Source organism: Pseudoalteromonas atlantica (genome assembly GCF_043641955.1).
Taxonomy (GTDB): Bacteria; Pseudomonadota; Gammaproteobacteria; order Enterobacterales; family Alteromonadaceae; genus Pseudoalteromonas; species Pseudoalteromonas atlantica_A.
This window is the reverse complement of sequence record NZ_JBHZRV010000002.1, coordinates 631100-746442: the sequence shown is the minus strand read 5'-3', so window position 1 is coordinate 746442 and position 115343 is coordinate 631100. Positions and strand designations below refer to the sequence as shown.

Below are 115343 nucleotides of genomic sequence, written 5' to 3'. Positions count from 1 at the left end.
TGAGCATAAAGTTAACTGTGTTTTAAAATATTTACTTGTTAGCTTTTAGGTACTAAATCATTGTTGTGTATGCTGGTTATAGGTTAACCAGCATACTAGTTTATGACTTAATCATTAAACTTGATACGAATGCCTGCATTGACAGTAAAACCATCGTTTCGAGACCAAATATCAGTTGTCCAACGCCCGCTAGGTGCTTGTTGTGGCAACACTAACGAATCATCTTTCGTTTGTCTTACATTGAGTAAGTTCTCTGCATTAACAAAATAGCTAATCCGCCCAACTGTAATTTGCCCAAGTAAACCTAAGTGCCAGTAAGCATCACTTTTATCTCTGTACGGGTTATTTTCAAGGTGTTGTGTGCCAGTGTAGTAGGCTTCAAAACCAACTAGGTGACTACCATGTTCTTCCCACATGATGACTGCACCTGCTGAGTGTTCTGGGGTGAGAGTAAGCGGTACGCGACCTATTCCTGAGCTGCTTTGTTTACTTGCATCTGTATATAAATAACTACCTCTTAACTTGATATCATTCCAGCGATAGCGTAATAGAAATTCTGCACCGCGGATTTCACTTTGGCCTGGGGCGTTGACGATGCGAACGTTTTTATCTGATGGCGTGAGCTGTTGATTAATGACCTCCAGCTCTGTCACATTTTCAACATCGGATGAGAAAAGGGTGACACTTGTTTCAACGCTATCAAATGTATAGCTGATATCGACAGAGGCGGTGTTTGCATGTTCTTCTTCAATATTTTCAAGCGGTTCTAAATGGGATAAACCGGCATCTTCAATGTCTTCGATAAATGGGGTGGGGGCGAAAAATCCTTTACCGTAAGAGCCTCTTACGGTCCAGTTTTCTGGTTTATACAGCATGGAAATTCGCGGACTAAATTGCGTGCCGTATTCATTGTGCCAGTCGGCGCGTGCACTCAACGAAAACGATATATTTTCGCTTGCTTCATAATCAAGCTGTGAAAAAACGCCGGGCACTTCGTAGTGATAATCAAATGCAGCAAAGTCTTCTGATTGGTATTTTTCAGATTGATACGCGGCACCGACTAGCCATGCTATGTTGTCGGTATAACCAGAGATACTTGACTCAAATAAATAACTTTCATGATTGTCACCTTCGTTTATGGTGCCATATACGTGATCATGATCTTGCTGCATGGCAGAACCACGTACATTTAAGGCCAATACTTCATTTATTGGTTTATCAAATATAAACCCCGTATCGAGCCTTAAGCTGTCTTGTGTTTGTGCAAATGGGTTGCCACCTGGCATTGTTGCGTTTTCAGCGGTGCCGCCATCTCTTTGCTCGGTCATCGCGCCTACCGTGACGTATAAATTGGCGCCATTATCGCCTCCCCAATAGATACGAGGGCGTACACTTGCTCTGTTATAGCTTGCCATATCAAGCCAGCCATCATCATCTAAGTCTTGCTCCTGTTGATGATGAAGCCCTGCGGTAACAGAGGCGCTGATTGAGTCAGTTAGTGGTGCAGCAAAGTAAGAGGTAACATCTTGGCCATTTTTTGAGGTGGCATTGAGAAGAACTTCGCCCTCAAACTCATCGCTCAGTGTACGTGAAATCAAATTGATCACCCCACCTAACGCAGAGCCTCCATATAATGAAGAGGCAGAGCCTTTAATGATCTCAACATTGGCAAGATCAGTAGGGGGAATTTGTAATAACCCAATTGATTGACCGCCATATAGTGGCAGTCCGTCGCTAAGCAACTGGGTATAGCGGCCATACAGGCTTTGCAAACGGATATTTGCACTACCTAAAGCGGGTGAAGTGTTTTGCACGCGTACTCCACCAGTTTCTGCCACTAGCATTGAAATGTTGCCAGGGCGCATTAAGGCTTTCTCGTGTATTTCTTCACTATTGATTATTTCAGTGCGAGTTGCTGACTCGGTAACAATTCGACCAAGGCGAGAGGCGGTTACTTGTATTTTCTCTATCGATTTTTTTTCATGCATCGTCATGATGCTGTTCGTGGGCGAACGAATAAGCAGGGAATAACGCAGCAGCAACAGCTAGCTTAGATGTTTTTATAAACATATTTGTCTCATAATTGTATTAAAGTAGAGCGAATTAGCCCTCAACGTGGCTAAAAAATATGGGAACTGTATTTATGAGATAGAGATAGGAGGACGGAATAAATGTGTCGGCATCAAAACTTTTCGTTCGACGTGTTGATTTATAACATTAGACTTTTGTACAACAAGCGCAGTTGTATTTACTTGACTAGGTAAATACAAGGCCGACACGCATGTATTTTCAGGGCAAAAGCAGGTGACTTCACAGCACTCGGTATCGCAACATTCATCTTCACTTTGGGCTTGCTCATCGGTGAGAGTATAATCTGTTGCTGATGATTGTTGAGAATGCGATGCAGTATTTGTAGGCAGATTAGCACTGTAAGCCATCGTTTGGCCAAAAAGCTTAGCAAAATAAATAACATTGCCAACAAATTTGAAAATAGCTTAGGTATATTAATCTCATGTACAAATAATATGTGTAGTATATTGAGTTTTAGGCGCTTTATGAATATCCATTACGAGAAGATAGAGCCTATCGGTTTTTCTTTAAAAAGTATAAAGCCGTTACTCGTACAATAAAATAAAGCGTGGTGCGCTTTTAACTCATAAATAAGTGGATGCTGTTTTTGAATGAGCTATTTAAAAAATCTAATAACAAAATTTATTATAATGATGCAGCAACGGCCCGGTTTGTTAGCTGTATTTGCGTTTTGCAGTGGTGTGGCAAGCTACCTTTTAGTTGAGCGAAAGGAGTCGTTTTCACAAATTATTGCCATACTTTTACTGATCAGCTGGGTGTGGTTGATTGTGGATAATTGGCTGCGCGATAAAGTTGAGCAACGTTTTGGCGTTGCTGTTTCACCAAACTTTATGCGCTTTGCATTACAGATGGTGCAGCAAGAAAGCTTATTTTTTGCATTGCCGTTTTTTCTCGCGGTGACTTCGTGGAATCATCCACAGGCTGTTTTTACATCATTAATTATACTTTGCGCATTTATATCGGTTGTCGATCCGCTGTATTATAAAAAATTAGCTAAGCACAGTATATTATTTACGGTGTTTCACAACTTCGCACTGTTCGTTGTTATTCTGGTTACTCTACCTATTTTACTTAATCTCACCACCAGTCAAAGCTTAACAATAGCATTGATCACCTCAGTTATTTGTACACTGCCAAGCTTAGGTAATTTAATGCCCAATGCGCGCTGGTGGCGTTTTCCTTTACTCGTTTTATTGTTGAGTGCGCTTAGCGCAGGTTTATGGCAGCTACGTAGCTGGGTACCGCCAGCGGCGCTGCGCTTAACTGATATTACGGTATCCCATGAAGTCGATATTGCACAACGCAAGCCCATCGGTAACGTTAAGCAGTTAGATGTAAATACATTACGACAGGAAGGTTTGTATAGTTGGACAGCGGTGAAAGCGCCAAGAGGATTAAACGAAAAGATTTTTCATGTTTGGATCCTTAATAACCAAGTCGTGGAGCGAATTGCATTAGATATTACAGGTGGGCGTGAGCAAGGTTATAGAGCGTGGACCCACAAAATGAATTTTCCCACAGATCCCGTTGGAAAATGGCAAGTGCAGGTTGTTACCGAATCAGGGCAACTCATAGGGTTAACTAAGTTTGTAGTGGGTGCATAAGTACTTCAACCTTTAAAGTGCAGAGGTTAGTTATTCTCAATGATATAGTGTTAGTATCTTAAGTTTCATTTTATTTTATGGTTTTACAAGGAATTAATAAAAATAATGCTTCATAAACATTTAAACACTTTACTTATTGGGCTCCTTTTATTTGTCAGCCAAAGTGTTTTCTCGCAAACGGATAAAGATAGTTTTTATGATTATGTTGAACTCTCAATGGAGTTATTTACTAATCAGGTATCAGAAAAAAACTTCATAGAAAGTGCTAATAAAACGGGTATGTTAAAAAGCCCAACACTGCAAAGTAAAATATTCAACTATCAAGTTTTTAATAAACGAAAAGAATTGGCCAACAGGGCAGGGGTTAAAGTTGCAAATAAAATTACTGAGCAGGATTGGCAAGGCTTATTAGCGGTAGATCCCATGCTTTATGCAGCGCAGAAATCTAGTTATTTAACTGTCTATAGTGATACCCCGCTCAAATCTATTCGGCAGTTAAAAGCACAGTTAGTTACTAGAGGTGAAAAGAAAGCGGTTGCTCAAGTTTCTGCTGCTTTAGGGCAGACTTTATCATTCCGTGATAGTGAAACTATTGCCGCATTAATAGAATATTTATATGCACTACCTGAGCTTCCAACTTTTGAAAATTCTAAAGATGACTTTTTTTATTCAAAAGAATTTGTACTCAGAAGAGTGATATCTAGTTTTTATTTAATGGGTGCCTATGAGAGAGCTTATAAGTATATGCAACAACTCTTTTCAATTAATACACAATACCTTGATAACATTGATTATCCTGAACCACATTTTCAATTTTCATTTGTATTAGCGCAAGTTGGTGAATACGAAAAAGCATTAGAAATATCAAATAACTTTATACAAAAAGTAGAAACCAAAAGCTTATCGAATTCAGCTATGTTATATGCGCTTATAGCTAAAGCGGGGATTCTTATCTATCGACAAGAGGGTGAGGATTTAAAAACAGCATCAGATATTTTATCAAGTGCTTCACTTAATCTAGATTCTGATGTTCTGACCGAAACTGTAAGAAGTATCGTAATACAAACTCTTTTATATTCAATTAGGGGGGAGCGTGATCTTTTACTTAGTTCGATTAAACGTCTAGAAAAATATGTACAGGCGCATCAAAATAAATTTAGAGATGCTGACTTTAGAGATATTGCAGAGTTAGAACGTTTATCCTATGAATTAATAGGTGAATCTGAACTTGCTATGCAGGCATCATCCATTAGTTTATTGGCAGAAAAAAATCTGATTATTAACTCTTTAAATTCGTCTTTAGATAAACTCGGTAATTATTTACAAAGGGATGTTGAGCTACTTATACTTGAGCGAATAAAAGCTGAACATGAAAAGCAAACCCTACTATTAAAAGCACAAAATCTTCGATTAATTATTTTAAGCTTATTTGTATCTATATTAGTTTTATTACTCATTTGGCTTTGGCAGCGTCATCGTTTGACTAAAAAATTAGCAGAAACAGATACATTAACCGGTGCATTGAATCGTAGAGCAATGTATACGTGGATCAATAAATTAATGCCAGCCAATACATCAATGTGTATTTGCCTCATAGATTTAGATCACTTTAAAAAAATTAATGATACCTATGGTCATGGGACGGGAGATGAGGTGTTGGAAACTTTTAGTATGATAATTCAAAGTCGTATACGTAAAACAGATAGGCTTTGCCGGTTTGGTGGAGAAGAGTTCTTATTGACGCTAAATAATTTAAATAAGAAAGAGGCGCAGGCGCTAATTGACGAAATAAGGCTTGCTTTTGAAGCGCATAATCATTGGAAAAGTACTTCATCGCTTTTCTCTGTAAGTTTTTCCGCGGGAGTTATTCAGTTAACTGAGAAGGCCGAGTTAGACACTGTTATTTCTCAATGTGACAATTTGCTCTATCGTGCAAAAGAAAGTGGTAGAGCTAAAACCGAATCTTCGCTCTATTTTGCAGCATAAGAATGATTTCAGCCCAAATAAGGGCTTTTTCCTTGCGCCACTAACACACAAAATATTCGCAAATCTAATTCGAGCTGATGATATTCTGGTTCCATGTGACAACACAGGGCGTAAAAGCTTTTGTTGTGATCTTTTTCTTTAAAGTGGGCAAGTTCGTGCACTACAAGTGCTTTTAATAATGGCTCTGGTGCGCGTAGTAAATCGCTGTTTATTGCTAAATCGTGTTTGCGGGTTTTACCTTGCATTCGGTAAGTATGCGTACCCAGTGCGTTAGTGACCATATCACCTTGCTTTTTAAATGCGGCGCGGCCAAACGGCGGGGCATTTTTTAAGTAGCGCTTTTTAAGCTCAGTTGCGTAAGCATATAATGACTTGTCACTCGTTATCGTATGAGCATGCGGGTATTTTTTTGTTAAATACGCACCGTGTTTGTTGTTATTAATGAGCTGCATCACTTGTGTGACAATTTGCTCAGGGTAGCCGGTAAAATAGCGAGAGTAGTCTTTCATAAATTTAAAATAAGCTCGATTGAGTGGCTTCTTTTTCACCTATAAAAGGTGATAAAACGCGGTGGTTATAATTTAAGTCTTGGCAAAATTGACGTGCTAACAATGGGGCTTGGCGGTTATCTGCGGTATGAAAAAACACATAAGGTGTTTTACCTTCATAAAGCCATTGTTGTACTTTTTTCAGCCACGGTTGGTAATAACTTTTATAGTCATGCTCTAAACTGGCAATAACAAACCTTGCCATTGGCTGCTCGCCAGTGGCGATAGCATGCACAGGTAAATGAGGCTTTTTTTGTTGTGCATCTATCAAGGCTTCGGTATTAGGTTTTACCGCAAACAGGGCGCGCGTATCCATGGCAATCCGATTAATGTTGTTGGCCATTAATAACTGGTTTAACGAAACTTCTGCATCGCCTTTTTTAAAAAACTCGCCGTGGCGTACTTCAACTCCGTAATTTATATTGTGTGGCAACTTACTTATAAACTGAGCGAGAAGGGGCAATTGCGCAGGGCTAAAACTACTTGGTAGTTGCAACATGATTTGCCCAATATAGGGTAATAGCGGTTCGAATAAATTAAACCAAGCTGTAAGCTCGTCATCAATGTTGGTTAATTGTAATTCGTGGCTAAAGCGACGATGGAATTTAAAAGTAAATTTAAAATCGTTATTAACGGCATTACGCCAGCGCTTTAGGGATTCAATACTGGGGTCAGCGTAAAAGCTTGTATTGCCCTCTACAGAATTAAACACCTGCGCGTATTCATGCAGCATGTCAGCATTTTTACAATGGCTGGATAACAAATTGCCTTTCCACGCAGTGCTTGACCACTGCGGACACCCTAAATACAACATAAAACGGTTAACTGATTGTGTGTTTTGGCCAGTATACCAAATCTATAAATTGAAAGCACAGAGCCCGCTGCCGCGCTCGCATTTTTAAGTAACTTGGGTATAATGCACCCCCTAAAATGATTAATAAATAGTGGCTTTAACTCCCCAAAAACAGCAAATTCTTAGGGAAAGCGGCTATGAGTCTTTAACTGACAGGAATACTATGCGCTCTATATACTGCGGACAGCTTAATAAAACTCACGTAGATCAAGAAGTTGAACTATGTGGTTGGATAAATAAACGACGTGACCTGGGTGGTCTTATTTTTGTTGATTTACGCGACAGAGAAGGCTTAGTACAAGTTGTATTCGATCCTGAAGTTGAAGGCTTAATGGATACAGCGAATAAACTTCGCCAAGAATTTTGTGTGCAGCTTAAAGGTGTTGTTCGTGCGCGCCCAGAGAGCCAAGTAAACAAAGATATGGCAACAGGTGAAGTTGAAATTCTAGGCACTAGCTTAACTATTATCAATCGCTCTGAGCCGTTACCGCTTGATTTTAACCAAGTGAACTCAGAAGAGCGCCGCTTAAAGTACCGTTATTTAGATTTACGTCGTTTAGAGATGAGCGACCGTATTAAGTTACGTGCTAAAGCAAGCAGCTTTGTTCGTCGCTTTTTAGATGAAAATGCATTTTTAGATATTGAAACACCCGTATTAACGAAAGCGACGCCAGAAGGTGCGCGTGATTATTTAGTACCGAGCCGTGTTCACAAAGGCAGTTTTTACGCATTACCGCAATCACCACAGTTGTTTAAGCAATTATTGATGATGTCTGGTTTTGATCGTTACTACCAAATCGTTAAATGTTTCCGTGATGAAGATTTACGTGCTGACCGTCAACCTGAATTTACTCAAATAGATTTAGAAACGTCGTTCATGAGCTCTGATCAAGTACGCGGTATGACTGAAAAGATGATCCGTGAAATGTGGCAGTCATTGCTTAACGTTGATTTAGGCGAGTTCCCAATCATGCCTTATTCAGAGGCGATGAGCTTGTACGGCTCTGATAAACCAGACCTACGTAACCCAATGAAGTTAATTGACGTTGCTGATTTGGTAAAAGACGTTGAGTTTAAAGTATTCTCAGGCCCTGCAAATGATGAAAAAGGCCGTGTTGCAGTATTAACAGTACCAGGTGGCGCGAAGCTTTCTCGTAAGCAGTTAGATGACTACACCAAGTTTATTGGTATTTACGGTGCGAAAGGTCTAGCTTGGATGAAAGTTAACGACCGTGATGCAGGCGCTGAAGGTGTTCAATCGCCAATCGCTAAGTTTTTAAACGAAGGAGTGATTAACGAACTTCTTACACGTACTAATGCACAAACGGGCGACATCATTTTATTTGGTGCAGATAAACGCAACACAGTAAATGAAGCCATGGGCGCATTACGCTTGAAGATTGGTGTTGATTTAGAAATCACCAACCTTGATAGCTGGGCACCACTTTGGGTTGTTGACTTCCCAATGTTTGAAGAAGATGATGAAGGCACACTTCATGCTGTTCACCACCCATTTACAGCACCAAAAGACATCGATGCAGCGGCTCTTGAAGCAAACCCAGCTGCGGCTATCTCAGATGCCTATGATATGGTATTAAACGGCTACGAAGTAGGTGGCGGGTCTGTGCGTATTCACAATGCAGATATGCAAGAAGCGGCTTTTAGAATTCTAGGTATTGATGCACAAGAGCAACAAGACAAGTTTGGCTTCCTACTTGATGCGCTTAAATACGGCACGCCACCGCATGCTGGTCTAGCGTTTGGTTTAGACCGTTTAGTAATGCTACTGTGCGGTACAGACAATATTCGTGATGTTATTGCTTTCCCTAAAACAACTCAGGCATCATGTTTATTGACTGACGCACCAAGTAAAGCCAATGCCGATTCATTGACTGAGCTTGCTATTAACGTTGTTGAAAAAGCTGAAAAACCAGCTGAATAAGTGACGAAAAACTAGTTTAATGTTAAAAACCCTAAGCTTACTCTTAGGGTTTTTTTATTGCTGTTTAAGAGGGAGTTATGGCAGAAAGTATGTTATTTACACAAAACGATTACTATGAGCACGAATTTTTAAATGCTAAAGCGACGGCACAGCGTTTTAGTGAGATTGAATTTGAGCAATGTCAGTTTATTGAGTGTGACTTTAGCCACAGTCAATTTAGTAACTGTCGTTTTATCGATTGTGAGTTTATTAATTGCAATTTGAGTGACTTAAGCTGGAATTATAGCTCATTAGAAGAGGTGAACTTTAAAGGCTGCAAACTCAATAGTATCGTTTGGGGGCAAGTAAACTGGCCGCAACTGGCATTGACTGCACCTGTTAGTTTTAAAAATTGCGAGCTTAGCCATAGCTCATTTTTTGAGTTGTCATTAAAAGCGTTAACAATGACAGATTGCTTTGCAAAGGATGTCGATTTTAGACATGCCAACTTAGCGAAAAGTCAGTTTATAGGCACAGATTTTAGAGACAGTGTGTTTCATCAAACCAATTTAAGTAACGCTAACTTTGTCGGTGCAACACAGTTCAATATTGATATAAAAAATAACGACGTTAGTGGTGCTAAGTTTGAACGACTTGAGGCGTTAAATTTATTAGCGGGACTGGATATTGAGCTAGTGGATTAGCCGTTATTACACGGCTAAGTTTATAATAAAACGTTGCTCTAACAGCTTGGACCATTTTTATTGCGAGCGCTGGCAAGCGCGCGAGCAATTTCAAGCAGCGCAGGGTTAATATCATCAGCGCCATCTTTAACTAGCTTTGTTACATCGCCCGATGAGTATAAGCTATCACGAGGTGATTTAATGCCAAGTTCACGCACAAAATCTTTCGTTTTACCGGTGCTACCGGTTTCAATAAACTTAAAAATAATACGTTCGTTATTATTTTTTGGCTCGGCTTGTAGTACCGCTATTTCTTCTTGGTAAGCTTCGATGCGACTTTGTAAAATGTCGATACGTTGTTCGATGCTGCTGTATGATTTCATGGGACACTTTCTAAATGAATATAAATATTAACGCTATTATCGCATATATTTGCAATAAATAATCGTTTAGCGGCGAGTAACTTGTCAGAGCGTATACATAACACAGTAAAAACCTTAAACTTATTGTAATTAAAATAAAAATTATAAGATTCACAACATGATTAACGCTTTAAAGCCTCTCATTATATTAGGCTGTTTTACATTTACTACTGTCAGTTTTGCCATAAGTGAAGTGATTGTTGATAAAGACCGCGATCGTGCGATTCCCGTTACTATCTCAGAGCCGAGTAATTCATCCACCTGCAGTGAACATAATAAATGCTCTGTGGCTTTTATTAATGCTGGGTATGGTATCGCGCACACAGATTACCAATTTGCGGCTAATATTTTCACGGCCAAAGGATATTTAACAATTGCCGTTGCTCACGAATTAAAGGGCGACCCTGCACTTAACAGGAACCCCCCTTATATGGCAACTCGGCTAGAGAATTGGCATCGAGGCGTGGTGACCTTAAAGTTTTTAGTCAATGAGTTAAGCAGCCGTTATCCATCTTATGACTTCAGCCAGCTGACTTTACTTGGCCATTCCAATGGCGGAGATATCTCGGCGCTTTACGCGGCACTTTATCCTAATCAAGTCGAGCGGATTATCACACTTGATCACCGGCGCATGTTATTGCCTCGTAATAAAAATATTCGAGTGCTCACATTGCGTGGTAGTGACTTTTTGGCTGATCACCAAGTTTTACTGAATGCCGATGAACTAACCCAATATCCAGTAAAGCAAGTTGCTATAGAAAACTCTCGCCATAATGATATGTATGACGGTGGGCCTAAATGGCTGGTGGATAGAATGAGCAAAGAGCTAAATAAATTTATGAGAGAAGATTAAGGTAATCGGTTTATTTTTACTTTTGATCTGTATCAACAATTGGATTGTTACCCTAGCAGTGCGGACATAAGTCCTTATGTTTTTAGGGTTAGTTTATTATCCTCGCGGAGCGCAACAATGGAGCAACTGCTATGATTAGCAAAGGCTTTTGACAACTTAATTCATTGGATACGAACATGCAACTACCTACCGTCGATTATAAAGCGAGCGATGCAGCCGCTCAATTTGTTGAATCTCTTAGAAACACTGGTTTTGGTGTATTAAAAAACCACCCAATTCCGCAATCTTTAGTTGAATCAATCTATGAGAATTGGCAGGCGTTTTTTAATTCTGAGCAAAAGCATGATTTCTTATTCTCTAAAGAAACTCAAGACGGCTATTTCCCACCGTCAGTATCTGAGGTTGCTAAAGGTTTTACAGTAAAAGATATTAAAGAATATTTTCATGTTTATCCAAAAGGCCGTGTGCCAGAACAGCTTGAGGCTGACGTGCGTGAATACTACCGTCTAGCAAATGAGTTTGCGGCAACCTTGTTAAGCTGGGTGCAAGCTGAAGCACCGGCTGAAGTTCGTGCTAAATTTTCAATTGACTTAAAAGATATGATTGCTGATTCTGAGCAAACTTTATTGCGTATATTGCATTACCCACCAATGACCGGTGATGAAGAACCCGGTGCCATTCGCGCCGCAGCACACGGTGACATCAACCTATTAACGGTTTTACCTGCATCGAATGAGCCTGGTTTACAAGTGCAAAAAACTGACGGTGGTTGGTTAGATGTGCCGTGTGATTTTGGCAGCTTGATCATTAATATTGGTGACATGCTCCAAGAAGCGTCAGGTGGATATTTTCCATCAACAATTCACCGTGTAATTAATCCAACGGGTAAGGCGTCGACTAAGTCTCGCATTTCACTTCCGTTATTCTTGCACCCACGTCCAGATGTTGTTTTGTCTGAACGTTATACAGCTGATAGCTATTTACAAGAGCGTTTACGTGAATTAGGCGTGAAGTAATTGTAGTAATACTTACAACTTAGTTTGTTGGGGGCGTTTTAAAAGCGGCTTTTTTAGCCGCTTTTTTGTGGAAGCTACTTTATTGTCAAAGATCAAAATCCGCGAGGGGATACAAACTGACCACTTTGAATTTTGTCGTAAGTCTGTTGTGCAAGCGATTCTAAACTGTCTAAGCTACGACCAGATGCAGTAATTTGATGTTCAATAGGTAGAATTTCTATATTTGTTACGCCAGATAACTGCGCGACACGCGCAAATGTGTAAGCATGTTTGTATTTTTCGTGTTTATTAAACAAGCTTACCAGAGTCATATAAATCTCTGGGTTAGGTTCTTCACCCGCTTTATTTAACTCGAGTGTTTTATAAAGTAAATCTATCGTTTTTTCTTCATCTGATTTTATATAGTACGTTGCTAAAAAGAACTGCATTTGTGCATCATTCGTTACACTTGGGTCATTTTCTAACGCTAATAGTTTGGTTAACGCAGACTGGTCATTATTGCGTGACCAATGATAGTAAAGCAGACCTGGGTGATTAGTGCCTTTAGTATCTTGATATAAACGCGTCATCTCCTTAAGGCTCACTAAATGACCTTCTACCCGTGATGTGGTTTTTTCTTTTAGCTTGATATGCTCTATCTTTGCTGCAAGAGAGACGCATTGGTTATAGCTTTCAAAGCCTTGTAGCAAAGTATATTTGTTTTCTTCAGTGGGTTGCTTATATTCATGATACCGAGCAACGATAACTTCTGCGCGCTCTTTTTTACAATGACTGTCTTTATTCAAATCATTACATAGCCCAGGTGTTTCTTTACAAATTTTTGCCTGTGTCAGTGGCTCTTCACACCCAGTAAGTACCAAAATACTCAATAATACAGTTGTTCTGAGTAACATCCCTAAACCCTACTTTTATAATATATGTTTTATTCTAGCCCAATGAATTGATCTGTAACAGTGGAGAATCGCGCGAGTTTAAATTAGAATACCCCTGACCATAGTGACGAGTTGCTCTCACATGCTAAATTTGCGCTATGGATATCCGTTCAAAAATTGTTTAATTAGGTAAAAAACATGACCTCATCTCACGAGTTAGAATACACTAATAGCTGGCAAGAACGCCAAGATTATGCTGAAAGCATGCAACCGATAATCGGTAAATTATACCGTAGTCGTGGTATTGAAATTGCTGTTTATGGTCGTCCACTTGTTAACGCAAGCCCTATTGATATCATCAAATCTCACAAAACTGTGGCACAATTTGAAGGTACAAAATTACGTTTACGCGAAAGCTTTCCATTTCTAGAAGCAATCAGCAAAATGGATTTAAACTCAGCGCGTATTGATATTGGTAAGCTTGCATATGGTTACCTGTTTAATGATGCAGCTAAAGGTCGTTCAGTTGAAGAATACTTAAATGATGAACTAGCTGAAATCATTAACTCAAAGGCTAAAGAGCCTCGTGATGTTGTTTTATATGGATTTGGACGTATAGGTCGTTTACTTGCGCGCTTATTAATTGAAAAGTCAGGTCCATATGCTGACTTACGTTTACGTGCAATCGTTGTGCGTGGTGGTAAAGATGGTGATCTTGAAAAGCGTGCAAGTCTATTACGCCGCGACTCTATCCACGGTCCATTCAATGGTTCTATTACCATCGATAAAGAGCGTAACGCAATAAAAGCAAACGGTAGCTACATTCAAGTTATCTACGCTAATTCGCCAAGTGAAATTGATTACACAGCATACGGCATTGAAGATGCACTTATTGTTGATAATACAGGTATCTGGAAAGACGAAGCTGGCCTAGGCCAACACCTTGAATCAAAAGGCGCTGCAAAAGTATTATTAACAGCACCTGCTAAAGGTAATATTAAAAACATCGTATACGGTGTAAATAACCAAGATATCTTACCTGAAGATAAAATTGTGTGTGCTGCAAGCTGTACTACAAATGCTATTACGCCAACGCTTAAAGCATTAAATGATAAGTTTGGTATTAATAATGGTCACGTAGAAACGGTTCATTCATATACAAATGACCAAAACCTAATTGATAACTACCACAAAGCTGAGCGCCGTGGTCGTGCTGCAGCACTAAATATGGTTATCACAGAAACGGGTGCTGCTAAAGCTGTATCTAAAGCTTTACCTGAACTTGAAGGTAAACTAACAGGTAACGCAATCCGTGTACCAACACCAAATGTTTCATTAGCAATCTTAAACCTAAACCTTGCGACAGATACGTCAGTAGAAGAGCTTAACTCTTTCTTACGTAACGCCGCTTTGCATTCAGATTTACGCGACCAAATCGATTACACCGCGTCAACTGAAATTGTATCTACCGATTTAGTAGGTAGTCGCTACGCCGGCGTTGTAGATTCACAAGCAACGATTGTTGATGGTAACCGTGTTGTGCTTTATGTTTGGTACGATAATGAATTTGGTTACAGCTGTCAGGTAGTTCGCTGTATGCGCGACATGGCTGAAGTTGCATTTCCAAGCTTGCCCCGTTAAGCAATAATTTTTAGTTAAATACGAAAGCCAGCAACAGCTGGCTTTTTTAGTCGTGAATTTTTTCAAAATTCAAGGTGTGTGGTAGGCTGTTTCTAGTTTACTCCATTTTACTAACAAAACGCTCCATCAAAAGAGTGTTACATAATTTCTGACTAATAATGATTGGTTAGACTTTATTATTCACCTATAGGTTTATTTTACATGAAGATCACCAGTAATTTTGACAGTGGTAATATCAATGTTATTGCAGCCACGGACCCATTAGATATTCAATTAGAGATCAATAAAGATCATCAATCGGATTTTTTTCAATGGTTTCATTTTCGCTTAGAGACAATGCCGTTTCAAAACCATAAATTACACATCAACAATCTTGAAAACTCCGCTTATCCTGACGGTTGGATAGGGTATCACGCTGTTGCATCGTATGATCGTCAAACATGGTTCCGTGTCCCGTCAAGTTATGCTGATGGTACGCTAAGTTTTGAAATTGAACCTGAGTGCGGCACAATTTACTTTGCTTATTTTGCCCCGTATAGCTACGAGCGTCACTTAGACTTAATCACATGGGCGCAAAGCCAAGAAGCATGTCAGCTAGAAACGCTCGGTGAAACACTCGATGGCAGAGATATGAGCGTATTACGTGTTGGCGGTGAAAGTGATGAAGATAAAAAAATAATCTGGATCACAGCACGTCAACACCCCGGTGAAACAATGGCCGAATGGTATGTGGAAGGTGTATTACATAAGTTACTGGATGATGAAGACCCGCACGCAGCTGCACTTTTATCAAAAGCAGTATTCTATATTGTGCCAAACATGAACCCAGATGGCAGTGCCCGTGGTCACTTACGCACTAACGCTAAAGGCGTAAACTTAAACCGTGAGTGGCAAACACCTAGTATGGAAAATAGCCCTGAAGTGTATTTAGTACTTAATAAAATGCGTGAAACAGGCCTTGATATGCACTTAGATATTCATGGTGATGAAGCCATTCCATATAACTTTGTTGCAGGCAGTGAGGGCATTCCAAGCTACGATGCTCGCATGAAAGAGCTAGAAGATAGCTTTAAAGCAGCTTTGCTTGTTGTGACTCCTGAGTTCCAAGATGAGCACGGCTATCCGAAAGATGCACCAGGCGAGGCAAACTTAACTGTAGGTTCATCAGCGGTAGCTGAAGAGTTTAAAGCACTTGCTTACACTGTAGAAATGCCATTTAAAGATAACGATGACTTACCTGATCCAGACTACGGCTGGTCAGACCGTCGTTCTTATCAGTTTGGACAAGATACATTAGCGGCCATCGTTAATGTTGTTGATAAGCTAAGATAACTTCATATCATATGGGCGCCTTTGAGCGCCCATTATCCCCACAAAAAATTCCCAGTTGTTATTTCAAATTGATTTTTGGAAATTAAGTGTTAACAAACTTGATAGGTTTAAGTTAACATGAGTGCGTTACCCTTATTAAAGTGTTATTTATTGATTTAATTGGCAAGGGTTGTCACATATTCTGAGTTACTAAAGCAAAGTATCGTAACTAAAAATAAAAAATATAATTGTAGAGGATATCTATGGAAGCTTTTGTAAGCGCTGTTAATGATGTTGTGTGGAGTAGTGCACTCATTTACTTATGTTTAGGCGCAGGTCTATTTTATTCTATTCTAACTCGTTTTGCACAAGTTAGACATTTCAAAGAAATGTGTAAACTTTTACTCACTTCTAACCGTTCAACTACGGGTATTTCGTCTTTTCAAGCACTTGCGGTTTCATTATCAGGACGTGTAGGTGTTGGTAACATTGCTGGTGTTGCTGCTGCAATCGGTTTTGGTGGCCCTGGAGCCATTTTTTGGATGTGGATTGTTGCCTTTTTAGGTGCAAGCACTGCCTATGCAGAGTCGACACTAGGTCAAATTTATAAAACAGAAGAAGACGGCCAATATCGTGGTGGTCCAGCGTATTATTTTGACCGTTGCTTAGAGCAAAAATGGTTAGGTATTTTATTTGCTGTTTCTGCAATCATTGCTTGTGGTGTATTTTTACCTGGCGTTCAAGCTAATGCCGTTGGTAACGCGTTTACTCAAGTGTTTGGTAATGGTGAAATGGTATCAACGAGTTTTGGTGAAGTTGGTACATTTAAACTAGTGGCACTGGCGATTATTTTAATTGTGTTAGCATTTATCATTTTTGGCGGCATTAAGCGCATTGCAAACTTTACCCAAATAGTCGTGCCGTTTATGGCGCTAGGTTACATTGTACTGGCACTCATTGTAGTATTTTTAAATGTAGATAAAGTACCGGGTATCTTTTCATTAATTATTTCGGATGCATTCACCGCGCAAGCTGGTTTTGGTGCCGCGATAGGTTGGGGTGTAAAACGCGGTATTTATTCTAACGAAGCGGGTCAAGGTACAGGCCCCCATGCAGCCGCTGCTGCTGAGGTGGATCACCCAGCACAACAAGGTTTAGTACAAGCTTTTTCAGTGTATGTTGATACAATTTTTGTTTGTACAGCAACGGCATTGATGATTCTAATAACACAGCAATATAACGTTGTTGGTGAGCTGCCAGCAGGTCAATTTATTGTACAAAATGTTGATGCTGCAACTGAGGTAGGTTCTGCTGCGTTCACTCAAATGGCACTATTTAGTGTATTTGGTGGTTTTGGTGAGGCGTTTGTAGGTGTCGCTTTATTCTTCTTCGCGTTTACAACGATACTAGCGTACTACTACATAGCAGAAACCAATGTTGCTTACCTTAATCGCTATTTTAAAGGCAGTATCCCACTATTAATCGTTAAATTAGTGATTATGTTTATGGTGGCGTACGGCATGGTTAATAACTCTGGCTATATTTGGAGTATTGGTGATATTGGTGTGGGCTTAATGGCATGGATTAATATTGTTGGAATATTAGCCATTTTCTTTGTTGCAAAGCCTGCGTTAAATTGTTTGCGTGACTACGAAGAGCAAAAGAAAGCGGGCGGCGAAATTACGTTTGATCCGATTAAGTTAGGTATAAAAAATGCCACTTTTTGGGAAAAACGTTTAGCTGATAAAGCCAAAGAAAAAGGCAAACAGCCAGAATAATGAATGATTGCGATGGTGGTTGTGATTTATTCATCACCTTTGGCAATGTCTTAGCAATTGAGTGAAATTCAAAACAGACATTGCGACATAAAACAAGTACAATGAAAGGCGCCTACAGGCGCCTTTTTTTATGTGGAGTATGGAGAGTTATATGGCGATTGTCAGTTGTCCTAGTTGTAATAAATCGATATCAGATAAACATAAACAATGCCCTCATTGTGAGAATAACGTGGCAGAGCTTAATGATGAGCAACGCCAGCAACTATTGCGTGAAAAGCGCATCAATAAACAGCAAATGTTTATGAACCACTCCTTTTTTGCACTATTCATTTTCTTAGGTGGCTTTTTTTGTTTGTATTTTTTACAGCCAGAACCTGAAACAGCAAAATGGTATTTATGCTCTGCTGCCATTGGCATCGGGTGTATTTGGTATTTAGTTAATCGCGTAATTTTAGTAGTACTTAAAAAGAAAAATTGATATGAACATCGACAACCTTGTAAATAATATTACCCCAGAATTATTTGAACGTTTACAGTATGGTGCTGCAACAGGCAAGTGGCCTGATGGCACGGCACTCAGTGACGAGCAAAAAGAGCAAACAGTGCAAATTGTTATGCTTTATCAAGCTAAAGTAGCCCAATCAAACGAACAATTTACCATTGGATCGAATGGTGAAATGGTACAAAAGACCAAAGCGCAGTTACAAAAAGAATTTAACTCAGATAATGAAATAGCAAGGTTCAGTGAACATGATCTTTAAACATCTTTTTACCCCGAAGTGGAAACACCCAAAACAGCACGTTCGTTTAGAAGCGATTGAAAGTTTAGATGTAGAACGAGATGCAACTATTCTGAGTACGCTTGCACTTGATGACAATTCAGCAGAAATTAGAAAAAAGGCGCTCAATAAAGTAAACGATTTAGTGCTGTGGTGGAAAGCCTACAAACAAGATCAAAATCTAAAAGACTTAGCTGAGCAGCATATTTCAAATGCGGTATTAAATAACGAGCAAGCGCTTAACAACGATATTAAAAATGAATACATCGAACGTTTTGCACCGATTAAAACGCTTGAAAAGCTGGCTTTCGCTGAAAAAGAACTGCAAGTGCGAGTTAAGCTACTAAAACGTTTATCGAATCCTAAATTAACAGAAAAGGCCTTTAAAGAAGGCTCTGCAGAATTACAACAACAGTTAACTGAGCTTGTAATCAATCAACAATTAGCAAAAGCTTTAGTCAAACATGCGCAAGGTGAAGCCAAAAGTAGTTTGCAAACGCATTTAGATAACGAGCAACGCGCAATTGAAATGCCTATTCAAGTGCAAAATGAAACGCGTATTATTTTAGCTAAACTCAATGCATTGCGTGAAAAGCACGACTATGAGCTTGTTAATGAGCAAAGCCAAGCACTTATTGCACAATGGCAAACACAAGAGCTTAACTGGTTGAGCACAGAACAAGTCGCAAACCTAGAAGAAAAATATAACTCAATCACAACTAAACTGAACACGCATGTATCTCAGTTAAAAGCACAATTTGACCAACAACAAGCAGAGCTTGCGCAAAAGCAACGTGAAGTATTGGCAATTGCTAATCTTGAAGCACTGAGTGAAGAGATTGAAAATGCATTGCAATTGGGCTTAGAAACACCAGAGCAAATTCAACAAGATTGGTTAGATGCCAAAGTAACACAAGCACAAGAGGCAATGAACACAAGCGAGTTGGCAGACAGTGCGCAAAAAACCAAAGTCTTTACTAAGTTATCTCAACTTGCAAAGCAGGTTGCTCAGTTACCGCAATTAAGCGCAGCCATTACGCAGTTTAAGCAAGCACTTAATACCCTTACTGAAGTGACAACGGATGTTGATAAAAGTACATTTGATGAAGTAAGTAGCGAGTTTAATGCAGCATATAAAGCAGCAAATGCACCATTAAAACAACTGCCAATAGCCCTACAGGCTCCTTTTAAATCACAATTAAAAGCGCAAAAGCAATTATGGTCTAATGCTGTTGAGCCATTAACTAAGCAACTAACAAAAAACCAACAGCAAGCAAGTCGTAAGGGCCGCGATGTAAAGCGCTTAATTGAACAAGGTCGTTTTAATGTGGCATTTGGTGTGTTTAAAGGCTTTGTTGAACTTTATGATTCATTAACACCTGCTTTTGCACAGCAACTTGATAAACTTAAAGTTGAATTAGAAGCGCAGCTTGAAAACGCACGCGATTGGCAAAAGTATGCGTCAGCACCTAAGCGTGAAGAGCTCTTAGCTGAAGTTACAACGCTATTAGAGCAGCCTTGTACAGATGCAAAAGCACGCGTTGCACAAGTGAAAACGTTACGTCGTCGTTGGAATGAGTTAGGCCGCCTAGACACCGAACAAGAGCAACAACAAGGTAAAGAGTTCGATGAAAAAATTGAGCTCCTATTTGCACCTTGCCGCGATTACTTTGCACAGTTAGAGCAACAACGTGAGCAAATCAAGCAATCTAGAGAAGCGGTTATCGCTCAAATGCAGGCTCTGGCACAAACAGATACAACTATTGAAGCATTTGATTGGAAAGAGTATGAAAGCCAATACAATCGGATTAATAAAGCATGGCGTAATGCAGGTAATGTTGAGCCTAAAATATACCGCGAACTTCAAACGCTTTATAAACCACAGCAACAAAGTGTATTGCAAACGTTAACTGCATTCCATAAAGCTAATAGTGCTGCTAAAAATAGTTTAGTTGAGCTTGCTGAACAATTAGCGCAATCAGATGATTTAGCTGATGCATGTCAGCAATTAAAAGAGCTGCAACAGCAATGGCAACAAATTGGCTTTGCTGGCGCAAAAGCAGAAAATGCGTTATGGCAAAAGTTTCGTCAGTTTAATGACTTAACATTTGCAAAGCGCAGTGAAGAGTTTGCTCAGCACAAAGAACAGCAGGCAACGGATAATGCTATTATCGAACAGCAATTATCAGAATTAGAAGAGGCGCTTCCGGCGGTTAATCAAAAAGCGCAATTACTTGATTTACGTACAAAGGTATCAGCTTTAACGCAAGTTAAGTCACTTTCAAAGCGGATTAATGCCCTACACGCTGCGATTGATACAAAGCTAGCAGAGTTGACACAACAGGCAGCTAAAGCTGACTTTAATGCACTCTTTAGCGCACTAGAAAATCAAGATGCTATTCCTGCACAATGGAAAGTTAATACAGCGAGCCACCTTTCAGCCGCTCAATTATTAATACGTATGGAAATTCTGGCGAACGTAGATAGTCCTGCAGGTAGTGAACGTATGGCTGAGCAAGTGGCTATGCTTGATGATAAGCATCGTGGTGAGCAAGCTGATTTGCAGTTTTATCTTAAACAGTTGCTTGCGCTCAGTGAGGGTTCAGTTGATGGTGACACACTAGCACGATTAAAAGCGGTTTTTAACGCATAATACGCTTTGCGTTATATGAAATTAAATAAAGCCGCAATCTTGCGGCTTTATTTTTGAATAGGGAAAACACATGAAATTCATTATATTAATTGGTTGTTTATTTTTATCAGCGTGTAATACCACTCAAGGAGTATCGGTTTACTCATTTACTGACACAGAAATCGAAACGGTATTAAAGCAGCAATTACCCAAACTAAGTGATCAAATAAAGCTCGTTGGTTTACCAGTGCAATTTGATGTCAATGATATTAGCGTTAACGTTGGCCCAAACAACCGTGATGTAATCGTTCTTGGTGCAGATTCAAGCGCTGTTATTAACGCATTTGCACTAAAATATCCTGTGCGGCTGAAGTTACAAATTGAAGGAGCGCCTTATTATGACAGTGAGAAAAAAGCGGTATTTCTGCAACGTGTAAAACTTTTAAACTCAACAATTGATGCAGGTGGTTTTAAAGGCAATTTAGGCGTGTTAGATGATGAAGCAATGAAAATCATTAATGGATTCTTAGCGGTCAATCCTGTTTATACTCTTAACATGAATGACCCAAAGTTGGCGCTATTAAGTAAATTGCCGTTAGATATGCAAGTAGCGCAAGGCGCAATCAAACTCGTGCCAAGTATGTAATATTTGCAACTTAGCTAACAACGCATATTTACAAAAAAGCCCTGAAGTATCAGGGCTTTTTGATCTAGGGATTCAGCAAAAGGCTAAACTAATTCATATCTGCATAAAAACAACCAAAACCGGGCAGGGTTAATGTGTTGTTAGGATCCAGAGTGCCACTTTGATGAGGGAGCTCATCATGTGTTTTTAAAACAGCTCCTTCTAATGTGAGGCTTGCACTATTAGCTGCTAAGTTAAATACGCAAAGCATCAATTTACCTTCGAAACGTCGGTAAAATGCAAGTAAAGGTTCTGCGGTTTCAATAAACTCGATGTCACCTTCAATTAATACGGGTTGTGTTTTACGCCATTGCATAAACTCGCGAAACGCATTTAAAATTGAATCATCTGCTGCATCTTGTACTTTAACAGATTGGTACTTGTGAGCAGAATCCACTGGTAACCATGGTTTTTCTGGTGAGAAGCCAGCATGCTCGCCACTCTCAGCATCCCATGGCATTGGCGTGCGACAGCCGTCGCGACCTTTAAAGTTTGGCCAGAAGGTTATGCCGTAAGGGTCTTGTAAATCTTCAAATGCAACACTTGCTTCACCTAGGCCAAGCTCTTCACCTTGGTACATACACACGCTACCGCGTAATGATGCGAGCAGGGCACTGAGCATTTTACACTGTGCAGGGTTGATGCTGTTATCACTGCTCCAACGACTTGCTACACGCTCTACATCATGGTTGCTAAATGCCCAGCATGGCCAGCCTTCAGTCATGCGTTCTTCAAGTGTTTGAACTGTGGTGCGAATGTACTCGCTGCTGTAGTCGTTAGTCAGTAGTTCAAAACTGTAACCCATGTGCAGCTTATCGCCGCCGGCTGTATATTGAGCCATAGTAGCGAGTGAATCTTCCGATGATATTTCACCGAGGGATACGGTACCCGGGTATTGGTTCAGTAAGGCACGAATATCTTGCATAAAGCTAATATTCTCAGGCTGGGTATTATTGTAGTCATGATACTGAAATGCATACGGGTTATCTTCACTAAAGCCACGGCCTTGGCGCTTCTCAGGAGGCTTTGCTGGGTTATCACGAAGCTGTGCATCGTGATAGCAAAAGTTAATAGCATCTAAACGGAAACCATCTACACCTTTTTTAAGCCAAAACTCTACGTTATCCAGTACAGCTTTACGCACATCAGGATTGTGGAAGTTTAAATCAGGTTGCTCTGTTAAAAAGTTATGTAAATAGTATTGCCCGCGACGCGGTTCCCACTGCCAAGCGGGTCCACCAAAAATGCTTAACCAATTGTTTGGTTGAGTACCGTCTGGCTTTGAATCGGCCCATACGTACCAGTCAGATTTGTCATTGGTTTTATCTTCACGGCTGTCTAAAAACCATTGATGTTGATCTGACGTGTGGCTTAATACTTGGTCAATAATGATTTTGATATCACGCTGGTGGGCTTGAGCAATTAACTCATCAAAGTCATTTAAATCACCAAAAAGAGGGTCAATGTCACGATAATCACTAATATCATAGCCAAAATCTTTCATTGGGGACTTAAAAAATGGTGAGATCCAAATAGCATCAACACCTAAACTTTTAATGTAGTCAATGCGAGAGATGATCCCTTTTAAATCACCAATTCCATCGCCATTGGTATCTTGAAAACTGCGCGGGTAGACTTGATAAATAACCGCACCTTTATACCATTGCTGCTGAGCCATGCTTTTCTCCATCGTGACAATGCTGCTTCACCACATTTGTCGTAGTGATTACGTCAATCTTATATGTGGCTACTACTTCACCACGTTATTTTTAAAAAGCATACGTGAAGGTCACAAGACTGTAAAAAGCCTGCATACGTATGCATGGTAAATAGATTCAAAGTGCGCAAGCAAGCGCTCTAAAATTTCATCATTAAGAGAGACATATTAATGTTTTGTGAAAACTTACCAATTTGTTAAATGAAACTGTTAACAATATAAGATTTCCAATTTGGTGCGATTTTAAAGGGGTTTGCTAGTTGTTGGTGCATGAATTAATGGTCTTACCAATTAGCTTTGGCCAAAATGTTCGACTTATGTACTTTATCTAATAAGCGACTTTGTTAAAAATGAATACCTTAAGTGTTTTTCTAGTAGGCACAAAGGGTTTAGAACGTGGAAATTAGTTTTTATTTAGGCTGCACCATTATATTTATTTTTTATTCTTATAAAAACAATGTGTTGGCTCAACTTTTGTGAAGTTTTTGTTAAAAGCAGTGGTTTTGCACTAATCTGAATACGTATGCATAAAGTTGTTAATAAAATAAGGCGGGCGTTAATATTCATCCTGACAACAAAATCAGCCAATGAGTTGCTCGCTTCTATCACAAGCAGTGAATTATGTTGGCAATACAAAATATGGGTAACGGGAAAACATCATGTCTATGTTCAAACCAAGTATATTAACAATTGCACTTGCAACAGCAGGTATTAGCAGTTTCACTTCATACGCACAAGAAGAACAGCCAACAGCTAAGAGCGACGTTGAAGTCATCGAAGTTAAAGGTTTTCGTGGCAGTGTAGTAGAGTCAATCAATACAAAGCGTTTTTCATCAGAAGTGGTTGAATCTATCTCTGCGGAAGATATTGGCAAATTACCAGATTCTTCAATTGCTGAATCAATTGCACGCTTACCAGGTTTAACAGCACAGCGCCTCGATGGTCGTGCTAGCCGAGTTAGTGTTCGTGGTTTTAGCGAAAACGAGAGTGCAACAACCTTTAATGGTCGTGAGCAAGTATCAATTGGTGATAACCGTGGTGTTGAGTTCGACCTTTACCCATCAGAAATAATGAACGGTGTAACCGTATATAAAACACCAAGCGCGAGCTTAGACGCTGAAGGCATTGCTGGTGTAATCGACATGCAAACCGTAAAACCTTTAAGTAAAGGTGAGCGCGTTATCATGTTTAATGGTCAGCTAGAGCAAACAGGGTTTGATAAACTTAACCCTGATGGCGATGATCAAGGTTTCCGCGGTACAGTTTCGTATATTGACCAATTTGCAGACGACACCATCGGTGTGGCATTTGCTTACAACACCATGAGCTCACCTAACCAAGAAAAACGTTGGAACTCATGGGGCTACCCAGAAGAAGATAAGGGCGGTCAAAACTATTCAATTTTAGGTGGTGCAAAACCGTTCGTGCGTTCATCAACCCTTGAACGCGATTCAGCCATGTTAGTACTTGAAGCAGCACCAACAGATCGCTTAAACATGACATTTGATGCCTTATATGTGGATTTTTCAGATGAAAAAATTCTTCGTGGTATTGAAGTACCTTTTGCTTGGGGTCAAGGAGCATTAGATCCAAGCTCTGTGGTAGTTGATCCTGAAAGTGGTTTTATCACCAGTGCTGTAACGCAAGGTCAACGTGTTGTAGTGCGTAATGACTATGAAGAGCGAGATGCAGATTTAACGCAATTTGGTTTTAATACTAAATATGACATTAATGATGACTGGTCTGTAGAGTTTGATGTAAGTCGCTCTGAAGTAGAGCGCAGAATCTGGAGTATCGAAAGCTACTCTGGTACTGGTCGTGGCGATAATCGAGGCGTAGCTGATAATATTGGCTATACCTTTGACGATGGTAATACTGGCGCGCAATTTTCACATGAGCTAGATTACAGTGACTTTGGCTTGATTCAATTAGGTGGTCCATTATCTTGGGGAGCCAGCAAACCTCTTAATCTAAAATATGGTTTAGTTGATGCAGATGGTGAAGATATTTCTGGTTATAAAAATCAGGCACAAGATGGCTTTATTAATGCGCCAGAGATCAATGATGAATTAAGCACATTAAAGCTAGCAGCTAGTAAAGTACTTGATAACGCTTATATTAGCCGTGTTTCATTTGGTATGTCATACCGAGATCGTGAAAAGTCAAAAATGTCTGAAGGCTACTTTATGACACTAAAAGATTTTTCATTGTCAAACCCAGGCATGTTGACAGTACCTGAGCAGTATCGTTTGGGCTCAGCAAGCCTTGATTTTATCGGTATGGGCGACATGATTGCTTATGATACTAACGCGCTTGTAAATGATGGTTATTACAGCTTATTTCAAGAAAGCTTAAATGATTCAAAGCATCTGACTCGCTCTTGGACAGTACAAGAAGAAGTAACAGCGTTATTTGCTCAAGCTGATATCAATACCGAGTTTGGCTCAACGCTTGTAACGGGTAATATCGGTGTACGTTACGTTGAGACTAAGCAATCATCTAAAGGTAATGCAGCAAACACCATAGATGGTAAAGTAGTAGTGTCTCCTACAGATATTAGCCATGACTATAATCACTTTTTACCAAGTATCAACTTATCATTCGCTATTGATGAAGAACAAACAGTGCGTTTTGGCGCAGCTAAAACTATCTCTCGTGCGCGCTTAGATGAGATGAATGCATCTGTCACTGCTGAATATAATCAGCGCGAAGATGAAAATGGCAATAACTGGGCAATATCTGGCGGTAACCCAAACCTAGAGCCAAAAGAAGCGACAGGCCTAGACTTAAGCTATGAAAATTATTTTCATGAAGAAGGCTACTTCGCGGCTGCATTATTTTATAAAGATATTTCAAAATGGATTTTTGACGGTACTTATGAAACTGATTTAACAGGGGTTCCTGATCCATCTACGGGTGAAATTCCTGAAAACCCAATTGCGACAAGTTCAGGTAAAGTGAATGGTGGTGGTGGTGAGCTGTGGGGTTACGAGCTTTCATTAACCTTACCGTTTACCATGTTTAGCGACTCACTTGATGGCTTTGGTTTAATTGCTAGTCACACAGGTGTAGAGCAAGACTTAAAAGATCAGAAAGGTAACGAATTTGAGCTACCAGGTTTATCAGACCAAATTGATAGCTTAACGGTTTACTTTGAGCGTAATGGATTCCAAGCGCGTACCAGCATGCGTAAACGCAGTGACTTTAAAGGTGATATCTACGGCCCGGGCTTTGAAACAGCACAGGTTGATATTAAAGGTGAAACTATTTGGGATGCGCAAATCGGTTATGACTTTAGTGAAGGCGCTGTAGAAAGCCTTGATGGTTTAAGTGTGACGTTCCAAGTGCAAAATATTACTGAAGAACCATTTGTTTCTTTACAAGGTGACAGTGCACTGCAAGTACGTGATTACCAAGACTACGGTCGTACGTTCTTGTTAGGCTTTAGTTACAAGCTATAACAATCTTTAGCGTTGAAAAGCCCTTGTAAATTGTTTTACAAGGGCTTTTTTATATCGACTACACTTAAGCAAAAGCAAGTGGAGCAGGGGCTATGCAAAATAAACAAATTAAAGAAGTGGTAATAGCGGGTGGCGGTACTGCTGGGTGGATAACCGCGGCATTACTTAATAAAGTACTGGGCAAGGTCGTTAATATTACGCTTATTGAATCAGACCAAATTGGCACCGTGGGTGTTGGTGAAGCCAGCATACCACCCATTCTTCATTTAAATGCCGCATTAGGTATTCGAGAAAACGAGTTTATAAAAGCAACTCAAGCAACCATTAAATTGGGGATCGAGTTTGAAAACTGGCGAGCACAAGACCACACATACATGCACGCCTTTGGTGATATTGGTAAAGACTTTCCGTTTTGTGAATTTTATCATTTTTGGTTAAGAGCCAAGCAACAAGGAACTACTGCTGATTTTTGGGATTTTTCGCTTAACTACCAAGCTGCAAAACAGCATAAGTTTACCCACCTTCAACACATACCTAACACACAGCTCACCGGGTTAAATTACGCCTATCACTTTGATGCTACGCTGTATGGCGAGTATTTAAAATCGCTTGCAATATCACGGGGCGTTAAGCGAATTGAAGGTAAAATAGCCAACGTAAAACAATGTGAAGAGACTGGGATTATTACAGCGCTAGCACTTGAAGATGGCCAAACAATATCAGGTGATTTATTTATTGATTGTACTGGGCTGCGTGCTTTGTTGATTGAACAAACCCTCAATACAGGCTTTGAAGATTGGTCGCATTGGTTACCTTGCGATAGTGCTATTGCTGTGCAGACTAAAAGCGAAGCTGAGCCCGTGCCTTATACTCGCTCTATTGCGCATGATGCAGGTTGGCAGTGGCAAATACCACTTCAGCACCGAGTTGGTAATGGCTTAGTGTTCTCGAGCCGTCACATTTCAGATGAGCAGGCTAAACAACAGTTATTAGCTAATCTACCTGGCGAGCCTATCACTGAGCCAAGAGTTATTCGTTTTAAAACAGGACGCCGTCGTAAACAGTGGCATAAAAATGTAGTGTCTGTGGGCTTATCAAGCGGGTTTTTAGAGCCGTTAGAATCAACCAGTATTCATTTAATCCAAACTGCGGCTATTCGTTTAATTAAGCATTTCCCGCATAACGGAATTGATGACAGCCTAGTCGAGACGTTTAATCAACAAAGCCAAACTGAAATTGAACGTATCCGTGATTTTATCATTTTGCATTACAAAATAACCGAGCGCACCGACAGTGCATTTTGGCGTCAATGCAAGCAAATGAATATTCCTGACTCATTACAAAAGAAAATCGATTTATTTAAAGCCACAGGCAAAATTATACGCCAAGACGATGAACTGTTTGCCGAAATTGCTTGGCAACAAGTCATGATTGGGCAAGGGCTAAAAGCAGAAGATTTTCATCCTTTAGCCAATGCGCTCAACGACGAGCAATTAGCAGATCTATTCATAAACTTAAAAACGTTAATTGACGGTACAGTGAATCAATTACCCACTCACAGTGAGTTTTTAGCACGCATAAAAAATAATTAAACTGAAAAAATGTGTTCGTATTTTTAAACAAAAATACGTAAGCCAAAGAGTGGTCACTAAATTAATGAGCGAGGTACTTTCAGGGATTAAAAAGCGCAGACTCTTTTTACAAGCAAGCAGTCACGTTAAATAAACCCATTTTATTACCCGCAATGAACGCCTTGGTATTGGTTATTGAATAATGTGAATACGTATGCAAATGCTGTCAGTCAGCCGCTGTTCACATTAGTATCATAGGTAAAATAAAATGACGGCTTAATGAGCACTTGTTAAGCCTTCTGACTAAATAAGAAGATTATGACAACACACACAACAAGCACAATTAAGTATGGTTCTTGGTTACTTGCCAGTAGTTTGTTTTTAACAGGTTGCTCTGAACAGCCCGACACAAAACAAAATCAAGAAAAACCACAGCCACAGGTAAGTGAGCACTCAAAGCCAGTTGTTTACCAAGTATTTACTCGCTTATTTGGTAACACCCAAACAGCCAATGTGCCATGGGGTACAAAAGAGCAAAACGGCGTTGGTACATTCAGTGACTTTAATGATGCCGCCTTAACAGGCATTAAAGAGCTTGGTACTACTCACATTTGGTATACAGGTGTGCTGCATCATGCACTTGTTGGTGATTACAGTCAGTATGGTATTAGTCAGGATGACCCAGATGTAGTGAAAGGTCGTGCTGGTTCGCCGTATGCAATTAAAGATTATTACGATGTAAATCCAGATTTAGCAATTAATCCAGAGCGTCGTTTAGAAGAGTTTTCAGCGTTGATTGAACGCACCCATCAACATGGCATGAAAGTGATTATTGATATAGTGCCAAACCATGTTGCGCGAGATTATCACTCAACAGCAAAGCCTGTTGGCGTAAAAGACTTTGGTGAACACGATAATACAAGTGTTGAATATGCCCGTGATAACAACTTTTATTATGTGACAGGTCAGTCGTTTCAAGTCCCTACGAGTGAAGGGTATCAAGTGCTAGGAGGCAAACCACACCCTCTTGCTGATAACTTATTTGATGAGACTCCTGCAAAATGGACAGGCAACGGCGCACGCGCTGCCAAGCCAGATATTAATGATTGGTACGAAACGGTAAAAGTTAACTATGGTGTTAAGCCTGACGGCAGCTACGACTTTCCAACGCTTCCTGCAGATTACAAAAACAAAGATTTACGTGCTCACTTTGAATTTTGGCAAGATAAAGACTTACCAAATAGCTGGTATAAATTCCGCGATATTACGTTGTATTGGCTTGATAAAGGCGTAGATGGTTTTCGCTATGATATGGCTGAAATGGTTCCAGTAGAGTTTTGGAGCTTTTTAAACTCATCAATAAAAATGCATAAACCTGACGCGTTTTTATTAGCTGAAGTATATAACCCAACTCTGTATCGCCCTTATATTCAACAAGGGAAAATGGATTACCTATACGATAAAGTGGGTTTTTACGACACCTTAAAAGGCGTTATGCAAGGTAAACAGCCAGCAAACAGCATTTTTGCACCACAGCAAGAAGTGGCTGATATTGAAAAACACATGCTGCATTTTTTAGAAAATCATGACGAACAACGTATTGCCAGCCCTGACTTTGCAGGCAGTGCAGCCAAAGGAAAACCGGCACTTGTGGTATCGCATTTGATCAGTCGTGCACCTACATTGTTATATTTTGGTCAAGATGTGGGTGAAGACGGCTCTGAAGATGCAGGCTTTGGTAAACCAACACGTACGAGTATTTTTGATTACATTGGCGTACCTGCCCACCAAGCGTGGATGAATAACGGAAAATTTGATGGTGGCTCGTTATCTGACGAACAGCAAAAGCTGCGTGATTACTACAAATCAGTGATGGCACTAAGTAAACACCCCGCAGTTGTTGCTGGTGATATGCAACCGTTAATCGTTGAGGGCAGCGACCAAGTTGCAGCATTTAGCCGTAGCATTGGTCAGCAGACAATTTGGGTTGTCAGCAACTTTGCTGATACACAAACAGCTATCACGATTGAACTGCCATCAAATACACTTCTTAATGATAAACAAGGCTCGTTGAAGCTACTCGATTTACTTGAAGCCAATCAAACCGCAATGATCACGATTACCCCTGAAAAAGCACACATTAGTCTAACGTTAAATGCGCTTAGCAGTGCAGTACTCACCACTGGAGCACATAATGAGAGATAACAAACCCGATTTAAGCTTTTGGCAAATATGGAATATGTGCTTTGGCTTTCTAGGCATTCAATTTGGTTTTGCACTGCAAAACGGTAATGTGAGTCGCATATTTCAAACTTTAGGTGCCAATGTTGATGATATTCCTATCTTATGGGTAGCAGCACCACTAACAGGTTTGATTGTGCAGCCAATTATTGGCTACTGGAGTGATAAAACCTGGGGCAAACTAGGCCGCCGTCGTCCGTTCTTTTTATATGGTGCAATACTGACCACGCTTTCTCTATTTATCATGCCAAACTCACCTACATTGTGGATTGCTGCGGGAATGCTGTGGATCATGGATGCTTCTATCAACGTTACTATGGAACCATTTCGTGCTCTAGTGGGTGATAATCTACCGAAAAAACAACGTGCGACTGGCTATGCCATGCAAAGCTTTTTTATTGGAGTAGGTGCTGTAGTGGCATCAGCACTTCCATGGATGATGACTAACTGGTTTGATATTGCCAATACTGCACCTGCAGGACAAATACCTGACTCTGTAAAGTATTCATTTTATTTTGGTGGTGTAATTTTACTTATTGCTGTTGGTTGGACCATTCTAACAACAAAAGAGTATTCACCTGAGCAATTAGCGAAGTTTAATGAGCAAGACAACAGTAATGACTCGGCAGCGGTTACTCACAATACGGTTAATTTTAACAAAGGCGGGATTATTTTTACCATTCTTGGTTTAGCTGTACTGGGGCTAGTGACGGGGCTTAATTTAGAAAAAGAGCTTTATCTTCTCGCTGGTGGATTAGTGAGCTTTGGTGTTATTCAGTTTATTGCAGGCCTGCTTAGAGCGAAGCAAGCCACATCTGGCGGTTTTTACCAAGTGGTAAATGATGTATTCACAATGCCAGATGCAATGAAACAGCTGGCATGGGTGCAATTTTTTAGTTGGTTTGCGCTGTTTGCTATGTGGATTTATACCACCTCAGCCGTAACAAGCTTTCATTATGGCAGTACAGATACAAGCTCGGCGGCGTTTAACAATGGCGCGGATTGGGTAGGTATTTTGTTTGCAGCATACAATGGTTTTGCCGCAATTGCTGCTTTATGTATCCCGATCATCGTAAAGCGTGTGGGTTTAAAGTTAGCGCATGCAATTAACTTGATATTAGGTGCGTTAGGGTTAGTAAGCTTTATTGTCATTAAAGATCCAACATTACTCATTTGGCCAATGATAGGTATTGGTTTTGCGTGGGCGTCTATCTTATCACTGCCGTACGCTATGTTAAGTACGTCAGTACCAAGCCATAAAATGGGCGTATATATGGGGATTTTTAACTTCTTTATAGTGATCCCACAATTACTTGCAGCCAGCGTACTAGGTCTCATTTTACGCCACTTCTTTGAGAATCAACCTATTTATGCATTAGTGCTAGGCGCTGTGTCATTTGTATTGGCGGCTGTTGCTGTGCTGCGTGTTAAGCACACACAGTAATGTTTGCATGCTCAATCATTAAGAGAAAGAATTAAGGGTTAAAAATGAAAAAATATAACATCATCACCACAAGTTTACTTATGTTGGGTTTAACTGCCTGTAGCACGGAGCAAGCAAACACATCAGCTGTAACACAGCAAGTTTCAGCCCCTGGCGCTCCAGGTGCTGAACCATTTTGGGCATACTCAGGCAAAACTGGTATTGGTACGTCATTTGAGCAATACCAAAATGGTGTTTACAGCGACACTGCGGCAACTGGCACAGTTTCAAAAGTATGGTTCTCAATTGCAAAAGGCATGATCACCGAAACCATGTTTGGACTTATTCACCAAGCGCAAATTAAAGACATGCAATTTGTAGTGGTGGGTAAAGACTTTACCGTTACAGAAGCAGACGACCTTGATGTAACCATTGATTATTTATACAAAGACTCACAAGGCCGCCCATTGTCACTGGCTTACAAAGTAACAAGCAGTGATAGGCAAGGTCGCTTTAGCCTAGAAAAACACATCTTTACCGACCCAGACGGCCAAACCTTATTTGTTCGCAGTATTTTTAATACCGAGCTTGATGGCGTAAAAGCGTTTGTAAATGTTAACCCATATATTGATAACAACGGCCTTGATGACTTTGCCAAAACCACTGAGCAAGGTTTGGTTGCTTGGCAAGGCGATAATTATTTATCACTGCAAGGTGCAAAGCCGTTTAAACAAACCAGTGTTGGTTTTACAGGCAAGAGCGATGGCCTAAATGAGCTTAAAACCGCACAGCAACTAAATAATGTATATACCAACACCGGTGAGCAATCAGGTAACGTAAGCTTACTTGCCGAGCTGGGTGAGATTGGCAAAAATAGCCAATTTGATTTAACTCTAAGCTTTGGTAGAAACGAGCAAGCAAGCTTAAAAGAAGGTAAAGCGAGCTTAAATCGTGGCTATCAACAAGTACTTGATAACTACAATGGTAAAGGCGAAGCATTGGGCTGGCAAGATTACCTACAAAGCCTTGCACCGCTTAATATCATGACTGCACAAACAGCCGATAACGGAAAGTTACTTTACACCAGTGCACTGGTATTAAAAGCGCAAGAAGATAAAACCCATGCAGGCGCGCTTATTGCCTCGTTATCAAACCCATGGGGAGAAACGGTTTCAGCTAAAACAGGATCAACAGGTTACAAAGCAGTATGGGTACGTGACTTCTACCAAGTAGCCATGGCCTTTATGGCAATGGGCGACAGTGCCACGGCTAAAACTGCATTCGAATACCTTGAAAAAGTACAAGTAAACGCTAAAACACCGGGTAACAATGGCGACACTGGCTGGTTTTTACAAAAAACCCATGTCGACGGTGAGCTTGAATGGGTAGGCGTACAGCTTGATCAAACAGCTATGCCTATTATGCTTGCGTGGAAATTGCACCAAGCAGATGTATTAACAGATGCAGAGTTAACTGATTGGTACGGCCGTATGTTAAAACCTGCTGCTGACTTTTTAGTTGATGGTGGCCGCGCTAAAATTTTGTGGAACGACATGCAAATTACACCGCCAGCCACACAGCAAGAGCGCTGGGAAGAGCAAGAAGGTTACTCACCTTCGACCACCGCAGCCGTTGTTGCAGGGCTTATTACCGCAGCTGATATTGCAACACTTGCAGGTGATAACGAAAACGCTAAACGTTATCTTGAAACCGCTAAAAGTTACAATAGCGATATTGAAAACATCATGTTCACCACCGCCGGTAACTTAGAATCAAGCAATTCAGACGGTGAGTATTTTATTCGTATCGGTCAAGATAAAGACGCCAACTCAAACACTAAAATTAATGCCAATAATGGCCGCGAAGGCTTTAATAAAAAGCAAATCTTAGACGGTGGTTTTTTAGAGCTAGTACGCTACGGTGTACGTGATGCACTTGCGCCAAGCATTGTAAAAACATTGCCAGAGTATGATGACGAAACCTTAGCGGATAATTTACAAGTTAAGTACAGCTATCAATTTAGCGATGGCAGTGGCTCATTCCCAGGTTTTCGCCGTTATGGTAACGACGGCTACGGTGAAGACGAAGTAACCGGCACAAACTACGCCGAAGGCGGGCAAAATACCCCAGGGCAACGTGGTCGTGTCTGGCCGTTCTTTACTGGCGAGCGTGGTCATTACGAAATCGCTGCTGCCAATGCCACGCAATCGTTAAACGCAGACAAACAACAAGACATTAAAAACACCTATGTGAAAGGTTTGGAGCAGTTTGCTAACGAAGGCATGATGTTACCTGAACAAGTATGGGACGGCGTGGGTAATAACAAAGCGGGTTATACCCTCGGCGAGGGCACAAACTCTGCCACACCACTTGCTTGGACACATGCAGAGTACGTTAAGCTAGTACGCTCATTAAGCGACAAACACGTATGGGATCACTACCCAGTGGTTACCAAAGCACTAAATTAATCGTAAACTAATAAAATAGCCGTAGTGAAATACGGCTATGTTATTTTTAAAAATAACAACGAGGCTATAATGAAAACCTTTACATTGAGCGCGTTGGCACTGGCAATGATGCTAACTGGCTGCCAGAGCGCTCCATCATCTAATCCAAATAAAACCGCCACATCGCCACTTAATATTGAGCAACAAACAAGCCCGTGGTGGGAAACTGCCATTTTTTATCAAATTTGGCCACGAAGCTTTTACGACAGCGATGCTGACGGCCATGGCGATTTTAACGGGATGACCGAAAAATTACCGTACTTACAAAATCTCGGCATTAACGCACTGTGGTTAACCCCCATGTTTGAAGCACCGTCCTATCATGGCTATGACTTTACTGAATTTTATAACGTAGAAAACGATTACGGCAGCATGGCAGAATTTGAAGCCTTTATAAAAGCTGCTGATGATAAAGGCATGAAAGTGATACTTGATTTAGTTATAAATCATATATCAAGCAACCATGAATGGTTTCAGCGTTCAGCAAAACAAGAAGCCCCTTATGCAGATTACTTTATTTGGCGCGACGATATGCCAAAAGCAGGAAGCGGCTGGGGACATGCTTGGAGTAATAACGACCAACCCGACGCAGTATGGTATTGGAATGAAACTCGCCAACAGTATTACTATGGTGCCTTTGGAGCAAGCCAACCTGACTTAAATTTACGCCACCCAGATGTTATTGCCGAAATGGAAAAAATGGCTAAGTTTTGGCTTGATAAAGGTGTAGACGGTTTTAGATTAGATGCCGTGCGTTTTGCAATGGAAGGAGGTGCCAATGCACAAGCCGATACTGACGAAACCATTGCATACTGGCAACGCTTTAACCAATACGTAAAAAGTGTTAATCCACAAGCGTATTTAGTGGGTGAAGCATGGGCTGATATTCCTGTTGCGGCTAAGTATTACGGAGATGGAAAGGGGCTCGACCAAGGCTTTGACTTTGAGGTGGGCTATAAAATACTGGGATTACTAAAGCCAGATGCGAGTGGCGAAGCACAATTTGGCACTATGCAATCGAATAAACAACTCAACGCAGTTGATGCCAAGGTGCTTAAACAAAATTTACAGCAGCGTATTGATTCAACAGCGCCGCTGGACTTTTTTGCGCCGTTTTTAACTAATCACGACCAAGAACGTGTAGCGTATCAGTTAGCAGCGCACGACGATAAAGCAAAGCTAGCTGCTGCCATGTTATTTAGCTCCCCAGGGACACCCTATATTTATTACGGTGAGGAAATAGGACTAACCCAAGGACAAACCGGTCATGATGTGTATAAACGCGCGCCAATGCACTGGGATAACAGCAATCAAGCTGGCTTTACCCAAGCCCAAACTAGCTGGGTTGAACAGGCTGAACTTTTTCACGATAACTATACGCAGTGGTGGCCTGAGTTTTTAGCCAAACAAATTAACGCAGGTGATCGTAATGTTAAAGTGCAGCAAACGCAGCCTAATTCATTGTGGCGTTTATATCAGCACTTAATAGCACAGAAAAAACAGCGGCCAGAACTTAGTATCAAAGGCAGTTATGAATTAACACAACACAACAACGGTGTTGTTGAAATAACCCGCGAGTTGAACGGCAGTAAAAGTATGTTTGTGCTTAACTTAACCGCTAACCCGCAAAGCATCAGCAGTATCAAACGCGAGGGGTTAACCACAAGCTGGCAACACGACCTCAATGGCGAACAACTCGCTGGCTATGGTTTGTTGTTATTGAATAACACACCGTAATTAAATTACATAATAGGGGTTAACATACGTTAGCCCCTTTTATGTAAAAATGCTTTTATTGTATCGCCCCTAAGTTATAGCGCATTTTTAAAGTTTATTAAATTAGGTAAAAGCCTTTAAATTCATACTTTATAATATTTTACTTAGTGGGCTAATGACCCCGTTCGCACCTTGTTGCAAAACATGCGTATATATTTGCGTTGTTCTCACGTCACTATGGCCAAGTTGAGCTTGAACGGTGCAAATATCAGCACCACCTTGTAATAAATGTGTAGCAAATGAGTGTCGTAAAGTATGGGGTGTAACGTGTTTATTAATGTTGGCATCAAAAGCTGCTTTTTTAACCGCTCGCTGTATTTGCTTTTCATCTATATAATGCCTTCTCATTTGCTTACTTTCAGGATCAATACTGAGCTTATAAGATGGGAATAAATATTGCCATCCTAGCTGCTTGTTATGATTTGGGTATTTTTTACGTAATAAGTGAGGCATGTAAACGCCACTGTATAGATAATTTTTAAGATCAATCTGTAAATAACTCTCTACTAATTGAATTTGTGTCCGTATTTGCGGTATGAGCTCAGTTGCAAGCGTTACAACACGATTTTTGCCTCCTTTGCCATCCCAAATACGGATGCAACTATAGTCAAAATCAATATCCTGTACACGCAAACGCAGTACTTCCATTAACCGCATACCACTACCATAAAGTAGTGCACAGGCTAAATAATGCTTTGTAATACAGCATTAAATAGTGCTGAAACTTCTGTTTGTGTAAGCACAACGGGTAATTTTCTCGGACGCTCACTTTTTACAAAATCTAACGATAAAGAGAGAGGGGTCTTAATCACCTCTTTATATAAAAAACTAAGCGCATTTAACGCCTGAGCTTGTGTGCCTTGAGCAACATTTTGGGTGTTTACTAAATGGTTTAAATATAACTCGACTTGAGTATCCCCCATACAACTTGGATGTTGCATATTATTAAAGCGAATATATGCAGCTATCCAAAAAAGATAAGCCTCAATGGTGCTCTTAGCATAACGCTTGCTGTACATATGCTCTTGAACCATGTTTAGAAAAAGAGATTTCATAAATAATATTCAACTTTACAAATTGATACTGTATATATAGACAGTGTTTCGTGTTTTGTCCAATAACATTATTAAAAGTCGTTTTGGTGTATTTTAGCAGCGGTAATTTTATAACATACGTAATTGTCTGTTTACATTGGATTAGTTTAGTGGAATTATGGAGCAATGTAATATAAGCCGTTTTGGGGTGTTATAAACCACCAAAATGGTGTTCAATAAGCTGTTAGGTATACAAGGAAGTAAAGATAAAAGCATCAACCATTGGTGGTTATACGTTAATTATTGTTGGGTTTGTTTTAGCCGCAATATCCGTTTTAAGTTTATTAACTTCCATTCCTATATTTTTAGAATTGAATACCGCAGAAGCATATAATTGGGGCTTTATCATTGGCCGTGTGTTTATGGTTATTTTGCTTTTCCTGCTTGCTAAAGCTGCAATAAAGAAAGGTAAAAAGTTGAAAAACAATTTAAGTTCGGTGTAAATGTATACCTAACAAGCGCATTAAGAAACGGACGCAAAACACTTGGCTTGCGCTCATTCTTCGCTAATTTTAGCCAAGTATTTATGCGCCGCTTATGCGGGCGTTATGTGCTTGGAGGGAAATTGGCATGGAAGTTATTATTGGCAAGTCAGATCAGATTATCGAAAAGGCTCAAGCTATTCGTTATCAAGTTTTCACAGTTGAGCAAAAAATCCCTAATAAATTGGATTTTGATGGTCTAGATAACTCTTCTGAACATGTTCTTGTCATGAATGAAAATCAACCTGTGGCAACAGCGCGTTTAACTATTGATACTGATGGTTCGTCTGTCATGGCTAGAGTCGCAGTGCTCGAAGCGTATCGAGGTCAAGGCATCGCTTCAATGGTTGTTAAAGCGTTAATGGGTCATGCTGCAAGTCAAAGTGTATCTTCAATAGAAATTCATGCTCACGGTTATTTGCGAAGTTATTATGAGAAATTTAACTTTGAATTTATCAAAGAAGTAGAAGTTGTTGGTGAGCATCAACTAATAGAAATGCGTCATCAAGTAGTACGCACATAACAAAACGTTTAAGAGTGATTCGCAACGCTCGGCGGTTTCAGTTCAAAGTTTAGCTTAAGTGTTTATGGCACAATGACTTAAGTTTAGTGGTAGCGTCGCTCACACCTTAACGTGGCGTTATGCCTCATTTCTAATCAGGCGCTTATCTCAAAGGAGTGATCATGTTAGATGAAAAGTTAGAAGAATTATTAAAAGATAAACTTCCACTCAAAGATTCAATAAATGAACATTTGAAAGTAGCAAAAGTTGAATCGGATAAAGTTGATATCTCAAGGCACAAACTAATTTCAATTTTAGAAAGTATATCTTCTGATGGAGCTTACTTAAGACAATCAGATGTTAACAGAGTACTAGAAGGTTTTGGTATTGATGAGGGGTTATCAGATACTGAAAATGAACTCTTTAGAGAAATTTTTAATAAAGGGCACGGAATAAAAGAAAGTAAAAGAAAAAAATTACATTCCGTAATTGAAACCAAAAAAGATATAGCTGTAGAGAAGTTAGAAGCAGATATTAAAGATTTGACGGATAAACTTAATAATATGGGGGTTAACGATAATCCTGAATTAATTAAGCTTAAAGAATCTGTAGAGCAAATTGCGATTCAGAGTAAGAAAGTCGCTGCAGCAGTAAAAATACCATCACCAAAAAATATGGAAGTCCAATTGGTTTCAGCTGATTCACTACAGCGCCTTTCTGAATATAATTCAGATATCAATATTCTTTTAACATTATCAGCGGTATTTCTGGGGGCGTTTTTAGGAATGCTTGGAAATTTAGTATTCAGTGCTAACGTATCAGGTCAAGCATACGGAGTTATAGCTATTTTAGGTGTTGTATCAACTTTGTTCTTTGGGCTTTTCTACCGCTCAGATACTAGAAAGAAAAGCTTGAGTAACGACATTCTAAATGATGATGATGGGATATATTTGGATGACTATAAGGCATAACAAGCTAATTAATAAGGACAAAAAACAGTTGGCTGTTTTCGTTCCTCAACATTTTAGCCAACAATTTTTTGCCCATTATTAGGGCGTTAGTTTTATCTCAACAAGGAAGTGTATGAAATATCTGCTAGTGATAATCGCTACCGTCTCATTCAATGTAGCTGCTAACGAAAATCAGGTGATTTCAGGAAAAGCTAGACATGTAGAAAGTGGCCCCGAACTAAAGCAAAACTTTGTTGATGAATTAACTCTAAAAAGTTGTGATGTTAAAATAACCACCTTTGCAGACAATTCTATCAACAAAGTGAAGTTGTCTTTTTCAGATCGTATATTTGTTGCTGAAAAGATTTCATTTACTGCCAGAGCCGATGGTACATGTAATGTGTCGTTATCAAACGGTTATGGCATAAAATAAAACTAACAAGCAATTCAAGTGGGACTGCTAACAGTTTGCCCGGTTTCGCTTCGCTACACATTTTGGCAAACTATTATCAGCCCCTTAATTGGGCGTTATATGCCATGAGAAGCTACAAAGTCATAATCACAATTATACTATTTCTTAGCTTACCTAGTGTAAGTGCAAAAGAGTCAATATTTACATTTTTTGAAGGTAGTATTTCAATCCCAGAGGGGACTGAAATTATCACTGTTAGTGGACCCGAATTTATTTTCTCAATGGATAATGGAGTCGTGAGTTATGGTGACTTCAATCGTAGGTTCTTTGATTTAAATTACACGGACACTTTTGAGGTAGATAAGGTTGAAATTGAAAAGTGCGGGTTAAAAATTGTCAAACGAAAATACTATATGGAGTCAGAAGAGCAACCAACAATTTTTAAGGCATATATACATCGAGTTCCTAGAACTAGTTTTATGGTAATGGTAGTTGATACTAATTATGGTGAGTTTTTTGAAACTTTCCTAAAACAATACTGCAATAACGCTGGGTATAATGGCATATAACAAGTGCCTAAACCAAAGGACGCAAAACAGCAGGCTTGCGCTCCTTCTTCGCTAATTTTAGCCTGCTATTTCGCGCCGGTTAGGCAAGCGTTATATGCCTTAAGGAGTCCTGTGAAACCTGAACATTTAGTCGATGAAATCTTGGCTCGCACAGTAAATGAAAATGTTACTTTTTATAAAAGCATGCTGGAAAACGTTCCTAGAAATGAGGTCACGGATCCGTACTGGAAAGAACTGTTAGCTTTCTATGACAAAAGCAACCAAGGTGAACGAGAGTTAATTATTACGTTGATGAAGCAAGTGTCTCAAGATTCAATTGCATCTTTACTTTCAATTATTGATGGTAGTGGCTATTCAGAGTTAAAAACAGAACTTAAGCTTACCGATGACTCGGGCAAACCTTTGCAAGGTGAGCTATCCGATATTTTCATCGAGAAGTGTGAAGAAAGCGGCATATAACAAGCTGTTTAATCTGGACAAAATACATTTGGCTGTGTTTCGTTCCTCAACATTTTAGCCAACAATATTTTGCCCATTAACGAGGGCGTTAGTTTTATATCAACAAGGAAGTGTATGAAATATCTGCTAGTGATAATCGCTACCGTCTCATTCAATGTAGCTGCTAACGAAAATCAGGTGATTTCAGGAAAAGCTAGACATGTAGAAAGTGGCCCCGAACTAAAGCAAAACTTTGTTGATGAATTAACTCTAAAAAGTTGTGATGTTAAAATAACCACCTTTGCAGACAATTCTATCAACAAAGTGAAGTTGTCTTTTTCAGATCGTATATTTGTTGCTGAAAAAATTTCATTTACTGCCAGAGCCGATGGTACATGTAATATGTCGTTATCAAACGGTTATGGCGTAAAATAAAACTAACAAGCAATTCAAGTGGGACTGCTAATAGTTTGCCCGGTTTCGCTTCGCTACACATTTTGGCAAACTATTATCAGCCCCTTAATTGGGCGTTAAGCAGCTATGAATAGCTCGGAGTTAATTTTTGGCTAAACCACCTTTATCTCATTATTCGCCAAAATTTGCTAATAAAGCTTGGGCGTATGATGATGGATATACTTCTTATGTCAGCTCCCCATATAGCTCAGATATAAAAAAAGAGCCTAAAGGTTGGAAACAATGGGGTAGGAAAAGAGGGTTATATACTCGGGCTGTTGAAAACTCATTAGATAATGATTTAGAAACTTATGCTAGCGTCGTATATCAAAAAATTTGCAGTTTTAATGAATTAAATAAAGATGAAAGAATAATTTGGTCTCAATTTCTCCTATCTCAACTTGTTCGGACACCGACGTATATGGCGTACGAAAATAAAGCTTGTGAATTATTTGGTATCACTGATAAGCCAAAACATGATCGGGTTGGGTGTAAAGAATGTGGCGATTTAAATTTTGTCGCTAATAGAGATTGGTGTTTACTTTTAGCTCATGAAGACGATTATTTTGTACGGAGTGATAATCCAGTATTTCAAACTGGCTTTATCGAATTACCGGATACATGTTTATTTTATCCACTCACTCCTAAGTTATGCTTTGTCGCCTGTTCGATGACCGAGGGTTGGAATGCATATACAAACAAGCCCAATGAAACTATTGGTTATGAATTAGATAAAGGTAGCGCTCACTTTTATAATTTTCATTTGGCTAAAGCGGCAGGGAGATCATTAATTATATCTCCACAGCACGACGGTGAGATGGCTGAACGGATGTACAATGATGTTCTCGGTATTTATCCTCAGCCACCTTTTTCACTTCATGTTCTGGATAATAATGCTCAAAGTGCATTTGAAAGTATTCGTAAAATAATGAGTGAAACTGATAATAAGGATTATCCAGATTGGCAACCAATGGAGCTCGAACCCTTTTACCAAATAAAGCAGTCGTAAAGCTGCTTAACAAGTTGCTTAAACGGACAAAAAACAGTTGGCTTTTGCTCGTTCCTCGCTATTTTAGCCAACAATTTTTAGCCGCTTAGCAAAGCGTTAGCCGTTTCTTTATCTTGTCAGAGTATTGTATAAAAAATGATTAAAAAACCTTGGGAAAGACGCTTAAAAGATCTCGCTTACTTATTGAAAAGTTGTGCGTCAACATACTTTGAACCTGAGTTATTTCGCTTAAATTTAAATCAGTTTTTGCAAACAGCAAGAACTGTTACTTTTATTATCCAAAAGAATAAACGGGATATTACTGAATACGATACTTGGTATCCTTTAAATGTAATAGATAAATGGAAAAATGATCCTCTAATGACGTGGGCAAAAAATTCACGGAATACTATTGAAAAGCAGGGGGATCTGGAAATGTATAGTGATGCCAAAGCTACCCTGTTATTTTCTTATATCGAAGAGCAAGACGTCGAAATAATAACAAAAGATCAATTATTAGGTGTAAGCATTAAAAGGTTGGTTAGGCTTGCTCAGAAAAAACTACCTTCAGGTACTTTAGATGCCGCTGTTATTAAATCTGAAAGACGATGGGTTGCAAATACTCTAAAAGAATTCGAATTACTAAGTGCTTTAACTATCATCTATTCTCGTATGTATGATTGCTGTAAGTCGTTAGGTTTGCATCTTGGCGCTAGTATTGATGAGAGCATTACTACACCAAATGACTTTGATTCTATTAGGGATGAAATTCGGCATGTTAGTTATCTAAAGTTAAATGGCTTAAATACTGGTAAATTATCACACGAATCAGTAGCGTATGATGCTAGTAGCATTCCTGAACCGATAAAAGAAAGAGCTAGATCTATTGGTAGTAAAGATGGAATTTCTAGTACTGAGAGTTTAGTTGATTATTTATCTAAAATGGCGGAGATCACTTTCACAGGAGATGGCTTCCATATTCCAATGTTGATGTTCTTTGATCGTGAATATAAAGTTATTGACTTCGTAAGCACCAACTTTGAGGATCAAGCGGATAAATATATTTTTTGGCGTTCTGCCGCTGACCGTGCATTGACAAATAATGCTCATGGTTTTGTTTGGATATCAGAGTTATGGATCCGAAACTCTAAAATAAATTCAAAAATAGCTATTCGAGAAATGCCGATTGTTGATGAACGACTGCAAGTGGTAGGTATTGACTCTAACAACCACCAAAAGGTCATCTCTTGGAAAATCTTACGTGAAAATGAAAGTGCAAAACCAACACTATCTGTGGCTGAGTCTGAAGATGCTAAAGAAGGGCAAGCATTTTTTATGCGCCCAGTTCTAAAAGCAATTGGTGGTGATATCAGTAGCTTAAACGGCTAACAAGTCGTTTTAAAGGACAAAAACAGTTGGCTTCTGCTCCTTCGTCGCTAATTTTAGCCAACAATTTTTTGCCTCTTAACTAGGCGTTAGGACTCAGTGTTTAACTAAAAGGTGTAAGCTTTGACTAAATTATATTTATTGTTAACTGTTCTTGGTATTGCTATTCCTTTTGGTGCATTTATACCTTGGTTGGTAAATAACGGTTTAGACTTTATTGCTTTATTTAATGCTGCAATTGTAAATCCAATTAGTATTTTTGCTTGGCTTGATGTTTTAGTTGCTGCTTTAGTATTATTAACATTTATTGTTGTAGACGGTAAAAGAAATAAGGTTAAATACCACTGGTTAGCAGTTCTTGGAACGTTAAGTGTTGGAGTATCGTTCGGCTTTCCTCTTTATTTGTATTTAAAAGAAAAGCAGTCTCATAATTCAATAAAGCCCTAACAAGGCATTAAAGTCGGACTTGTAACAGTTTGCTCGGTTCCGCTTCGCTTCACATTTTAGCAAACAATTACAAGCCGCTTAATGTGGCGTTAGCTTTACTATGAAACTTTCTCTGATATTTTTTACATTACTTTTTAGTACTGCGGTTAATGCACAACAAGAACTTTCAGGAAACTGGGAGGGCTTTTATTCTGGTTCCACAAATGCTATCGGTGCAATTGATATAAAAATCAATTCTTCAGGTTGTTTTGTTGAAATGGAAGATATCTCAAATGTCATCAAGTTTCCTTTTCCATGCGAGTCTTTAAACTTGGTAAATGGTGTTTTCACTTTTACCACTAAGAGAAGTTTTACAGAAGGCAAAGATTGGGTGGAAACTCGCTATCAACTTGCGCTATCACCTCATATTGCAGATAGCAAAGTTCCGAGAACACTTATTGGCACGTGGTTGCAGGGAATGGTTAAAAAGGGTCAAACTAACTTCGTTGCACTTAATTCAGGCACGTTAAAGGTAAAAGAGAGACTTGCAGATTAGTAAAGCTAACAAAACGCTAAAGCCCTTCACTGTCGTTCACTGGGACAATTACATGGCGCGCCTTCGGCATTGTGCGCGCCATGTAATTGCCCCTTAGCTTAAGGTTAGGTATTCTATGACTTTCGCAGCAATTACTATACTAATTTTATTTCTTGTAGCATGGACTGCGTATACTGGTGGCGTTCCGAAAAAGTACCTTATGCGGAAGTGCACAGGGAAAAACTGGAAAGAAAAATTTCCTGACTCATCAAAAGATGAGATTCGAAAGTTTCTGCGCATATTCACTGATGCTTTTGCCTTTTCCGGAAAGAAAAAATTAAAATTTGAACCTGAAGATAGAGTTTTAGATATCTACAAGGCTCTATACCCACGAGAGTGGATGGCTGATGCCCTAGAAGTTGAAACATTAGCTGAGACTATCGAAGCCGAATACGGCATAAATTTTGAGGGCTTATGGAGTGAGGATTTAACTTTGGGTGCATTGTTTATGGCGGCAAAAAATGCTTAACAATCAACTCCGTTCCGGCGGCTTAGCCGAGCGTTGAGGCTGTAGAATTAATCTTTTTAGAAACATACCCTACCATTTAAAGTTGATTTTTTAACCTTGAATCCACTGGATTACTGTGATCTTATAGATATTATTCACCTACGGTAAATTGTTATGGCCAACTATAAGCCTGATTTATCCTGCCAAAATAAATTTATTCCCACCAATTTCGCTGAGCAAATTTTACTAGGTACATTTGAGCAAAACATAAATAAGACATCCATCTTACATTTTAGACTTTTTGAATCAATGCGTAGCTTTAATTAAATTAGAGTGGGTTTTTTAATATTCTTAATCAATAAAAATAAATTTAAAACGAGTTAATCTACAGGCTTGTTATGTTGCTAGGAGAGTTATTAGTACAAGTGAGAAGTGGAAGCTAATATTAGAAGGTTACTAGCCGCGTATAAACTTTTGCCCTCAGATATTAAAAAGTCTGATTTTGGTTACAGCAAAGAAGGTTTTTTACAGTACTTATCAGTAAGCGAGCTTCGTTTGCTATGGAAGAATTAGATGGTGTAATGGAAAACAACATCAGCCCTGGCGTTTTGTTTTGGGAGGATATGATTAATGCCGCAAATTTAATGAGCCGACCTGAACATGCTACAAAATATGAGCGGTTTAAAGTAGCAAATCGACCAAGGTGAACCGGTTGTGCACCTCTATGCTCTTAAATATAGGCGACTTCATTGAATTCTGTATGTGTATCAAGACCGATAAAAAATATGCTATGTTTATTTATGTTAGCCTCTGCTGTTTAGTTAATTGACAAACTAATTATGGCTCTGGCTTTGAATTAAGCTAACCCACGAAAAGCGGAGGCTAACACCGTATGGGAGTCATTATGTCTATATTTTCAACTCGGATTAATTTTCAGCAATGACAGGTATTACAAACATTATTATCCTTACTTCTATTGATGACGGGGCATGGATGAAGAGCGATCATGGTAATGTAGATGTATTGCATGAGTATCTTCGTAAAAACTATCAAGGTAGCTTGCTTGCGAAAGTGGATAAACACGGAGGCGGAAGAAAACGAATGTCTTGTGATATATTTATGGTAGCCATAGATTATCTAAATAAAGAAGAGTTATTAGAGCAATTTTATGGCATAGAGTGGCAGCGGCCAGAACAGGTACAGCTTTTACTAAAAGGCTCTAAAGATAATGTATTTCAGATATATTGCCCAAAATATAACAAGTAAACAATGTCGCCTTCGGCTAGACGACCCTAATTGTGGCTTCGCCACAAGGTTGCCCATTGTTTAAATGTTTAGGGTGTAGGTTTACTCTTTTAGGAACTGATTCTACACATTTGGCTTGATTTTTTTAACCTTGAATCCACTGGGTTACTGTGATTTTATAGATATTATTCACCTACGGTAAATTGTTATGGCCAACTATAAGCCTGATTTATCCTGCCAAAATAAATTTATTACCATCAATTTCACTGAGCAAATTTTACTAGGTACATTTGAGCAATAAATAAGACATCCATCTTAAATTTTAGACTTTTTGAATCAATGCGTAGCTTTAATTAAATTAGAGTAGGTGTTTTTTTAATACTCTTTGCTAATAGATTGTTTCGTTTAACAGTTTTGCGAAATTTGCACTTGTCATGCTCATCAATAGCGTGAATACTAAACACTAAATTGGCTAAATCGATGCCAACAGTTTTAATTACAGACATATGGACTCCTCATATTTGAAGCTTATAGTCAACTCCACTATGGCACATTGGTAAAAATGTGCTGAGTGGGGAGTCCATATCATTCGTTATGTGCTTCAATAAGTCTGAGTATTACTCAAGCAAGGAGAGGGTATTTTGACATTAGATGAATACAGAAAAGAATTTGAACAATCTTCAAACAGATCTATTTCAATGCCTGTTGCTGGAACTATAATTTGGGGTTTAGTTGGGTTTTTAAGTACACAATTTAGCACAAATGTTTCTATATATATTTTACTTTTTGCAACAGGCGGGATTTTTCCTATAGCTTTATTTATTGCTAAATTTAGAAAAGAAAACTTAGTTTCATCATCCAACCCTTTAGCAAAACTGATGGGCCTATGCATAGTGATGGTTAATCTTCTTTGGGCTGTCCATATACCATTACTTTTAAATGCACCTGAATTTGTTCCTTTGAGTTTAGGCGTTGGCTTAGGACTTCATTGGGTAGTATATTCTTGGATCGTTAAACATCCTGTTGGCTTAATTCATGCTGTGTTAAGAAGTATTTTAATTGTAGCCGCTTGGTATTTATTCCCTAACAATAGTATTTTAGCTATATCTTGCGTTATTGTTTTAACTTATTTACTAAGTATTTATCAAATGTTAACTAGAGATATAACAAGCATATAACACATATGAGCCTTAACTCTGTCAATAGGCACTAATGTTCTCTTTGACCGTTTTTATACATTGACGGTCAATTCTAAATCAATAAACAAATTCGATTACTTCGTCTGTCGATGCTTATATTAAGCAAGTAATTTACGGCAAACACATATGGGGTGCGTTACGCAGTCATCTCTTAATGTGGTCTTATCGCAGCCTACTTTTTCCATATCCCTGTGGGGCAAGGGGCTAGAAATCCTAGACTTTCCAACATTTCCTTTTTAAATTTTACGTGTAATTAATGTAACAAATTGAACCTGCGTTGGAACTCAGCTATGGTCTAACTAATAAAAATAAATTAAAACTAATTACTCTATTGGTTCGCTATATTATGAACCATAAGGCGGGATATATGGATAAAGCACTGCAAACTATGATTGAAAATATACCTGAAAAAACAGGTAAAAAATTAGAACAGTGGTTTGAAATATTAAAACAGGAAAACTTTGAAAAACATTCAGTTGCTGTGAAGTTTTTAAAAACTGAGTATGCAGTAACTCATGGGTTTGCAAATACTATAGTTACCTTATCAAAAGAAAAAGAACAATCCGGTGAAGATTTAGTTTCAAGCCAATATAGTGGCAAAGAGTCACTTATACCAATTTATGAACTGCTGTTATCAACCATAGAAAAGTTCGGTGAAGATATTCTAGTTACCCCTAAAAAAGGAAGCGTTAGTCTAATTAGAAAAAACCAATTTGCTTTAATCAAACCAGCAACAAAGAAAAGAATCGATTTAGGTTTGAAACTTAAAGGGATAGACAAGCAAGGCTGCCTTGAGGGTTCAGGGCCATTTGGTACTATGTGTTCGCATAGAATACAGTTACACAATGTATCAGATATTGACAGTGAAGTTATTGGATGGTTGTTAAAAGCGTACGAGAAGTCGGTATAAACAAGTGTAAGAGACTATAAACATTTATGAGACTGTTTATAGTTTGTTCGGTTTATTTTATTTAAAATTATTTGAATGTTAGTTTTCAAAAGGATTTTGTTAGTGTTTGAAAGTATAGCTGTTTATTCGGGGCTAATAGCTACAATTTGGATCTTCATTGGTGTTTATGTAGCAAGTAGATTTTATGCTGGTTACAGCCACTCTAAACAATTTTGTAGTGAATTAGGGGCAACGGGTAGCCCAACTGAAAAATTATCTCCTTTAATTAACAACTATCCTCTTGGATTTTTGTTTTGCTTTTTCGGATGGTATGTAACACAACTCTCGGCTGTTTCGAGCTTAGTGAATGTTGTCGGTTGGCTGATAATTACCCATGGTGTTGGGACTTGGGTCGCTGGTTATTTTCCTATGGATGCGGATCCATTTACTAAGAGTCCAACTGTAAATTGTAAGGTACATTCTTGGGCTGGTTTTGTTATGTTGCTTTCGTTAGTTATAGCGCCAGTACTAATTGCTATTAGTCCAACAACTGAAATTACCCCATTGTATTTTCGTATTTTTTCACTGTTTACCGTTGTTGCAACTGTCTATTTTCTTTTAGCTATGGTTAAAGCGGTAAAGTCTCAAATTAATCCTGGTATTCATCAACGTATTTCATACGGCTTTCAGCTAATTTGGCTAAGTGTCTTTTCATTAGTATTGGCGTATTAGACTTGTTCAAATTTTGGTTCACCACTTTTCACTACGGCTATTTCAGAAAACCACAGGCAAGAAAATGGTTTTGGTCATTTAAGAATTAAAACGCACTTTGTTGTGCATGCTTAATAAACTCAGAGTAGATCGTATCTTTTATTAAACGCTCAGGGCTAAATGCATAATAATGTTGAAATGCATTTTCTATTGCGCCTATGTAATGAACATCGAAATGGCGTTCAATTTCGTCTTTAACGAGCATTGGTGCGGGAAATATACCAAACCCTTGCTCTCCTAGCGCTTTCATTAATGCGCTGTCGTCAACGTGACCGACGACGGTGGTTTCTAAACCCAATTCTTGTAGCCAAAAATAGATTGCTCGACTGACTGGGCTTCCTTTTGCTGGTAATACGACGGGCTGGTTATGCAATGAATGGGGGAAATCAGCTGATAACTTTTTATGCCAGTGTGTATTGCCAAAGAACGCCAATTGACTTTTTCCTATCTCATGGCAAAAGGCTTTGATTGGTAATGCGTTGTCTAAAGGCTGATCGGCTAGAACAAGATCTAGTTTATGTGTCGCCATTTGTGAAAGCAGATCATTTTGTTGACCATCTATACATTGCAAATTAGTAATACGTTCATTATCAATCAGGGGTGCTAACCATTTAGATACCAATGATTTGGGTAAAACATCAGAGATGCCCACTTTTAATGTTTTTGATAAATGAGTAAGCTCGCCCTGTGTTGTTTCTAGCCACTCTTGGGCTATGGCAAACATGTCGTTAGCATACTGCTGCGTAACTTGGCCAAATTCAGTCAAACTTAGCCCGCGACCTTCTCGAACAAACAATGCCTTACCTAAGCGGTGTTCTAAGTCACTAATTTGAGAGCTGACTGTTTGAGGAGTTAAATGCAATATTTTACTCGCTGCTGAGATGCTTCCACAGCGGCTAACCTGCCAAAAATAATATAAATGATTGTAGTTAATACTGGTTATCATTCGAAAATACCTGTCAATTAGTCAGAAATAATCAGCTTTTATCTTATCAGATACATTAGTAGATTAGACCTAAGCCTGCAACTAAGGTGCGACTAATAGGACGTAATAGTATGAAGCTTAAACTGACAATTAAAAATAAACTGGTTCAATCGGGTATGAAGGCCTCACTTTCAAAATTGGTTAAAAGTAATTTAGGTAAATACGCTTTACACATTCGTAAAGTTGATATTCGAGTCGATGATGTTTCAACGCACCAACATGGCACTTTAAAAGAGTGCAGCATTAATATGTTATTACCCGGTCTGCCTAGTGTTGTGGTAAAGCGCAAAGGCAAAAATATTTTACATTCTATTCAGCGAGCGCTTACTAGTTTACAGGATGTATTAATACATAAATATAAAGTACGAAGTTAACAGTTTTAAAACGGTAATAACAATGGAGGTGAGCACCTAATAATTTTGCAACACACTTTAAACGTAATACATTCGATAAAACGTAATTGGCTGTAAATTGATCTCATCGCACTTGCATTGATAGCCAGCCGATTATACGCCCATCAAAATAGCCTATTCACAGTGGGCTATTTTTTCATTTCATTGTGAATAGTCAGTTTTATTTAACTAATAGTATTTAAACTGCATTAACTATGTTTGCGCCTAAAACTTAACATATTGATTGAGCTTAATATACTTGAGGAATTTTAAGCATTTTATGCTAACGTAATACAAATAGTAAACTCAGTTATAAAATTATGTACAAATTAATGTTAGTTTTTGCAGCGGCTTTTTTTTCTTTTATTCTTTGGATTATCTATTTGGCAAACACTGGTGGACACAGTGTTTTTTTTGATTTAATCAGAGGTATTCCATACGGAGATAAAGTAGGGCATTTTTGTTTATTTGGCTTGCTAACATTTATAGCAACAGTGGGTTTGAAATTTAAAACTTTTAGCTTGGTAAATTTTAGGGTTTACTACGGCGCTGCATTAGTTTTACTTTTTGTTATTTTTGAAGAGCTAAGCCAAGCATTTATTCCAGCCCGTACGCTAGACTCTATGGATTTACTGGCTGATTTTTTTGGTATTGGCTTTGCGAGTTTGTTTGCTTACTTTATTAATGCTTACAGGTTAAAGAAAACCAATGAACAAGCGGCTAATAGTTGAGTGCATTTAAAGTTATTTGTACTGTATATAAAAAATACCTAGTGACTTGAATGCTGTGAACTGGTTGCTGGCCGAGTGTGTGTTATACACTCGAGCCCCGAATGATTAATTTTGGTGGCAGCAGGGTGTTTTCAACTTTTTCACCCCGTATTAATTTTAGCAGATTAAAAACCAACATTTGCCCAGCTAAAGTTGTATCTTGTTGTACAGTCGTTAATGGCGGATTAGTAAAGCTCGCTACTGCGATATTATCAAAACCCACTACATGCACATCTTCAGGGACTTTAATTCCCGCTTCTTTTAATGCCCTTATTGCGCCAATTGCGATTAAATCGCTGGCTGCGAATAGTGAATTAAAAACAATGTTATTGGCAATTAACGAGCGAGTCGCATGATAGCCTGACTCTTCTGTAGAAATAGCATTGGCCATTTTACGTTCGCTTAAGGTAACGCCATGGCGAGTAAATTCGTCTTTAAATCCTTGGTAACGCGCAAAAAATTCAGGGCTATGCTCTGATGCATCACCAATAAATGCACAATCTTTACGGTTAACAGTGAGTAGATGCTCTGCGGCCAATTTACCACCGCCGTAATTATCGCAACTAACGGTGAGGTCGGGTCTGTTATCAACACTGGCTCCCCAGCATACAAACTTTGTATTTTGTTCCAACAGGCTTCTAAATTTAGCTTGGTAATCTACATAATCCCCATAGCCAAGCAGGATTATCCCATCGGCGCGGTGGCTATCTTCGTAATCGGCTTGCCAATCGGCACTGGTTGATTGAAACGAGATAAGTAAATCGTAACCTTCGCTGGCGCATGCACGGGTGATACTGCCAAGCATAGCAAGAAAAAAGGGGTTGATCTGAGACTCGTCGGCTGTAGGGTCTTCAAAAAGTAAAAGCGCCAATGTGCTACTTTGCTGTGCACGCAGATTGCTGGCATTTTTATCAACTTTGTAATTTAATTGTTTTGCGACTTCATATACACGACGTCGAGTTTCTTCGTTGACAAGTGGACTGTTTCGTAATGCGCGCGATACAGTAGATTGTGAAACGCCCGCATAATGGGCAATATCAAATGATGTAGCTTTACCTTTCATATACACAACCTAGTTAAAGACAAATGAAGCATGGCATTAAAAACTCATGTTATTTTCGTTTATTTGCTATTTTTTTCAAGCTATTTATCAAGATTTGAATATTTATATTGATCCCAAGCTGACACCGGTGTCATAATGTCATCGTTTTATCATTTTGTTGTCAAAACGTTTTAACTGCTCAATTTTATTGAGCAGTCTTTTTTATTCACAAGATAATGACTTTGAGGTGATAGCTTAAAGTTTATCTTACCGCGATGGCAAAGCCGTTGAAACTATAATAATAAGCTTGGTTTTAGCTACTAGGCAAACCGCTTAGACAAAAGAGAAAACATTATGAGTTGCAACCCTAATACACAATTTGATCCGATCTTAGTCGCTGATATTGGCGGAACGAATGCGCGCTTTGCTTTAATCACTGACTTTTTGCCAGAACAAAAACAATTTGTTATTGAGCATAATATCACATTTCCTAGTGCAGATTTTGGTTCATTAGAAGCTGCTTTAGCAAACTACCTTTCCCAGATTAAGCCAATTGAGCCTAAGCGTGCATGCCTTGCTGTTGCTGGCCCAATAAAAGCAGGACAAGTACATTTAACAAATTTGGGCTGGCATTTTAGTGTCGAACAGCTCAAAGCTGAGTTTGCGTTATCTAAACTTGAAGTAATCAATGACTTTGCAGCATTTGCTTATGCAGCACCTTATTTAGATCCTCAACAGAATGTCACCATAAAAAGTGGCCAAGCTGATAGCGATGCTAATATTGCTGTAATGGGCCCGGGCACGGGTTTTGGGGCTGCAAGTTTAGTGCGCACTAATCAGGGTAGTGCAGTTTTAAGCTGTGAAGCGGGTCATATCTCATTAGCATCGGTTAATGAATTAGATACTCAGTTAATCACAGAATTACGTAAGCAATTGCCGCATGTGTCGGTTGAAACTGTTTTTTCAGGTCCTGGTATAAGTCATTTATACCAAGCGATGGCTGCAGTTAAAGGTGTTGAGCCTAAAAACTTAACCGCTGCACAAATAAGTGAGTTAGCTAACAGTGGAGAATGTGCTGTTTGCGATGCAACGCTTAATCAGTTTTGTGACTGGATTGGCAGTGTAGCGGGGGATTTAGCGCTAACATTTGGTGGTTTAGGTGGTGTATTTATTGGCGGTGGTATTTTACCTCGCATGCAGTCGCGTTTATTGGCAAGTCGTTTTGTTGAGCGTTTTACTGCAAAGGGCATAATGTCTCAGTTTGTTAGTCAAATACCTGTCACGTTAGTAGTACAAGACAACATACCGCTTATTGGTGCAGCAGCCTGTTTGCATGTAAATGAGCCGGTATAAAACATCGCAATTAGGGATGTCATTGGGAAGTTTGGATGAAAAAAGTTACCATAAATAGTGTTGCAAGTTATGCTGGTGTGTCTAAAAAGACAGTTTCGCGTGTGCTTAATAATGAGCCGAATGTGAGCGATGCAACCCGTGAAAAAGTACTCAAAGTATTTAAAGAGCTTGATTATACACCTAATCCAATTGCACGAGGCTTGGCGCAAAACCGTAGTTTTATAATTGGCTGTATTTATGATAATCCAAGTAAAAGTTATATCACGCGTGTGCAAACGGGGGCGCTTGCTGCCTGCCAAGAGAATAACTATAACTTACTGATTCACCCGTGTGACATGCGTGGTGATGCGTTGATTAGTAACATTGAGCAGTTGTTGCAAACCTCCCGCTTAGATGGTTTGGTACTCACGCCACCGTTTTCTGATTTTAAAGAGCTAGTTGATTTTCTTAAAACGAAAAAAATTCCTTATGCACGCGTTGCATCCGCCGTACTTGACGACGAGTCAATTTCTGTTCGAAGTAACGATGAACAAGGCGCATTTGAAATCACTGAACATTTAATTAGCCTAGGCCACAAATCAATCGCATTTATTAAAGGTCACCCAGATCACAGTGCCACCGAGCAACGGTTTAAAGGTTATTTAAGAGCCCTTGAAACACATGGTGTTGAATTTAATGAGCGTTTAGTTGAAGAGGGTAACTTTAGTTACCATTCTGGTGTTGATAGTGCCCGAAGCATTTTAGATTTAACACCCAGACCAACAGCCGTTTTTGCATCGAATGATTACATGGCTGCGGCTGTGTTAAAACTTGCCACCCAAAGACAATTAAAAGTACCTGATGATATTTCGATTGCAGGGTTTGATAACGCGCCTATTGCTCGGCATATTTGGCCAGGCTTAACAACCATTGCACAGCCTGTCGAAGATATGACAAAGCAAGCCGTGACTAAGCTAATAGAAAGCATTGCTCAACCAGAAGAAAAACCATATCAAGTAACCCTTGAAGCGCGTTTAATTACCCGCGAATCAACTGCACAAGTTAAATAAATTTCACAGTTGCCTGAGTTTGAGTGACGCTTGCTCAGGCACTTTTTATTCTTAAGCTCTGCATCATACCTTTTTAAACTACGCTACCCACTCCTAAGCTGTATGTTATTTCAGCAAGCGATCAGTTTTGTGTGTGTTTTCACTGTTCATTATTTGGTCATTTAAATAAATTAGACTAAATTTAAGTGATAAGGTTGACACCGGTGTCACAGTCGTGCGTTAATACAGTGACACCGGTGTCAGGTTGGTTGTGAGAGACGGCCTGATAACGTATACCTTTGAACGGGTAAATCAAAGATGCTCAGTGCAATTACATTCGTGGAGTGTGTGGTTGCCACTGAGCCTTTATCCTCTAACCATAGAGATGAGTCGAATTTTATGTTACATCCTCGTATTCAAGAAGTCACCGAACGCGTTATTGAACGCAGTAAACAAACTCGCCAAGCTTATTTAGAACGAATCAATCACGCAAAAAAACAAACAAGAACTCGTGCTGGTTTAGGCTGCGGTAACATTGCTCACGTTATGGCTGCATGCAGCAGTGATGACAAGGCGCGTTTAAAAGCTGATGAACAGCCAAATTTAGCGATTATTAATTCTTACAACGATATGTTGTCTGCGCATGTGCCGTATAAAGATTTTCCAGATTTAATTAAAGAGCTTGCCACTAAATATGACGCAACAGCACAAGTTGCTGGTGGTGTACCTGCAATGTGTGACGGTGTTACGCAAGGCCGTGACGGCATGGAATTATCACTGTTTTCACGTGATGTAATTGCAATGTCTACGGCGGTTTCTCTTTCGCACGACGTGTTTGACGGTGTTTTCTGTTTAGGCGTGTGTGACAAGATTGTCCCAGGATTACTAATTGGCGCATTGTCATTTGGTCATCTTCCAGTTGCATTTTTGCCAGCTGGTCCAATGCAATCTGGTATTCCAAATAAAGAAAAAGCCCGTGTTCGCCAAAAGTTTGCTCAAGGTTTAGTAAGCCGCGATGAGCTATTGGAAGCTGAAAGTGCGTCTTACCACAGTGCGGGTACATGTACTTTCTACGGAACGGCTAACTCGAATCAAATGTTGATGGAAATAATGGGCCTACATTTACCAGGTAGCTCGTTTATCAATCCGTATACAGAATTACGTGATGGCCTCACTGGTAATGCAGTAGAGACCATGCTTAAACAGTTAATTGAATCTAAAGATGCTAACTGTCTAGCTGATGTGGTTACTGAGAAAACAATTATCAATGGTCTTGTTGGTCTATTGTCGACAGGTGGATCAACAAACCATGCAATTCACTTAGTGGCAATAGCTAAAGCGGCTGGCGTTCAATTAACGTGGAAAGATATGTCAGATTTATCTGAGGTTGTTCCATTGTTAACACGTATTTACCCGAATGGTTCTGCTGATGTAAATCATTTCCAAGCAGCTGGTGGTATGGGCTTTTTGATGAAGCAACTTGTTGGTGCTGGGTTCTTACATAATGATGTTAAAACCATTGTTGGTGATGGCCTAGAGGCTTACACCTGTGAGCCACGCTTAGATACCGATAATAATGTAATCATGACAAACAGCTCAGGCCCAAGCAAAGTTAAATGGGTACCATGTCCTGAAAAGTCTCTTGATGAAGAGGTTTTACGTCCAATTGACAACCCGTTTAGTAAGCAGGGTGGTTTACAGCTTTTAACCGGCAACCTTGGTAAAGCAGTGATCAAAGTATCGGCTGTTGCAATTGAGCATCAAGTAGTTACCGCTCCGGCAAAAGTATTCAGCTCACAAGGCGCATTGCAAGAAGCGTATTCTCGTGGTGAGTTAAACCAAGATTTTATTGCCGTATTGAAAGAACAGGGCCCTAAAGCCAAAGGTATGCCAGAGCTTCATAAGCTAACGCCTGTAATGGCTACGCTTCAAGACCAAGGTTACAAAGTTGCAATCGTAACGGATGGCCGTATGTCTGGTGCGTCAGGCAAGGTGCCTGCAGCTATTCATTTAGCCCCAGAGGCTGTTGAAGGCGGTATTATTGCAAAAATACATGAAGGTGATTTAGTTACCCTTGATGCGCCTGCAGGTATCTTGAAGTTACATGTTGAAGACGATGAGTTAGAAAAACGTGAGCTTCAACTTAGCCCTGCAAGCCCAACATTCGGCACAGGCCGAGAGTTGTTTGAAGGATTCAGAAACATTGTAAGCAGCGCTGACCTAGGTGCTAGTGCGTTTGGAATAGAATAATAATTAGCCATACACAGGGTAATGAGGACATTCAATGAGCATAGAAAAAATATTAGCATCGGCACCGGTTGTGCCAGTTGTTGTAATTGAAAAGCTAGAAGATGCAGCCCCGCTTGCAAGAGCACTTTATAACGGTGGCTTAAAAGCGTTAGAAATTACATTGCGTACACCAATCGCGGCAGAAGCTGTAAAGCTTATGAAAGCAGAAGTACCAGAAGCGTACGTAGGTACAGGTACAGTGGTAGACAAAGCAAGCTTTGACGCCTCTGTTGCAGCAGGCGCTGACTTTATGGTTAGCCCAGGTGTAAACGACGAGCTGTTAGCCCTTGCAAAAGAAACTGATATTCCATTTTTGCCGGGCGCCGCAACGCCAAGCGAAGTGATGAAATTAGCAAGTCACGGGTTTAAGTTTTTAAAGTTTTTCCCAGCTGAGGCTGCTGGTGGTACGGCAATGCTTAAATCAATTGGTGGGCCGTTACCACAGGTAACTTTTTGCCCAACTGGCGGCATTAGTTTAGCAACTGCGCCAAATTATTTAGCATTAAGCAACGTGATTTGTGTGGGTGGAACGTGGATGCTCGACAAAAAATTGATCGAAAATAAAGACTGGCAAGCCATTGAAACGCTTGCTCGCCAAGCAAGTGAAGTTAAATAATTAAAGGGGAATTTGAAATGATTAATGTAGCAATTAATGGCTATGGCCGTATCGGTCGCAACGTATTACGCGCACTTTATGAATCTGCACAAAATAACGAGATTAAAATTGTTGCAATTAACGACTTAGCACCTGCTAACGTTAACGCACATTTAACTCAATTTGACTCAGTGCATGGTCAATTTTCTCAAAAAGTAACACTTGCTGACAATACAATGTTGATTGGCGATGATGTTATTACCCTTACCCAAGAGCGCGATCCTGCTAACTTGCCTTGGAAAGAACTAAACGTAGATATCGTTTTAGAGTGTACTGGTTTTTTCACAAAACGTGATGACGCTGCTAAACATATTGCTGCTGGTGCGAAAAAAGTAATTGTATCTGCACCAGGTACTGATTTGGATGCAACGGTTGTTCACGGTGTAAACAGCGACGTAATTAACGCAGATAGCAACATCATTTCAAATGCCTCTTGTACTACAAACTGTTTAGCGCCAATTGCAAAAGCAATTAACGATACAGTAGGCATTGAGCAAGGTAGCATGACGACTATCCATGCTTATACAAATGATCAAAACTTATCAGATGTATATCATCCTGATTTATACCGCGCTCGTAGTGCAACGCAGTCTATGATCCCAACTAAAACGGGTGCAGCAAAAGCTGTTGGCTTAGTGTTACCTGAACTTGCTGGTAAGCTTGATGGTATGTCAGTACGTGTACCAACAATTAACGTATCTTTAGTTGATTTTACGTTTATTACAAAACGCGAAACAACGGCCGCTGAAATCAACGAAGTGATGAAAGCCGCTGCGCAAGGTTCAATGAAAGATATTTTAGAGTACAACGAGCTTCCGCTTGTTTCTATCGACTTTAACCACAACCCAGCGTCATCAATTTTTGATTCAACGCAAACCAAAGCTGAAGGCAAATTAGTTAAGGTAATGGCTTGGTATGATAACGAGTGGGGTTTCTCAAACCGCATGTTAGACCAAGTAAAAGCATTGGGTCAATACCTGTAAATAATACGAAAAGTTTAGCTTTATCCAACAAAACCGCGATTATCGCGGTTTTTTTCGTTTAATAGATTGGCCACAGAACCCTCAATACTGTGCATCTCACGATTATCCCAATCCGCAATAATACTCAATCTTTTTAGGTATTAAACCTGACACTAACGGCGTTTAAATATTTTATTTAGAACAACTAAATAAAATATTTTTGCCTTGTTTTCGACAAGGTTTTCTTGCCTCAAATAGATCTCTTAATTAAGCGAATTGCTATTAGATATTTTGGCTCAATGGGTTGATTGCTAATTCATCATTTTAACAATATTTTGTTTGCGTTTTGGGTTCAAATGATACACCTTAATGCTGCGAGTGATAATACGAATCGATTTAGATAAAACCTTAAAATAGCTGGGTTAAGTAAATCTATCACTTACATTAATAAATCAAATGAAAAGGATTTTATTGTGCGAATAAAGTTATTTTTAGCAAGCTTATCTGCTTTCGTTATCAGTGGCTGTGGTGGCTCTTCGAGCGAGAGTAATGAACCTGCAGCGCCCATAAGTGCAGAACAAACATACACACTTAAGGTAATGCCTAGTGACTCTGTTGCCGGGCTTGAATTGTCATGGATGAATAATACGGCAACCCTAGTGGCAGGTAATGAACTTGATTTTACCGCCAAAGGAACATCATTTGTGCAGCCTGTGGTATTGAATATTCCTGATACGATGAATTGTGATTCAACATTAAGTAATACCACGTCTCTTGATTATACTTTATCAATTGAATGCGCTGCAGCTGCGGTGACTTTTGAATTAACAACACCGTACTTATACCCCATTATTATTCGTTATGCACAGAGCGAACTCATCGTCGATAAGAGGACTGTTTCAACGGATGCCAGTATGGCAGGTGAAGTTGAAATAATGCAACTGGGAGGGCCTCAAATATGCGATGTTGAAAAGTTGTCAAATGTTAAATATGAGATTGCTTGCCACCCTTACATTATGATTTCTGAAAATGAAAAAGTTTATTTACATTTTGGTGGGCAAGATAAACAGCTTTTGTTTGATAACCCAAATAAAGAACGGCTTTTAGCGTCTGAAAACATGTGGTTTGAAGAAAAAATATGGTTTATTACTCAAAGTGATGCATCGGGCTTTAGACTGCAGTCAGTTTCATTTGATAATGGTCAGCTTGGCGATAGAGTAGTTTATGATATTACGCCTTCAAGTATCGCGCGCTCGGGTGATACTTTGTTCGCTTTATCATCTTCCCCTATTGGTTTATATCGTTGGAAAAGTGGGGCGTGGCAAATGGTGTCTAACCTGCTTGAAGAAACCACCCTACAAAGTGGTTTTGTTACTAATAATAGCAACCTTTATCTTGCGGCTGAGGATAACGATGATCCAGCCTCTAAATCTTATATACAAATTATAAATGGCCAGGTGCGTGGCAAAAAAGCGATTAGTAATCAGATTAGCCAATTCAGCCATGCCCCATTATTTGATTATGATGATGTGGCATTTAGTCTCGGCTTTGGCCGTGATGATCAATTGATCATAAATGTGATGGACTCACTCTCAAGTGCGCGTGATGATGCAATATTCTCACTGGTGAACGTGAAAAATGCGACGATCTGGCAAAATAAAAACAACCAATTTTTATTTACTAATAATGACAGTGGCGTTGAGCAGTTTGAGTTTTCTCGCAATGACGTTCAAAGCACGATTGCCTTTGATATAAATCCACTCACTCAACTTTTACCTGATTGGATAGGGGGAGATCTAGATACACTGCTCGCAGGAGATTTTGTTGATACCGAGTATGGAGTGCTTAAATATTTAAGGCATGGCGACGTTGAATTGTTTGAAGCTCAGTTACAAACACGCTTAAATACGACTTACCCTATACGTGTTTATAATGAAACCTGGCAAGAAGTGCCACGCTTTGCAAACAGTAACACAACAAAAATCACCCCCATTGTAAGTGAACAAGGGTTTATATTGGTTTACGTCGGTGCGATAGCGTCACCACAATCGCAAGGTCAATTGTGGGCTTTATCCGCTGGGCACGCTCTGTTAATAAAAGAGCAGGTGCTATGGGGGCAATACCTTAGCAAAAACTATCATTTTGAAGCTATATCACAGAGCCACCTGGTTGTTTTTAGTAAAGAAGAAAACGAAGCGTTCACGGTTGCCATTGATTAGCTCAAGGCACATATTGTAAATTTCACGATAAATTTGAATAGCATTAAACACGGTTTATACACTGTAAACCGTGTCTAAACTTATACCAACCCGCAATAATACTTAATCATTTTGCGGGGCTAAACGTGTCGCTACCTGCGTTATAAAATTCTCATTTAGAACAACTGAATAGCAAATTTTTTCCTAGCTATCAACACGTTTATCCATCCTCAAAATAGATCACTTAATTAAGCGAATTGGTATTAAAGGGATTCAATAAGGGTCTGGAGCGATGGTCTTAAAGAGAGGTTCTCTGTCATACACTGTTGAGCTAATATATTTAAATTTTCGGTCTCTTCATTTTTGTTACATACACTGAGTAAATCATCAATTAAGCAGCCAATTGCACGAACTTCTATGTATTGCATTTGTTGGCGCTGGTAGTCAGTTAATGATGCTAGGTTTGTTGCTGCACCAAAATCACCAAATAAAACATTTGGCTCTTTATCTACCATAATATTATGAGCATAAATGTCACCATGGCTTACATTATTAGCATGTAAATGCGCGACGGTACTGGTCATTTGTTTAACGATAGACTTTATTGCAGTAATGCTAAATTGTGTGTGCTGTGCAAACGTATCGCGTGTGCAAGTATCCAATGTTGGGGGTAAACCTAAATTTTGAAATTCTGGGCCAATCAGCTCCATTACAAGGCCTAACTGTTCAGGGTTATCACTATACGCGAGCACTTTTATAAGGTTACTATGTTGCCCTGTTTGCAGGCAACAATTAACTTCATCAAGTGGATACCCATCACTGGTAATGGCGCCTTTAAATAATTTTACAGCTACGTTTTTCTGCTGCCATTTTGCGAGATGAATGATGCCAGAAGCACCTTCGCCAATTTGGTTAATCAGCTCAAATTCATCAATGTTGGCTTTTTGTAATGGCGCATTTTGTAAGCATTGTGATTTATTGAAATCGTTTCCTGCAAATGCCAGCCAAGTAAGTTTGGGCAATTCAAAAAGCCAGTCATCAATATGTGTAAGATTATTGGCAGACAAACGAACTAATTCAAGTGCTTGGCAGTTTTTCATACTTTGAGGCAGAGTCGTTAATTTATTGCCCGCTAGCGCCAATTTTCGCAACTGTGTTAGTTCACCAAATGACTCTGGTAATTGGGTTATTTCATTATCAGTTAAAATTAGCCAATGGGTTAAAACCGGTAAACTATTCTCAGTAAATTCGCTAATTTGGTTGCCTTTAAACGCTATCATAATTAGGGCAGGGCATTGTGCTAATACTGGCGGAATATGCTTAAACTGATTAAACGACAAAAAGACGCGTTTGAGCTTTGTTAGTTGTGCAAACTCATCGGGTAAATCGTTCAAATTGTTATTGGATAAGTCGAGCACTTCAAGGGTGTCTGCAAGCGTGAAGATCTCTTCAGGGAATGAGCTTAACTGCTCTACTAATTGCAAGCGTTTAGTCCCAATTAATTGGCCATTGCGAAGCTGTTCAAGGCTATTCAAAATGAAATTCCGTTTTGTGGAAGTAAAAATAAAAAGGCCAAACTAAGTTGGCCTATTTTTAGTCTTAATAAATGTAATTAAAACTGTGCGTTATGGTATACGTTTTGTACATCATCACAATCTTCAAGCATGGCTAAAAAGCGCTCCATGACTTCTACATCTTCACCTTCAATAGGGGCTTCAACTTGTGGTACAAACGCAATTAAGTCTTCGTCGAATTCACTAATACCCATTTCTTCAAGGGCAGTACGTGTATTGTTATATTCAGTGTGAGGGGCAAACACAGTTACTTTGCCGTCTTCTACTTCGACGTCTGTTACATCTACGTCAGCCATCATAAGCGCTTCAAGTACAGCTTCGTCATCATCGCCATCAAATACGAAAATCGCAAGGTGGTCGAATAAATGAGATACCGAGTTTTGTGCGCCAATTTTAGCATTTGCTTTGGTAAAACATACACGTACATCGGCAAAGGTACGTTTGTTGTTGTCAGTTAAGCAATCAACAATGATCATACAGTTGCCTGGGCCATAACCTTCATAGCGCGTTGCAGCGTAATCTTCACCGCCGCCACCTTTTGCTTTATCAATAGCACGTTCAATAACGTGAGCAGGTACTTGGTCTTTTTTGGCGCGGTCTATTAATCGGCGCAGTGCAAGGTTGCCGTCTGGATCAACGCCGCCATTTTTAGCACAAATATATATTTCTTTACCGTACTTTGAGTAAACTTTTGTTTTAGCACCCGCAGTTTTAGCCATTGAATCTTTTTTGTTTTGGTAAGCTCTTCCCATCTGCGTTTCGCCTTAAATATGTTTTTAAAAGTATAAATTTAATAGTGCCGTATTCTATACCCAAGTCGCGTGGAAATACAGAATTCAGTAGGAATTAAAGTTGGGTTGAATAGGGGGTACAAAAAATATAACCCGCAAATGCGGGCTATATTTTCAATCAAAATGTATCTGATTATTACCAAATACGAACACGTTCTTCTTCAGGAAGATAAAGCTCATCACCTGGTTTTACATCAAATGCTTTGTACCATGCATCGTGGTTACGTGGTGCTTGCGCTCTAAAGCGACCTGGAGCATGTGTACCGCCACGAAGCTGGTTAAGCATGCTTTGCTCAGTACGTTTTTCTTTCCATACTTGTGCCCATGCTAGGAAGAAACGTTGATCGCCCGTTACACCATCAATAACAGGGGCTTCTTTACCATTTAAGCTTAACTTATATGCGTGATAAGCCATAGCCAGTCCGCCTACGTCACCAATGTTTTCACCTAGGCTATTACGGCCATTAACGAAGTTACCAGGAATAGGTTCGTATTTACTATATTGCGCTGCAAGTTGGTCAGCTTTTGCATCAAATGCTGCACGGTCGGCATCGGTCCACCAATTACGTTGTACACCGTTTGCGTCTGACTTTGAACCTTGGTCATCAAAGCCATGGCCCATTTCGTGCCCAATTACTGCGCCAATACCGCCATAGTTAACCGCAGGATCTGCATTTGGATCAAAAAATGGTGGTTGTAGAATTGCTGCTGGGAATACAATTTCGTTAAATGAGCTGTTGTAGTATGCGTTAACACGCTGTGGCGTCATACCCCAGCGGTTACGGTCAGTTTTTTCAAGCTCTTTTGCTACACTGTCAGCTCTGAAAAATTCACGAGTATTTTTAATATTACCCATTAAGTCAGTTTTACTGATTGTTAAGCCATCAAATGATTGCCATACATCAGGGTAGCCAATTTTTGGTACAAATGCCGCTAGTTTCGCGTGTGCATTTACTTTAGTTTCTTCGCCCATCCAATCTAGGTTATCAATACGCTCGCCAAGTGCTGTACGCAGGTTCTCTACCAATTCAGACATTTGCTGTTTAGATGACTCAGGGAAGTAACGTGCAACATATACTTTACCAATAGCAAAGCCTAACGAGTTAGTGCTCGACATTTGGCTAATAGCACGCTTCCAACGTGGACGAGGTTCTTGTTGGCCATTAAGTTCTTTACCGTAAAAAGCAAAGTTAGTATTGAATACTTCTTCTGATAACAATGACGCATTACCACTGACAGCATGGTACGTTAAATAGTCTTTCCATACTGCTAAGTCTTCTTGATTGATTAGCTCAATCATGGCTTTAATAGGCTCAGGTTGTGACACATTAAGTTGCGGTACTTTGTAACCTGTTTGGGCAAAATACAGGTCCCAGTTAAAACCAGGGTATGCAGAGTTTAGCTCTTCGCGTTTAATTTGATTTAATGTAAGGTCGCGATTACGACGCTTTTCACGTGGCCAATGACCTTGTGCTATTTTTGTCTCAAGCGCGAGGATTGATTTTGCACGGTCAGCGCTGTTATCAACACCAGCTAATGCTAGCATTTCGCTGATATGTGCTACATACGCAGCGCGCGTTTTTTCAAAGCGCTCTGAATCTTCAAGATAATAAGAACGATCTGGTAAACCTAAGCCGCCCGCGCCTAAAGACATTTCATATTTATTTGGGTCAAGACGGTTAAACCACATGCCACCGCCAATTGGTGAATTAACACCAGATAACCATGATTGACCAAACAGTTTGGTTAAATCGTCTGTTGATGAAACCGCACTAATATCATTAAGTAGAGGCTTAATAGGGGTTAAGCCTAATTTATTTAGCGTTTCGGTATCCATGTAAGCGTTGTAAAAATCAGCAATTAATTGCTCTTCTGCGTTCAAATTATCACGTGCAGCAATTTCTTCAATAATGGCTTTAACACGCTCTTCACTGCGCTCAGCTAATCCTGAAAATGCGCCATAGCGAGTTTTATCTGCTGGCATTTCATAGTTGTCATACCAAGTACCGCTGGCATACATGAAGAAGTCATCGCCTGGTTTAACGGCTTCATTACGTGCAGATAAATCAACACCAAATGAACCTAATTCTGCTTTTTGAGTGCTTGCTACTGTTTCAGTTGCTTTATCTTGTGTTTCGGTTTGCTCAGGCTTTGAACAGCCAGTTAAAAATGTGGCAGCGAGTGTTGCTGCGATAAGCGTTTTTTTCATTGTATTGCCTTGAATATTATTTTTATCGGTATTTATCTGTTCTATCTTTGATTGTTATAGAGAACGTTAAGCTAAACAAACATTTTGAGGTGAATAACCTAATCGCTCGATAGAATTAGGTTAACATCAATTTACAACTATGTGGACTCTGTTTGTTGTAATTGCCACATACGTGAATATTCGCCCCCCAAATTCAGTAATGTTTGATGAGTACCTTGTTCAACTAATTGGCCTTCTTTAAGCACAATAATATTGTCAGCATCTGTAATGGTCGACAACCTGTGGGCAATCACTAAGCTGGTGTGGTTACTTGCCACTTCTCGCATTGCATTCAGTATTGCTTGCTCTGAATGAGAGTCGAGTGCTGAGGTGGCTTCGTCAAAAATTAAAATTGGCGATTGTTTCAATATTGCCCGTGCAATTGCTATACGTTGTTTTTCACCACCTGAGACTTTTAATCCTCGCTCACCAACCAGTGTTTGGTCACCTTTATCAAGGCTTTTAATAAAATCCCCCAGGTGGGCAAGTCTAATAGCGGTATCAATTTCATCATCCGTGGCAGTTGGACGCCCGTACGCTATATTTTCACGGATACTCGAATTAAACAGAACAGTGTCTTGCGGGACGATGGCAATATCTTGGCGTAAGCTTTCTAAGGTAACGCTGTCTATCGCTTGGTCATCAATTTTGATACTGCCGCTTTGTATATCATAAAAGCGATAAAGTAAGCGTGCGAGGGTGCTTTTACCCGCACCGCTTGAGCCAACAACCGCGACTTTACTATTTGCTGCAATGTTAAAGCTTAAGTTATTAATGATGCCGCGGCTTTTTTCATAGCCAAAATGAACATTCTCAAATGAAATATCACCCTTGACTAAATTTAATGGTTTAGCGCCGGTAGCGTCTTTTATTTTTGCTTTGCGTGTGAGTAATCCGAGCATATTTTCAAGGTCGGTTAAAGCACGGCGAATTTCGCGATAAACAAAGCCCAAAAAGTTAAGCGGTAAAAATAGTTGAATCATGTATGCATTTATCATAACTAGCTCACCAATAGTAAGCTCTCCTGTTACAACATCTGCGGCGCCAAGCCACATAAGCGCTGTAATGGCGGCTGCAATGATCAACGCTTGACCTGAGTTTAAAGCAAGCAATGATAATCGGTTTTTCAGCCTCGCTTGCTCCCAGCTTGCTAAAAACGTATCGTAACTTTTAGCTTCATATTCTTCATTATTAAAATATTTAACAGTTTCATAATTTAATAAGCTATCAATCGCGCGACTATTACTGTTGTTGTCGGCTTGATTCGCTTCACGAATAAAACGATTGCGCCACTGAGTAACAATGACGGTGAATGCAATGTAGCTTATAACGGCAATAAGGGTGACAAGTGCAAACCAAGGTGAAAAAACGGTGGCAAATATGACTGCAACAATCACTATTTCAAATAACGTAGGCACAATATTAAAAATCAAAAACCGCATCAAAAAGCTTAGCCCACGTGTGCCGCGTTCTATATCACGGCTTATGCCGCCAGTTTGTCTATCTAGATGAAAGCTTAGCTCCAGCGCGTGTAGGTGCTTAAATACTTTTAAGCCAATATGGCGCATTGCATGCTCGGTTACTCGACCAAATAGCGCATCACGAACTTCGCCAAAAAAGACCCCAGCAAACCTTAACCCACCATATAGTAATAATAATGCAACAGGGACTATGAGTAGAGTTTGTAAGTTTCCATCAACCGCATCAATGATTTCTTTAAGTGCCCACGGCATTAGCAAAGTAGCGCCTTTGGCTGCGATAAGAGCTAAAAGGGCCAATAAAACACGACCTTTGAATGCCATGAGATAGGGCCACAAAGTCTTAATACTTTGACGTAAATTCATCGCATCTTGATGTTTTATTGTTTCTTGTCTGCTGGCACCGCGCATACTGTTCCTGTTTTGTCTTTAAATAAGATATTAAGGGTGTATTAAACTTTTTATTGTAGGCTAGAGTATATACTTTAATGGTTTTGACCATAATGATTCATTCAAAGCCAAGGCAAATACGATTACGTATATACCCAAACCACCTCAAGGTACAGAATTCAGCGTTTCACAGGGGCTTAATATCAAGGCGTTACTTTGCAAGAATGGCATTCCCTTTTAAGAAGGAACAACGATGAGAGTAAGTGCCTGTGAAGCGCCCAAGGGGTTGGTTTAAAAGCGATTTATACTGCGTTATTGATTTTAACAATAGAACCACTATTACTTGCAATCAATGCCTTGCCTAAATCGCTTTTAATTCCAACTGAAACTCGCATCTTGAGGTGGTTTGGGTATAGTACAGTTTAACGTAATGCTTTGGTGTATTAAATCAAACTTAGTTTAAATAAAGAAAGGACAGCACATGAAAACTATTGGATATGCAGCCCATGAGGCCAACACACCACTTGAACCTTATCACTTTGAAAGACGTGACTTACGTGATGAAGATGTAGCAATTGAGATACTCTATTGTGGTGTTTGTCACTCGGATCTTCATACAGTGAATAACGATTGGGGTGGCACGCGCTATCCAATATTACCCGGCCATGAAATAGTTGGGCGTGTCACTGAAATTGGTGACACCGTAAGGCAATATAAAATTGGCGATACTGTAGCTGTTGGTTGTATGGTCGATAGTTGCTTAGAGTGCGATCAATGTCACAAGGGTGAAGAACAGTTCTGTCGTGAAGGCATGGTTGGCACTTACTCAGGAAAAGATCGTGTTACGGGCGAAGCCACTAAAGGCGGCTATGCAAAGCATATTGTGGTGCGTGAAGAGTTTGTTTTAAGTGTTCCCGAGTCATTAGATAAAGCGGCTTGTGCGCCAATCTTATGTGCAGGCATCACAACCTATTCGCCACTGCGTACGTTCAACGTAGGCCCAGGTAGCAGAGTCGGGGTTATTGGGTTGGGTGGTTTAGGCCATATGGCGATTAAAATTGCAGTTGCAATGGGAGCACACGTTACGGCCATAAGCCGATCTGCTGATAAAAAAGACCAAGCACTTGAATACGGCGCTAAAGACCTGCTTGTTTCTAAAGATGACAAAGCGATGCAAGCGTATAACAACCAATTTGATGTAATCATCAATACGATTCCAGTAAAACACGACTTTACTCCTTACCTTCCTTTATTAGACATTGATGGAACTCAAGTGTTGGTAGGTCAAGTTGGTGAGATGGCTGAGTCTAATTCTGTGCCGTTACTATTAGGTCGTCGTCGCGTTGCAGGTTCATTAATCGGGGGGATTGCCCAAACGCAGGAAATCCTTGATTTTTGTGCTCTACACAATATATTACCAAAAGTTGAAATGATTAAAATGGATGAGATTAATAATGCCTTTGAACGTTTGAAAGAAGGCGATTTATCTCATCGCTTTGTTATTGATATGTCATCTCTTGAAGTGGCTTAACATTATAGCCAAATCACTAAATAAGCACCGCAGCAGTAAGTGATTTACTATGATTTATATCCGCAGTCAATACTGCGGTTATATACCCAAACCACCCCAAGATACGAGTTTCAGCATTTTGAAGTGGTTTGGGTATAATCTAATATTCAGCAAAGTATTGAAAATATCAAATTAACCTCAATATATGCTTATACCTTTATAGATAGAAAGCAATATGACTCACTTACGCTTTGTTTTAAATACATTACTGCTTGTTGTTGCACTTTTAAGTGCACAGGTTGCAAGTGGCGTGAGCGTAAACAAAACGGATTCAATTGTCTCTCTCTCCAGTATTAAATTAGACTACGGCCAATTTATAGATAAATCGCACAGTGTTAGTTTATCTGCTTTAACAACTGCTCCTGTAAAATACGATAAGCATATTGATGAACAACCGAAACAATCGGATTTTGAGTCTGTACAGTTTCGTTTAGCGTTAAGCAATTCATCTTTATTTTTACATCAGGTACAAGTTGAGCCTAATTACACCCCTATATTTGAGTTTTTTACACCAAGCTTGGCCCGTGAACTCTATTTAAAGCCTTTAGCACCCCCTATTACCCGCCCGTGGTATACCGCTTACGAAGGTAAAAAAAATCGTTTAAGTGGTTGGAAAGACGCAAACTTACTCTACCGAGCAGTCACAACTTACCATAGTTAATTTCTACATTAATTTATTCCGTTACGAAAACTAAAAATTAATGTGCCTATATGGCATGAAGCCAGTGTACTTCGCTGGCTAAAGGAAACAATTATGTTAAAAAAACCAGTAAAAAAATCGCTTTTGCAGCGTTTTAAACTCAGTTATGTGGCAATGTGTATCGCTTTGCTCTTACTTGCAGTGAGTGCTGCGCCTAATTTATACCCTACAACCTCTTGGTTGCACATGCAGGTGAAAAATGATCAAACGATAGCGCATTCAATTACAACAAAGAGCCTCATTGAATACCTCAACCAACATGAGTTTGCAGTTGCTCAAGCAATTGAGCAAACAACAAGTGATGGCTTTGAGCTTGAGTTATTACTTGATAGCCCCGCTAAAAGTGCCAATGCACAGCAATTACTTAAACATCACTTTAGTCATTTAAGCAGTAAAATTGTTAGCCACCAAACCAGCCCTCAGTGGTTACAAAGCCTAGGACTCGCGCCTATAAAATTAGGGTTAGATCTTAATGGTGGCGTACTGTTTGTGTTAGATGTTGACCTTGCCAAAGCAGAGCAAGAGCAGGTAGGTAATGCATTTGAGCAAACCAAAAGATTGATCCGTGAGAACAAAGCACGAGGTATGCGCGTACAAAAGAGCAGTGTAGGCTTTGAGCTTCATTCTCAAGACAAAGCGAGTGCGCTAGTAATAGAAAAAGAAATACTCAGCCATTTTGAGTATTTACAAGCGGTTAGTCACAACCAAGGTAGTTTTATATCGGTATCGTTTAGCTTTAGTGAACAGGGCTCCAATGAATTTGCAAAAGATATAATGAGTCAAACACTGACGACTCTCAGGGGCAGAATTGAGGAGTTGGGTATTACTGAGGCAGTTACGCAGCGCCAAGGAAAGCAACGGATCCGCATTGAGTTGCCTGGAGTTCAAGATCCTAGTGAGGCAAAACGGATTATTGGAGCCACAGCGTCATTAGAGTTTTACCAGATCAAAGAAGTGGGAGGGAAAACATTTAATTTGCAAGATGGTGGCACAATTAACTTAGATCCAGTGGCTATATTTTCAGGACAGCACATCAATAATGCTCAATCAGGACGTGATGAGTGGGGTAAACCCCTTGTGCAATTAAGCTTGGATAGACAAGGTGGCGAAGCGATGTCTGCGTTTTCTAAGCGTAATATAGGTAAGCCTATGGCAACGGTTTATTCTGAATATTATATAAATGAACAAGGTGATACAGTTAAAAAAAGTGAAGTAATAAACGTAGCAAATATTCTTGGGCATTTAAGTATTCGGTTTAGTATTACCAATATGCAAAGTGCTCAAGCAGCCCAAGATTTAGCGCTATTACTGCGTGCAGGATCGTTGACAGCGCCGGTGACCATTGTTCAAGAGCAAACGATTGGCCCAAGTTTAGGGGCTGATAACATAAATAATGGCTTAGCTGCTTTAATGCTGGGTATGGGCGTGACACTGCTTTTTATGGCGCTGTGGTACCGACAATTAGGAGTCATTGCTAATATTGCTTTATTATTAAACTTAACCGCATTGGTGGGTTTAATGTCGTTATTACCCGGTGTTGTCCTGACACTTCCTGGTATTGCTGGGCTTGTATTAACCATAGGTATGGCAGTTGATACAAATGTGATTATTTTTGAGCGAATAAAAGAGGAGCGCTTGAAGGGGCGGGCACCCTATCAGGCAATCGAACAGGGATATAATCAAGCATTTAGCACTATTTTTGATGCCAATATAACAACCATGATAACAGCAATTATTTTGTACAGTATAGGGTACGGGCCTATAAAAGGTTTTGCGATCACCTTGGCGTTAGGTCTTATTACCAGTGTGTTTACCGGTGTATTTGTGGCAAAAGCCTTAAGCCAAACGCTCTATTTAAAACTGGCTAATAAGCAAGGAGTAAATGTATGACTCTGCGTGATTGTTTGTTAAAAAATGGGACACAAATCCGTTATATAGGACTAGTAATTTCAGTCTTATTTGTTTTGTTATCAGGTTTTAGTGTGGTGCATAAGGGCCTTAATATTGGCTTTGATTTTACCGGTGGGTATTTAACTGAGTTTACGACTGCAGTTGCAGTGAGTGATTCGCAGATGCAGCAAAAAATTGCAGCAACAGGGACTGAAAACTATGTATTAACTGCGCAGTCTGCGCAACACTTTCAAATAAAAGAAAGTGCTGAGCAATCAATGTGGTTACAAGCACTTAAGCAAGATCCCACGTTAGGGCTTGAGGTTATTTCGTCATCTTACTTAGGTAGCCAAGTGGGTGATGAGTTACTTGAACAGGGCGTTTTAGCCTTATTTACAGCGATGGTAGCGGTGATGCTTTATCTCGCTGTACGTTTTGAGTGGCGCTTGGCAATTGGCGCGGTAGCGGCTCTGTTTCACGATATAATCATTGTGCTGGGATTATTCTCATGGCTTCAGCTGGAATTTAATTTAACAGTGCTGGCAAGCTTGCTAGCTATTATTGGCTATTCTCTTAATGACTCGATAATTGTTGGTGATAGAGTGCGTGAATTATTACGACATGATAACGCAGCACAGCTAACAGTAAATAATGTTATTAATAATGCCATTAGCAGCACGTTAACGCGTACTTTAATTACCTCAGGCACGACTTTGGCCACTGTAGGCAGTGTTTGGCTTTTTGCAGGTGCGCCTTTGCAGGGATTTTCAATAGCATTATTTGCAGGAATAGTTTTTGGTACTGTATCGTCAATATGTATTGCGGTTACATTGCCGCAGTTGTTGGGCTTGAGTGTAGAAAACTACAAATTAAAGTTAGATGAAAAAAGCCAAGCATTAATGGATATGCCATAAAGAAATTAGATATTTTACAAACTAAAATGCCGCTATAAAAGCGGCATTTTTTAAACTTTTAACTTAAACTAGCTTAAGTTGATGGTAACAACTTCAGCAGATTCTGGTTCAGGAGCAGTTGCTGGTTGCTTTGGTATATCGGGTTTATCAAGTGCAATATCACCGCCATCAATCACTTCCCCCGTTTTTAACTGCTTAAAATCAAACAACTCATTATCAGCTAAGTGAGAAGGCACCACGTTTTGCATCGCTGTAAAGATGCTTTCAATGCGCCCTGGGTGTTCTTCATTCCACTTCGCAAGCATTGCTTTAGTATGCTTACGTTGAAGGTTTTCTTGCGAGCCGCACAAATTACATGGAATGATAGGGTAAGCCTGATGAATAGCGTATTGTTCAATATCCGCTTCTTTACAATATGCAAGAGGGCGAATAACCATATGTTCGCCATTATCACTCATAAGTTTAGCTGGCATGCTTTTAAGCTTGCCACCGTAAAACATATTTAAAAACAAGGTTTCAATCATATCATCGCGGTGGTGACCTAGCGCTATTTTAGTTGCGCCAAGTTCTTTTGCTGTGCGGTACAAAATACCACGGCGCAATCGTGAACAAAGAGAGCAGGTCGTTTTACCTTCGGGAATGATATCAGTAACGATGCTGTAGGTATCTTCTTCAACTATTTTGTATTCTACGTCTTGTGTATCTAAGTACTCAGGTAATACATGTTCAGGAAATCCAGGTTGTTTTTGATCAAGATTGACAACAAAAAGATCAAACTTGATAGGCGCAACACGCTGTAAATGTTTCAACATTTCTAAAAGGGTATAGCTGTCTTTGCCCCCTGATAGACAGACCATGATGCGATCGCCTTCTTCAATCATATTGAAGTCCATCACGGCTTGACCAGTTTGGCGACGTAAGCGCTTTTGTAACTTATTGAAGTTAAATTGAGCTTTGGCTTGAACAGAATGCGACATTACGGCCCCTTGAGATACTATGCGTAAAAATAAGGGGCGTATTATATGCTGAAAATGGCAATGCTCAAAACTAATTTATCGGCTAATTTATTTTGCCAATGGAGAAACATAACCATCGGGTTTAAGTGCGAGTACATCACAGTTTAGACTATCAATAACATGCTCTGCGGTGTTTCCTACTAAAGCCGCGCTTAAACCTGTTCGACCAACAGTACCAATAACCACTAGTTCACTGTTTAACCGCGCTGCAACATCAGGGATTACGTCTTCAGGTAAGCCTTCTTCAATTGCACAATCTTGTTGCGCTATTTGATGTTTGCTTGCAAGTTCATGGGTGGATTCAACATGGTGTTTTTTCACCGACTCGTTGTAAATACTTGGATTAAATTCAGGTATTTCAATTGCTATGTTTACGGGTGTTGCAGGATAGGCATTCACTAGACTTAGTTTAGCATTGGCAAGTTCACATAAAAATTGTGCGTCTTTAATTATGCGATTATTAAGTGCAAGGTGCTGCTCGTTTTCACTGACTGAGTTCACCGCCGCAAGAATGTTTCCGCGCTCTGGCCATGCGTGCTCTTTAACTAGCAATACAGGAGCTGGGCATTTACGAATTAAATGCCAGTCAGTTGGTGTGAAAATAACCGATTTGAGGGTGTCGTGTTGATGGGTACCTTTTACAACTAAGTCAAAATTTTGCTCAATGACGGCATCTATAATTGCTTCGTAGGTACGATTATGCCAGACGACTTGGCTTTTTATATCAACATCAGGATACTGTGCGAGGATGTCATCGAGCCAAGCTTGGCGATCTTTTACAACTGCATTTCTCATTGCTTCACGTTCATCACTTGAAATCATTGTGGTCATTTCATATGAAAAATCGTAAATGCTCATAAAAGCAGTGATGCTGGCCCCCGATTTTTTTGCTAGATCGATTGAACGAGATAGGCCATGCTGAGAGTCGACGGTTGGATCAATAACGGCAAGAATTTGTTTTATAGTATTCATGAGCTGCTCCTTTAACTACTTTTTATACAGTGTAACGTATAATTTGTGGAGATAAAGGAGCAGCTGAGTAAGTTTTGTTTTAGATCAAGATTTATTTTGCGGAGATAGCAGCGGTATCGCGTAAACCATCACTATCTAAAATAGTAATGAATTTACCTTCTACTTTTATAAGGTCAGCTTTTTGAAAACGACTGAGTAAACGGCTAATTGTTTCTACTGTTAGGCCCAAGTAATTGCCTATTTCGCCTCGTGTCATGGTAAATCTAAACTCTTTACGAGAAAAACCACGCTCACCAAATCGTTCAGATAAGTTGTAGATAAAACTCGCTAAGCGTTCTTCTGCTGATTTTTTGTTTAAAAGTAACAGCATTTCCTGATCATAATTTATTTCATTACTCATCAGGCGCATTATTTGCTGGCGCAGCTTAGGCAACTTACCAGATAGTTCATCTAAAGTATCGAAAGGAATTTCACATACCATAGATGTTTCAAGTGCTTGAGAAAAACTCTGGTGTTGCATTTTGTTTATTGCATCAAAACCTACTAAGTCTCCGGCAAGATGAAAGCCTGTTATTTGCTCATCTCCTTGCTCTGACAAAGTATAAGATTTAAACGAGCCTGATCGAACTGCAAAAATAGCATTTAAAGGTGCACCGGACTCGAATAAAAAGTCACCTTTGTGTAAAGGTTTTTTGCGCTCGATGATTTCGTCAAGCTTGTCCATTTCTTGGCCGTTGAGGGTAAAAGGCAAGCATAGTTGGCTGATACTGCAGTCGTTACAGCTAATTGTGCAGTTGCTTTTTGCTTTGTTAGAAAAATCCATCAGTTAAATCCATTAAAGTGCTTTTTTAGTTAGACTAATGCACTAATTTGTCAGTTGCAATAATAAGTAAGTATATACCGTACCAAATAAGAATGCTGCCCATGGCCACTCTTGCCCATGGGTGGTTAAGTATTTTATGTATAAACTGGGCGCCCATTCCCATGCTCAACATGGCAGGAAATGTACCTAATGCAAAAAATAACATAACTAAGGCACCTTCTAAAGCAGTTTGGCTTGTCATGGCCCATGTTAATGCTGAATAAACTAAACCACAAGGAAGCCACCCCCATAAAGCACCATAGGCGAGTGCTTTTGGCAGCGAATTAACGGGCATAACGTAGCGGTTTAATTTAACCAAGTGCTGCCATACTAATGTTTTTCCTAGCGACTCAAGCCACTGTAAACTGGCCCCCAAACGCATAATATAGAGGCCAACAAGTAGCATAAATACGCCACTTAAAAAGGATAAAACAAGCGAAAAAATATGGTTTTGGCTAGCAAAATGACTACTTATGCCTGCGACTAATGCACCTGCGAGCATATAACTGCTAGCACGACCAAAATTGTAAGCAATAGTATAAGAAATAGGGCGGCGCTTATCTGTTGCCAGCTGTAATGAACTGGCGATCCCTCCACACATTACAATACAGTGGCCACTGCCGATGAGTCCCATAATAAATGCACTAATATAGAGAGGGTCAATCATTGCTTTTATTGTGTTGTTCTTTATCGTCTTCAAACAAAATACTATGGCCTTGTTTGTTTAAATCTGAAAATTGCTCTCCACGTACCGCCCAAAAAAATACGCCAATAGCGATAATGACAAACAAAATTGCAATCGGGATCAAAATATAAATTATGCTCATGGCTTTAATAACCTCAATGAATTACTGATCACAATAATTGAACTTGCAGACATACCAATAACAGCCATCCAAGGAGCCACTAGCCCCAATGCTGCAAGTGGAAGGATAGAGCCGTTATAGATTAACGAAATCGCTAAATTCTGTTTGATTATACGACGTGTTTTTTTAGAAACAGTCATCAAATGTGAAATCGCTGACAAATCGCTATTTAGTAATACCACATCAGCTGTGTTTTTAGAAATATCAGCACCTGTTTCCATAGCAATTGATAAATGTGCGCTGTTAAACACTGGGCTATCATTTACACCATCGCCCACCATTGCAATGACATCACCTTGGGTTGACCATTTTTCGACTTCAGTTTGTTTGTCTTGTGGCAAACAGCCAGACTTATAACTATCAAGGTTTAGTTTCTCAGCAATTTTTTGCCCTGCGCTTGAGGCATCACCCGTGAGCATATGACAGGTTAAGTTTTGCTGCTGTAAAGAAGCGATTAAACCTTGTGCATTAGGCTTGATTTCGTCAATTAGGTAAAAATGGGCCACCGGTTGCTGGTCGACATAAAAGGTGGCTTGAGCATTACTTTTTTCTGTGTCGAACCAACCACTTTTACCTATGGCATAATGGTGCTGCTCATCTTCACCAGTGATACCTTCACCGGGGACAATAGTGATATTAGTTAAATGGCGTAAGGCCGGAGTAAATTCATTAAATGCTGATGCAATAGGGTGTTCAGAGTAACTCTCTAACTGCGCTGCGAGCGATAGAATGTTCTCTTTTTGATACTGGCTATCAATAATGTCGATTTTTTCGAAGCTAAAACGCCCTTGCGTTAGTGTGCCTGTTTTATCAAAAGCAAAGCGTGTTAGCTGTGGGAGTGTTTCAAGCACATGGGCCTGTTTGATGAGTACACCTTTACGTGTCAGTGTCGCTACGGCACAAGTTAAAGCAGTTGGAATTGCTAGACTCAATGCACACGGGCAAGTAGCAACAAGCACTGCGATGGTGATCCAAAAAGCATGTTCAGGGTCTATTTGATACCAACCAATAGCGGTTAATGACGCAAAAACTAACAAACAAGCAACGAACCACTGCGCCACTTTGTCGGTTACTTCAACCAGTTTCGGTCTTGTAGCAAGTGCACTGTGCTGAAGTTTTATTATTTGGTTTAAAAGTGTATTTTGGCCTAGCTTATTAATACGGATCTCAATCACACCATCGTGATTAACGGTGCCTGCAAATACTTGGTGTTCGATATATTTATTAACAGGTAAATGCTCACCTGTCATCATTGATTCATCTACCGTGGTAGTACCAGCGCACACAATGCCATCAGCAGGGATTGTTTCGCCGGCTTTAACTAATACACGGTCATCTAGTTTAAGTTTTTTAGCTGCGATAATGCGCTCATGGCCATTCTCATCAAGTGTGCGCGCAGTCAAAGGTAGAAGTTTTTGCAAATTAGCAGTAAATTCGCTTGCTTTAAGACGTGCTCTAAACTCTAGATATTTACCAAGCAAAAGTAAGAAGGTAAACATGCAGATAGATTCAAAGTAGACTTCGCCAACTTCCATTACTGTGGCGTAGCTACTAGCTGCATAAGCACCAAAAATTGCCAAAGAAACGGGTAGGTCCATGTTTAATTGCTTGGCTTTTAGTCCATTAATAGCATTTGTTAAAAATGGCAATGCGCTGTATAAAATTACTGGAGATGCCAATACAAGGCTTATCCAACGAAAGTATTGTTCAAAATCATCTTCCATTCCAGAAAACATGCCAAAGTACATGGCAAATGCAAACATCATTACTTGCATCGTCATCAAACCTGCAACACCAAGGCGGCGAATATACGCTTTTGCTACCTGTTGTTTTTGACTTGCTTCGATATCAGCTTGAAATGGGTAGGCTTTGTAGCCGATTTCAAGCAAGGACTTAATGATTTCGCTTAGAGGTAAGGCTTCTTTGTGCCATTGGATCATGGCACGATTGGTCGATGTATTTACATCAACTCGTTTCACGGCTGGCATATTGAGTAACTGTTTTTCAATAAGCCATGCACAGGCTGCACATGTAATACCTTCAACTGTTAAAAGAACTTCGCTTACGTCGTTGGTCTGCGAAATAAATTCCTCTTGAATATCAGGATTATCATAACTAGTAATAAATGCGAGTTGTTCAGGCACCAGTTGCTCAACCTTTCCTGCACGCACTGTTCTAAATTTATAATAATCAGTCATACCTTGCGCAACAATTGTTTCAGCAACTGTTTGACATCCAATACAACACATAGGCTCAGCGCTACCATCAATCTCGACGGTCGCACTAAACCCAGAAGGAACACTTTCAAGACAGTGAAAGCAATTATTAGCCATGATGATACAACTACTTATATTCAGGGTTAATCGCGATACTTTGTTGGTTAGGCAAAGTAATGTTTTCTTTTAGCTTCCAACTTGCATTTGTTGGTTCAATAAATATGGTGTAAGTACCTTCACTATAAGGCTCAACTATCGCAGTAAACTCACCGTTTGCATTAGGTGTTAAATGCGCATTAAAATCATGCTCTCCAATAGTACGGTGGTAAAAGGAAACTTTTAAAGAGTGAATATTACTGGTGTCACCTTTAGTGAACTTAAAGCTTATTTTGTCATGTTCAGCAGTTAGGTTACCGTGTAGGTAAAGCGCTTTAGCTTTGTCAAACTTGCTTAGCTCTAAATTAATTGCTTTACCTTTTTTATAGTAATCGTCAACGACCATGTCAGGTCCATTTCCGATTGCAGTGATAAACAAAGATATACAGCCAACAATGGCAACTAGAGGGAAAAAAATTAAGAACCAAGGCCAGAAATTTTTATACCAAGGAGTAGGGCTCATAAATACACTTCATTAGTTTGAGATAGGGACATTTTATAGGATTTGTTTTAAAAAGACTAAAAAAAAGCCTCCGAATGGAGGCTTTTTTGATCTCAATTAATCTATTGAAATAAAAGATTAAAGTTTATACATTTTATTAACGTTATGATTATTTATCTTGCGATAAACTGTAAACATAGGCTGTTAATAAGTGTACTTTTTCTTCACCTAAAATATCTTTCCATGCTGGCATAACACCTGCGCGGCCATTAAGCAGTGTTTCTTCAACAGCACGTTGAGAGCCACCATACAACCAAATATTGTCAGTTAGGTTAGGTGCACCAAACGGTAGATTATGAGCAACAGACCCTTTACCATCGGCACCGTGACACGCTGCACACATTGCAAACTTGGCAGCACCTGCTTCAGCATCTTTTTGATTAACTGTACGACCAGATAAACTTAAAACGTGAGCGGTCATTTCTTTAACGCCTTGTTCACCCAAAGCTGCACCCCAAGGAGGCATTGCTGCAACGCGACCATATAGAAGTGTTTCTTTGATTTTGTCAGGCGTTCCGCCGTATAACCAATCGTTATCAGTTAGGTTAGGGAAGCCCATACCACCACGTGCATCAGAGCCGTGACATTGCGAACAGTTTTGTGCGTATAAACGCTGACCAATTTCAAGGGCTTTTTCGTCTGTTACAAGTGTTTCAATATCTTGTTTTGCAAAGCCTTCAAATATAGGACCAAAACGCTCATCGGCAGCTTTGTATTCTTGGTCAAGTTTTACATATTCACCATTAGCATGTGCTTCTTCAATTGCTTTTTTAGATTCAGCTAAAGAAGTAACACCTTGGTTTGAACTCGTCCACTTAGCTAAGCCTTCCCAGTTACCTAAACCTGGGTATGCTGCTAAATAATAGACTGACCATGCAAATGTTGCGAAGAACATGTAAGTCCACCATTTAGGTAGTGGGTTATTTAGCTCTTCAATGCCATCAAATTCATGCCCACAACTTTCACCTTCTTTAACACCAGCGTAGTTTGTTAAATTCCACACTAGTAAGCCAAAGATGATAAGTAAGCATGCAAGGGTTAATACAATAACCCAAATACTCCAAAAGCTAGTCATTTCTCAGACCCCTTTTCCTCGTTAGAGAGTGTTTTGTTGTGTTTGCTCTCGTCTTCAAAAATAGCATTAGCGGCGTCTTTAAAGCGCGTTTTGCTACGTTTGCTGTATGCCCACACAACAATCACAATAAACAATACTAAAATTACCAGAGTTAATATGCCTCTGTATGTTCCGTAATCCATAATCAATTACTTCAAATGCGTGCCAAGCTGTTGCAAGTAGGCGATAAGAGCTTGCATTTCTGTAGCACCTTTACCGTCATTCATTGCATCAACTTTAGCAATATCAGCGATTAGTTCTTCATCACTACCGTAACCTAAGCCAGGGTGAGCTGGGTTTTCAGGGTTGATAGCGAATGTATCACGGAAAATCTTTAGCTTTTTCAGAGTCAGGCTAGTATCAACGTGATTCTCAGCTAACCAAGGGTATCCTGGCATATTCGATTCAGGTACTACATCACGAGGATTAACCAAGTGAGCATAGTGCCAATCATCTGAATAACGTTTACCTACACGAGCTAGGTCTGGACCAGTACGCTTAGAACCCCATTGGAATGGGTGATCCCATACTGATTCACCTGCAACAGAATAGTGACCATAACGCTCAACTTCGTCACGGAATGGGCGAATCATTTGCGAGTGACAGTTGTAACAACCTTCACGAACGTAAATATCACGGCCTTCCATTTCAAGTGCGTTTAGTGGACGTAACCCATCAACAGGCTTCGTTGTATCGTCTTGGAACATTAGCGGAGTGATCTCAACTAATGCACCAAAACTAATAGCAAAAACAGTCAAGATAGCCATCAGGCCAATATTCTTTTCAACTATTTCATGTTTGTTTTGTGAATTATTATTGCTCATCATCTCGCTCCGTTATGCTAACTGTGCTTGCGCGTCTAATTTCAACGAATCGTTTTTCGCTGTAATTGTACGGTAAACGTTATAAGCCATAACCAACATACCCGCTACGATGAATACACCGCCTAGGAAGCGCATAACATAGAATGGATGTGATGCTTGTAGTGACTGAACAAAGCTGTACATCAATGTACCGTCAGAATTAACTGCGCGCCACATTAGACCTTGCATTACACCTGAAATCCACATCGCAACGATATAAAGTACAACACCAACGGTATGTAACCAGAAGTGTGTATTTACAAGTTTCACACTGTACATACGACCTTGTGAGAACAATGCAGGAATAAGGTGGTAAATAGCACCGATTGAAATCATAGCAACCCAACCTAACGCACCAGAGTGAACGTGACCAACAGTCCAATCAGTGTAGTGAGATAATGCATTTACAGATTTAATTGCCATCATCGGTCCTTCAAAGGTAGACATACCATAGAAAGAAAGTGAAACAACTAAGAAACGAAGTACTGGGTCAGTACGTAGCTTATGCCATGCACCAGACAGGGTCATGATACCGTTGATCATACCACCCCAAGAAGGGACGAATAAGATAATAGACATCACCATACCTAAGCTTTGCGTCCAATCTGGAAGCGCAGTGTAGTGTAAGTGGTGAGGACCAGCCCAAATATATAAAGAAACAAGTGCCCAGAAGTGAACTACTGATAAACGGTAAGAATAAACCGGACGGCCCGCTTGTTTTGGCACAAAGTAATACATCATACCCAAGAACCCTGCAGTTAATAAGAAGCCTACAGCGTTGTGACCGTACCACCATTGAACCATTGCATCTACAGCGCCTGCATAGATTGAATATGACTTAGTGAGTGATACTGGTACAGCCATACTATTAACAATGTGCAATACTGCAACAGTAATAATGAAGCCAGCATAGAACCAGTTTGCAACATAGATATGTGATACTTTACGCTTTGCAATAGTACCCATAAATACGATAGCGTAGGTGACCCATACAATCGCAATTAAAATATCGATTGGCCATTCAAGCTCTGCATATTCTTTAGATGTAGTAATACCTAAAGGTAATGTTATAGCTGCAAGGACAATAACTAATTGCCAGCCCCAAAAAGTAAAGGCGGCTAATTTGTCTGAAAGAAGGCGCGTTTGACAAGTACGTTGCACAACATAGTAAGATGTTGCGAAAAGTGCACTGGTACCAAATGCGAAAATAACTGCGTTCGTATGTAACGGACGAAGTCGAGAGTATGTTAACCATGGTGTATCAAAGTTAAGTGCTGGCCAAGCTAATTGGGCAGCAATCAGAACCCCAATACCCATGCCAACGATGCCCCAAATCACTGTCATAATAGCGAATTGGCGTACAACTTTATAGTTGTACTCAGTTTGTGATGCTACTGTTTGGCTCATTTTCTGGCTTCCGCTGCAATATATGCGTTTAGAAATGAATTACCCACTTTAAAAAAGTGGGGCCTACTATTACTCCACAAGTGTGTTACCTAAAACCTTCAATGCGTTGACTGCTTCAGAAAACAAACTCGAGAAACCCTTATTTTTGCGGGGGAAATGATAAAATTTTTGGCCTAAAAAAGATAGGTCAATTGCATAAAATTATGACATCAATCAATTTTTATCATGTTGTTGATTATTTTTTGACATACTTTTTAATCTTATGTGAGTATTTATTCTTCAGTTGTTGTCTTTTATCGCTGTGCTTATTAGTATTCCTTGCCTATACAATAGGAGATACGATGCTTTTTAAAAAAAGTTCACTGCTTTTACTTTCAGTCATTAGTCTGACGGCATGCAAGCCTCAAGAGACAAGTATAGAAGAGCAGGGAACAGTCGCAAGTTGTGTTTCAAATGAACCATGTATCTATGACCAACAAATAAAAGTGTGGTTATCAGAGTCGACAGTCTCGCCAGAAACCCCTTTTAATATAAACTTATCATTACCCGACGGTTTAAAAGTTATAAATGCAAAGCTTGAAGGCGTAACCATGTATATGGGCTACATTCCTGTATTTTTTAAATCAACTAACGGTATCTTGCAAGCGGATACAATGGTGGGCGTTTGCTCTGAAAAAAACATGAAATGGAAATTAATAATTGATTTAGAAGATCAGCAGACTAAAAACTCTCAGGTTACGTATTATTTTATTGTGAAGCAGTAGTAATTTAATTACTCCTGCTTTTTTAATCACAGTCCCCCTCTATTGTTCTACCAGTATTAGCTTTGGGCTTCATATTGACGCTTTTTTTACAATCTACTTCCTTTGTTTGTTTATTTACGCACTGTTTTTGCATAAATATGGTTAGTAATTAACAGTGAGTTTTACGGTTTCTATAAAACCTTGTGATCAAGATGTGAATTTTTCTAATTTAGGTATTTATAACGAGTAATTACATTCGATTACAAACTCCGCTCATTTGATTTCATTCGTTTTTTTACTGTTGGTGTTATGTTTTATCTAATTGATACTTGGTTGTTTTATGGTGTTAACAATGAAACATCAATTAACGTATGTTCCTCATGAGGAAACACCAAAAACGAGGTGTATAAATAAGGCTCTGTCATTCAGTTTTCATTCAGTTAACTCGGCCTAAGTTGCCCCCCGCTGACTCGTCATTCTAACAATATCGAGCAGACTTACCTGATTAGGGTACTTTTTCCAACAAGTAGGGTTTAACATGAAAAAATCAATTCTTGGTTTAGCTGTTGTTTCAGCAATTCCTATGTTCTCAACAAGTGTTATTGCTGCAGACGAAGCAGCTCAGTCAATTGAAAAAATCCAAGTAACGGGCTCTCGTATTAAGCGTTCTGATATGGAAAACGCTAGCCCAGTTACGCTTATTGGCGCTGATGATATTAAAGCAATGGGCGCAACAAGCATCGACAGTGTGCTGCAAAAAATGACAGCAACTGGCGGTGCGATGACTAATCCTGGCGTTAATAATGGCTCAGGTGGTAATGCAAGAATTGACCTTCGTGGTCTTGGTGCTAATCGCACATTAGTACTTGTAAATGGTCGCCGTATGATTGCATCAGGTACAGGTGCAGCATCAACAGTTGACTTAAATACAATCCCAGTTTCAATGATTAAATCTGTTGAAGTATTAAAAGATGGCGCGTCAGCTGTTTATGGTACTGATGCGGTTGCAGGTGTTGTGAACATCATCTTAAAAGATGATTTCGAAGGCTTGGACATGAATGTGAACTCTGCAATCACAGGTGAAGGCGATGCGACAGAAACGTCATTTGATTTCACAGTAGGTACTAGCTTCGACAAAGGTAACATTGTTGTTGGTATGCAATATACTGATCGTGGTGAAGCGTCTCAAGCTGACCGTGATTTTTCTAAGTGCCCAATTGCTGAAGGTGCGAATGGTTTAAACTGTAATGGCGGCTCTGTATATTCAGAGGGTGGCCACATTTGGCAAGACAGTACAACAAAAGCGCTTGACGCTGATGGTGAAGAAGTTAGTGTTGGTTTAGCACAAGGCGATAATGGTTTAAGTGGCTTAGGCGGCTTACACCCATTTACAGATGCTGACCGCTTTAATTTTGCACCTTCAAGCTACCTATATACGCCGATGGAGCGTTTAAACCTTACTGGTTTAGCTACATACGAGATCAGCGATGAAACGCGTGTATTTACTGAGTTTACTTACACTAAACGTTGGTCGCAACAACAAATGGCGCCACAACCAGTATGGTTTGGTTTTAAGTATGACAAATCAATGGGTGATTCATTACTAGATCAAACTTATACTAGCAAAGTTGATGCAGATGGTGACGGTTATGCTGATAAAGATGCAGATGGTAACTACATAACGCAAACTGCAAATTATAAATATGGCGATGATATTTTCTATGGCCGTCGTATGTCAGACACTGGCGCGCGTTATTTCGAACAATCAGTTGATACTGTTCGTGCTGTAATCGGTGCTGATGGTTATGCTGGCGATTATTTCTGGGATGTATCTGCAAACTTTGGTCGTAACGATTCTGTTGACAAGTTAAGCAACCTTCACAACATGGGTGCTATTGGCGATAGTATCATGTACACAAACGATGAAAATGAAGTAGTAGGATCATTTAATCCACTTGATCAAGGCGCATGGACAAGCGAAGATTTCCGTCGCAATGTTTACACTGAAGTTAACAACGGCGGTAGCCAACTGTTTATTTTAGCGGCATCAGTTTCAGGCGAAATGTTTGAATTACCAGCGGGCTATGCAGCATTTGCAGCAGGCGTTGAGCGTCGTCAAGAAAAAGCATGGTTTACTCCGGACTCATTAACAGCACAAGGTCTTGCAAATGATCCTATGGTTGAGCCAACAGCGGGTGGCTTTGATGTAAATGAAGCGTATGTAGAGTTTGCTTTACCATTATTAGCTGATGCACCACTTGCACAAAACGTTGAATTAAGCGCTGCAATTCGTGCCTTTGATTACAGCACGTTTGGTTCAGACGAAACATGGAAATTAGGCCTTACTTGGAAAGTAAACGACGAGCTAATGTTACGTAGTGTTGTTTCAACAGCATTCCGTGCACCGACTGTATCTGAGTTATATTCTGGTAATTCACCTTCTTTCGAGCAAGTAGAATTCCCAGGCGCACAAGACCAAGCAGAAGTAACGGTAGGTGGTAATAACCAATTAACGCCTGAAGAAGCAGATACACTAACTGCAGGTATCGTATACGAACCACAATGGTTTGAAGGCTTCAGCATGACGCTTGATTACTACGATATCGAAATCGAAAACGCAATTGCAACAGTTGATAACCAATACATTGTTGATCAGTGTTTAGTTGCCACAGGTAATAAAGGTTCTGCGCTATGTAGTTCAAGCAATGTAAAACTTGATTCAACAGGTCGTATTACTTTTAATAACCAATTACAAAATATTGGTTCAGAGAAAACTTCAGGGGTTGATTTAAACCTTAGCTACACATTTGAAGCTGCTGGTCTTAACTGGAAAGCGGGCTTAGACACAACGTATCTTGATGAGTATGTAGTTGAAGTAACAGGTGACCCAGTTGATTACGCGGGCGTTATTACATCTGGAACGGGTGGTTACGCTGAGTTTAAATCTAACCTAACAATTAATGTTGCTGGTGATGACTGGGATGCTCAGTATCAAGCGCGTTACATTGCAGGTATGGACAGCTACTCATGTATTGGTAAAGAAGATTCATGCTACGCACCAACTACTCCAACTGTGATTTATCATGATGTGAGTGGTTCATACTTAGTTAATGATACTGTTTCATTAACAGCGGGTATTAACAACTTGTTTGATAAGCAACCGCCTTACTACACAGGTAATAACGATTCAAACACTGACCCGTACACATATGATGTACTAGGTCGTCGTTTCTTTGCTGGTGTGAATGTTAAATTCTAATCAGTAAAACCGTTTGACTCTGAAAAGGCCCAGTTTACTGGGCCTTTTTTATTGAACAAAATAAAATGTGACAGTAAACTAATGTGTATAAATAATTCATTAGGAGAATTGATTGTTAAAACAGGATGAAAATTTATCCTTTATTATAGAACCCGAGCTAAGCCCGCGCTCAGAACAACGTATCGACCTGTATTTTTCTATTCCCAACGAAATGGGAATTAATCCGCAAACCCTCAGTGAAGAAGCGTATTTCAATAACCATTTTAAGTCACATTTAGCTTATAACGCTAAAAATATTCACCTGCCTTTAGTGCGAAGCCGCTTTGTAAGTAAAAATAAAGGCGAGCAACAGGATTACCGACAAAATCTGAACCTATATTGCTATCAGGTTAGGCTTGCCATTGATACCGATGTGAAAGATGCGCTTAAAATAACTGACAAAGAAGCATTCTATGTACGTGCGACTGAATTAGCCGAGCAGAGTAAAGGGCTATTAAAAAAGCTGCGCCGTTATACCCCCGATAATGAAAAGCTGGTGTCATTTTATACTAATGCTGATAATTATTTGAGTTGGCAAATTGAACAATCATTTTTAAAGCTACTTGATGAAGGCCCTAGAAGTAGTGATCATGCTAAAGAGCGCAGTGACTTGTTGAATTTTTGCAAAGCAGAGCAGGCATATAGGCAAGAACATCAGTATAACTCTGAATCCACCTTACAAGACGCAAACAGAATCACAAACAAGATGCGCTTATTACAGCGACTTATTGAGCACGGGGTCGTGCTTAATCGCCATACACGGCATTTAAATAGCTATTTAAAACGGCTCGTGAAAGGCTCTGTTACTGCCGTGATCATGGCATTTGTAATGGTTGTTGTTTTAAATGCGCGAAGTAATTTTACCGAAATAACAGCCACCTTAGTGGTAATTCTTGGCGCGATTTACGGTATGCGTGAAATTTTTAAAGAAGACATTACCCGTGTTATATGGCGAACAATCGTAAAAGGGCGGCCAAAGTGGCGTTTTCAGTTTCGTAATAGTGTGACAAAGGATAAAATTGCGACTCAATATATTTGGCTTGAATATACACGGTTTAAACGTATTCCAGAAAGTGTGCGTAATATATTTTCAAAACGTAGGCAACAAAATCGATTGGCTGCGCAGTGGTTTCATTTTGCTAGTGAGACGCGTGTTGGTGCAAAAGAGTTTTTGCCAGGCTACGATACGTTACAACAAACACTACGCTTTAGCCTCGCACCATTTACGCGTTATCTGAAAAAAGGCGAAGGTAAGCTTTATCATTTAGATAGTAGTAAAATTTCAAAACAAAGTGTTGAACGCCGCTATCAGTTAAATGTAGTTGTGGTGTATCAAAGCCAAGAGCAAACTACACATCAGCGTTATAAAATAACCTTGAATCGCAGTAAAATCGTAAATATAGAACTAATATCAAGTAAAAAAGAATAACGTTCAATTTTTAAAATATATGGTAGAGGCTCAACTACCATATATTATTTACCTTTGATTAAATCAGTGCTGATTTAATTTATTTTTCTAAGCCTGTTTTGCTATACAAAGACACCTTATCAGAGACTAACGTAATTTCGATATTTTTTGTTTCATCCCCCCAGGTACAGTTAGTGTGAAGTGTTTTTTCAACACAATTATCTGCACTTCCTAAAATAGCTTCCACTTGTGTTTTATCCATACCAATAGAGATTTTTTCGTAGTTCTCAAGGCTCACTTTTGAGCAAGCTGCTAGCGATAAAGTTGCTGCAATGATGAGTATTTTTTTCATGGTAACGTTCCTTTTAATGTTTAAACTTTCTTATTTGTACAATCATACCCATTTTCGGGTGGTCAAAATAATGAACTTCACCACTTATCACGCGTTTAAACTGTGCAAAGCGTGCGCTTTGAAGCTCGCCATTTTCTAACTTTTCACTAAAATCAAATTCAGTATTAATATAAAGATAGTGGCGTAAGTAAATATTAAAAAAGCCTTCTAATTGCCACTTGTCTGGTGTGTCTTGAGCAACGGGCATAAGTGGCTGTGATGAAGGGTTAATAACGCTGATAAAGCTATCATTAAAGCGAGTGTCAGCAGCTATAGGCTTTGTTTGAAGGTGTTTGCCACCATACAGTTTGATGCTTTGTGAACGAGACTTCCTTACACCTTTAAATCGCCACCCAGTGTGTAGAATGGGTTTAAGTCCTTTTCGTACAAGCTCACGCTGTTGTTCAGAAAATTGTAACTGCTCAGGGCTAAGCAGGTAGGTCTCGAGCATATCATCTCTTACATCGGCATTAGGAGTTAAAGGCAAAGTGTCGTAACTGCTAACGTAATCAATCGTATCATCACATAAATTAGAGCGTCTGGCGCCAATAACAGAGTCAGTTAATGATGTTGAGTTAAAGCGCGTGTCGCCATTAATACACTCTGTTTTTGCTTGCGCAACGTACCAAGGCGTCAGTAAGTCAACGGCATTTTTTGCCTTGATGGGCTGTTTTTTTAAGCTAAAGTCTTCTTGTAGAAATGGGGCTGGCCGCTGCTCAAAAATCAGTACCTCTACTTCAAACCATCGCTCTGCGAATGCTGTACTGCTAAATATACAACATAAAATTAATAAAGATTTTTTAAACAACATTAATGGCTAACCTTTTTAGAGAAATCTGCAATCATTGCAGTGACCATTTTTAAGCGTTCACGGGCATTTGCCTCACTGATCGCAAAGCGCAGTTTATTTGCGCCATCCATTTTGTACACATGGGGTGCACTTTGTATCAAACCAATTATGAAGCTTGGGTTAACCTTTGTATCTTGGGTAAACTCAAAGTAACCACCTTTTGGATTTGCTTCAATCTTTTTAATGCCTAATTCACTGGCTTTTAGTTTAAGTTGCTGCAAACTAAATAGGTTTTTAGTTGCATCAGGCAATAAACCAAAGCGGTCAATTAACTCGACTTGAAGTTCGTCCATGTCATCTACAGTAGCACAGCTTGCAATACGTTTGTAAATACCCAAACGGGCGTTTACATCATGAATATAGTCATCAGGTAATAATGCGGCGAGTTTTAAATCGACCTCGCTTTGCTGTTGTAATAAGTTATCAAGGGTCGGCTCTTTACCTTCGCGCAATGATTGTACGGCTTGTTCGAGCATTTCCATGTATAAATTAAAGCCAATGGTTTGCATTTGTCCTGATTGATCATCACCGAGTAGTTCACCGGCTCCTCGAATCTCTAAGTCGTGTGTTGCTAACGCAAAACCAGCGCCTAAATCCTCAAGCGATTCGATGGCTTCTAAGCGTTTTACAGCATCTTTAGATAATGACTTAGGGTGACCAGTTAATAAATACGCGTATGCTTGATGATGACTACGACCTACACGACCACGCAGCTGATGTAGTTGCGCAAGGCCTAGTTTATCTGCTCGGTCCATGATAATTGTATTGGCGGTTGGTATATCTATGCCGGTTTCAATAATGGTGGTACACACTAAAACATTGTATTTTTGATGGTAAAACTCACTCATTAACTGTTCAAGTTCACGCTCGCGCATTTGTCCATGCGCAGAGGCGACACTTGCTTCAGGCACCCATTCGCTGATCTCTTGAGCCACGCGGTCAATGGTTTCTACATTGTTGTGCAAAAAGTACACTTGGCCGCCACGCTTGATCTCACGTAATACTGCTTCGCGAATAAGCTCTGCATCACGCTGACGAACAAAGGTTTTTACAGCCAAGCGTTTAGCTGGTGGAGTGGCTATAATTGATAAATCACGCATGCCACTCATTGCCATATTTAATGTACGAGGGATAGGCGTTGCGGTAAGTGTTAAAATATCAACATCGGCGCGTAATGATTTTATTTTTTCTTTTTGACGAACCCCAAAGCGGTGTTCTTCATCAACAATAAGTAGGCCTAAATCCCGAAAATTAATATCTTGTTGGATTAACTTGTGCGTGCCGATGACGATATCGAGTTTACCTTCGGCCATCTTTTCAAGGGTGTCTTTTTGCTCTTTAGGTGAGTTAAAGCGTGAAAGCACACCAACTTCAATAGGGAAATCAGCAAAACGGTCTTTAAAGTTTTCAAAGTGTTGTTGGGCAAGTAGGGTAGTGGGTACTAATACAGCTACTTGTTTATTGTCGTTCACCGCGATGAATGCGGCGCGCATAGCGACTTCTGTTTTCCCAAAGCCAACATCACCACACACCAGTCTATCCATGGCGTGTTTGCTTTGCATATCACCAAGTACAGCTTCAATGGCATTGCGTTGATCGTCCGTTTCTTCGAATGGGAAACCATCACTAAACGCGCGGTATGCGCTGCCATCGAGGGCAAATGCGTTGCCTGGTTTTGCTTGGCGTTGAGCATAAATATCAAGCAGCTCTGCGGCGACGTCGCGTACTTTTTCTGCAGCGCGTTTTTTGGCTTTTTCCCAAGCGTCAGAGCCTAGTTTATGAAGTGGAGCGCTGGCCTCTTCACCACCAGAGTATCGGCTTAACATATGCAGGGCAGATACGGGCACATAAAGTTTGGCTTCACCGGCATAGGTGATGGTTACAAACTCGGTGACCAGTCCAGCTGCATCAATAGTTTGCAGCCCTTGATAACGGCCAACACCATGGTCTAAATGCACAATGGGTTGACCAACTTTAAGTTCAGCTAAGTTACGGATCAGCGCATCTTGGCTTGCTTCGTATTTATGCTTTCGACGGCGACGCTGTGATACTTTAATTCCCAGTAGTTCTTGTTCGGTAATAATACTAAGCGCGGGCTTTGCACTTAATAGTACACTTTGCTCAAGCGGGCTGACGACTAAACCTACATCACTGTTGCTTGTTGTAAAATCATCGAACGATTCAAACTCTTTGAGCTTTAGGCCACTTGGTTTTAGTAATGCAAGTAATGACTCACGTCGTCCGTCAGATTCTACCGAGATCAGCACGCGGCCTTTTTGTTTCTTTTGCGCCGCTATATATTCAATAAAAGCTTGATACGGTTCGTGTTGCTTGTGATCAATTCGTACAGCTGGCAGCTCGCCTATGGCTAAATTTTTATTTCCTGCTTTGGTTGGTAATTTAGCTTGGCTTAAGCGTATACGGGCAAAGTTACCTAAGTTTGAAAACAGCTCATTGAGTGGCTGATAAAGTTCAGTCGGCTCAAGCAAAGGTCGTAATGGGTCGACTCGGCGGTTTTCATAGCGAACATTTACATCATGCCAAAATTGATCGGCAGCATGCTCTAAATCACCATATTGCATAACCGTTGTGGTATCTGGTAGATATTCAAATATGGTCGCAAGCTGCTCAAAAAACAGCGGCATATAATATTCAATACCCGCAGGCCAGTTTCCTTTAGTGACTTGCATGTATACGGAGTCTTGCTCTGAGCTGGCGCCAAACTTTTCGCGGTAGTTTATTCTAAAACGCTCAATGTCACTTTCATTGGTAGGAAACTCATGGGCAGGGAGTAACTCTATTTTATCTACTTTTTCGTCAGAACGTTGAGTTTCAACATCAAATAGGCGTATAGAGTCGAGCTCGTCGTCAAAAAAATCTAACCTAAATGGGTGCGGGCTGCCCATAGGGTATAAATCAACAATTGAGCCACGAATAGCGTATTCACCATGCTCCATAACCTGTTGGACATACAAATAACCCGCTTGCTCAAGATTACTCCGTAAGCTGTGTGTGTCGAGGTTATCGCCAACTTTAAAGTTAAGCGTTGAGCCATAAATAAACGAGGCTGGGGCAGTGCGCAGCATCAATGTAGATACAGGAACAATTAATACACTTTGTTGTTCTTTTTTTAGTGTATTAAGCGTGGCCAAACGAGATGAAATAATATCTTGGTGTGGTGAAAAGTGATCATACGGTAGGGTTTCCCAATCAGGAAACACCATCACCGGGTGATCTGGTAATAAATAATCAAGTTCCGTCTCTAAGCGCAGCGCACTGGGTGTATCTGGGGTAACAATCAGCACTAAGCTGTCTTGTTGTTTTACCCCTTGTGCAATAGCGATACTTAAACCACTACCGCTGAGTTGCCCCCATTGAATTTTATCTTTTTGAGATTTTACCCAAGGCAAGGCTGCCCATTGCGCAAACGCCATTTATTACTCCTTTAGTCAGTCTTTAACTGATTTATTATTAGTCACGGTAAATTTTGGTAAGGTCTTGATAGTGATCAATTCGGCGATCACGTAAGTAAGGCCATATACGTCTTACGTTCTCAGAGCGTTTTTGATCAAGTTCTACAACTAAAATTTGCTCGTCAGCATTATTTGCTTCGCTGAGCATTTCACCTTGAGGGCCTGCAATAAATGAGTTGCCCCAAAATTGAATACCGTCACTTTGCTCGCTTGGGTCACTTTCATGGCCTACGCGGTTGGCACTGATAACGGGCACACCATTGGCAACAGCGTGGGCACGTTGTGAAATAACCCAGGCATCTTTTTGTCGTGTTTTTTCGCCGTCATCGTCACGTGGGTCCCAACCAATAGCGGTTGGGTAAATTAGTAACTCAGCACCTGCCATCGCCATCAAGCGTGCAGCTTCTGGAAACCATTGATCCCAACACACTAATACGCCTAATTTGCCTACTGAGGTTTGAATGGGCTCAAAGCCTAAATCGCCTGGGGTAAAGTAAAACTTTTCATAAAACCCAGGATCATCGGGAATATGCATTTTGCGATATTTACCTGCAATTGTGCCGTCTTTTTCCAGCACAATTGCGGTATTGTGATAAAGACCTGTGGCACGTTTTTCAAACAATGAAGCTACGATGACGATGTTTAACTCTTTTGCTAATTCGCCCAATGCGTCACTACTTGGCCCAGGGATAGTTTCTGCTAAATCAAAAACATCAACGTCTTCGGTTTGGCAAAAGTACAGGCTGCGGTGTAGTTCTTGAAGTACCACAAGTTGAGCGCCTTGGTTTGCAGCGTCGCGAATGCCAGCAATTGATTTGGCCATGTTTTGCTCGGCGTTATCATTATTGCTTTGCTGCACTAAGGCAACCGTTAATTTATTTGACGAAGTCATTATGGTGCTCCAATTAAAAAACCGCGAGGTAATTGCATAGTGATGCAATGTAAGCTGCCAAATTGATGAATGATAGGCAAACAGTTTACCCCAATAATTGTGTGCTCAGGGTAGGCTCGCTGAATTTGCTCAAGTGCTTTAGCATCGTTTTCATCATTGTAAGTGGGTACTAACACGGCATCATTGATAATTAAATAGTTTGCGTAGGTGGCTGGCAGTCTATCGCCATCGGCGTTAAACACCGCTTTTGGCCAAGGCAAATTAATCAATGTATAAGGGTGACCTGATGGCGTTTGAAAACCTTTCAATTGTGTTTGCATTTTATCAAGCGCGTCAAAATGCTCATCCGTGGTGTCATCACACTCTACATAGACTAGGGTGTTGTTAGGTGCAAAGCGCACGAGGGTATCAATATGGCTGTCTGTATCATCACCGGCTAAATAACCATGATCAACCCATAAAAATGAACTGACACCTAATTGCTGTTGCAATTGTGCTTCAATTTGTTCAGTTGTAAGTGTTTGGTTACGATTTGGGTTGAGTAAACACTCGCTGGTGGTAAGTAGTACACCATGCTCGTTTATTTCAACTGCGCCGCCTTCTAATACTAAATTAATTTCTTGGTATTGATTTGCAGGTGCTGCAAGCTGGTTAACAAGTACTTTGTTAATTTGATTATCAAGCGTGCTCTCAAACTTATTACCCCAGCCGTTGAAGGTGTAATCAAGAATAGCTAACTGGCTGGCATCTTTTGTGTTTGCACAGGTCAAAGGGCCATGATCGCGTGCCCAAGTATCATTACAAGGGGTGATCACAAAGTGCACCCGAGTAAGATCAATCTCATTACTAGTTAAGAGTTGGCTTATATGTGTTTTTAATGCATTGTTATGTGCAACAATAACAACGTGTTGTCGCTTGCATATATGTTTGCAAAGGGCACTATAAACAGGCTCTACAGCGCTTAGGTTGTCACGCCAATCAGTATCTTGGTGTGGCCAAGTAAGCATCACAGCATCTTGCTCAGCCCATTCAGGTAAAAGTCTAAAGTTCATGAAGTTAATAAACAAATAAAGGTGCGCCTAGTTTAGCATTTCAAGCACAGATGTCAGCTTTTTAAAGCAATTAGTCAGGCTTGTTTTCGTGTTCATCACTGGGTTTGTCTGATTGCTGTTGTTGTCGTTTTTTGAGCTGCCTAGTTTGAGCATGTAAACTGGCTCTTACTACAAGTTCTTGGTCTGAATCACGAATCGCAATAAAAAGCAGCGTATACTGGTATTGCTCGTTTTCTAGCTTATCCATCGCCACAACTTCTGTATAACAATAAACAGCAGAGGCTTCGTGTTGCAAAAATAGTTTAGTACGAAATGTTTGGCCTAATGAGTAAACCTCGCTTGAAGTGAGTTTTACGCCACCGCCTCCATAGCTGTCACAATAGAGTGCATTATCCTCAGGTTGCTCTGAAGCTAAAATATGACTCATGATTAAGTCTATTTTACGTGATTGAGCTTGCAAAAATACGGCGAGTTCTTGTGCTATGTCGCCTAAATTACGAAGAGGTCTTAAAGAGCTCTGCTCTAATTCACTCACTTCGTTAGCGAGTTTAAATAGTGGAGGAATATCAGCTTCCAGCTGAGCCGGGCTTTGTGGCACATTATGTTTATCAACGGCAAAAAGATTGACTCTATTACTCTCAGCAATCTGAAAGTACTGTTCAAACTCAGTTAACTTTTCATTATTCATCATTAGACTCCACAGCGCGCATCTACTTATAGTAGCGCTGCCAAGCGTAAATTACTAGTGATGAAATTTTAATAAAAAAGGGCAAACCTATGTTTGCCCTTAATTTTTTATATTAATAAGGTTACAAATTGCCCTCTATAGTATCCACATTTTCACGTTTGTGATGCTCAGATATTTCATTCGCTAATTCACTACGAGAGCGTTTTTCGCTGAGCTTTCGCTCTGTGAGCCAATAGAAAAATAAGGGCACAAAGAATACGGCTAAGAATGTGGCAGCCATCATCCCGCCCATAACACCCGTGCCAACGCTGTGACGCGCACCTGCGCCCGCACCTGAGCTTAGCACTAACGGCACAACGCCTAATATGAACGCCAGCGATGTCATTATGATAGGTCTAAACCTAAGGCGGGCAGCCTCAAGTGCAGCAGCGCTTGCGCTCCAGCCTTGTTGGTGCTTCATTAAGGCATATTCAACAATTAATATGGCATTTTTACTGGCAAGACCAAGTAAAGTAACCAGACCAATTTGGAAATATACATCGTTTGTCATACCCACTAACCAAATAGACACAAGCGCGCCAAAGGTACCAAACGGCAGAGCCAGCATCACAGACAGAGGCAATGACCAACGTTCATAAAGTGCTGCAAGAATCAAAAACACCATAATCACGGCAAGCCCAAGTGCGAGCCCGGTTGTGCCTGAGCTGCGCTTTTCTTGATAGGCAGAGCCAGTCCAATCGTATGTCATATCAGGTGGCAATACAGCTTTTGCAATACGTTCGATTTCAGCAATCGCTTGCCCAGAGCTGTAACCTGGAGCTGCATTACCCAATAACTTAACCGCAGAAAGATTGTTATAACGGTTTAAACTTTCAGGGCCTCGGCTAAATTCTATATTAGTAAACGCAGACATCGGTACCATAGTACCTTGGCTATTTTTAACATAAATACGGCCAATGTCGTCAGGTTTCATTCTAAATTCGGCTTCAGCAGACATTAGCACCTGCCAAGCGCGGCCAAACTTATTAAAATCATTTACATAATAAGTACCTAATGTACCTGCAAGCGCAGTAAATGCATCGTCTACTTCAATGCCCATAGCCCGGGCTTGTTCGCGATCTACATCTACTTTTAGTTGCGGAGCATTAGGGCGCCACAGTGTTTGCAAGCCACTTAGTATTGGACTTTTCTGTGCTTCAGCCATCATTAAGCCCATAGCTTGTTGCAGCTTTTCAGGTCCGCCAGCGCCTTTGTTTTGAATATAAAATTCAAAACCACCGGTGTTGCCTAAGCCAAAAATAGCTGGGGGGTTAAACGCCAATACCAATGCTTCATTTATATGAGCGGTTTTCATAAATAACTCATTAACCAAGCTTTTAGTATCTATTTCGCGCTCATCCCAGTGCTTTTGCGTGACAAATAAGGTTGCCGCACTATTTTTGTAACCACCACCAATAAAATCAAAGCCGGTAAATGCGACCACATTTTCATTTGCAGGGTTTGACTGTACTGCTGCAACAACTTGCTTTACGACATCCTCAGTGCGCTCTAAAGAAGAGCCATCGGGTAAGAAAATAGCTGAAATATAATAACCTTGGTCTTCATCTGGTACGAGTGAACTTGGCGTGTTCTTCCAAAGGCCAATGGTAATAGATACCATTCCTATCATTAGCACGAGACCCAGTGCGCCGCGACGAACCATAAAGCCTACAGTACCAACATATTTACTAGTTATTTGCGTAAATACTCGGTTAAACCATAAAAAGAAACGCGCGGTTTGTTTGTGTTCTTGCTTTAAAATGAGCACACACAGAGCAGGGGTCATCGTTAGTGCAACGACACCAGATAAACTCACCGCAATTGAAATAGTGATTGCAAATTGGCGGAACAATTCACCAGTTAGGCCACCTAAAAAAGCAATGGGCACAAATACTGAGCAAAGCACTAGCACAATGGCTACAACGGGGCCAGATACTTCTTTCATTGCTTTAATAGCTGCTTCATGAGCACTTACATGCTCTTCGTGCATTATTCGTTCGACATTTTCCAGTACCACGATGGCATCATCGACAACAATACCAATAGATAACACCATACCAAACAGAGTTAACGAATTAATTGAGTAGCCCAGCATGTACATACCAGCAAATGTGCCTAGTAAAGATACTGGCACAGCCAAGGTTGGGATAAGCGTTGCGCGCCAATTTTGTAAAAATAAATACACAACTAAAAATACCAATATCATGGCTTCAATCAGTGTGATAACCACTTCACGAATAGAAACTTCAACAAAACGCGTGGTATCGTATGAATTTAAATGAGCCAGTCCAGTGGGAAATTGTTGTTTAATTTCAGCAAGTACACCGTTTACCTCATCGGCAACATCCAATGCATTGGCACCTGGTTGTAAAAATATCCCTAGTAAAACAGCCTCTTTACCGTTGATTGTGCCACTAAAGTTATAATCCTTAGAGCCAAGCTCAACGCGAGCAATGTCTTTTAAACGCAAACTACTGCCATCTAGGTTTGAGCGAATAATAATTTTTTCAAATTGTTCAGGCTCTGATAAACGCCCTTGTGCGGTGACGCTATAAACAAGTTCTTGTGCAGACTGAGATGTTGGAGTAGCACCAATTTTACCTGCTGCATACTGCGAGTTTTGACTGCGTATGGCACCTGCAACTTCTTCAACTGTTACACCTAACTGGCTCATAACATCTGGACGAAGCCAAATACGCATGGCGTAATCTTTTGCACCAAATATTTGTACGCTAGTAGTGCCAGGAATACGTTTGATTCGATCGAGTATATTTAAAGTAACGTAATTTGATGTCCATAAGCTATCACGGCTGCCGTCAGGTGAATAAAACGCATGAACCTGTAAAAAGCTCGACGAGCCTTTTTGCACAACAACACCTTGACGACGGGTTTCTTCAGGTAAGCGTGCTTCAACCTGTTTGACTCGGTTATTCACATTGACTGCGGCTTGATCGATATCAGTGCCTATTTCAAACGTGATTTCTATCGTTGTGGCACCGGAGCTGGTCGAAGTAGATGCCATATACATCATACCTTCAACACCGGTAATTGCATTTTCAATCGGTGCAGCCACGGTTTGTTCGAGTACTTCAGCGGAGGCGCCTGGGTATGCTGCTGTCACCTGAACAACAGGCGGTGCTATTTCTGGGTATTGAGCAATAGGCAAACTGCGCATTGCTGCAAGGCCTGCTAGTACAATCACAATGGATATAACAAACGCAAATATGGGTCTGTCTATAAAATAACGAGAAAACATAAGACTCCCTGTGCTTATTCAGCTTTATCGCTGTGAGGTTTGTTATTAACTGCAACGGGCATTCCAGGGAAGAAAATTTTCGCCATGCCGTCAATGATTACTTCATCACCTTCATTAAGTCCTGACTTTATGAGCCAAAAGTTTTTATCACCTTCGTTTTCTGGCTTTTGGATCCATTCACCCACTTTAATGGGAGCAGGGCGAGCAATTGTGCCGCCTTGTTCATTTTTAGCGACAAGGTAAACAAATTTGCCTGTGCCATTATCAAGCACTGCACGCTGAGGAATAACAAAGGCTTTTTTACGCACAGCACCTTGTAATGTTACCCGAACAAATTGGCCCGGTCGTAATTTAAAATCAGGGTTTGGGATAATAGCCTGTAACTCGCTGGTGCCAGTATTAGGGTTTATGCGTACATCAGAGAAGTTAACCTCGCCAGTTTGTTCATAACTTGAGCCATCTTGTAATTTAATACTGGTTTGCCAATGGCCATCTTTAGGCAGTGTAAGGGTACCCTTTTCAACATCTTGGCGCATTTTCAATTGTTCGCGTTCTGAGATACCAAAACGTAATCTAATGGGATCAAGTTGCGTAATTTGCGATAACAGCAGATCAGGTCCAGCAACATAAGTTCCCTCAGAGACAAATTCTCGACCCATAATGCCAGCAACGGGGGCTTTTACTTGAGCATATTCAAGGTTTAATTTTGCTTCTTTTAAAGCAACTTTTGCAGCGGCTAGATTAGTTTGAGCAATATCTTTTGCAGAGCCCGCGTTATCATAATCACGTTGTGATACTGATTTGTCAGCACGAAGTTTGGCTAAACGTTTTACATCTCGCTGTGCTTGAATAAGCGAGGCACTTGCGCCATCAAGCGCGGCTTGGGCACTCTCAACCGCTAGTTGATAAGGTTCTAGGTTAATAGTAAATAAAGATTGATCTTTTTTTACTGTTTGTCCTTCCTCAAAATTACGAGACTCCAAAATACCCGTTACTCTTGCTCTTACTTCTACTTCTTTAGACCCTGAAAGTGTGGCAGGCAATTCTATAGTAAAAGGGGCATCTTCAGTTGTTGCCTTAATTGTTGATACAGCAGCCGGATGCATTGCTCCTTGTTGCTGTGTATTCGGGGCTTCACTGCACCCTTGAATTAATAATGAAGCGGTAGTGATTAAAAATAATGACAACTTCGATGGTACGAAAGACTGACGCATGGTTACTCCACAGTTCCAATTGTATAAGTATAAAGTTAAAGCAAGTCTGAGTTAATTGAGTATGGCTTAAAGTGAGGTATTACCCAATAATAATGATTGATATTTAAACTCAGTAAACGCAAGTGTATACCCAAATTTAAAATAGGTATACACTTGCGTTTACTTTTTTCATTATTCAGTGTGAAATGGTTGCAGTAAATTAGGTTGATTAGTATTGAGGGCGATATGGAATCAGGTAATAGTAAGCAAAATGATGTACTCTGCGCAGCAATTCAAGAGTTTGCACAATACGGGTTGTTAGGGACTACAATGGAAGCGATTGCTAAGCGTGCCAATGTTTCTAAACGTACCTTGTATAAACATTACCCTAACAAAAATGCATTGTTCGATGATGTTGTGGTACTTTTATTGGAGAGATTTTCGCAGTTACATAAATATCCATATCAACCAAATGTAAGTGTAGATAAGCAATTAAAAGAGCTTGCGCGCGTATGCTTGTCGCTCGGCAGTGACGAGAATTATTTAACACTATCACGAATTGTTATTATCGAATCTATGCGTGATAAAGAGCAAGCAGCGCGATTAGAAGAACAGTTTTTAGACTGTGAAAAAGGCTTACTAACGTGGTTTGAACAGGCTCATCAAGCGGGGGTATTAAATGATGTACCAGCAGATATAGCGGCTTCAATTTTCTATGGTGGTTTAAAGGATTTAGGCTATTGGGAGCAGGTAATTATGTGGCGCCCAGTACTTGATGAAACTCGCTTAGAGCAGTTAATTGATGTTATGTCTCGGTTTTTTATCAGAGGTATTAATTAACCTGAGCCTGTATAATAAATATATCTCCAGCGGCTACTTTCAACGCTAACTGCGTTGAATTTACTTGCAATAGGCCAGCTATTGACGCGTAAATTCGTCTTGTTATCGCTAAAAGTCTCCGGCTGGAGACTAATAAAAAATTTGTTAATTAATATCAATATATTAGTACATCTCTTAACCAGAGTTCAGGTTAATTAAAAAGGGGTAAACCGATTTAAAAGTTCACCCTTGATTCGGCAGACGCAGTTACTTGAGTAGGCTTACCAACTGCGTTAAATTTTTCACGTTATAATCAGGTTCTTGTACAAGCGGGTATAGTGCTTTACCTGGTCGAGCTATAAATGCTGTTTGTAAACCAGCTGCTTTTGCACCCGCAACGTCCCAGCCATGGGCCGCAACCATTAAAGCATCCTCAGCTTTTATATTTAATTGCTTTAGTGCCCATTCATAAGCACGTAGGTCTGGTTTATATATTTTGATATCTTCAATACTGTACCTGGCTTCAAAGTAATCCGTGAGTCCTGCACTTTCAAATTGCGCTTTCACACCGTCGTTCGATGAGTTAGTAAGGCTGACTAATTTATAGCCTTGATCTTTTAGTGCTTGTAAACTCGCTTTAACATCAGCATGAGCAGGTAAGCTCAATAGTGGTGTAACAATAGCGGTTTTAGCTTGCTCCGCATTAATTTTAATATCATTGTTTTGAGCAACCATAAGTAATGAAGCAACACCAATTTTACCAAAATCTTGGTAATCACCAATCGCAGTACTGACTAATGAGTGATGCAACATTGTTGAAAACCAAAGTGGCAGTAAATCATCTCGTCCGCCAAGAGCTTTACCAATTGAGTCACGCATAGAGTCTAAGTCGAGTAATGTTTCATTTACATCAAAAATGATGACTTTTGGTTTGTTCTTTTGTGATTCAGTTGCCATAACATTCCCTACAAATAATTGGTTAAATAGCACTACAAATAAGCTTAGTTTTGTAAGCGTTCTAAAGATAGTCATAAAGCTTAATGCCTTTTGTTAATGTAAATGATAAATAGAGAGAAAATTGATTTAATCCTCTATTAAAGTACGTCTGAGCCAGTATAGTGTTTGAATTAGTTAAATAAAGAGCGAATTAGTGAAAGCTAAGTTCGAAAATATTAAACATAATTGATGGATGTTTATGTATAACGTAAGTGATCTCGAAACGTTTATAGCGATCGTTGAAAATAAGGGCGTATTGGCAGCGGCCAGTGCGCAAGGGCTCTCAGCTGCCACTGTCAGTCATAGGCTGGCAAAACTTGAACGAGAACTAGCAACAGTATTAGTTTTTAGGGATAGTCGGCGTATTAGATTATCGCCTGCAGGTGACATATTCTATCGCAAAGTAGGCAGTATACTTGAGGCTTTGCATGATGCTGAATACAGCATTGGTGCACGAGGTTCATCGGTAAGTGGTCTATTAAGAGTAACAATGCCACCTTGGGTGTTCTCAAAGTTTGTAATGCCTAAGCTGATTGCATTTGAGCAGCAATACCCAGAGTTGCAGTTAGACTTTTCTATTTCTGATAACTTTGTCAATGTGGTAGATGAAGCACAAGATATTGCAATTAGGGTCGGTAAGTTAACGGACTCAGCTTTACTATCGCGTAAAATAGTGAATAACCAACGGATATTATGTGTTGCCCCGAGCTATATTGAAAAATACGGGATGCCAACTTCTTTTGAGCAACTACAAACACATTTTTGGGTATGTTTACCTTGGCAAAGACAACTTAAATTAATAGACGACAACGGAAAGCCTGTTAATTTTAATGCGAAAACGCGTTTTACGATATCTAACTCCGATAACATGACTCAAGCAGCCATTGCGGGACACGGTATTGCTATTAAATCTAAACTAGCTATCAAAGATGAATTGCAAAGGGGTTCACTAGTAGAGGTATTACCGGGAATCTTAGCGGATGATGACTCACCCGTTTGGTTTTTAAGACCACAAAATAGTTTGACCACTCGTAAAACAGAGGTTTTTTATGACTTTATGAGAGGATTATTTGATGCCTCAGAGACATAAACAGATTTGATGAAGAAAACGTAAGCAAAAATAACGATAATTTAACAATTTGCCTTGTAATTAGCGCTAAAACTCGTAGTCTTAGCGTAACTATAATTATAAAAGGTCTGTTAAGGATGACACAGAGCAAAGTAACCAATACATTTGTGGAACTTTCAGCACAAATAAGACGGTTCGTTTCACGCATTGTATTACCTGATGATGTCGAAGATATTGTTCAAGAAACCTTTGTAAAAAGTTATGAAGCCGATTTAAAACAAGATATTAAATATACGCATAGTTATATGCTAAAAACAGCGAAAAATTTGGCCCTAAATCACGTTGCGAAGTGGGACAATAAACACAGCGATTCGCTTGATACATCAGATGATTATCAACAAAATTTAAAATCAATGCAGCTTGAAGATGAAGTAACATCGAAAGAGCGATTTTTACTTTTTTGCCGTGCTACAGAACAACTGAGTCAGCCAGTCAGAAAATGTTTTATACTAAAAAAAGTATACGGTATGAGTCAGAAAGAAATAGCTGAACAAATGTGCTTAAGTGAAAGCACCGTTGAAAAGCATATTGCTAAAGGTTTATTAAAATCTATGCAGTATATGCAACAGCAAGAGCACGATTCGAACTCTGTTGAGCCAGACGTGACCGCTACCAGGAGGGTGGGGAAATGAGTAATGTACATCAATTTTCATCTAAAGAGTTGATACAATCACAAGCAAGTCGTTGGATCAGTGCGATGGATCGTGGCTTGAATGATCACGAAAAAGAGCAATTTAATGCGTGGGTAAAACAAAGCAAAGCGCATCAAGATGCTGTTTTTGACCTAGCAAAGTTATGGGATGAGTTAAGTGTCTTAAATGAATTAAGCGCATTGTTTCCAAACAAACAGGTTCCCTCTAAATCTACTTTTGGATCTGCGCATTATGCAATGGCAGCAAGTGTTATAGCTGTTTTACTGATAGCTACATTTATGTTTGCTGGTATTAATTACTACCCTGAAGCATCTCAAAATCAAGCAAAATATAGTAAAATTTATCGTACAAAGGTTGGCGAACAAGCAACCTATGTTTTACCTGATAGCACCATAGTCCAGCTCAATACCAATAGTTTGTTAGAGGTTGCGTACACTCAAGGACGCAGACAATTAATTTTAAGCCGAGGTGAAGGGCGCTTTAATGTTGCAAAAGATGCATCAAGACCGTTTTCTGTAATGGCAGGAGATAAATCGTTTACTGCGCTTGGTACCATTTTTAACGTACAACGTAATGCAGCGTCAGATTTAGAATTAGTCGTTACTGAAGGCAAGGTGATGATTACCGATCCCACAGTCGAAGTAAACGCAAAAGACTTTATTGAGTTACAAACTGCAAGTAATGAAACGCAACAGATAAAAAACATAAAGGCAAGTATCGTTATTTCTGGTGAAAAAGCGCTTATTAAAGAAAGCATTACTAAACCAATTAAACAATTATCTATAGACGATGTGCAGCGAGATTTAGCATGGCAACAAGGTATGCTTATTTTTAATGGTGAGTCGCTAAGTGAAGCACTACAAGAAGTGAGTCGTTACACCGCTACGCGGTTTGAATTAAAAGACCCTGCTTTAGCTTCGCTTAAAGTGGCCGGTGTATTTAAAGCTGGAGATATAATTGGCTTATTAGATAGCTTACAAGCAAATCTAGCGATAGAGCATGAGCGATTAGGTGAACATATTGTTAGCCTAACACAAGGCTAAAATAGTTAAGTAAGTTGCTTAAACTCTGACTTAAAGCATGAAAAGTAACAATGCTGATAAATAAAAGTAAAAAAATAATTAAGAAAAAATCAAATTTTTGTAGAGGATTATTCGTTCTCAACTGTTTGTATAAGTTGCGTAGTAACCAAACGTATCCATTATATGGGGTCATAGCATTAGCACCTTTAGTATGTAGCCTAAATGTGCATGCCAATGCTGTTGAATCACAAATGGTGCAATTTGATATTAAAGCGCAACGAGCAGACCTAGCACTGATTGAATTTGCTAAGCAAACTGAACAAACCGTGGTTTTTTCATTTGAACTAGCAAAGCAATATCAAGCTCAATCAGTGTTTGGATATTACACCCAGTTGGATGCACTCAATACGATGCTGCAAGATACTGAACTCGATGCGGTTGTTGATCAAAATGGTTTACTGAGCGTAAAACTCAATCAAATCAATAGGAATGATAACAACATGAAAAAGCTTTCAGGGGTCAGTGCTGCTGTATTACCACTTTTAATGGCGACCAATAGCCAAGGTGTTAATGCACAAGAACAAGCCGCACAAGAAAAAATTGAAAAAATTGCTATTGTAGGTAGCCGTGTCGCGGGTCGTTCAGTTGAAGATTTACCTGTTCCTGTTGATATTTTAAGTGCAGAAGCACTTGAGAATACAGGTCAAACGGAAGTTGGCAGGATGCTGCAAGCCATTGCACCTTCATTTAACTTTTCAAGTTCATCAATCAGTGACGGCACAGATGCACTGCGCCCTGCAACACTCCGTGGTTTAGGCCCAGACCAAACGTTGGTGCTTATCAATGGTAAGCGTCGCCACCAAGCTAGTATTATTCATATCAATACATCTGTAGGACGTGGTACTGCCGGAACTGACATGAATGCTATTCCTGCTGCATCAATTAAACGCATAGAAGTATTACGCGACGGCGCAGCTGCACAGTATGGCTCTGATGCCATTGCAGGGGTAATCAATATTGTGCTTAAAGATGCCGAAGAGGGCGGAAAAGCAGCAATTAACTATGGTCAATACTCAGAAGGCGATGGCGAAACTGTTAATATTGATTTTAATAAAGGCTTTGCACTTGGTGATGATGGTTATTTAAATACCACGATTAATTATCGCGATCGTGCGCCAACAAACCGTGCGGGTCTTCATGGCTCTTGTCAGTTTTATGGTTGTACAGAGCTTGATGATGGTACTTTACTCGCTTCAGACCCACGTGAGCTAACAGCACCTCGTGATACCTTTCGAATTGGTGACGCTGACTCGCAGCAATTTGCCTTAACTGTAAACTCAGGTTATGAGTTAGCTGGTGGTGAACTTTATGGTTTTATAACTTATTCAACACGAGATAATGAGTCTGCCGCGTTCTTCCGCCATAATGCTAACGCCGGCGGAAACCCTGTCTTACAGGATGGCGATGCGGTAATTCCAATGGGCTTTTTGCCGAAGATTAATACCACTATAGATGACATTTCATATAACTTTGGTTTTAAGAAAGAGTTTGATAATGACTCAAGTCTTGATTTCTCATATACGTATGGTGAAAACAGCATTGATTACACCACCAGTGATACCATCAATGGTTCATACGCTAATTTACTTCGCTATGAGCAAGGCTTAAACGCTGAAGATATTCGCGCGACTATCCCTCGTGAGGCTTACGCTTATGGCATGGAGCTTTCCTTACAAACGTTAAACTTGGATTACACGAAAGATTTTGATGATTATTCATTAGCTATGGGGGCAGAGCTTCGTACTGACGAATACAGAATACTTGAAGGCAGTGAATACGCATACCGAGATTATGACACTAACAACGGCGTTAATATTTACGATGGCTTGAGTGGAGGTGTTGGTAGCGAAAATGCATCGGGTGGTACGCAAGGCTTTGGTGGCTCTTCTCCTGATTCGTCGGTTGATGAATCGCGCGATGTTATTTCGTTCTATGTCGATGCAGAAACTTATGTGATTGATGATGTGATTATTTCTGGTGCGCTGCGTTACGATAACTATAAAGGTTTTGGTGACACGGTAAACTTTAAACTTGCTGGAAATTGGTCCGTTACGGACGATGTCTCACTTCGTGGTGCGGTTAGCACAGGCTTTAGAGCACCTTCTATGCAGCAGCTGTACTTCAATAATATTAGTACACAATTTGTTGTAGGCCCTAATGGTGACTTAATTGCAGAGGAAGTAGGTACTTTTAGAAATGACAGTACATTGGCACAAAGCATCGGTATTCCAAAGCTTAAAGAAGAAAAGTCTGAAAACCTCAGCTTGGGTATTGTTTATAACGTAACAGATAATGTAAATGTCACTATTGATTACTACTCGATTGATATCGATGACCGTATTGTGATCAGTAACCGTTTAGGCAAAGGCTTATCATCAACGCTTGATGCAGCCCTTGTGAGTTCAGGTGCTGGCGCAGGTCAGTTTTTCTTAAATGGTGCAGACACTGAAACACAAGGTGTAGATTTTGTTGCAACGTGGAACACAGAAGGCCTTGGTGGCACGCTTGACTTTACTTTAGCAGCTAACTTCACAGAAACAGATGTGGTTGATTTATTCACGCCAGCTGGAAGTGGCCTTGAAACTATCCCGGTAGAAGATGTATTTTCAGCGCAAGAAACATCTATTATTGAAGAGTGGCAACCACAAGATAGAGTTAATTTAAGTGCACTTTACCGCATAGATGACTGGACGGTGAATTTATCACTTAACCGCTATGGTGAATACACAGTGCAAGATGGTGGCCGCCAAACCTATGGCGCTGAAGTTCTAACAGATGTAAAAATAAATTACTATGTGACCGATAACTTGTCGTTAAATATTGGTGCTAATAACTTGTTTGATGTTTACCCAGACAAAAATACCATTGGTAACTCACGCTCTGGCACAATTGTAGACGCGTCAGGCAATACAATTGTTAGTTCAACAGGTGTGTTTGAATATTCACGTCGCTCTGCGCCATTCGGCTTTAACGGTGCTTATTACTATTTAGGTGCCGAATATCGTTTCTAAATAACTTCTCCTATGTTATTTAACTTTTGAAGGGCCGTAAGGCCCTTTTTTTGATGGTTTAATTAGAAACCAAACTGATTGGATAGTTATCGTATTCTTTAATATTATTCATTACAGAGACTAGAGTTTGGTGCTGACTATTTTCGTTAGCAGATATTTGCACTGATTTAATTGAGTATTTAGCAGCAAACATAGCTAAATTAGTTGCAACACTTTCAAGATCAATCTGCCTATTAGAAAAATAAATAGCATTATTTTTATCAATGCTGAAATGTGCATTTTTAGTGGGTTTATTAATGCTTGGTTTATCTAAAGGCCTTAGTAACTCAATTCCTACTGGTTTAATAAATGATGTAGTTACAATAAAAAAGATTAAGAGTATGAATACAATGTCGAGCATTGGTGTCATATCTACATCTGCATTATTTTGTTGTATTTCTTGTTTCTTTTTCATATTAGAACCTCATAAAAATTTAAAAAGCTGCGGCGCCACAGCGGTTTATTAGGTACCTAATTAAAAGACTAGCAGAGGAAGAAAATTGCATGATTAAATAAATATATTATTTTCATTAATTCTTTGGTTTTATTTGTTATGAAAATCAGAGGCATAAATTTTGTAAACAAAACAGCCCAGCACGTGGCTGGGCTATGGATTTAAGCTGTGATTAGTGCTTTTTCATTCTGCTCATTTCAGTATGGCAACTTTGCATTGTTAATAAAACTTTTGATAGTGCAGCTTCACAATCGTGTGGTTGTGGTTTTTTCATAGCTGCTTTAATTTCTTCCAAGGTTTTATCTTCAACTTCTTCAAGTTCTTTTACATACGTTTCATCGTTATCAGAACTAAATTTAGTGATTAATGATGTATAAGCACGGCGTGCTTCTACAGCGAATGATGAGCCGTCTTCACGTTCACCTTGCTGGTTGATAGCATAAGGTTGTAAGCTTTCAACACTTACTTTACGCGCATCTATCATGCGTTGAAAAAGTGCACCAACTGCAGGGTTTTGGACTTTATCTTGTGCTTTTTCATAAAAGTCTATCCCGCTGTTCATTACTTGGATAATGTCAGTGATATGATTCGCTTCTTGTCCTTGATGGGTATTCATAATAATGACCTCTTTAAGTTTCATGAATTCACTTATGTTAAAGCAATGCGTATACCAGAATTTAAAATTCATAAGGTCATGAATTTAAATGCATTTAACTTTAATTAAGTTCTTTAAAGAAAGCTGTTACCAACATACCCAGAAAATTTTACAAGTTATTATGTAATTGTTTTACTTCAACTCCTGCGCTACTTCAGCCACTTTTTGTCTTAGCCAAATATGGCTAGCATCACGATGAAGTAATGGGCTCCATATCATATCTAGTTCAAAAGGAGGTATTGGAAAGGGGGTTTCAAGGATTGTTAAACCTGGGTCATCTATATATATGTTTGCGGCCTTTGAAGGTAATGTAGCAACTAAGTTTTGCTCTTTGGCTAAGTGGATAGCTACGTGATAGTTACGGGTAAATGTAGCTATATTTCTGTGTTTGCCAAAATGTGCAAGGGCCTCATCAACCCACCCCAGTTTTTGCACATCTTTTGGATCCATACCAACACCCACACCAAAGCCGGTTTTACTAACCCAAATGTGGCGTGCTTTTAGATAGCTATCTAGGCTAAAGTTTTCAATTATTGGGTTATCTGCTTTTACTAAACAGCAAAAACTGTCTTTCCATATACGTTTATGGTGAAAAGACTGCGGTAAGTTTTCAAAGCGATTAATAGCCATATCAACTTTACCATTTTCTACATCATGAAAGGTCACGTCACTAGGAGTAAGTATATCCAAAGTGGTATCAGGAGCTTCTTCATGCAATTTACTCAGTAGTCGTGGAGCAAGCGTGCTAGCTGCATAGTCGCTGGCCATAATCCTAAATACACGGTTACTTTGACTTGCTTCAAACTCTCTATTAGGGGCGAGGGTTTCTTCTAGGGTCATTAAAATTCCGCGGATCACCGGTTGTAACTCGATAGCTCGCTCTGTGGGTACCATACCATCACTTGTACGCACTAAAATGGGATCGTTAAATAGGTTACGTAAACGTTTAAGGCCATTACTCATTGCTGGTTGAGTAATACTTAGCTGGTTCGCTGCACGGGTAACGTTACATTCACGTAGAAGCGTGTCTAAATATACCAGTAAATTTAAATCTATCTTGCTGATGTTCATTGTGTGTCCTTGCGTTTACCAATGCTTGATAAAACGTTGAGTGCTCGGATAAGGGTAAATATGGCTAACAACACCGTTCTTAATATTCTTCTGTGCTTGCTGCCAATAATTTACGTCTAATAACTCCGGATGTGCCTGGGTAAAAATAGCTTTATAACGAGGGTTTGGCATCACAAACGTACAAAGCTGTTCAGGAAACACATCTTGTGGTGCAACAGAGTAACTTTGCTCATCTGTTAAATAATCGTCATAACTTTTAGCTTTAGGTAAGGCTCTAAAATTCATATCACTTAAATATTGTACTTCATCATAATCATAAAAAATAATTCGTTTATGGTTACTGACACCGAAGTTTTTCAGCAGCATATCACCGGGAAAAATGTTAACTGCAATCATTTCTTTGAGCGCTTGACCATATTCAGTGATAGCCGTTATAGCCTCATCCTCAGTAGCTGATTCTAAAAATAAGTTTAGCGGCGTCATACGACGTTCAATATATAAGTGCTTTATAATAACTAAATCATCATCGATAACCATTGATTCACCGATGGTATTTTTAAGCTGTGCGAGTAAGTTATCGTCAAAACGTGATAAAGGAAATACGACGTTCGAATACTCTATGGTATCAGCCATGCGGCCAACCCGATCATGACTTTTAACTAATTGGTAGCGTTTTAAAACAGTGTCTCTACCAAATGGCTTACTTTCACCAAACTTGTCCTTAATTACTTTAAATACATAGCCAAATGAAGGGAGGGTAAATACCATCATCACCATCCCAGGAGTACCTGGGGCGATAATAAAGTTATCATCAGAGCGTTCTAAGTGAGTTAGAAACTCTCGGTAAAACTCTGTTTTACCTTGCTTGTGAAAACCTATCGCGTTGTATAATTCAGCCAGTGTTTTATTTGGCATTAACTGATTTAAAAAGCGTACAAGTGCTGAAGGCGCATGGGTTTCCACCATAAAATAAGCCCGAGCAAAGCCAAAGATAACTCGCATCTGTGAAGAGTTTGTCAATAGTGCGTCTAAATAAAGGCCGTGCTGTTTATGATGTAAAACTGGAATGATAAAGGGTTGAATGCCACTGCTTGATACAACGCGACCGACAATGTAAGCCGCTTTGTTGCGATAAAATGGGGTTTGTAATATATCAAAGCGCATTTGCCATGCGCTGTGATGAGTATCTGGTGCTTGTTTATAAAATGCTTTTACAAGTAGCCGTATATCGCGTTCTAAATTGTCAAAATCTGCTCTAAAATCGAATTGGCTAATAATTTTTTTAATTGTTGGTTTTAGGCCATCAATCACCGGGAAGAAACTTCGGTATTCTGCTTCAATTGGCAAAGCGGGTGCATCAGCTAAAGACGTTTCTACAAATATGAAATTATTATTGAAATAACGACGATGAAACAATCGGCAAAAGACTGAATTATAAAACGTTTCAGCGAGCTCTGCTTGGGGATGAAATTGTAAAAACTGTTGATAATGCTGTTTGCTAGCAAGCCATAAAGCTTCATCGAGTTGATCAGTAAAGGCTAAGTGGGCTTTTTTTAGCTGTGTAATAGTTTCATTTACACGGTCATCGTAGTGACTAATTCTTAATTGACTTATTTTATGCATTTGCGGCCAATCTTGCTCAGCAAACGCTATATGTGCTTGTGCTGTAATTTCTTGAAATAACCGATAGTGCTTTTTGAAGCCTTTTAGAATAAATTCAGCAATTGTGTGTGCGTGCATGTGGGAGATACTCCTAAAAAACGGGCTTAGAGTTATTGCTCTATACTTGTTAAGAGTATGCTAAATAAAAGTAAAACCCAATAGATTATTTATACCGCTTCAGCTTTTTTTCAAGTTTTTCAATCTGCTTTTCTACTTTTTTAACATCTCTTAAGTAACGTTTATTAATCGCTTTAAGTTGTTTTTTTATATCTTTGGTAATTCTTTTTGTCTCACTGTCACTTAATATGCGCTTTAAACGCTGCTGCTGATTAAATTCAGCACGATCTCTGTCTCTGGAAAGTATATCAAGTGAATGTTGTTTACTACGTATGGTTGAATTAAGGTTACGTATTATTTGTTGTCTTTCGAGCTCATTAAGTGTTTTTACATGGTTGGAATTTGGATCAGAAAAAGCTACGTTAGTTTGCTTAATTTTGTGCTCAGTAGCGTTTGATCCACAAGGAAACTGACTAAATACCGTGCCTCTATCAGTGATACATTTATAATAGTCAGTTTTAGCGGCAACGCTTTGTGAAGAAGTAAAAGCGAACGCGAGTGAACAAAGTAGGTAAAAAGTAATATTTATTTTCATAAGGGCTTCCTTGCACTATGACAGTATAATGAAATATAACTTACTGTAGCCAAATCACAAATGAATAGGCTTATCATATTAAATTAACCTAATCAGTGAATGCCTTTAATTTTTTGATGCTTTGTACTAAAAACGGTATATCTAAGCCTTGTTCTATCGAAAACCCTTGGGCTGCAGAGACATTTTTATAATTCCCGTCAGAATCAATTAAAGTAATACGATCTTTTTTGTAAGCTATCAGTACACCTTGCGAATAGGTGACTCCAATGTCATCTTTTTTATCATATAAATTTACACCCAGCATGCTCTGTTGGGCGACTTCTGCACAATTTAAGTACTCGCCAACACTAGTGGCAATAATATCACTAGGTTGAATTAACCCTTCTACACGAGTGATTTTTTTATCCGTACTGTAAAGCCTAGAAGTCGTGACGATGTCATTATTGTGTTTAGCAAGGCTAAACGCATAAATGTGGGTATCTTTAGCTAAACTTAGCGTGTTGGGGTCGGTAACTCTAGTGTCGACAATACGTATAGCATGTGTTGAATTATTTTGCTCATTAATAAAATCAAATTCCGCAAACCCACTTACGTTTAAGCTACGCTGTTTGTTTGTCCAAGCTGGCATAATTTTATCTTCAAATAATGCTGGCTTGTAATAGGCAGGTAAGCCATACACTAAGCTAAATAAAGTATCTTGGTGATTAACTGGTTGAAGAAATTGCTCAGTTTGAAAAAGGTCGCCATGTTGCTGAGCAAAAGACTCTAATAAGTCATTTTCACTAAATACTAAAATAGCGATGTTTGCCTGAGTATTTGATTCACAACGAGGTAGTGGGTTTGATAATGCGTATTTAATATTTTGGTTAGTCAGCTTTACATTATGAGCTTGCTTATAGCTTTCTATATCAAGCAGATCATTTTTAGCGAGTAAGCTTTTTGCTGTTGTTGGGTACGACAACGGTAAAACGTTATCTTGCTTTGTAATATCAAATTTAAGATTTGCATCAGCCCATATGTGAATGCTGTGGCTTAATGCAAAGCAAGTAACCAATACAGATGTAGCATAACGGCCAAATTTGTACTGCTTTAATCGTGCTAAATGGTGCCAAGTATAATTACTCGCCAACAATTGAAAAGCAAGAATCAGCATCACGATACCACCTGCAAGTAGGGTAGTTAACGCCGGAGAGCTGGTTAAGGTGTGCCACAACAATGAAACAATTTCAGGTAATGCTGAGCTACTTAAATGATAACCTAAGTTAAAATATACATAGGCATCAAGTGTAAGCAAAGACGCGCCAAAAGTGGCCAGAATTGCTGCCATGCCGCGTATATGCCGCGGGTATGGGAAAACTAAACTGAGTGGAAATATCGTCAGCACAAACGCAATGAAGGTGATAAAGCTAGTATGGCTTAGCCATGTTACTAGCATATATACATAGCCCATTGTGGTTGTCGGCGCAGAGTCAGCAAATAAGTAACTTAAGCTAATAAGTAACACTAACCCAATATTAGCAAAGGTAAACCAATGGCCCCAGCTTAATAATTGGCTTGCTTTAGACGAAAACTGATTGTGCTGCGATAAATTCATATATGTTATTTAACCGATTGCGCTAATGCTTTTGTAAAGTTATCCGCAACGGCTTGTCTTTTCCCTTTTGGCACATGCTCTTTTAATATATGCGTGATAGAATTTCCTAAACACATAAGACTTAAATCAACCGGCGCATTGTGCTCAGTTAACACATCAATGAGCTGATCGACGATTTGTTCTACTTCATCATTAGAATATTTTGATAAGATTGGCATCAGTTGGTTCAATAAAAGAGTTATATTCTCGTATTTTAACACCAGAGGCGTGAAAAACAAAGATGACAATAGATGTTAAAAAATTAGTCGTTCATTATGTAGACAAAAAAGATGACGATACACAAATTCATTTACGCAACGATGAAATGGCGGTTAATGAAAAAGTAGCTGTATTCATTGAACAATTACATCACGCATACAACGGTAAACCTGGAAAAGGGTTTTGTGCTTTTAGTGGTGATAAAAATAGTGTTGTTGCATCAGCAATGCAAAGTTATCGCAACGATGAGCTTGGCTTTTGGCACATGACAGAGCAAGCAACAACGGTATTAAAAGAAGAGTTAAATAAATATGCGTTTAACGAAACGGGTTATTTAATCTTTTGCCATTACCAATATGTTGCCACTGATTATATGTTGATTGCCATGATCAACATAAAAGAGCATTACTCAATTACCTCAGAGCTTGATTTAGCGTCATCACGTCACTTAGATATTTCACGTATGCAGCTAGCGGCAAGGATTGATTTAACTGGTTGGGATACTCAAGCCGAGGACAATCGTTATATCTCTTTTATAAAAGGGCGTGCTGGGCGTAAAGTCGCAGACTTTTTCTTAGACTTTTTAGGTTGTGAAGAAGGCATTGATCCAAAACAGCAAAGCCAAGCTATGCTAAACGCTGTTGAAGATTATTTATCTGAGCAGCAATTTGAAAAATCAGAGAAAGACGACCTACGCAAACAAGTCTTTGATTACTGTAATGACTGTGTAACCACAGGCGAAGATGCCAATGTCAGTGAACTATCACAAGCGCTCACAAAAGGTGACGACAACCCATTTGACAGCTTTTGCAAAGAGCAAAGCTACGATTTAGAAGAGTCATTTCCGGTAGATAAAAAAACCGTCACTAGCATGGTGAAGTTTTCCGGCCTTGGTGGCGGTGTGAGTATCAGCTTTGAGCGCAAGCATTTAGGTGAGCGTGTAACCTACAATGAAGCAACGGATACCCTGATTATTAAAGGGATACCACCAAATCTTAAAGATCAGCTACAACGGTTTATGGAAAGCGAAGACTAAGACGTTAGTTTTAGCCATAAGCGTTAAGTTTTAATTAGGTTTTAGTTAGTTGAAAGCGAAGTGCTGGCACTTCGTTTTTTTATGGATTTTTAATACTGAAACAAGAATTAAAAAAGCCGCGTTAATTTTCATTAACGCGGCTTTTTATTTTGCTTTGGCTAAAGCCAGAGTGTTAGTCAACACTCATGGTTTTAGTCATTGCAGCGCTTGCGCGACCAGCAGGCTTGATAGAGCCTGCACGCAAGCCGCTATCTGGGATAGCTTCTCGTTGGTCGTGTGCCATCGCTTTTGGTGTATGAGCAACATCACTATCAGCAACTGCAGTAGGCTGTGCCATTGGTGCGCTTGCATGCCCAGCGGTAATCACTGTTTTAGTGTTTACGCTAGCAGAAGCTGCTTTATCTGTATCTTCAACTATAGCTGCTTCTTTAGCTTCTACAGGCGTCTCTACAGTGCTAACCGGTGCTGCTTCAGCTTCAACTGGTGCTTCTTCAGTTACAGCAGATGCTTCTTCAGTTACAACAGGTG

Annotated in this window: 97 protein-coding genes and 4 pseudogenes (1 of these 101 cut by a window edge); 58 read left to right on the top strand and 43 right to left on the bottom strand. The window is 39.7% G+C overall.

Going from position 1 to position 115343, the window contains the following annotated elements; translation table 11 throughout:
• Positions 1 to 3 carry the end of a sensor domain-containing phosphodiesterase gene (locus tag ACHUE3_RS06830; RefSeq protein WP_394191431.1) on the top strand. 2247 nt of this gene lie to the left of the window's left edge, so 3 of the gene's 2250 nt are visible here — the last part of the coding sequence; its start codon lies off the left edge, out of view; its stop codon occupies positions 1 to 3.
• A 104-nt stretch (positions 4 to 107) separates the two neighbouring features.
• Here the strand turns inward: ACHUE3_RS06830 and ACHUE3_RS06825 are convergent, their stop codons facing one another.
• Both ACHUE3_RS06825 and ACHUE3_RS06820 read right to left on the bottom strand, forming a co-directional pair.
• On the bottom strand, positions 108 to 1994 hold the full coding sequence (locus tag ACHUE3_RS06825) for a TonB-dependent receptor plug domain-containing protein (RefSeq protein WP_394191429.1): 1887 nt from the start codon (positions 1992 to 1994) through the stop codon (positions 108 to 110).
• Between the two features lie 147 nt (positions 1995 to 2141).
• On the bottom strand, positions 2142 to 2438 hold the full coding sequence (locus ACHUE3_RS06820; RefSeq protein WP_394191427.1) for a hypothetical protein: 297 nt from the start codon (positions 2436 to 2438) through the stop codon (positions 2142 to 2144).
• Positions 2439 to 2681: 243 nt separating this feature from the next.
• Between ACHUE3_RS06820 and ACHUE3_RS06815 the strand changes: the two genes are divergently transcribed.
• Together ACHUE3_RS06815 and ACHUE3_RS06810 are read left to right on the top strand one after the other, a co-directional pair.
• Positions 2682 to 3695: a DUF5924 family protein gene (locus tag ACHUE3_RS06815; protein ID WP_394191425.1), complete on the top strand. Its 1014-nt coding sequence runs from the start codon at positions 2682 to 2684 to the stop codon at positions 3693 to 3695.
• 105 nt (positions 3696 to 3800) lie between these two features.
• Complete coding sequence (locus tag ACHUE3_RS06810; RefSeq protein ID WP_394191423.1) at positions 3801 to 5681, top strand: GGDEF domain-containing protein; 1881 nt, start codon at positions 3801 to 3803, stop codon at positions 5679 to 5681.
• An 8-nt stretch (positions 5682 to 5689) separates the two neighbouring features.
• Here the strand turns inward: ACHUE3_RS06810 and ACHUE3_RS06805 are convergent, their stop codons facing one another.
• Together ACHUE3_RS06805 and ACHUE3_RS06800 are read right to left on the bottom strand one after the other, a co-directional pair.
• Positions 5690 to 6190 (bottom strand): M48 metallopeptidase family protein, encoded by a 501-nt coding sequence (locus tag ACHUE3_RS06805; protein ID WP_394191421.1) that lies wholly within the window; start codon positions 6188 to 6190, stop codon positions 5690 to 5692.
• Positions 6191 to 6194: 4 nt separating this feature from the next.
• Positions 6195 to 7043: a DUF72 domain-containing protein gene (locus ACHUE3_RS06800; protein WP_394191419.1), complete on the bottom strand. Its 849-nt coding sequence runs from the start codon at positions 7041 to 7043 to the stop codon at positions 6195 to 6197.
• Between the two features lie 202 nt (positions 7044 to 7245).
• Here ACHUE3_RS06800 and aspS point away from each other — a divergent pair, with 202 nt between their 5' ends.
• Both aspS and ACHUE3_RS06790 read left to right on the top strand, forming a co-directional pair.
• Positions 7246 to 9024, top strand: a complete 1779-nt coding sequence (aspS, locus tag ACHUE3_RS06795; RefSeq protein WP_394191417.1) for an aspartate--tRNA ligase — start codon at positions 7246 to 7248, stop codon at positions 9022 to 9024.
• Between the two features lie 89 nt (positions 9025 to 9113).
• Entirely contained in the window at positions 9114 to 9707 is a 594-nt protein-coding gene (locus ACHUE3_RS06790; protein ID WP_394191675.1) for a pentapeptide repeat-containing protein, read from the top strand.
• A 38-nt stretch (positions 9708 to 9745) separates the two neighbouring features.
• On the opposite strand, the gene ACHUE3_RS06785 is transcribed toward ACHUE3_RS06790, so the two are convergent.
• Positions 9746 to 10069, bottom strand: coding sequence for a hypothetical protein (locus tag ACHUE3_RS06785; RefSeq protein ID WP_394191415.1), 324 nt, complete (start codon positions 10067 to 10069; stop codon positions 9746 to 9748).
• 157 nt (positions 10070 to 10226) lie between these two features.
• Between ACHUE3_RS06785 and ACHUE3_RS06780 the strand changes: the two genes are divergently transcribed.
• The gene (locus ACHUE3_RS06780; protein ID WP_394191413.1) at positions 10227 to 10961 is read left to right on the top strand and encodes an alpha/beta hydrolase; all 735 of its coding nucleotides are present in this window, start codon (positions 10227 to 10229) and stop codon (positions 10959 to 10961) included.
• A gap of 176 nt (positions 10962 to 11137) precedes the next feature.
• A complete protein-coding gene (locus ACHUE3_RS06775) occupies positions 11138 to 11977 on the top strand; it encodes an isopenicillin N synthase family dioxygenase (RefSeq protein ID WP_394191411.1) in 840 nt (279 codons plus the stop codon).
• Between the two features lie 92 nt (positions 11978 to 12069).
• Here ACHUE3_RS06775 and ACHUE3_RS06770 read toward each other — a convergent pair whose 3' ends face one another.
• Complete coding sequence (locus ACHUE3_RS06770; protein ID WP_394191409.1) at positions 12070 to 12870, bottom strand: DUF2989 domain-containing protein; 801 nt, start codon at positions 12868 to 12870, stop codon at positions 12070 to 12072.
• 177 nt (positions 12871 to 13047) lie between these two features.
• Here ACHUE3_RS06770 and ACHUE3_RS06765 point away from each other — a divergent pair, with 177 nt between their 5' ends.
• From ACHUE3_RS06765 to ACHUE3_RS06735, 7 genes are all read left to right on the top strand, one after another.
• Positions 13048 to 14490 carry a glyceraldehyde-3-phosphate dehydrogenase gene (locus tag ACHUE3_RS06765; RefSeq protein WP_099295797.1) on the top strand — a complete coding sequence of 481 codons (1443 nt, stop codon included), beginning with the start codon at positions 13048 to 13050 and terminating at the stop codon, positions 14488 to 14490.
• A gap of 201 nt (positions 14491 to 14691) precedes the next feature.
• Entirely contained in the window at positions 14692 to 15822 is a 1131-nt protein-coding gene (locus ACHUE3_RS06760) for a M14 family metallopeptidase (protein ID WP_394191406.1), read from the top strand.
• A gap of 242 nt (positions 15823 to 16064) precedes the next feature.
• Positions 16065 to 17579 carry an alanine/glycine:cation symporter family protein gene (locus tag ACHUE3_RS06755; protein ID WP_394191404.1) on the top strand — a complete coding sequence of 505 codons (1515 nt, stop codon included), beginning with the start codon at positions 16065 to 16067 and terminating at the stop codon, positions 17577 to 17579.
• 151 nt (positions 17580 to 17730) lie between these two features.
• A complete protein-coding gene (locus tag ACHUE3_RS06750; protein WP_394191402.1) occupies positions 17731 to 18057 on the top strand; it encodes a hypothetical protein in 327 nt (108 codons plus the stop codon).
• Between the two features lies 1 nt (position 18058).
• Positions 18059 to 18340: a YeaC family protein gene (locus ACHUE3_RS06745; protein WP_099295793.1), complete on the top strand. Its 282-nt coding sequence runs from the start codon at positions 18059 to 18061 to the stop codon at positions 18338 to 18340.
• Positions 18330 to 21011 (top strand): DUF349 domain-containing protein, encoded by a 2682-nt coding sequence (locus tag ACHUE3_RS06740; protein ID WP_394191400.1) that lies wholly within the window; start codon positions 18330 to 18332, stop codon positions 21009 to 21011. Before ACHUE3_RS06745 ends, ACHUE3_RS06740 begins: the two co-directional genes overlap by 11 nt.
• 70 nt (positions 21012 to 21081) lie before the next feature.
• The gene (locus ACHUE3_RS06735) at positions 21082 to 21636 is read left to right on the top strand and encodes a YceB family lipoprotein (protein ID WP_394191398.1); all 555 of its coding nucleotides are present in this window, start codon (positions 21082 to 21084) and stop codon (positions 21634 to 21636) included.
• A gap of 88 nt (positions 21637 to 21724) precedes the next feature.
• On the opposite strand, the gene ACHUE3_RS06730 is transcribed toward ACHUE3_RS06735, so the two are convergent.
• On the bottom strand, positions 21725 to 23353 hold the full coding sequence (locus ACHUE3_RS06730) for an alpha-glucosidase family protein (protein ID WP_394191396.1): 1629 nt from the start codon (positions 23351 to 23353) through the stop codon (positions 21725 to 21727).
• A 698-nt stretch (positions 23354 to 24051) separates the two neighbouring features.
• Here ACHUE3_RS06730 and ACHUE3_RS06725 point away from each other — a divergent pair.
• From ACHUE3_RS06725 to ACHUE3_RS06700, 6 genes are all read left to right on the top strand, one after another.
• Positions 24052 to 26853, top strand: a complete 2802-nt coding sequence (locus tag ACHUE3_RS06725; protein ID WP_394191394.1) for a TonB-dependent receptor — start codon at positions 24052 to 24054, stop codon at positions 26851 to 26853.
• Between the two features lie 92 nt (positions 26854 to 26945).
• The gene (locus ACHUE3_RS06720) at positions 26946 to 28445 is read left to right on the top strand and encodes a tryptophan halogenase family protein (protein WP_394191392.1); all 1500 of its coding nucleotides are present in this window, start codon (positions 26946 to 26948) and stop codon (positions 28443 to 28445) included.
• A gap of 297 nt (positions 28446 to 28742) precedes the next feature.
• Positions 28743 to 30629, top strand: coding sequence for an alpha-amylase family protein (locus ACHUE3_RS06715; protein WP_394191390.1), 1887 nt, complete (start codon positions 28743 to 28745; stop codon positions 30627 to 30629).
• Positions 30619 to 32109, top strand: a complete 1491-nt coding sequence (locus tag ACHUE3_RS06710) for an MFS transporter (RefSeq protein WP_394191388.1) — start codon at positions 30619 to 30621, stop codon at positions 32107 to 32109. Before ACHUE3_RS06715 ends, ACHUE3_RS06710 begins: the two co-directional genes overlap by 11 nt.
• Before the next feature lie 44 nt (positions 32110 to 32153).
• Entirely contained in the window at positions 32154 to 34556 is a 2403-nt protein-coding gene (locus ACHUE3_RS06705; protein WP_394191386.1) for a glycoside hydrolase family 15 protein, read from the top strand.
• Between the two features lie 69 nt (positions 34557 to 34625).
• Entirely contained in the window at positions 34626 to 36332 is a 1707-nt protein-coding gene (locus ACHUE3_RS06700; protein ID WP_394191384.1) for an alpha-amylase family glycosyl hydrolase, read from the top strand.
• A gap of 129 nt (positions 36333 to 36461) precedes the next feature.
• Here ACHUE3_RS06700 and ACHUE3_RS06695 read toward each other — a convergent pair.
• A pseudogene (locus tag ACHUE3_RS06695) lies at positions 36462 to 37426 on the bottom strand (integron integrase).
• Between the two features lie 609 nt (positions 37427 to 38035).
• Here ACHUE3_RS06695 and ACHUE3_RS06690 point away from each other — a divergent pair.
• The 14 genes and pseudogenes from ACHUE3_RS06690 to ACHUE3_RS19885 all read left to right on the top strand — a co-directional run.
• Positions 38036 to 38470: a GNAT family N-acetyltransferase gene (locus ACHUE3_RS06690; protein WP_394191382.1), complete on the top strand. Its 435-nt coding sequence runs from the start codon at positions 38036 to 38038 to the stop codon at positions 38468 to 38470.
• Between the two features lie 161 nt (positions 38471 to 38631).
• Positions 38632 to 39420, top strand: coding sequence for a hypothetical protein (locus ACHUE3_RS06685; RefSeq protein WP_394191380.1), 789 nt, complete (start codon positions 38632 to 38634; stop codon positions 39418 to 39420).
• A gap of 112 nt (positions 39421 to 39532) precedes the next feature.
• Positions 39533 to 39832: a hypothetical protein gene (locus tag ACHUE3_RS06680; protein WP_394191378.1), complete on the top strand. Its 300-nt coding sequence runs from the start codon at positions 39533 to 39535 to the stop codon at positions 39830 to 39832.
• 104 nt (positions 39833 to 39936) lie between these two features.
• Positions 39937 to 40380 carry a hypothetical protein gene (locus tag ACHUE3_RS06675; protein WP_394191376.1) on the top strand — a complete coding sequence of 148 codons (444 nt, stop codon included), beginning with the start codon at positions 39937 to 39939 and terminating at the stop codon, positions 40378 to 40380.
• A gap of 111 nt (positions 40381 to 40491) precedes the next feature.
• Entirely contained in the window at positions 40492 to 40839 is a 348-nt protein-coding gene (locus tag ACHUE3_RS06670; RefSeq protein WP_394191374.1) for a hypothetical protein, read from the top strand.
• A gap of 114 nt (positions 40840 to 40953) precedes the next feature.
• Positions 40954 to 41253 carry a hypothetical protein gene (locus ACHUE3_RS06665; RefSeq protein WP_394191372.1) on the top strand — a complete coding sequence of 100 codons (300 nt, stop codon included), beginning with the start codon at positions 40954 to 40956 and terminating at the stop codon, positions 41251 to 41253.
• A gap of 127 nt (positions 41254 to 41380) precedes the next feature.
• The gene (locus tag ACHUE3_RS06660; protein ID WP_394191370.1) at positions 41381 to 42280 is read left to right on the top strand and encodes a DUF4238 domain-containing protein; all 900 of its coding nucleotides are present in this window, start codon (positions 41381 to 41383) and stop codon (positions 42278 to 42280) included.
• Positions 42281 to 42415: 135 nt separating this feature from the next.
• Positions 42416 to 43648 carry a hypothetical protein gene (locus tag ACHUE3_RS06655; protein ID WP_394191368.1) on the top strand — a complete coding sequence of 411 codons (1233 nt, stop codon included), beginning with the start codon at positions 42416 to 42418 and terminating at the stop codon, positions 43646 to 43648.
• 120 nt (positions 43649 to 43768) lie between these two features.
• Entirely contained in the window at positions 43769 to 44092 is a 324-nt protein-coding gene (locus tag ACHUE3_RS06650) for a DUF2834 domain-containing protein (RefSeq protein WP_394191366.1), read from the top strand.
• A gap of 100 nt (positions 44093 to 44192) precedes the next feature.
• Complete coding sequence (locus ACHUE3_RS06645) at positions 44193 to 44627, top strand: hypothetical protein (protein ID WP_394191364.1); 435 nt, start codon at positions 44193 to 44195, stop codon at positions 44625 to 44627.
• A 115-nt stretch (positions 44628 to 44742) separates the two neighbouring features.
• Positions 44743 to 45135 (top strand): hypothetical protein, encoded by a 393-nt coding sequence (locus ACHUE3_RS06640; RefSeq protein ID WP_394191362.1) that lies wholly within the window; start codon positions 44743 to 44745, stop codon positions 45133 to 45135.
• Positions 45136 to 45288: 153 nt separating this feature from the next.
• A pseudogene (locus ACHUE3_RS19890) lies at positions 45289 to 45375 on the top strand (transposase); the annotation flags it as partial.
• Positions 45376 to 46053: 678 nt separating this feature from the next.
• Entirely contained in the window at positions 46054 to 46380 is a 327-nt protein-coding gene (locus ACHUE3_RS06635) for a hypothetical protein (protein ID WP_394191360.1), read from the top strand.
• Positions 46381 to 46567: 187 nt separating this feature from the next.
• Positions 46568 to 46654 (top strand): annotated as a pseudogene (locus ACHUE3_RS19885) (transposase); the annotation flags it as partial.
• A 58-nt stretch (positions 46655 to 46712) separates the two neighbouring features.
• Here the strand turns inward: ACHUE3_RS19885 and ACHUE3_RS06630 are convergent.
• Entirely contained in the window at positions 46713 to 46865 is a 153-nt protein-coding gene (locus tag ACHUE3_RS06630) for a hypothetical protein (RefSeq protein WP_394191358.1), read from the bottom strand.
• A 135-nt stretch (positions 46866 to 47000) separates the two neighbouring features.
• On the opposite strand from ACHUE3_RS06630, the gene ACHUE3_RS06625 reads away from it, so the two are divergent.
• From ACHUE3_RS06625 to ACHUE3_RS06615, 3 genes are all read left to right on the top strand, one after another.
• Positions 47001 to 47537, top strand: a complete 537-nt coding sequence (locus ACHUE3_RS06625) for a DUF7010 family protein (RefSeq protein ID WP_394191356.1) — start codon at positions 47001 to 47003, stop codon at positions 47535 to 47537.
• 388 nt (positions 47538 to 47925) lie between these two features.
• Positions 47926 to 48468 carry a DUF4287 domain-containing protein gene (locus tag ACHUE3_RS06620; protein ID WP_394191353.1) on the top strand — a complete coding sequence of 181 codons (543 nt, stop codon included), beginning with the start codon at positions 47926 to 47928 and terminating at the stop codon, positions 48466 to 48468.
• Positions 48469 to 48570: 102 nt separating this feature from the next.
• Positions 48571 to 49179 (top strand): DUF998 domain-containing protein, encoded by a 609-nt coding sequence (locus ACHUE3_RS06615; protein WP_394191351.1) that lies wholly within the window; start codon positions 48571 to 48573, stop codon positions 49177 to 49179.
• An 85-nt stretch (positions 49180 to 49264) separates the two neighbouring features.
• Here ACHUE3_RS06615 and nhaR read toward each other — a convergent pair whose 3' ends face one another.
• A complete protein-coding gene (gene nhaR / locus ACHUE3_RS06610) occupies positions 49265 to 50164 on the bottom strand; it encodes a transcriptional activator NhaR (protein WP_394191349.1) in 900 nt (299 codons plus the stop codon).
• Positions 50165 to 50274: 110 nt separating this feature from the next.
• Here nhaR and ACHUE3_RS06605 point away from each other — a divergent pair, with 110 nt between their 5' ends.
• Positions 50275 to 50577: a hypothetical protein gene (locus ACHUE3_RS06605; protein WP_394191347.1), complete on the top strand. Its 303-nt coding sequence runs from the start codon at positions 50275 to 50277 to the stop codon at positions 50575 to 50577.
• 401 nt (positions 50578 to 50978) lie between these two features.
• Positions 50979 to 51326 (top strand): VanZ family protein, encoded by a 348-nt coding sequence (locus ACHUE3_RS06600; protein ID WP_394191345.1) that lies wholly within the window; start codon positions 50979 to 50981, stop codon positions 51324 to 51326.
• Positions 51327 to 51408: 82 nt separating this feature from the next.
• On the opposite strand, the gene ACHUE3_RS06595 is transcribed toward ACHUE3_RS06600, so the two are convergent.
• On the bottom strand, positions 51409 to 52428 hold the full coding sequence (locus ACHUE3_RS06595; RefSeq protein ID WP_394191343.1) for a LacI family DNA-binding transcriptional regulator: 1020 nt from the start codon (positions 52426 to 52428) through the stop codon (positions 51409 to 51411).
• Between the two features lie 333 nt (positions 52429 to 52761).
• Between ACHUE3_RS06595 and glk the strand changes: the two genes are divergently transcribed.
• From glk to ACHUE3_RS06565, 6 genes are all read left to right on the top strand, one after another.
• Positions 52762 to 53760 (top strand): glucokinase, encoded by a 999-nt coding sequence (gene glk / locus ACHUE3_RS06590; RefSeq protein ID WP_394191341.1) that lies wholly within the window; start codon positions 52762 to 52764, stop codon positions 53758 to 53760.
• A 35-nt stretch (positions 53761 to 53795) separates the two neighbouring features.
• A complete protein-coding gene (locus tag ACHUE3_RS06585; protein WP_394191339.1) occupies positions 53796 to 54809 on the top strand; it encodes a LacI family DNA-binding transcriptional regulator in 1014 nt (337 codons plus the stop codon).
• Between the two features lie 378 nt (positions 54810 to 55187).
• On the top strand, positions 55188 to 57038 hold the full coding sequence (gene edd, locus ACHUE3_RS06580) for a phosphogluconate dehydratase (protein ID WP_394191337.1): 1851 nt from the start codon (positions 55188 to 55190) through the stop codon (positions 57036 to 57038).
• A 34-nt stretch (positions 57039 to 57072) separates the two neighbouring features.
• Positions 57073 to 57693 carry a bifunctional 4-hydroxy-2-oxoglutarate aldolase/2-dehydro-3-deoxy-phosphogluconate aldolase gene (eda, locus tag ACHUE3_RS06575; RefSeq protein ID WP_394191335.1) on the top strand — a complete coding sequence of 207 codons (621 nt, stop codon included), beginning with the start codon at positions 57073 to 57075 and terminating at the stop codon, positions 57691 to 57693.
• A 17-nt stretch (positions 57694 to 57710) separates the two neighbouring features.
• On the top strand, positions 57711 to 58715 hold the full coding sequence (gene gap / locus ACHUE3_RS06570; RefSeq protein ID WP_394191333.1) for a type I glyceraldehyde-3-phosphate dehydrogenase: 1005 nt from the start codon (positions 57711 to 57713) through the stop codon (positions 58713 to 58715).
• A 452-nt stretch (positions 58716 to 59167) separates the two neighbouring features.
• Entirely contained in the window at positions 59168 to 60913 is a 1746-nt protein-coding gene (locus ACHUE3_RS06565; RefSeq protein WP_394191331.1) for a hypothetical protein, read from the top strand.
• Between the two features lie 242 nt (positions 60914 to 61155).
• Here ACHUE3_RS06565 and ACHUE3_RS06560 read toward each other — a convergent pair whose 3' ends face one another.
• The 4 genes from ACHUE3_RS06560 to ACHUE3_RS06545 form a co-directional block, all read right to left on the bottom strand.
• Positions 61156 to 62427 (bottom strand): leucine-rich repeat-containing protein kinase family protein, encoded by a 1272-nt coding sequence (locus ACHUE3_RS06560; protein ID WP_394191329.1) that lies wholly within the window; start codon positions 62425 to 62427, stop codon positions 61156 to 61158.
• Between the two features lie 77 nt (positions 62428 to 62504).
• Positions 62505 to 63218 (bottom strand): YebC/PmpR family DNA-binding transcriptional regulator, encoded by a 714-nt coding sequence (locus ACHUE3_RS06555; RefSeq protein ID WP_394191327.1) that lies wholly within the window; start codon positions 63216 to 63218, stop codon positions 62505 to 62507.
• 175 nt (positions 63219 to 63393) lie between these two features.
• The gene (locus tag ACHUE3_RS06550) at positions 63394 to 65466 is read right to left on the bottom strand and encodes a M13 family metallopeptidase (RefSeq protein ID WP_394191325.1); all 2073 of its coding nucleotides are present in this window, start codon (positions 65464 to 65466) and stop codon (positions 63394 to 63396) included.
• Positions 65467 to 65603: 137 nt separating this feature from the next.
• On the bottom strand, positions 65604 to 67349 hold the full coding sequence (locus ACHUE3_RS06545; protein ID WP_394191673.1) for an ABCB family ABC transporter ATP-binding protein/permease: 1746 nt from the start codon (positions 67347 to 67349) through the stop codon (positions 65604 to 65606).
• Between the two features lie 505 nt (positions 67350 to 67854).
• On the opposite strand from ACHUE3_RS06545, the gene ACHUE3_RS06540 reads away from it, so the two are divergent.
• The 4 genes from ACHUE3_RS06540 to secF all read left to right on the top strand — a co-directional run bounded on the left by ACHUE3_RS06540 (position 67855) and on the right by secF (position 72447).
• Positions 67855 to 68904, top strand: coding sequence for an NAD(P)-dependent alcohol dehydrogenase (locus ACHUE3_RS06540; RefSeq protein ID WP_394191323.1), 1050 nt, complete (start codon positions 67855 to 67857; stop codon positions 68902 to 68904).
• A gap of 214 nt (positions 68905 to 69118) precedes the next feature.
• Positions 69119 to 69604: a hypothetical protein gene (locus ACHUE3_RS06535; protein ID WP_394191321.1), complete on the top strand. Its 486-nt coding sequence runs from the start codon at positions 69119 to 69121 to the stop codon at positions 69602 to 69604.
• 93 nt (positions 69605 to 69697) lie between these two features.
• Complete coding sequence (gene secD / locus ACHUE3_RS06530) at positions 69698 to 71533, top strand: protein translocase subunit SecD (RefSeq protein WP_394191319.1); 1836 nt, start codon at positions 69698 to 69700, stop codon at positions 71531 to 71533.
• Positions 71530 to 72447 carry a protein translocase subunit SecF gene (secF, locus tag ACHUE3_RS06525; protein ID WP_394191317.1) on the top strand — a complete coding sequence of 306 codons (918 nt, stop codon included), beginning with the start codon at positions 71530 to 71532 and terminating at the stop codon, positions 72445 to 72447. Before secD ends, secF begins: the two co-directional genes overlap by 4 nt.
• Positions 72448 to 72515: 68 nt before the next feature.
• Here secF and ttcA read toward each other — a convergent pair whose 3' ends face one another.
• From ttcA to ccoN, 11 genes are all read right to left on the bottom strand, one after another.
• A complete protein-coding gene (ttcA, locus tag ACHUE3_RS06520; protein WP_394191315.1) occupies positions 72516 to 73424 on the bottom strand; it encodes a tRNA 2-thiocytidine(32) synthetase TtcA in 909 nt (302 codons plus the stop codon).
• A gap of 87 nt (positions 73425 to 73511) precedes the next feature.
• Positions 73512 to 74435: a universal stress protein UspE gene (uspE, locus tag ACHUE3_RS06515; protein ID WP_394191313.1), complete on the bottom strand. Its 924-nt coding sequence runs from the start codon at positions 74433 to 74435 to the stop codon at positions 73512 to 73514.
• A gap of 91 nt (positions 74436 to 74526) precedes the next feature.
• Positions 74527 to 75258, bottom strand: coding sequence for an FNR family transcription factor (locus tag ACHUE3_RS06510; protein ID WP_394191311.1), 732 nt, complete (start codon positions 75256 to 75258; stop codon positions 74527 to 74529).
• 34 nt (positions 75259 to 75292) lie between these two features.
• Positions 75293 to 75964: a sulfite exporter TauE/SafE family protein gene (locus ACHUE3_RS06505; protein ID WP_394191309.1), complete on the bottom strand. Its 672-nt coding sequence runs from the start codon at positions 75962 to 75964 to the stop codon at positions 75293 to 75295.
• Positions 75957 to 76124 carry a cbb3-type cytochrome oxidase assembly protein CcoS gene (gene ccoS / locus ACHUE3_RS06500; RefSeq protein ID WP_058559001.1) on the bottom strand — a complete coding sequence of 56 codons (168 nt, stop codon included), beginning with the start codon at positions 76122 to 76124 and terminating at the stop codon, positions 75957 to 75959. Before ccoS ends, ACHUE3_RS06505 begins: the two co-directional genes overlap by 8 nt.
• Positions 76121 to 78496: a heavy metal translocating P-type ATPase gene (locus ACHUE3_RS06495; RefSeq protein WP_394191307.1), complete on the bottom strand. Its 2376-nt coding sequence runs from the start codon at positions 78494 to 78496 to the stop codon at positions 76121 to 76123. The genes ccoS and ACHUE3_RS06495 overlap by 4 nt, the downstream gene beginning before the upstream one ends.
• Positions 78497 to 78506: 10 nt before the next feature.
• Positions 78507 to 78998 (bottom strand): FixH family protein, encoded by a 492-nt coding sequence (locus ACHUE3_RS06490; RefSeq protein ID WP_394191305.1) that lies wholly within the window; start codon positions 78996 to 78998, stop codon positions 78507 to 78509.
• Positions 78999 to 79146: 148 nt separating this feature from the next.
• Entirely contained in the window at positions 79147 to 80112 is a 966-nt protein-coding gene (ccoP, locus tag ACHUE3_RS06485; RefSeq protein ID WP_394191303.1) for a cytochrome-c oxidase, cbb3-type subunit III, read from the bottom strand.
• Positions 80109 to 80294, bottom strand: a complete 186-nt coding sequence (locus ACHUE3_RS06480) for a cbb3-type cytochrome oxidase subunit 3 (protein ID WP_087534511.1) — start codon at positions 80292 to 80294, stop codon at positions 80109 to 80111. The genes ccoP and ACHUE3_RS06480 overlap by 4 nt, the downstream gene beginning before the upstream one ends.
• Before the next feature lie 6 nt (positions 80295 to 80300).
• Positions 80301 to 80975, bottom strand: a complete 675-nt coding sequence (gene ccoO, locus ACHUE3_RS06475) for a cytochrome-c oxidase, cbb3-type subunit II (protein ID WP_058558996.1) — start codon at positions 80973 to 80975, stop codon at positions 80301 to 80303.
• A 12-nt stretch (positions 80976 to 80987) separates the two neighbouring features.
• Positions 80988 to 82421, bottom strand: a complete 1434-nt coding sequence (ccoN, locus tag ACHUE3_RS06470; RefSeq protein WP_394191300.1) for a cytochrome-c oxidase, cbb3-type subunit I — start codon at positions 82419 to 82421, stop codon at positions 80988 to 80990.
• A gap of 341 nt (positions 82422 to 82762) precedes the next feature.
• Here ccoN and ACHUE3_RS06465 point away from each other — a divergent pair, with 341 nt between their 5' ends.
• From ACHUE3_RS06465 to ACHUE3_RS06455, 3 genes are all read left to right on the top strand, one after another.
• Complete coding sequence (locus ACHUE3_RS06465; protein WP_394191298.1) at positions 82763 to 83185, top strand: hypothetical protein; 423 nt, start codon at positions 82763 to 82765, stop codon at positions 83183 to 83185.
• A gap of 517 nt (positions 83186 to 83702) precedes the next feature.
• A complete protein-coding gene (locus tag ACHUE3_RS06460) occupies positions 83703 to 86423 on the top strand; it encodes a TonB-dependent receptor plug domain-containing protein (protein ID WP_394191296.1) in 2721 nt (906 codons plus the stop codon).
• Between the two features lie 112 nt (positions 86424 to 86535).
• Positions 86536 to 87891, top strand: coding sequence for a hypothetical protein (locus ACHUE3_RS06455; RefSeq protein ID WP_394191294.1), 1356 nt, complete (start codon positions 86536 to 86538; stop codon positions 87889 to 87891).
• A gap of 79 nt (positions 87892 to 87970) precedes the next feature.
• On the opposite strand, the gene ACHUE3_RS06450 is transcribed toward ACHUE3_RS06455, so the two are convergent.
• The 8 genes from ACHUE3_RS06450 to ACHUE3_RS06415 all read right to left on the bottom strand — a co-directional run bounded on the left by ACHUE3_RS06450 (position 87971) and on the right by ACHUE3_RS06415 (position 99725).
• Positions 87971 to 88222, bottom strand: a complete 252-nt coding sequence (locus ACHUE3_RS06450; protein WP_394191292.1) for a DUF3862 domain-containing protein — start codon at positions 88220 to 88222, stop codon at positions 87971 to 87973.
• A 13-nt stretch (positions 88223 to 88235) separates the two neighbouring features.
• Complete coding sequence (locus tag ACHUE3_RS06445) at positions 88236 to 89072, bottom strand: peptidoglycan binding protein CsiV (RefSeq protein ID WP_394191290.1); 837 nt, start codon at positions 89070 to 89072, stop codon at positions 88236 to 88238.
• Positions 89072 to 92545, bottom strand: coding sequence for a transcription-repair coupling factor (gene mfd / locus ACHUE3_RS06440; protein ID WP_394191288.1), 3474 nt, complete (start codon positions 92543 to 92545; stop codon positions 89072 to 89074). The genes ACHUE3_RS06445 and mfd overlap by 1 nt, the downstream gene beginning before the upstream one ends.
• A 37-nt stretch (positions 92546 to 92582) precedes the next feature.
• Positions 92583 to 93476, bottom strand: a complete 894-nt coding sequence (locus tag ACHUE3_RS06435) for a carbon-nitrogen hydrolase (RefSeq protein ID WP_394191286.1) — start codon at positions 93474 to 93476, stop codon at positions 92583 to 92585.
• Positions 93476 to 94528 (bottom strand): agmatine deiminase family protein, encoded by a 1053-nt coding sequence (locus tag ACHUE3_RS06430; protein WP_394191284.1) that lies wholly within the window; start codon positions 94526 to 94528, stop codon positions 93476 to 93478. Before ACHUE3_RS06430 ends, ACHUE3_RS06435 begins: the two co-directional genes overlap by 1 nt.
• A 70-nt stretch (positions 94529 to 94598) precedes the next feature.
• On the bottom strand, positions 94599 to 95216 hold the full coding sequence (locus ACHUE3_RS06425) for a PilZ domain-containing protein (RefSeq protein ID WP_394191671.1): 618 nt from the start codon (positions 95214 to 95216) through the stop codon (positions 94599 to 94601).
• A gap of 121 nt (positions 95217 to 95337) precedes the next feature.
• Positions 95338 to 98511 carry an efflux RND transporter permease subunit gene (locus tag ACHUE3_RS06420; RefSeq protein ID WP_394191282.1) on the bottom strand — a complete coding sequence of 1058 codons (3174 nt, stop codon included), beginning with the start codon at positions 98509 to 98511 and terminating at the stop codon, positions 95338 to 95340.
• 14 nt (positions 98512 to 98525) lie between these two features.
• Positions 98526 to 99725, bottom strand: coding sequence for an efflux RND transporter periplasmic adaptor subunit (locus ACHUE3_RS06415; RefSeq protein ID WP_394191280.1), 1200 nt, complete (start codon positions 99723 to 99725; stop codon positions 98526 to 98528).
• Between the two features lie 225 nt (positions 99726 to 99950).
• On the opposite strand from ACHUE3_RS06415, the gene ACHUE3_RS06410 reads away from it, so the two are divergent.
• Entirely contained in the window at positions 99951 to 100544 is a 594-nt protein-coding gene (locus tag ACHUE3_RS06410; RefSeq protein ID WP_394191278.1) for a TetR/AcrR family transcriptional regulator, read from the top strand.
• A gap of 246 nt (positions 100545 to 100790) precedes the next feature.
• On the opposite strand, the gene ACHUE3_RS06405 is transcribed toward ACHUE3_RS06410, so the two are convergent.
• Positions 100791 to 101555: a haloacid dehalogenase type II gene (locus ACHUE3_RS06405; protein ID WP_394191276.1), complete on the bottom strand. Its 765-nt coding sequence runs from the start codon at positions 101553 to 101555 to the stop codon at positions 100791 to 100793.
• A gap of 163 nt (positions 101556 to 101718) precedes the next feature.
• Here ACHUE3_RS06405 and ACHUE3_RS06400 point away from each other — a divergent pair, with 163 nt between their 5' ends.
• The 4 genes from ACHUE3_RS06400 to ACHUE3_RS06385 all read left to right on the top strand — a co-directional run bounded on the left by ACHUE3_RS06400 (position 101719) and on the right by ACHUE3_RS06385 (position 107394).
• Positions 101719 to 102609, top strand: a complete 891-nt coding sequence (locus ACHUE3_RS06400) for a LysR family transcriptional regulator (protein WP_394191274.1) — start codon at positions 101719 to 101721, stop codon at positions 102607 to 102609.
• Positions 102610 to 102725: 116 nt separating this feature from the next.
• Positions 102726 to 103280, top strand: coding sequence for an RNA polymerase sigma factor (locus tag ACHUE3_RS06395; RefSeq protein WP_394191272.1), 555 nt, complete (start codon positions 102726 to 102728; stop codon positions 103278 to 103280).
• Entirely contained in the window at positions 103277 to 104344 is a 1068-nt protein-coding gene (locus ACHUE3_RS06390) for a FecR family protein (protein WP_394191270.1), read from the top strand. The genes ACHUE3_RS06395 and ACHUE3_RS06390 overlap by 4 nt, the downstream gene beginning before the upstream one ends.
• 50 nt (positions 104345 to 104394) lie before the next feature.
• Positions 104395 to 107394 (top strand): TonB-dependent receptor plug domain-containing protein, encoded by a 3000-nt coding sequence (locus ACHUE3_RS06385; RefSeq protein WP_394191268.1) that lies wholly within the window; start codon positions 104395 to 104397, stop codon positions 107392 to 107394.
• Positions 107395 to 107452: 58 nt separating this feature from the next.
• Here ACHUE3_RS06385 and ACHUE3_RS06380 read toward each other — a convergent pair whose 3' ends face one another.
• The 7 genes from ACHUE3_RS06380 to ACHUE3_RS06350 form a co-directional block, all read right to left on the bottom strand.
• Positions 107453 to 107848 carry an ExbD/TolR family protein gene (locus tag ACHUE3_RS06380; RefSeq protein ID WP_394191266.1) on the bottom strand — a complete coding sequence of 132 codons (396 nt, stop codon included), beginning with the start codon at positions 107846 to 107848 and terminating at the stop codon, positions 107453 to 107455.
• Positions 107849 to 108059: 211 nt separating this feature from the next.
• Positions 108060 to 108503: a ferritin-like domain-containing protein gene (locus ACHUE3_RS06375; RefSeq protein WP_394191669.1), complete on the bottom strand. Its 444-nt coding sequence runs from the start codon at positions 108501 to 108503 to the stop codon at positions 108060 to 108062.
• Between the two features lie 171 nt (positions 108504 to 108674).
• Positions 108675 to 109613 carry a LysR family transcriptional regulator gene (locus ACHUE3_RS06370; protein WP_099294212.1) on the bottom strand — a complete coding sequence of 313 codons (939 nt, stop codon included), beginning with the start codon at positions 109611 to 109613 and terminating at the stop codon, positions 108675 to 108677.
• 15 nt (positions 109614 to 109628) lie between these two features.
• Positions 109629 to 111353: a bifunctional isocitrate dehydrogenase kinase/phosphatase gene (aceK, locus tag ACHUE3_RS06365; protein ID WP_394191264.1), complete on the bottom strand. Its 1725-nt coding sequence runs from the start codon at positions 111351 to 111353 to the stop codon at positions 109629 to 109631.
• Positions 111354 to 111438: 85 nt separating this feature from the next.
• Positions 111439 to 111927 carry a DUF4124 domain-containing protein gene (locus ACHUE3_RS06360; RefSeq protein ID WP_394191262.1) on the bottom strand — a complete coding sequence of 163 codons (489 nt, stop codon included), beginning with the start codon at positions 111925 to 111927 and terminating at the stop codon, positions 111439 to 111441.
• Positions 111928 to 112015: 88 nt separating this feature from the next.
• A complete protein-coding gene (locus ACHUE3_RS06355; protein ID WP_394191260.1) occupies positions 112016 to 113521 on the bottom strand; it encodes a DUF3413 domain-containing protein in 1506 nt (501 codons plus the stop codon).
• A 5-nt stretch (positions 113522 to 113526) separates the two neighbouring features.
• Positions 113527 to 113739 (bottom strand): YejL family protein, encoded by a 213-nt coding sequence (locus ACHUE3_RS06350; protein ID WP_394191258.1) that lies wholly within the window; start codon positions 113737 to 113739, stop codon positions 113527 to 113529.
• Positions 113740 to 113801: 62 nt separating this feature from the next.
• On the opposite strand from ACHUE3_RS06350, the gene yejK reads away from it, so the two are divergent.
• On the top strand, positions 113802 to 114815 hold the full coding sequence (gene yejK, locus ACHUE3_RS06345) for a nucleoid-associated protein YejK (protein ID WP_394191256.1): 1014 nt from the start codon (positions 113802 to 113804) through the stop codon (positions 114813 to 114815).
• A gap of 172 nt (positions 114816 to 114987) precedes the next feature.
• On the opposite strand, the pseudogene ACHUE3_RS06340 reads toward yejK, so the two are convergent.
• Positions 114988 to 115343: pseudogene (locus ACHUE3_RS06340) on the bottom strand (ribonuclease E); the annotation flags it as partial.

Excerpts from the sequence above, each read along its gene's own strand:
- ACHUE3_RS06810 (WP_394191423.1), top strand. The coding sequence starts at position 3,801 with ATGCTTCATAAACATTTAAACACTTTACTTATTGGGCTCCTTTTATTT.
- ACHUE3_RS06390 (WP_394191270.1), top strand. The coding sequence starts at position 103,277 with ATGAGTAATGTACATCAATTTTCATCTAAAGAGTTGATACAATCACAA.
- ACHUE3_RS06825 (WP_394191429.1), bottom strand. The coding sequence starts at position 1,994 with ATGACGATGCATGAAAAAAAATCGATAGAGAAAATACAAGTAACCGCC.
- ACHUE3_RS06705 (WP_394191386.1), top strand. The coding sequence starts at position 32,154 with ATGAAAAAATATAACATCATCACCACAAGTTTACTTATGTTGGGTTTA.
- ACHUE3_RS06710 (WP_394191388.1), top strand. The coding sequence starts at position 30,619 with ATGAGAGATAACAAACCCGATTTAAGCTTTTGGCAAATATGGAATATG.
- ACHUE3_RS06645 (WP_394191364.1), top strand. The coding sequence starts at position 44,193 with ATGAAACTTTCTCTGATATTTTTTACATTACTTTTTAGTACTGCGGTT.
- ACHUE3_RS06465 (WP_394191298.1), top strand. The coding sequence starts at position 82,763 with ATGCTTTTTAAAAAAAGTTCACTGCTTTTACTTTCAGTCATTAGTCTG.
- ACHUE3_RS06700 (WP_394191384.1), top strand. The coding sequence starts at position 34,626 with ATGAAAACCTTTACATTGAGCGCGTTGGCACTGGCAATGATGCTAACT.
- glk (WP_394191341.1), top strand. The coding sequence starts at position 52,762 with ATGAGTTGCAACCCTAATACACAATTTGATCCGATCTTAGTCGCTGAT.
- ACHUE3_RS06410 (WP_394191278.1), top strand. The coding sequence starts at position 99,951 with ATGGAATCAGGTAATAGTAAGCAAAATGATGTACTCTGCGCAGCAATT.
- ccoN (WP_394191300.1), bottom strand. The coding sequence starts at position 82,421 with ATGAGCCAAACAGTAGCATCACAAACTGAGTACAACTATAAAGTTGTA.
- ccoP (WP_394191303.1), bottom strand. The coding sequence starts at position 80,112 with ATGACTAGCTTTTGGAGTATTTGGGTTATTGTATTAACCCTTGCATGC.
- ACHUE3_RS06375 (WP_394191669.1), bottom strand. The coding sequence starts at position 108,503 with ATGAATACCCATCAAGGACAAGAAGCGAATCATATCACTGACATTATC.
- ACHUE3_RS06420 (WP_394191282.1), bottom strand. The coding sequence starts at position 98,511 with ATGTTTTCTCGTTATTTTATAGACAGACCCATATTTGCGTTTGTTATA.
- ACHUE3_RS06760 (WP_394191406.1), top strand. The coding sequence starts at position 14,692 with ATGAAGATCACCAGTAATTTTGACAGTGGTAATATCAATGTTATTGCA.
- secD (WP_394191319.1), top strand. The coding sequence starts at position 69,698 with ATGTTAAAAAAACCAGTAAAAAAATCGCTTTTGCAGCGTTTTAAACTC.
- ACHUE3_RS06675 (WP_394191376.1), top strand. The coding sequence starts at position 39,937 with ATGAGAAGCTACAAAGTCATAATCACAATTATACTATTTCTTAGCTTA.
- ACHUE3_RS06555 (WP_394191327.1), bottom strand. The coding sequence starts at position 63,218 with ATGGGAAGAGCTTACCAAAACAAAAAAGATTCAATGGCTAAAACTGCG.
- gap (WP_394191333.1), top strand. The coding sequence starts at position 57,711 with ATGATTAATGTAGCAATTAATGGCTATGGCCGTATCGGTCGCAACGTA.
- ACHUE3_RS06740 (WP_394191400.1), top strand. The coding sequence starts at position 18,330 with ATGATCTTTAAACATCTTTTTACCCCGAAGTGGAAACACCCAAAACAG.
- ACHUE3_RS06770 (WP_394191409.1), bottom strand. The coding sequence starts at position 12,870 with ATGTTACTCAGAACAACTGTATTATTGAGTATTTTGGTACTTACTGGG.
- ACHUE3_RS06535 (WP_394191321.1), top strand. The coding sequence starts at position 69,119 with ATGACTCACTTACGCTTTGTTTTAAATACATTACTGCTTGTTGTTGCA.
- ACHUE3_RS06355 (WP_394191260.1), bottom strand. The coding sequence starts at position 113,521 with ATGAATTTATCGCAGCACAATCAGTTTTCGTCTAAAGCAAGCCAATTA.
- ACHUE3_RS06775 (WP_394191411.1), top strand. The coding sequence starts at position 11,138 with ATGCAACTACCTACCGTCGATTATAAAGCGAGCGATGCAGCCGCTCAA.
- ACHUE3_RS06725 (WP_394191394.1), top strand. The coding sequence starts at position 24,052 with ATGTCTATGTTCAAACCAAGTATATTAACAATTGCACTTGCAACAGCA.
- ACHUE3_RS06425 (WP_394191671.1), bottom strand. The coding sequence starts at position 95,216 with ATGAATAATGAAAAGTTAACTGAGTTTGAACAGTACTTTCAGATTGCT.
- ACHUE3_RS06490 (WP_394191305.1), bottom strand. The coding sequence starts at position 78,998 with ATGAGCCCTACTCCTTGGTATAAAAATTTCTGGCCTTGGTTCTTAATT.
- ACHUE3_RS06605 (WP_394191347.1), top strand. The coding sequence starts at position 50,275 with ATGAAGCTTAAACTGACAATTAAAAATAAACTGGTTCAATCGGGTATG.
- ACHUE3_RS06540 (WP_394191323.1), top strand. The coding sequence starts at position 67,855 with ATGAAAACTATTGGATATGCAGCCCATGAGGCCAACACACCACTTGAA.
- ACHUE3_RS06510 (WP_394191311.1), bottom strand. The coding sequence starts at position 75,258 with ATGGATTTTTCTAACAAAGCAAAAAGCAACTGCACAATTAGCTGTAAC.
- ACHUE3_RS06505 (WP_394191309.1), bottom strand. The coding sequence starts at position 75,964 with ATGATTGACCCTCTCTATATTAGTGCATTTATTATGGGACTCATCGGC.
- aspS (WP_394191417.1), top strand. The coding sequence starts at position 7,246 with ATGCGCTCTATATACTGCGGACAGCTTAATAAAACTCACGTAGATCAA.
- ACHUE3_RS06620 (WP_394191353.1), top strand. The coding sequence starts at position 47,926 with ATGGATAAAGCACTGCAAACTATGATTGAAAATATACCTGAAAAAACA.
- ACHUE3_RS06480 (WP_087534511.1), bottom strand. The coding sequence starts at position 80,294 with ATGGATTACGGAACATACAGAGGCATATTAACTCTGGTAATTTTAGTA.
- ACHUE3_RS06400 (WP_394191274.1), top strand. The coding sequence starts at position 101,719 with ATGTATAACGTAAGTGATCTCGAAACGTTTATAGCGATCGTTGAAAAT.
- ACHUE3_RS06395 (WP_394191272.1), top strand. The coding sequence starts at position 102,726 with ATGACACAGAGCAAAGTAACCAATACATTTGTGGAACTTTCAGCACAA.
- ACHUE3_RS06805 (WP_394191421.1), bottom strand. The coding sequence starts at position 6,190 with ATGAAAGACTACTCTCGCTATTTTACCGGCTACCCTGAGCAAATTGTC.
- ACHUE3_RS06720 (WP_394191392.1), top strand. The coding sequence starts at position 26,946 with ATGCAAAATAAACAAATTAAAGAAGTGGTAATAGCGGGTGGCGGTACT.
- secF (WP_394191317.1), top strand. The coding sequence starts at position 71,530 with ATGACTCTGCGTGATTGTTTGTTAAAAAATGGGACACAAATCCGTTAT.
- ACHUE3_RS06640 (WP_394191362.1), top strand. The coding sequence starts at position 44,743 with ATGACTTTCGCAGCAATTACTATACTAATTTTATTTCTTGTAGCATGG.
- ACHUE3_RS06630 (WP_394191358.1), bottom strand. The coding sequence starts at position 46,865 with ATGTCTGTAATTAAAACTGTTGGCATCGATTTAGCCAATTTAGTGTTT.
- eda (WP_394191335.1), top strand. The coding sequence starts at position 57,073 with ATGAGCATAGAAAAAATATTAGCATCGGCACCGGTTGTGCCAGTTGTT.
- ACHUE3_RS06685 (WP_394191380.1), top strand. The coding sequence starts at position 38,632 with ATGTTAGATGAAAAGTTAGAAGAATTATTAAAAGATAAACTTCCACTC.
- ACHUE3_RS06665 (WP_394191372.1), top strand. The coding sequence starts at position 40,954 with ATGAAATATCTGCTAGTGATAATCGCTACCGTCTCATTCAATGTAGCT.
- nhaR (WP_394191349.1), bottom strand. The coding sequence starts at position 50,164 with ATGATAACCAGTATTAACTACAATCATTTATATTATTTTTGGCAGGTT.
- ACHUE3_RS06755 (WP_394191404.1), top strand. The coding sequence starts at position 16,065 with ATGGAAGCTTTTGTAAGCGCTGTTAATGATGTTGTGTGGAGTAGTGCA.
- ACHUE3_RS06730 (WP_394191396.1), bottom strand. The coding sequence starts at position 23,353 with ATGGCTCAGCAGCAATGGTATAAAGGTGCGGTTATTTATCAAGTCTAC.
- ACHUE3_RS06820 (WP_394191427.1), bottom strand. The coding sequence starts at position 2,438 with ATGGCTTACAGTGCTAATCTGCCTACAAATACTGCATCGCATTCTCAA.
- ACHUE3_RS06415 (WP_394191280.1), bottom strand. The coding sequence starts at position 99,725 with ATGCGTCAGTCTTTCGTACCATCGAAGTTGTCATTATTTTTAATCACT.
- ACHUE3_RS06745 (WP_099295793.1), top strand. The coding sequence starts at position 18,059 with ATGAACATCGACAACCTTGTAAATAATATTACCCCAGAATTATTTGAA.
- ACHUE3_RS06435 (WP_394191286.1), bottom strand. The coding sequence starts at position 93,476 with ATGACTTCGTCAAATAAATTAACGGTTGCCTTAGTGCAGCAAAGCAAT.
- ACHUE3_RS06585 (WP_394191339.1), top strand. The coding sequence starts at position 53,796 with ATGAAAAAAGTTACCATAAATAGTGTTGCAAGTTATGCTGGTGTGTCT.
- ACHUE3_RS06405 (WP_394191276.1), bottom strand. The coding sequence starts at position 101,555 with ATGACTATCTTTAGAACGCTTACAAAACTAAGCTTATTTGTAGTGCTA.
- uspE (WP_394191313.1), bottom strand. The coding sequence starts at position 74,435 with ATGAATACTATAAAACAAATTCTTGCCGTTATTGATCCAACCGTCGAC.
- mfd (WP_394191288.1), bottom strand. The coding sequence starts at position 92,545 with ATGGCGTTTGCGCAATGGGCAGCCTTGCCTTGGGTAAAATCTCAAAAA.
- ACHUE3_RS06815 (WP_394191425.1), top strand. The coding sequence starts at position 2,682 with ATGAGCTATTTAAAAAATCTAATAACAAAATTTATTATAATGATGCAG.
- ACHUE3_RS06360 (WP_394191262.1), bottom strand. The coding sequence starts at position 111,927 with ATGAAAATAAATATTACTTTTTACCTACTTTGTTCACTCGCGTTCGCT.
- ACHUE3_RS06790 (WP_394191675.1), top strand. The coding sequence starts at position 9,114 with ATGTTATTTACACAAAACGATTACTATGAGCACGAATTTTTAAATGCT.
- ttcA (WP_394191315.1), bottom strand. The coding sequence starts at position 73,424 with ATGTCGCATTCTGTTCAAGCCAAAGCTCAATTTAACTTCAATAAGTTA.
- ACHUE3_RS06635 (WP_394191360.1), top strand. The coding sequence starts at position 46,054 with ATGACAGGTATTACAAACATTATTATCCTTACTTCTATTGATGACGGG.
- ACHUE3_RS06430 (WP_394191284.1), bottom strand. The coding sequence starts at position 94,528 with ATGAACTTTAGACTTTTACCTGAATGGGCTGAGCAAGATGCTGTGATG.
- ACHUE3_RS06495 (WP_394191307.1), bottom strand. The coding sequence starts at position 78,496 with ATGGCTAATAATTGCTTTCACTGTCTTGAAAGTGTTCCTTCTGGGTTT.
- ACHUE3_RS06370 (WP_099294212.1), bottom strand. The coding sequence starts at position 109,613 with ATGAACATCAGCAAGATAGATTTAAATTTACTGGTATATTTAGACACG.
- ACHUE3_RS06750 (WP_394191402.1), top strand. The coding sequence starts at position 17,731 with ATGGCGATTGTCAGTTGTCCTAGTTGTAATAAATCGATATCAGATAAA.
- ACHUE3_RS06550 (WP_394191325.1), bottom strand. The coding sequence starts at position 65,466 with ATGAAAAAAACGCTTATCGCAGCAACACTCGCTGCCACATTTTTAACT.
- ACHUE3_RS06380 (WP_394191266.1), bottom strand. The coding sequence starts at position 107,848 with ATGAAAAAGAAACAAGAAATACAACAAAATAATGCAGATGTAGATATG.
- ccoS (WP_058559001.1), bottom strand. The coding sequence starts at position 76,124 with ATGAGCATAATTTATATTTTGATCCCGATTGCAATTTTGTTTGTCATT.
- ACHUE3_RS06800 (WP_394191419.1), bottom strand. The coding sequence starts at position 7,043 with ATGTTGTATTTAGGGTGTCCGCAGTGGTCAAGCACTGCGTGGAAAGGC.
- ACHUE3_RS06595 (WP_394191343.1), bottom strand. The coding sequence starts at position 52,428 with ATGAAAGGTAAAGCTACATCATTTGATATTGCCCATTATGCGGGCGTT.
- ACHUE3_RS06780 (WP_394191413.1), top strand. The coding sequence starts at position 10,227 with ATGATTAACGCTTTAAAGCCTCTCATTATATTAGGCTGTTTTACATTT.
- ACHUE3_RS06545 (WP_394191673.1), bottom strand. The coding sequence starts at position 67,349 with ATGAATTTACGTCAAAGTATTAAGACTTTGTGGCCCTATCTCATGGCA.
- ACHUE3_RS06735 (WP_394191398.1), top strand. The coding sequence starts at position 21,082 with ATGAAATTCATTATATTAATTGGTTGTTTATTTTTATCAGCGTGTAAT.
- aceK (WP_394191264.1), bottom strand. The coding sequence starts at position 111,353 with ATGCACGCACACACAATTGCTGAATTTATTCTAAAAGGCTTCAAAAAG.
- ACHUE3_RS06655 (WP_394191368.1), top strand. The coding sequence starts at position 42,416 with ATGATTAAAAAACCTTGGGAAAGACGCTTAAAAGATCTCGCTTACTTA.
- edd (WP_394191337.1), top strand. The coding sequence starts at position 55,188 with ATGTTACATCCTCGTATTCAAGAAGTCACCGAACGCGTTATTGAACGC.
- ccoO (WP_058558996.1), bottom strand. The coding sequence starts at position 80,975 with ATGAGCAATAATAATTCACAAAACAAACATGAAATAGTTGAAAAGAAT.
- ACHUE3_RS06385 (WP_394191268.1), top strand. The coding sequence starts at position 104,395 with ATGCTGATAAATAAAAGTAAAAAAATAATTAAGAAAAAATCAAATTTT.
- ACHUE3_RS06785 (WP_394191415.1), bottom strand. The coding sequence starts at position 10,069 with ATGAAATCATACAGCAGCATCGAACAACGTATCGACATTTTACAAAGT.
- ACHUE3_RS06680 (WP_394191378.1), top strand. The coding sequence starts at position 39,533 with ATGAAATATCTGCTAGTGATAATCGCTACCGTCTCATTCAATGTAGCT.
- ACHUE3_RS06690 (WP_394191382.1), top strand. The coding sequence starts at position 38,036 with ATGGAAGTTATTATTGGCAAGTCAGATCAGATTATCGAAAAGGCTCAA.
- ACHUE3_RS06765 (WP_099295797.1), top strand. The coding sequence starts at position 13,048 with ATGACCTCATCTCACGAGTTAGAATACACTAATAGCTGGCAAGAACGC.
- ACHUE3_RS06715 (WP_394191390.1), top strand. The coding sequence starts at position 28,743 with ATGACAACACACACAACAAGCACAATTAAGTATGGTTCTTGGTTACTT.
- ACHUE3_RS06460 (WP_394191296.1), top strand. The coding sequence starts at position 83,703 with ATGAAAAAATCAATTCTTGGTTTAGCTGTTGTTTCAGCAATTCCTATG.
- yejK (WP_394191256.1), top strand. The coding sequence starts at position 113,802 with ATGACAATAGATGTTAAAAAATTAGTCGTTCATTATGTAGACAAAAAA.
- ACHUE3_RS06445 (WP_394191290.1), bottom strand. The coding sequence starts at position 89,072 with ATGTTGTTTAAAAAATCTTTATTAATTTTATGTTGTATATTTAGCAGT.
- ACHUE3_RS06350 (WP_394191258.1), bottom strand. The coding sequence starts at position 113,739 with ATGCCAATCTTATCAAAATATTCTAATGATGAAGTAGAACAAATCGTC.
- ACHUE3_RS06450 (WP_394191292.1), bottom strand. The coding sequence starts at position 88,222 with ATGAAAAAAATACTCATCATTGCAGCAACTTTATCGCTAGCAGCTTGC.